Origin of the sequence: Burkholderia sp. Bp9099, from assembly GCF_003857805.1 — a bacterium.
Lineage (GTDB): Bacteria > Pseudomonadota > Gammaproteobacteria > Burkholderiales > Burkholderiaceae > Burkholderia.
Window position 1 is genome coordinate 1 of record NZ_QTPU01000012.1, and the last position, 112,365, is coordinate 112,365.

General features: G+C 68.5%; 109 protein-coding genes and 1 pseudogene (1 of these 110 only partly in view). 55 read left to right on the forward strand and 55 right to left on the reverse strand.

The genetic code is table 11. The features are described from left to right. From DIE17_RS15170 to DIE17_RS15205, 8 genes and pseudogenes are all read left to right on the forward strand, one after another. Window positions 1-158 (forward strand): annotated as a pseudogene (locus tag DIE17_RS15170) (aspartate aminotransferase family protein); the annotation flags it as partial. Between the two features lie 62 nt (window positions 159-220). Then, window positions 221-1,336: a polyamine ABC transporter substrate-binding protein gene (locus tag DIE17_RS15175; protein ID WP_124486634.1), complete on the forward strand. Its 1,116-nt coding sequence runs from the start codon at window positions 221-223 to the stop codon at window positions 1,334-1,336. A 188-nt stretch (window positions 1,337-1,524) separates the two neighbouring features. After that, window positions 1,525-2,679, forward strand: a complete 1,155-nt coding sequence (locus tag DIE17_RS15180) for an ABC transporter ATP-binding protein (protein WP_124486635.1) — start codon at window positions 1,525-1,527, stop codon at window positions 2,677-2,679. A 10-nt stretch (window positions 2,680-2,689) separates the two neighbouring features. Beyond that, a complete protein-coding gene (locus DIE17_RS15185) occupies window positions 2,690-3,676 on the forward strand; it encodes an ABC transporter permease subunit (protein WP_124520605.1) in 987 nt (328 codons plus the stop codon). Then, window positions 3,673-4,512, forward strand: a complete 840-nt coding sequence (locus DIE17_RS15190; RefSeq protein ID WP_044847895.1) for an ABC transporter permease subunit — start codon at window positions 3,673-3,675, stop codon at window positions 4,510-4,512. The genes DIE17_RS15185 and DIE17_RS15190 overlap by 4 nt, the downstream gene beginning before the upstream one ends. Window positions 4,513-4,614: 102 nt before the next feature. Further along, a complete protein-coding gene (locus DIE17_RS15195) occupies window positions 4,615-6,189 on the forward strand; it encodes a DUF3138 family protein (RefSeq protein WP_124520515.1) in 1,575 nt (524 codons plus the stop codon). A gap of 112 nt (window positions 6,190-6,301) precedes the next feature. Next, window positions 6,302-7,606: an FAD-binding oxidoreductase gene (locus DIE17_RS15200; RefSeq protein ID WP_124520516.1), complete on the forward strand. Its 1,305-nt coding sequence runs from the start codon at window positions 6,302-6,304 to the stop codon at window positions 7,604-7,606. A 25-nt stretch (window positions 7,607-7,631) separates the two neighbouring features. Then, complete coding sequence (locus DIE17_RS15205; protein ID WP_124520517.1) at window positions 7,632-8,933, forward strand: NAD(P)/FAD-dependent oxidoreductase; 1,302 nt, start codon at window positions 7,632-7,634, stop codon at window positions 8,931-8,933. Between the two features lie 148 nt (window positions 8,934-9,081). On the opposite strand, the gene DIE17_RS15210 is transcribed toward DIE17_RS15205, so the two are convergent. The 9 genes from DIE17_RS15210 to DIE17_RS15250 all read right to left on the reverse strand — a co-directional run bounded on the left by DIE17_RS15210 (window position 9,082) and on the right by DIE17_RS15250 (window position 17,065). After that, the gene (locus DIE17_RS15210) at window positions 9,082-9,756 is read right to left on the reverse strand and encodes a DUF799 domain-containing protein (RefSeq protein ID WP_044847891.1); all 675 of its coding nucleotides are present in this window, start codon (window positions 9,754-9,756) and stop codon (window positions 9,082-9,084) included. A gap of 10 nt (window positions 9,757-9,766) precedes the next feature. Beyond that, on the reverse strand, window positions 9,767-10,207 hold the full coding sequence (locus DIE17_RS15215; protein ID WP_124520518.1) for a DUF4810 domain-containing protein: 441 nt from the start codon (window positions 10,205-10,207) through the stop codon (window positions 9,767-9,769). Window positions 10,208-10,262: 55 nt separating this feature from the next. Beyond that, window positions 10,263-10,934, reverse strand: a complete 672-nt coding sequence (locus DIE17_RS15220; RefSeq protein ID WP_185500359.1) for a CsgG/HfaB family protein — start codon at window positions 10,932-10,934, stop codon at window positions 10,263-10,265. Window positions 10,935-11,385: 451 nt separating this feature from the next. Then, entirely contained in the window at window positions 11,386-12,741 is a 1,356-nt protein-coding gene (gene gor, locus DIE17_RS15225) for a glutathione-disulfide reductase (protein WP_124520519.1), read from the reverse strand. Between the two features lie 244 nt (window positions 12,742-12,985). After that, window positions 12,986-13,210 carry a hypothetical protein gene (locus tag DIE17_RS15230; protein ID WP_014895816.1) on the reverse strand — a complete coding sequence of 75 codons (225 nt, stop codon included), beginning with the start codon at window positions 13,208-13,210 and terminating at the stop codon, window positions 12,986-12,988. A gap of 375 nt (window positions 13,211-13,585) precedes the next feature. Next, the gene (locus DIE17_RS15235; protein WP_044847888.1) at window positions 13,586-14,707 is read right to left on the reverse strand and encodes a porin; all 1,122 of its coding nucleotides are present in this window, start codon (window positions 14,705-14,707) and stop codon (window positions 13,586-13,588) included. 360 nt (window positions 14,708-15,067) lie between these two features. Next, window positions 15,068-15,868 carry a YoaK family protein gene (locus tag DIE17_RS15240; RefSeq protein ID WP_124520520.1) on the reverse strand — a complete coding sequence of 267 codons (801 nt, stop codon included), beginning with the start codon at window positions 15,866-15,868 and terminating at the stop codon, window positions 15,068-15,070. 58 nt (window positions 15,869-15,926) lie between these two features. Further along, complete coding sequence (locus tag DIE17_RS15245) at window positions 15,927-16,454, reverse strand: chromate transporter (RefSeq protein WP_124520521.1); 528 nt, start codon at window positions 16,452-16,454, stop codon at window positions 15,927-15,929. Next, window positions 16,454-17,065: a chromate transporter gene (locus tag DIE17_RS15250; protein ID WP_124520522.1), complete on the reverse strand. Its 612-nt coding sequence runs from the start codon at window positions 17,063-17,065 to the stop codon at window positions 16,454-16,456. Before DIE17_RS15250 ends, DIE17_RS15245 begins: the two co-directional genes overlap by 1 nt. Window positions 17,066-17,161: 96 nt before the next feature. On the opposite strand from DIE17_RS15250, the gene DIE17_RS15255 reads away from it, so the two are divergent. From DIE17_RS15255 to DIE17_RS15280, 6 genes are all read left to right on the forward strand, one after another. Continuing rightward, window positions 17,162-18,046, forward strand: coding sequence for a transcriptional regulator GcvA (locus DIE17_RS15255; protein ID WP_124520523.1), 885 nt, complete (start codon window positions 17,162-17,164; stop codon window positions 18,044-18,046). An 888-nt stretch (window positions 18,047-18,934) separates the two neighbouring features. Beyond that, a complete protein-coding gene (locus DIE17_RS15260; RefSeq protein WP_124520524.1) occupies window positions 18,935-19,441 on the forward strand; it encodes a spore coat U domain-containing protein in 507 nt (168 codons plus the stop codon). Between the two features lie 97 nt (window positions 19,442-19,538). Beyond that, complete coding sequence (locus tag DIE17_RS15265) at window positions 19,539-20,291, forward strand: molecular chaperone (RefSeq protein ID WP_124520525.1); 753 nt, start codon at window positions 19,539-19,541, stop codon at window positions 20,289-20,291. Between the two features lie 25 nt (window positions 20,292-20,316). After that, window positions 20,317-22,620 (forward strand): fimbria/pilus outer membrane usher protein, encoded by a 2,304-nt coding sequence (locus DIE17_RS15270; RefSeq protein ID WP_260439246.1) that lies wholly within the window; start codon window positions 20,317-20,319, stop codon window positions 22,618-22,620. Beyond that, on the forward strand, window positions 22,617-23,123 hold the full coding sequence (locus DIE17_RS15275; RefSeq protein WP_124520526.1) for a spore coat U domain-containing protein: 507 nt from the start codon (window positions 22,617-22,619) through the stop codon (window positions 23,121-23,123). Before DIE17_RS15270 ends, DIE17_RS15275 begins: the two co-directional genes overlap by 4 nt. 73 nt (window positions 23,124-23,196) lie before the next feature. Beyond that, window positions 23,197-23,784 (forward strand): hypothetical protein, encoded by a 588-nt coding sequence (locus DIE17_RS15280; protein WP_124520527.1) that lies wholly within the window; start codon window positions 23,197-23,199, stop codon window positions 23,782-23,784. Between the two features lie 42 nt (window positions 23,785-23,826). Here the strand turns inward: DIE17_RS15280 and DIE17_RS15285 are convergent, their stop codons facing one another. The 13 genes from DIE17_RS15285 to DIE17_RS15345 all read right to left on the reverse strand — a co-directional run bounded on the left by DIE17_RS15285 (window position 23,827) and on the right by DIE17_RS15345 (window position 37,339). Further along, entirely contained in the window at window positions 23,827-25,134 is a 1,308-nt protein-coding gene (locus DIE17_RS15285) for a solute carrier family 23 protein (protein WP_124486643.1), read from the reverse strand. Window positions 25,135-25,380: 246 nt separating this feature from the next. Then, window positions 25,381-26,619 (reverse strand): flagellar hook-associated protein FlgL, encoded by a 1,239-nt coding sequence (flgL, locus tag DIE17_RS15290; RefSeq protein WP_124520528.1) that lies wholly within the window; start codon window positions 26,617-26,619, stop codon window positions 25,381-25,383. A gap of 23 nt (window positions 26,620-26,642) precedes the next feature. Further along, window positions 26,643-28,625, reverse strand: a complete 1,983-nt coding sequence (gene flgK, locus DIE17_RS15295; protein WP_124520529.1) for a flagellar hook-associated protein FlgK — start codon at window positions 28,623-28,625, stop codon at window positions 26,643-26,645. A 192-nt stretch (window positions 28,626-28,817) separates the two neighbouring features. Beyond that, window positions 28,818-29,573 carry a flagellar brake protein gene (locus DIE17_RS15300; RefSeq protein WP_124520530.1) on the reverse strand — a complete coding sequence of 252 codons (756 nt, stop codon included), beginning with the start codon at window positions 29,571-29,573 and terminating at the stop codon, window positions 28,818-28,820. A gap of 233 nt (window positions 29,574-29,806) precedes the next feature. After that, a complete protein-coding gene (gene flgJ, locus DIE17_RS15305; protein ID WP_044847879.1) occupies window positions 29,807-30,805 on the reverse strand; it encodes a flagellar assembly peptidoglycan hydrolase FlgJ in 999 nt (332 codons plus the stop codon). Beyond that, on the reverse strand, window positions 30,806-31,984 hold the full coding sequence (locus tag DIE17_RS15310; RefSeq protein ID WP_124520531.1) for a flagellar basal body P-ring protein FlgI: 1,179 nt from the start codon (window positions 31,982-31,984) through the stop codon (window positions 30,806-30,808). Between the two features lie 5 nt (window positions 31,985-31,989). Further along, the gene (gene flgH, locus DIE17_RS15315; protein WP_044847878.1) at window positions 31,990-32,679 is read right to left on the reverse strand and encodes a flagellar basal body L-ring protein FlgH; all 690 of its coding nucleotides are present in this window, start codon (window positions 32,677-32,679) and stop codon (window positions 31,990-31,992) included. A gap of 21 nt (window positions 32,680-32,700) precedes the next feature. Next, window positions 32,701-33,489 carry a flagellar basal-body rod protein FlgG gene (flgG, locus tag DIE17_RS15320; protein WP_014895799.1) on the reverse strand — a complete coding sequence of 263 codons (789 nt, stop codon included), beginning with the start codon at window positions 33,487-33,489 and terminating at the stop codon, window positions 32,701-32,703. A 35-nt stretch (window positions 33,490-33,524) separates the two neighbouring features. Beyond that, window positions 33,525-34,283 (reverse strand): flagellar basal-body rod protein FlgF, encoded by a 759-nt coding sequence (gene flgF, locus DIE17_RS15325; RefSeq protein ID WP_044847877.1) that lies wholly within the window; start codon window positions 34,281-34,283, stop codon window positions 33,525-33,527. A 20-nt stretch (window positions 34,284-34,303) separates the two neighbouring features. Then, window positions 34,304-35,545, reverse strand: coding sequence for a flagellar hook protein FlgE (flgE, locus tag DIE17_RS15330; RefSeq protein WP_044847876.1), 1,242 nt, complete (start codon window positions 35,543-35,545; stop codon window positions 34,304-34,306). Between the two features lie 28 nt (window positions 35,546-35,573). Next, entirely contained in the window at window positions 35,574-36,320 is a 747-nt protein-coding gene (locus tag DIE17_RS15335; RefSeq protein WP_044847875.1) for a flagellar hook assembly protein FlgD, read from the reverse strand. Between the two features lie 67 nt (window positions 36,321-36,387). Further along, window positions 36,388-36,813: a flagellar basal body rod protein FlgC gene (flgC, locus tag DIE17_RS15340; RefSeq protein WP_044847874.1), complete on the reverse strand. Its 426-nt coding sequence runs from the start codon at window positions 36,811-36,813 to the stop codon at window positions 36,388-36,390. 37 nt (window positions 36,814-36,850) lie between these two features. Next, the gene (locus DIE17_RS15345) at window positions 36,851-37,339 is read right to left on the reverse strand and encodes a flagellar basal body rod protein FlgB (protein WP_124520532.1); all 489 of its coding nucleotides are present in this window, start codon (window positions 37,337-37,339) and stop codon (window positions 36,851-36,853) included. A 205-nt stretch (window positions 37,340-37,544) separates the two neighbouring features. On the opposite strand from DIE17_RS15345, the gene flgA reads away from it, so the two are divergent. From flgA to DIE17_RS15360, 3 genes are all read left to right on the forward strand, one after another. Beyond that, window positions 37,545-38,888 carry a flagellar basal body P-ring formation chaperone FlgA gene (gene flgA / locus DIE17_RS15350; protein ID WP_124921087.1) on the forward strand — a complete coding sequence of 448 codons (1,344 nt, stop codon included), beginning with the start codon at window positions 37,545-37,547 and terminating at the stop codon, window positions 38,886-38,888. A gap of 119 nt (window positions 38,889-39,007) precedes the next feature. Beyond that, window positions 39,008-39,340: a flagellar biosynthesis anti-sigma factor FlgM gene (flgM, locus tag DIE17_RS15355; RefSeq protein WP_124520534.1), complete on the forward strand. Its 333-nt coding sequence runs from the start codon at window positions 39,008-39,010 to the stop codon at window positions 39,338-39,340. Between the two features lie 85 nt (window positions 39,341-39,425). After that, window positions 39,426-39,866 (forward strand): flagella synthesis protein FlgN, encoded by a 441-nt coding sequence (locus DIE17_RS15360; RefSeq protein WP_039317824.1) that lies wholly within the window; start codon window positions 39,426-39,428, stop codon window positions 39,864-39,866. A gap of 198 nt (window positions 39,867-40,064) precedes the next feature. Here DIE17_RS15360 and DIE17_RS15365 read toward each other — a convergent pair whose 3' ends face one another. After that, the gene (locus DIE17_RS15365) at window positions 40,065-41,915 is read right to left on the reverse strand and encodes a M24 family metallopeptidase (protein WP_124520535.1); all 1,851 of its coding nucleotides are present in this window, start codon (window positions 41,913-41,915) and stop codon (window positions 40,065-40,067) included. A 432-nt stretch (window positions 41,916-42,347) separates the two neighbouring features. Between DIE17_RS15365 and DIE17_RS15375 the strand changes: the two genes are divergently transcribed. Next, on the forward strand, window positions 42,348-43,160 hold the full coding sequence (locus tag DIE17_RS15375) for a helix-turn-helix domain-containing protein (RefSeq protein ID WP_124520986.1): 813 nt from the start codon (window positions 42,348-42,350) through the stop codon (window positions 43,158-43,160). Between the two features lie 90 nt (window positions 43,161-43,250). On the opposite strand, the gene DIE17_RS15380 is transcribed toward DIE17_RS15375, so the two are convergent. From DIE17_RS15380 to DIE17_RS15395, 4 genes are read right to left on the reverse strand one after another with little or no spacing between them, the layout of a single operon-like run. Further along, window positions 43,251-44,492 (reverse strand): multifunctional CCA addition/repair protein, encoded by a 1,242-nt coding sequence (locus DIE17_RS15380; RefSeq protein WP_124486654.1) that lies wholly within the window; start codon window positions 44,490-44,492, stop codon window positions 43,251-43,253. After that, window positions 44,489-45,136 carry a glutathione S-transferase family protein gene (locus DIE17_RS15385; RefSeq protein WP_124486655.1) on the reverse strand — a complete coding sequence of 216 codons (648 nt, stop codon included), beginning with the start codon at window positions 45,134-45,136 and terminating at the stop codon, window positions 44,489-44,491. Before DIE17_RS15385 ends, DIE17_RS15380 begins: the two co-directional genes overlap by 4 nt. A gap of 54 nt (window positions 45,137-45,190) precedes the next feature. Then, window positions 45,191-46,153 carry a complex I NDUFA9 subunit family protein gene (locus DIE17_RS15390; protein WP_124520538.1) on the reverse strand — a complete coding sequence of 321 codons (963 nt, stop codon included), beginning with the start codon at window positions 46,151-46,153 and terminating at the stop codon, window positions 45,191-45,193. Window positions 46,154-46,210: 57 nt separating this feature from the next. Then, the gene (locus DIE17_RS15395) at window positions 46,211-48,163 is read right to left on the reverse strand and encodes a lytic transglycosylase domain-containing protein (protein ID WP_124486656.1); all 1,953 of its coding nucleotides are present in this window, start codon (window positions 48,161-48,163) and stop codon (window positions 46,211-46,213) included. Window positions 48,164-48,171: 8 nt separating this feature from the next. Here DIE17_RS15395 and DIE17_RS15400 point away from each other — a divergent pair, with 8 nt between their 5' ends. Then, window positions 48,172-48,777, forward strand: a complete 606-nt coding sequence (locus tag DIE17_RS15400) for a 5-formyltetrahydrofolate cyclo-ligase (RefSeq protein ID WP_124520539.1) — start codon at window positions 48,172-48,174, stop codon at window positions 48,775-48,777. Between the two features lie 71 nt (window positions 48,778-48,848). Here DIE17_RS15400 and DIE17_RS15405 read toward each other — a convergent pair whose 3' ends face one another. Next, window positions 48,849-49,361: a winged helix DNA-binding protein gene (locus tag DIE17_RS15405; RefSeq protein WP_059448486.1), complete on the reverse strand. Its 513-nt coding sequence runs from the start codon at window positions 49,359-49,361 to the stop codon at window positions 48,849-48,851. Window positions 49,362-49,509: 148 nt separating this feature from the next. Here DIE17_RS15405 and pxpB point away from each other — a divergent pair, with 148 nt between their 5' ends. The 3 genes from pxpB to pxpA are packed head-to-tail and all read left to right on the forward strand — an operon-like array spanning window position 49,510 to window position 52,049. After that, window positions 49,510-50,166, forward strand: coding sequence for a 5-oxoprolinase subunit PxpB (pxpB, locus tag DIE17_RS15410; RefSeq protein WP_044847862.1), 657 nt, complete (start codon window positions 49,510-49,512; stop codon window positions 50,164-50,166). Then, complete coding sequence (locus DIE17_RS15415) at window positions 50,163-51,230, forward strand: biotin-dependent carboxyltransferase family protein (RefSeq protein ID WP_124520540.1); 1,068 nt, start codon at window positions 50,163-50,165, stop codon at window positions 51,228-51,230. Before pxpB ends, DIE17_RS15415 begins: the two co-directional genes overlap by 4 nt. A gap of 54 nt (window positions 51,231-51,284) precedes the next feature. Then, window positions 51,285-52,049 carry a 5-oxoprolinase subunit PxpA gene (pxpA, locus tag DIE17_RS15420; protein WP_124486658.1) on the forward strand — a complete coding sequence of 255 codons (765 nt, stop codon included), beginning with the start codon at window positions 51,285-51,287 and terminating at the stop codon, window positions 52,047-52,049. A gap of 570 nt (window positions 52,050-52,619) precedes the next feature. Here pxpA and DIE17_RS15425 read toward each other — a convergent pair. The 10 genes from DIE17_RS15425 to DIE17_RS15470 all read right to left on the reverse strand — a co-directional run bounded on the left by DIE17_RS15425 (window position 52,620) and on the right by DIE17_RS15470 (window position 64,000). Next, window positions 52,620-53,765, reverse strand: a complete 1,146-nt coding sequence (locus DIE17_RS15425; protein WP_124486659.1) for a TraB/GumN family protein — start codon at window positions 53,763-53,765, stop codon at window positions 52,620-52,622. Next, window positions 53,758-54,774 carry a peptide ABC transporter ATP-binding protein gene (locus DIE17_RS15430; protein WP_044848858.1) on the reverse strand — a complete coding sequence of 339 codons (1,017 nt, stop codon included), beginning with the start codon at window positions 54,772-54,774 and terminating at the stop codon, window positions 53,758-53,760. The genes DIE17_RS15425 and DIE17_RS15430 overlap by 8 nt, the downstream gene beginning before the upstream one ends. Then, on the reverse strand, window positions 54,771-55,769 hold the full coding sequence (locus tag DIE17_RS15435; RefSeq protein WP_044848857.1) for an ABC transporter ATP-binding protein: 999 nt from the start codon (window positions 55,767-55,769) through the stop codon (window positions 54,771-54,773). The genes DIE17_RS15430 and DIE17_RS15435 overlap by 4 nt, the downstream gene beginning before the upstream one ends. Window positions 55,770-55,771: 2 nt before the next feature. Further along, the gene (locus DIE17_RS15440; protein ID WP_044848856.1) at window positions 55,772-56,689 is read right to left on the reverse strand and encodes an ABC transporter permease subunit; all 918 of its coding nucleotides are present in this window, start codon (window positions 56,687-56,689) and stop codon (window positions 55,772-55,774) included. A gap of 4 nt (window positions 56,690-56,693) precedes the next feature. Then, entirely contained in the window at window positions 56,694-57,704 is a 1,011-nt protein-coding gene (locus DIE17_RS15445; RefSeq protein ID WP_044848855.1) for an ABC transporter permease subunit, read from the reverse strand. A 117-nt stretch (window positions 57,705-57,821) separates the two neighbouring features. Beyond that, window positions 57,822-59,450, reverse strand: a complete 1,629-nt coding sequence (locus tag DIE17_RS15450; RefSeq protein ID WP_044848854.1) for an ABC transporter substrate-binding protein — start codon at window positions 59,448-59,450, stop codon at window positions 57,822-57,824. Window positions 59,451-59,764: 314 nt separating this feature from the next. Continuing rightward, window positions 59,765-61,072, reverse strand: coding sequence for an MFS transporter (locus DIE17_RS15455; protein WP_124492201.1), 1,308 nt, complete (start codon window positions 61,070-61,072; stop codon window positions 59,765-59,767). A gap of 188 nt (window positions 61,073-61,260) precedes the next feature. Next, window positions 61,261-61,572 (reverse strand): high-potential iron-sulfur protein, encoded by a 312-nt coding sequence (locus DIE17_RS15460; RefSeq protein ID WP_021163765.1) that lies wholly within the window; start codon window positions 61,570-61,572, stop codon window positions 61,261-61,263. Window positions 61,573-61,758: 186 nt separating this feature from the next. Then, entirely contained in the window at window positions 61,759-62,868 is a 1,110-nt protein-coding gene (locus DIE17_RS15465; protein WP_124520541.1) for an NAD(P)/FAD-dependent oxidoreductase, read from the reverse strand. Between the two features lie 151 nt (window positions 62,869-63,019). Then, window positions 63,020-64,000: an AAA family ATPase gene (locus tag DIE17_RS15470; protein WP_044848851.1), complete on the reverse strand. Its 981-nt coding sequence runs from the start codon at window positions 63,998-64,000 to the stop codon at window positions 63,020-63,022. Between the two features lie 227 nt (window positions 64,001-64,227). Between DIE17_RS15470 and DIE17_RS15480 the strand changes: the two genes are divergently transcribed. From DIE17_RS15480 to DIE17_RS15520, 8 genes are all read left to right on the forward strand, one after another. Next, window positions 64,228-64,956, forward strand: coding sequence for a nitroreductase (locus DIE17_RS15480; RefSeq protein WP_124486663.1), 729 nt, complete (start codon window positions 64,228-64,230; stop codon window positions 64,954-64,956). 146 nt (window positions 64,957-65,102) lie between these two features. Further along, window positions 65,103-65,591, forward strand: a complete 489-nt coding sequence (locus DIE17_RS15485; RefSeq protein ID WP_044848849.1) for a hypothetical protein — start codon at window positions 65,103-65,105, stop codon at window positions 65,589-65,591. Between the two features lie 5 nt (window positions 65,592-65,596). Beyond that, on the forward strand, window positions 65,597-66,412 hold the full coding sequence (locus DIE17_RS15490) for an endonuclease/exonuclease/phosphatase family protein (RefSeq protein WP_124520542.1): 816 nt from the start codon (window positions 65,597-65,599) through the stop codon (window positions 66,410-66,412). 359 nt (window positions 66,413-66,771) lie between these two features. Then, the gene (locus DIE17_RS15500) at window positions 66,772-67,542 is read left to right on the forward strand and encodes a ferredoxin--NADP reductase (RefSeq protein ID WP_059535031.1); all 771 of its coding nucleotides are present in this window, start codon (window positions 66,772-66,774) and stop codon (window positions 67,540-67,542) included. 416 nt (window positions 67,543-67,958) lie between these two features. Next, window positions 67,959-68,777 carry a quorum system sensor histidine kinase RqpS gene (gene rqpS, locus DIE17_RS15505; protein WP_124520543.1) on the forward strand — a complete coding sequence of 273 codons (819 nt, stop codon included), beginning with the start codon at window positions 67,959-67,961 and terminating at the stop codon, window positions 68,775-68,777. Window positions 68,778-68,784: 7 nt separating this feature from the next. Beyond that, window positions 68,785-69,441, forward strand: a complete 657-nt coding sequence (gene rqpR / locus DIE17_RS15510; RefSeq protein ID WP_044848845.1) for a response regulator transcription factor RqpR — start codon at window positions 68,785-68,787, stop codon at window positions 69,439-69,441. Between the two features lie 214 nt (window positions 69,442-69,655). Further along, window positions 69,656-71,062, forward strand: a complete 1,407-nt coding sequence (locus DIE17_RS15515) for an amino acid permease (protein WP_124520544.1) — start codon at window positions 69,656-69,658, stop codon at window positions 71,060-71,062. A gap of 341 nt (window positions 71,063-71,403) precedes the next feature. Beyond that, window positions 71,404-72,429, forward strand: coding sequence for an XdhC family protein (locus DIE17_RS15520; protein ID WP_044848843.1), 1,026 nt, complete (start codon window positions 71,404-71,406; stop codon window positions 72,427-72,429). Window positions 72,430-72,594: 165 nt separating this feature from the next. Here the strand turns inward: DIE17_RS15520 and DIE17_RS15525 are convergent, their stop codons facing one another. The 6 genes from DIE17_RS15525 to fliE form a co-directional block, all read right to left on the reverse strand. Further along, window positions 72,595-73,329: a PepSY-associated TM helix domain-containing protein gene (locus DIE17_RS15525; RefSeq protein WP_124520545.1), complete on the reverse strand. Its 735-nt coding sequence runs from the start codon at window positions 73,327-73,329 to the stop codon at window positions 72,595-72,597. A gap of 284 nt (window positions 73,330-73,613) precedes the next feature. After that, complete coding sequence (locus DIE17_RS15530; RefSeq protein WP_124520546.1) at window positions 73,614-73,934, reverse strand: EscU/YscU/HrcU family type III secretion system export apparatus switch protein; 321 nt, start codon at window positions 73,932-73,934, stop codon at window positions 73,614-73,616. Further along, the gene (locus DIE17_RS15535) at window positions 73,931-75,325 is read right to left on the reverse strand and encodes a flagellar hook-length control protein FliK (protein WP_124520547.1); all 1,395 of its coding nucleotides are present in this window, start codon (window positions 75,323-75,325) and stop codon (window positions 73,931-73,933) included. Before DIE17_RS15535 ends, DIE17_RS15530 begins: the two co-directional genes overlap by 4 nt. Window positions 75,326-75,400: 75 nt before the next feature. Further along, a complete protein-coding gene (locus tag DIE17_RS15540) occupies window positions 75,401-75,733 on the reverse strand; it encodes a flagellar protein FliT (protein ID WP_044849239.1) in 333 nt (110 codons plus the stop codon). Then, complete coding sequence (fliS, locus tag DIE17_RS15545) at window positions 75,730-76,164, reverse strand: flagellar export chaperone FliS (RefSeq protein ID WP_044849240.1); 435 nt, start codon at window positions 76,162-76,164, stop codon at window positions 75,730-75,732. The genes DIE17_RS15540 and fliS overlap by 4 nt, the downstream gene beginning before the upstream one ends. A 196-nt stretch (window positions 76,165-76,360) precedes the next feature. Further along, entirely contained in the window at window positions 76,361-76,705 is a 345-nt protein-coding gene (gene fliE, locus DIE17_RS15550; protein ID WP_044849241.1) for a flagellar hook-basal body complex protein FliE, read from the reverse strand. A 251-nt stretch (window positions 76,706-76,956) separates the two neighbouring features. Here fliE and fliF point away from each other — a divergent pair, with 251 nt between their 5' ends. From fliF to DIE17_RS15585, 6 genes are read left to right on the forward strand one after another with little or no spacing between them, the layout of a single operon-like run. Beyond that, window positions 76,957-78,720: a flagellar basal-body MS-ring/collar protein FliF gene (gene fliF, locus DIE17_RS15560; protein WP_044849242.1), complete on the forward strand. Its 1,764-nt coding sequence runs from the start codon at window positions 76,957-76,959 to the stop codon at window positions 78,718-78,720. After that, entirely contained in the window at window positions 78,710-79,705 is a 996-nt protein-coding gene (fliG, locus tag DIE17_RS15565; protein ID WP_124486673.1) for a flagellar motor switch protein FliG, read from the forward strand. The genes fliF and fliG overlap by 11 nt, the downstream gene beginning before the upstream one ends. Continuing rightward, complete coding sequence (gene fliH / locus DIE17_RS15570; RefSeq protein ID WP_124486674.1) at window positions 79,698-80,381, forward strand: flagellar assembly protein FliH; 684 nt, start codon at window positions 79,698-79,700, stop codon at window positions 80,379-80,381. Before fliG ends, fliH begins: the two co-directional genes overlap by 8 nt. Continuing rightward, on the forward strand, window positions 80,375-81,916 hold the full coding sequence (fliI, locus tag DIE17_RS15575; RefSeq protein ID WP_124486675.1) for a flagellar protein export ATPase FliI: 1,542 nt from the start codon (window positions 80,375-80,377) through the stop codon (window positions 81,914-81,916). The genes fliH and fliI overlap by 7 nt, the downstream gene beginning before the upstream one ends. Window positions 81,917-81,921: 5 nt before the next feature. Beyond that, a complete protein-coding gene (fliJ, locus tag DIE17_RS15580) occupies window positions 81,922-82,380 on the forward strand; it encodes a flagellar export protein FliJ (protein ID WP_044849246.1) in 459 nt (152 codons plus the stop codon). A 31-nt stretch (window positions 82,381-82,411) separates the two neighbouring features. Next, window positions 82,412-83,758 carry a flagellar hook-length control protein FliK gene (locus DIE17_RS15585; RefSeq protein ID WP_124520548.1) on the forward strand — a complete coding sequence of 449 codons (1,347 nt, stop codon included), beginning with the start codon at window positions 82,412-82,414 and terminating at the stop codon, window positions 83,756-83,758. Between the two features lie 53 nt (window positions 83,759-83,811). Here DIE17_RS15585 and DIE17_RS15590 read toward each other — a convergent pair whose 3' ends face one another. Then, complete coding sequence (locus tag DIE17_RS15590; protein ID WP_124520549.1) at window positions 83,812-85,452, reverse strand: GMC family oxidoreductase; 1,641 nt, start codon at window positions 85,450-85,452, stop codon at window positions 83,812-83,814. A 217-nt stretch (window positions 85,453-85,669) separates the two neighbouring features. Between DIE17_RS15590 and DIE17_RS15600 the strand changes: the two genes are divergently transcribed. Then, entirely contained in the window at window positions 85,670-86,134 is a 465-nt protein-coding gene (locus DIE17_RS15600; protein ID WP_124486678.1) for a hypothetical protein, read from the forward strand. Window positions 86,135-86,173: 39 nt separating this feature from the next. Then, a complete protein-coding gene (locus tag DIE17_RS15605; RefSeq protein ID WP_124486679.1) occupies window positions 86,174-87,616 on the forward strand; it encodes a coniferyl aldehyde dehydrogenase in 1,443 nt (480 codons plus the stop codon). A gap of 79 nt (window positions 87,617-87,695) precedes the next feature. On the opposite strand, the gene DIE17_RS15610 is transcribed toward DIE17_RS15605, so the two are convergent. Beyond that, a complete protein-coding gene (locus DIE17_RS15610; protein WP_124520550.1) occupies window positions 87,696-88,727 on the reverse strand; it encodes a serine/threonine protein kinase in 1,032 nt (343 codons plus the stop codon). Between the two features lie 49 nt (window positions 88,728-88,776). Next, a complete protein-coding gene (locus tag DIE17_RS15615) occupies window positions 88,777-88,989 on the reverse strand; it encodes a hypothetical protein (protein ID WP_011886311.1) in 213 nt (70 codons plus the stop codon). Window positions 88,990-89,812: 823 nt separating this feature from the next. Between DIE17_RS15615 and DIE17_RS15625 the strand changes: the two genes are divergently transcribed. Together DIE17_RS15625 and DIE17_RS15630 are read left to right on the forward strand one after the other, a co-directional pair. After that, on the forward strand, window positions 89,813-90,694 hold the full coding sequence (locus DIE17_RS15625; protein WP_124520551.1) for a DMT family transporter: 882 nt from the start codon (window positions 89,813-89,815) through the stop codon (window positions 90,692-90,694). A 307-nt stretch (window positions 90,695-91,001) separates the two neighbouring features. Further along, the gene (locus DIE17_RS15630) at window positions 91,002-91,187 is read left to right on the forward strand and encodes a hypothetical protein (RefSeq protein ID WP_014895742.1); all 186 of its coding nucleotides are present in this window, start codon (window positions 91,002-91,004) and stop codon (window positions 91,185-91,187) included. A 119-nt stretch (window positions 91,188-91,306) separates the two neighbouring features. Here the strand turns inward: DIE17_RS15630 and mgrA are convergent, their stop codons facing one another. Next, window positions 91,307-92,350, reverse strand: a complete 1,044-nt coding sequence (gene mgrA, locus DIE17_RS15635) for an L-glyceraldehyde 3-phosphate reductase (RefSeq protein WP_124486683.1) — start codon at window positions 92,348-92,350, stop codon at window positions 91,307-91,309. A gap of 184 nt (window positions 92,351-92,534) precedes the next feature. Here mgrA and DIE17_RS15640 point away from each other — a divergent pair, with 184 nt between their 5' ends. Next, window positions 92,535-92,741: a DUF3185 family protein gene (locus DIE17_RS15640; protein ID WP_124520552.1), complete on the forward strand. Its 207-nt coding sequence runs from the start codon at window positions 92,535-92,537 to the stop codon at window positions 92,739-92,741. 158 nt (window positions 92,742-92,899) lie between these two features. Here DIE17_RS15640 and DIE17_RS15645 read toward each other — a convergent pair whose 3' ends face one another. Next, complete coding sequence (locus tag DIE17_RS15645) at window positions 92,900-93,673, reverse strand: phytanoyl-CoA dioxygenase family protein (protein WP_124486684.1); 774 nt, start codon at window positions 93,671-93,673, stop codon at window positions 92,900-92,902. Window positions 93,674-94,026: 353 nt separating this feature from the next. Here DIE17_RS15645 and DIE17_RS15650 point away from each other — a divergent pair, with 353 nt between their 5' ends. Next, a complete protein-coding gene (locus DIE17_RS15650) occupies window positions 94,027-94,368 on the forward strand; it encodes a hypothetical protein (protein ID WP_044847852.1) in 342 nt (113 codons plus the stop codon). 118 nt (window positions 94,369-94,486) lie between these two features. Here the strand turns inward: DIE17_RS15650 and metK are convergent, their stop codons facing one another. Continuing rightward, a complete protein-coding gene (metK, locus tag DIE17_RS15655) occupies window positions 94,487-95,674 on the reverse strand; it encodes a methionine adenosyltransferase (RefSeq protein ID WP_044847851.1) in 1,188 nt (395 codons plus the stop codon). A gap of 264 nt (window positions 95,675-95,938) precedes the next feature. Between metK and lpxL the strand changes: the two genes are divergently transcribed. Next, window positions 95,939-96,823 (forward strand): lauroyl acyltransferase LpxL, encoded by an 885-nt coding sequence (gene lpxL, locus DIE17_RS15660; protein WP_044847850.1) that lies wholly within the window; start codon window positions 95,939-95,941, stop codon window positions 96,821-96,823. A 21-nt stretch (window positions 96,824-96,844) separates the two neighbouring features. On the opposite strand, the gene DIE17_RS15665 is transcribed toward lpxL, so the two are convergent. Beyond that, window positions 96,845-97,147 (reverse strand): HigA family addiction module antitoxin, encoded by a 303-nt coding sequence (locus DIE17_RS15665; RefSeq protein WP_044847849.1) that lies wholly within the window; start codon window positions 97,145-97,147, stop codon window positions 96,845-96,847. Window positions 97,148-97,161: 14 nt separating this feature from the next. Further along, the gene (locus DIE17_RS15670) at window positions 97,162-97,440 is read right to left on the reverse strand and encodes a type II toxin-antitoxin system RelE/ParE family toxin (protein WP_124486685.1); all 279 of its coding nucleotides are present in this window, start codon (window positions 97,438-97,440) and stop codon (window positions 97,162-97,164) included. A 419-nt stretch (window positions 97,441-97,859) separates the two neighbouring features. Here DIE17_RS15670 and dapF point away from each other — a divergent pair, with 419 nt between their 5' ends. The 8 genes from dapF (at window position 97,860) to hslU (ending at window position 106,029) form a co-directional block, all read left to right on the forward strand. Next, on the forward strand, window positions 97,860-98,729 hold the full coding sequence (gene dapF, locus DIE17_RS15675) for a diaminopimelate epimerase (protein ID WP_124486686.1): 870 nt from the start codon (window positions 97,860-97,862) through the stop codon (window positions 98,727-98,729). 39 nt (window positions 98,730-98,768) lie between these two features. Further along, on the forward strand, window positions 98,769-99,494 hold the full coding sequence (locus tag DIE17_RS15680) for a DUF484 family protein (protein ID WP_124486687.1): 726 nt from the start codon (window positions 98,769-98,771) through the stop codon (window positions 99,492-99,494). A 13-nt stretch (window positions 99,495-99,507) separates the two neighbouring features. Then, window positions 99,508-100,428: a tyrosine recombinase XerC gene (xerC, locus tag DIE17_RS15685; protein ID WP_124486688.1), complete on the forward strand. Its 921-nt coding sequence runs from the start codon at window positions 99,508-99,510 to the stop codon at window positions 100,426-100,428. A gap of 76 nt (window positions 100,429-100,504) precedes the next feature. Continuing rightward, complete coding sequence (locus DIE17_RS15690) at window positions 100,505-101,719, forward strand: class I SAM-dependent rRNA methyltransferase (RefSeq protein WP_124520553.1); 1,215 nt, start codon at window positions 100,505-100,507, stop codon at window positions 101,717-101,719. Window positions 101,720-101,917: 198 nt separating this feature from the next. Further along, on the forward strand, window positions 101,918-102,991 hold the full coding sequence (locus DIE17_RS15695; protein ID WP_124486689.1) for a GTP-binding protein: 1,074 nt from the start codon (window positions 101,918-101,920) through the stop codon (window positions 102,989-102,991). Between the two features lie 492 nt (window positions 102,992-103,483). Continuing rightward, window positions 103,484-103,900 carry an RNA polymerase-binding protein DksA gene (gene dksA / locus DIE17_RS15705; protein WP_006477498.1) on the forward strand — a complete coding sequence of 139 codons (417 nt, stop codon included), beginning with the start codon at window positions 103,484-103,486 and terminating at the stop codon, window positions 103,898-103,900. 238 nt (window positions 103,901-104,138) lie between these two features. Then, window positions 104,139-104,675: an ATP-dependent protease subunit HslV gene (hslV, locus tag DIE17_RS15710; RefSeq protein ID WP_006760749.1), complete on the forward strand. Its 537-nt coding sequence runs from the start codon at window positions 104,139-104,141 to the stop codon at window positions 104,673-104,675. Between the two features lie 10 nt (window positions 104,676-104,685). Then, on the forward strand, window positions 104,686-106,029 hold the full coding sequence (gene hslU / locus DIE17_RS15715) for an ATP-dependent protease ATPase subunit HslU (protein WP_044847842.1): 1,344 nt from the start codon (window positions 104,686-104,688) through the stop codon (window positions 106,027-106,029). Window positions 106,030-106,114: 85 nt separating this feature from the next. On the opposite strand, the gene DIE17_RS15720 is transcribed toward hslU, so the two are convergent. From DIE17_RS15720 to DIE17_RS15730, 3 genes are all read right to left on the reverse strand, one after another. Beyond that, window positions 106,115-106,657: a response regulator transcription factor gene (locus tag DIE17_RS15720; RefSeq protein WP_044847841.1), complete on the reverse strand. Its 543-nt coding sequence runs from the start codon at window positions 106,655-106,657 to the stop codon at window positions 106,115-106,117. Between the two features lie 13 nt (window positions 106,658-106,670). Beyond that, window positions 106,671-108,077: an ATP-binding protein gene (locus DIE17_RS15725; RefSeq protein ID WP_044847840.1), complete on the reverse strand. Its 1,407-nt coding sequence runs from the start codon at window positions 108,075-108,077 to the stop codon at window positions 106,671-106,673. 113 nt (window positions 108,078-108,190) lie between these two features. Then, entirely contained in the window at window positions 108,191-108,415 is a 225-nt protein-coding gene (locus DIE17_RS15730) for a cysteine-rich CWC family protein (protein WP_124486691.1), read from the reverse strand. Window positions 108,416-108,771: 356 nt separating this feature from the next. Here DIE17_RS15730 and argB point away from each other — a divergent pair, with 356 nt between their 5' ends. The 4 genes from argB to DIE17_RS15760 form a co-directional block, all read left to right on the forward strand. Further along, window positions 108,772-109,671, forward strand: a complete 900-nt coding sequence (gene argB, locus DIE17_RS15740) for an acetylglutamate kinase (RefSeq protein ID WP_006490510.1) — start codon at window positions 108,772-108,774, stop codon at window positions 109,669-109,671. Beyond that, window positions 109,668-110,459 carry an HAD-IA family hydrolase gene (locus tag DIE17_RS15745; RefSeq protein ID WP_124486692.1) on the forward strand — a complete coding sequence of 264 codons (792 nt, stop codon included), beginning with the start codon at window positions 109,668-109,670 and terminating at the stop codon, window positions 110,457-110,459. The genes argB and DIE17_RS15745 overlap by 4 nt, the downstream gene beginning before the upstream one ends. Further along, window positions 110,426-111,088, forward strand: coding sequence for a nucleoid occlusion factor SlmA (slmA, locus tag DIE17_RS15750; protein ID WP_124486693.1), 663 nt, complete (start codon window positions 110,426-110,428; stop codon window positions 111,086-111,088). The genes DIE17_RS15745 and slmA overlap by 34 nt, the downstream gene beginning before the upstream one ends. A gap of 416 nt (window positions 111,089-111,504) precedes the next feature. Next, window positions 111,505-112,365, forward strand: the 5' portion of a protein-coding gene (locus tag DIE17_RS15760; RefSeq protein WP_044847831.1) for a homoserine O-acetyltransferase. Its footprint extends 285 nt past the window's final position; only the first 861 of its 1,146 coding nucleotides appear in the window; it begins with the start codon at window positions 111,505-111,507; its stop codon lies off the right edge, out of view.

The following is a 112,365-nucleotide window of genomic DNA, read 5'->3' on the forward strand; positions in this document are numbered from 1 at the left end:
GCGACTTCTGCTTCAACGGCAACCTGATCATGCGCGCGACCGGCGACCGGATGCTGCTGTCGCCGCCGCTCGTGATTTCGCGTCAGGAAATCGATGAACTCGTATCGAAGGCGAAGAAGGCCGTCGATGCGACCGCCCAGCAACTGGGCCTTTCGTAACGACTTTGCCTACAGGCGTGCGGCGGGTGCCGCGCGCCGCCATAACCCAGGGGAATTCCACCATGCGTGCCTGCTTTCTTCGCCAAGCCTGTTCCATCGCGGCCCTTGCCGCGGTGGCCGCGTTCACGTCGGTCGCCAGCCCGTCGGCGCATGCCGACGAGCTGAACGTCTACAACTGGTCCGACTACATCGCACCCGACACGATCCCGAACTTCCAGAAGCAGACGGGCATCCACGTCAAGTACGACAACTACGACAGCGACGACACGCTGCAGGCGAAGCTGCTGGCGGGCAGCTCGGGCTACGACATCGTCGTGCCGACCTCGAACTACATGGCCAAGCAGATCCAGGCCGGCGTGTACCAGAAGCTCGACAAGTCGAAGATCCCGAACCTCGCGAACCTCGACCCGCTGCTGATGAAGATGATCTCGGACGCCGATCCGGGCAACCAGTACGGCGTTCCCTGGGCCTACGGCACCGACGGCATCGGCTACAACGCGCAGGCGGTGAAGAAGGCGCTCGGCGACAAGGCGCCCGTCGACAGCTGGGCGCTGGTGTTCGACCCGGCCAACATGGAAAAGCTGAAGAGCTGCGGCGTGTCGTTCCTCGACCAGGCCGTCGACGTGTTCGCGGCCACGCTGCAGTACATGGGCAAGGATCCGAACAGCAAGAACCCCGGCGACTACCAGGCTGCGTTCGAAGTCCTGAAGAAAGTCCGCCCGTACATCACCCAGTTCAACTCGTCCGGCTACATCAACGACCTCGCGAACAACGACGTGTGCGTCGTGCTCGGCTGGTCGGGCGACGTCGGCATCGCGCACCGCCGCTCGTCGGAGGCGAAGCGCCCGTACGACATCAAGTTCTCGAACCCGAAGGAAGGCGGCCTGCTGTGGTTCGACGTGATGGTGATCCCGAAGGATGCACCGCACCCCGAGGCCGCGCTGAAGTGGATCAACTACGTGTCCGACCCGAAGGTCAATGCGGCGATCACCAACACGGTGTTCTACCCGACCGCGAACAAGGCCGCGCACCCGTTCGTCACGCCGGCCGTCGCGCAGGATCCGACCGTCTATCCGCCCGAGGACGTGCTGAAGAAGATGGTGCTGATGAAGCCGATGCCGGCCGACATCCTGCGCCTCGAGAACCGTCTGTGGGCGCAGCTGAAGACGGGCCACTGATCACGAACCATCACGGCGGCGCAGGCATCGGCTGAACGCCTGCCCGCCAGAGATCCGCGGACGCTTCGTCCGCCCGCGCGCACCGCGCGCTGTTCCATCCGGCACGAGCCGTTGTCCGCGAGTCGCGTTGTACGCCTCGCGCGGGAACGCTCACGCCTGCAATCCGTGAAGAACGAATGGTGACTCCCATGCAATCGATACCCTCTTCCGCTGCCGCACGCCACACCCAACCGGCCGCCGCGGCCCGCACGAAGAACGATGCGTTCGTGCGCATCGAAAACGTCGTGAAGAAGTTCGGCGACAGCACGGCCGTCGACAACGTGAACCTGACGATCGCGAAGAACGAGCTGTTCGCGCTGCTCGGCAGCTCCGGCTGCGGCAAGTCGACGCTGTTGCGCATGCTCGCCGGGCTCGAGACGGCGACCTCCGGCAAGATCTTCGTCGACGGCGAGGACCTCGCGTCGCTGCCGCCGTACCGCCGCCCGGTCAACATGATGTTCCAGTCGTATGCGCTGTTCCCGCACATGTCGGTCGAGTCGAACGTCGCGTTCGGGCTGAAGCAGGAAGGCACGCCGAAAAACGAGATCAAGGAACGCGTGGCCGACGCGCTCGCGCTGGTGCAGATGAGCAAGTACGCGAAGCGCAAGCCGCACCAACTGTCCGGCGGCCAGCAGCAGCGCGTCGCGCTCGCGCGCTCGCTGGTGAAGCGCCCGAAGCTGCTGCTGCTCGACGAGCCGATGTCCGCGCTCGACAAAAAGATCCGCCAGAAGACCCAGCTCGAACTGGTGAACATCATCGAGAAGGTCGACGTGACCTGCGTGATGGTCACGCACGACCAGGAAGAGGCGATGACGATGGCGAGCCGCCTCGCGGTGATGAGCGAAGGCAAGATCGTGCAGATCGGCACGCCGGGCGAAGTGTACGAATACCCGAACAGCCGCTTCTCGGCCGAGTTCATCGGCTCGACGAACCTGTTCGAAGGCCGGGTGGTCGAGGACGAACCCGATCACATCTTCGTCGAAAGCGACGACCTCGAGGCACGCATGTACGTGAGCCACGGCGTGACCGGCCCGCTCGGGATGCCGGTCGGCATCTCGGTGCGGCCGGAGCGCGTGCACGTATCGCGCGAGAAGCCGGGCTCGCATCACAACTGGGCGCGCGGCGTGGTGACCGACATCGCGTACATGGGCGCCTACTCGCTGTATCACGTGCGTTTGCCGAGCGGCAAGACGGTCGTGTCGAACCTGTCGAGTTCGCACCTGATGCACGACAGCGCGCCGGCGTGGAACGACGACGTGTTCGTGTCGTGGTCGCCGGCCAGCGGCGTCGTGCTGACGCAGTGAGGACGACATGATGAGAACTTCCGCCTCCACTCCGTCCGCGCCGGTTTCGACCGGTACCGCCGCAACGACACAGGCTTCGAAGCGCCGCAGCCGCTTCGCCGCGCTGTCGCGCTTCCTGCCGTCGGGCCGCGGCGTCGCGATCGGCGTGCCGTTCCTGTGGCTCGTGATCTTCTTCGCGCTGCCGTTCGTGCTGGTGTTCAAGATCAGCTTCGCCGACCAGGTGATGGGGATCCCGCCGTACACGTCGCTCGTCGAGATCAAGGACGGCGTCGTGCACTTCGCGCTGCAGCTGTCGCACTACGCGTTCCTGCTGCAGGACGACCTGTACATCGCGACCTATCTCAGCTCGCTGAAGATGGCCGCCGTGTCGACGCTGCTGTGCCTGCTGATCGGATTCCCGATGGCGTACTACATCGCACGCTCGGAGCCGGGCCGGCGCAACGTGCTGATGATGGCCGTGATGCTGCCGTTCTGGACGTCGTTCCTGATCCGCGTGTACGCATGGATCGGGATCCTGAAGGATGACGGCCTCCTGAACCACACGCTGATCGCGCTCGGCATCATCCACACCCCGCTGCGCCTCTATCACAGCGACGCGGGCGTCTACATCGGGATGGTCTATTCGTACCTGCCGTTCATGGTGATGCCGCTCTACGCGCACCTCGTGAAGATGGACCTCACGCTGCTCGAGGCCGCCTACGACCTCGGCGCGAAGCCGTGGGTCGCGTTCACGCGCATCACGCTGCCGCTGTCGAAGAACGGGATCATCGCCGGCAGCCTGCTGGTGTTCATCCCGGCAGTCGGCGAGTACGTGATTCCGGAACTGCTCGGCGGCGCCGACACGCTGATGATCGGCCGCGTGATGTGGGATGAATTCTTCAACAACATGGACTGGCCGATGGCGTCCGCGGTGACGGTCGCGATGGTGCTGCTGTTGCTGGTGCCGATGGCGCTGTTCCAGTACTACCAGGTCAAGGAACTGGAGGAAGCGAAATGATCAAGCCGAGCAAACCGCTGTCGACGGGCGTCCTCGCCTTCGGCTTCCTGTTCCTGTACATCCCGATCATCAGCCTGGTCGTGTACTCGTTCAACGAGTCGAAGCTGGTGACGGTGTGGTCGGGCTTCTCGCTGAAGTGGTACGCGGCGCTGTGGCAGGACGACGAGCTGCTCACCGCCGCGTGGCTGTCGCTGAAGATCGGCCTCCTGACGGCCACCGCGTCGGTCGTGATCGGCACGTGGGCGGGCTTCGTGCTCGCGCGCTTCGGCCGCTTCAAGGGCTTCACGCTGTACACGGGGATGATCAACGCGCCGCTGGTGATTCCGGAGGTGATCCAGGGGATCTCGCTGCTGCTGCTGTTCGTTGCGCTGGAGCAGATGTTCGGCTGGCCGAAGGGCCGCGGGATGGTGACGATCTGGATCGGCCACGTGATGCTGTGCGTGTCGTACGTGGCGATCATCGTGCAGTCGCGCGTGAAGGAGATGAACAAGTCGCTGGAGGAAGCCGCGCTCGACCTGGGTGCGACGCCGCTGAAGGTGTTCTTCGTGGTGACGCTGCCGCTGATCTCGCAGGCGCTGCTGTCGGGCTGGCTGCTGTCGTTCACGCTGTCGATCGACGACCTGGTGCTGTCGGCGTTCCTGTCGGGGCCGGGCTCGACCACGCTGCCGCTGGTGGTGTTCTCGCGCGTGCGGCTCGGGCTGAACCCGGAAATGAACGCACTGGCGACGCTGTTCATCACCGCGGTGACGATCGGCGTGATCGTCGTGAACCAGATGATGATCGCGCGCGAACGGCGCCGGGTGGCCGACATGAAGGCGGCGTTCGCGGCGGCCTGACGCCCCGCTTCCCTTTTCATCGATAACAAGACCCGCGCGCCGCGAGAAGCGGCGCGCGGGCCGATCACAGATTGACCAAGCGCACGACAAGGAGAATCCGCAATGAAGAAGAAACTGATCTGCCTGCTGGTGGCCGGCGCGTTGCCCGGCATCGCGCTGGCCGACTCGACCTCCGCCGAAATCAAGGCACTGCAGGCGCAGGTCGCCGCGCTGCAGAAGCAGATGAAGGCCATGCAGGCGCAACTCGCCGCGAAGCCGGGCGGCACCCCGGTCGCGCAGGCCGGCGCGACGATCGCGGCTAAGCCGGTGATCGTGGCCGCAGACCCGTCCTCGCCGGACTACGGCAAGGCTCAAGCCACGCTGACCAACGACGAAGTCAGTGAAATGAAGCAGCAGATCGCGAACCAGCAGCTGAAGGTCGACTCGCTGACGGACGCGGCCAACACCGGGCCGCTCGCGGGCCTGTCGGTCACCGGCTACATCGACCCGACCTACATCTACAACCGCGCGGCCGGCACGTCGTCGTTCCTGTTCGCGAACCACGAGAACGCGTACAACTACTTCAACAGCACGTTCGGCGATCTCTACCTCGACATCAAGAAGACCTTCGGCGTCGGCCCGATGGCGCCGTCGGCGGAGATCACGCTGATGCCGAACCGCGGCAACGGCATCACGCTGCTGCAGAACTCGCGCGGCTCGATCACCGACAACCTGCTGAACACCGCGGTCGTCAACGTGCCGATCACCGCCGAGACGACGCTGGTCGCCGGCTTGATCCCGAGCTTCGGCGGCTACGAGGTGCAGCAGTCGAACCAGATGCTCACGCTCACGCACAACCTGCTGTACGATTTCTCGGATCCGGGCAGCTACGTCGGTGTCGGCGCGAACTACACGAAGGGCGCCTGGGCGTGGAAGTTCTTCCTCGGCAACGAGCAGTACCGCACGTACGGTTCGGTCACGCAGACGGGCACCAACGCGCTCGGCGACCCGATCTCCACCAGCAACAAGGTGCCGACCTTCACCGCGCGCGCGGACTACACGTGGTCGAGCGCGCTCGACATCGGCGGTTCGTTCAACATCGGGCGGCAGACGCTGGCGAGCGCGATCGACGACCAGGGCAACGTCCACTACGGCCCGGGCGGCGCGGCACCGAGCGCCTACGGTTCGTTCTTCTTCGGCGAACTCGACGCGACCTACACGCTCGCCGACATTCAGTACAACGCCGAAGTCGACTACGGCCGACAGCAGCATGCGGCGTTCAACGGCGGGCTCGCGCAGTGGTACGGCCTGTCGCTGCTCGCGCACCGCAAGTTCAACGCGCCGGTGGTCGGCCGCATGGGCGTGACGCTGCGCTACGACCTGCTCGCCAACTCGAAGAACGGCGGCGGCGGCGGCGGTATCGCGCTGAACGGCAACGGGATGGATCCGAGCAACGGCTTCGGCGTCGACGCGGACTGTCTCGCGCAGTCGAAGGCCGGCGGCGGCCTGGGCTTCGAGTGCAAGGGCGCGGTGCGCCAGGACGTCGCACTCGACCTGCTGTTCTATCCGACCCAGCAGATCACCGTGAAGGTCGAATACCGGCACGACTGGGCGAACAACAAGGTGTTCCTGCGCAACGACGGTTCGTACGGCAAGTCCAACGACCTGCTCGCGACGCAGTTCATCTATTCGTTCTGATGCGGGCCGCGCGGGACGCCCTGCCGCGCGCATGGCGTCCCGCATCGTTTCACCCGGCCGGATCGCGGTGCGTCGCGCACCGGCGCCGGCCGTCTTCGACGGAGTCGGTTTGATGACGCAGTCTTTCACCCGCCGCGCCGACGCGCTCGCGCGCGACTCGTACTACGAAGCAACCGCCACGCGCCCCGTGGCCGACGACCCCGTGCTCGAGGAAGCGATCGACGTCGACGTGTGCGTGATCGGCGCGGGCTTCGCGGGCCTGTCGACGGCGCTCGATTGCCGTGCGCGCGGGCTGTCGGTCGCCGTGATCGATGCGCATCGGCCCGGCTGGGGCGCATCGGGCCGCAACGGCGGACAGGCGATCACGGGTTTCGCGAAAGACGAGGTGATCGAGCAGCAGCTCGGCGCCGCCGGCGCACGCGCCGCGTGGTCGCTGTCGCTCGACGGCGTCGCGCTGATCGCCGAGCGGATCGCGCGCCACGGCATCGACTGCGACTTCACGCGCGGCTACCTGACGGTCGCGACCAAGCCGCGCCGCATCGACGACCTGCGCGCCTGGATGGATGCCGCGCGCTCGCGCTGGGGCCATCCGTCGCTGTCGTGGCTCGATACCGGCGAAATCCGCGCGCGCATCGCGTCGCCGCGCTATCTGGCGGGCGTCTACGATCCGCTGTCGGGCCACCTGCATCCGCTCAAGTATTGCCTCGGCCTCGCCGAGGCCGCGCGCCGCGAAGGCGTCGCGCTCCACGCGCACACGCCCGCGCTCGACGTCGTGCGCGGCGCCCGGCCGGTGGTGCGCACGCCGTCGGGCGAGGTGCGCTGCCGCTTCGTCGTGTCGTGCTGCAACGCGGGCCCCGGCGGCATCCTGCCGGCCGCGACCGCCGCGCGCATCGCGCCGGTCGCGTCGTACATCATCGCAACCGAACCGCTCGGCCGCGCGCGCGCCGACGCGCTGATCGCGCAGCGCGAAGCCGTGTGCGACAACAACTTCTTCCTCGACTACTTCCGGCTGTCGGCCGACCACCGGATGCTGTTCGGCGGCCGTGCGAACTCCGCGGGCGCGTCGCCCGACACGCTCGCCGACACGATCCGGCAGCGCATGGTCGGCGTGTTCCCGCAGCTCGCCGACGTGCGCGTCGACCACGCGTGGGGCGGCTTCGTCGACGTCACGCGCAACCGCGCGCCGGACTTCGGCGCGCTCGATCCGAACTTCTTCTACGTCCAGGGCTTCAGCGGGCACGGCGTCGCGCTGACCGGCATCGCCGGACGCGCGATCGCTGGCGCGATCGCGGGCGACACGCGCGCGTTCGACCTGTTCGCGCAGCTGCGCCACCGGCGCTTTCCCGGCGGCGACGCATGGCGGCAGCCCGCGCTCGAACTCGGGATGCTGTATCACCGCGTGCGCGAGCTGTTCTGAGTCCCCTTCATTCGTTTTCCTGATCATGCAGACATTCGCCAACCAGCCGCACGTCGCGTCGTACTACGCGGCGACCGCCAACGATACGACCCGCCATGCGCCGCTCGCCGGCGCGACCGACGCCGACGTGTGCGTGATCGGCGCGGGCCTCACCGGCTTGTCCGCCGCGCTCAACCTCGCCGAGCGCGGCCATTCGGTGACGGTACTCGAGGCATCGCGGGTCGGATGGGCGGCGAGCGGGCGCAACGGCGGCCAGCTGATCGGCGGCTTTGCATGCGACATCGACACGTTCGGCAACTTCATGCCGGAAGGCGACGTGAAGCGGATCTGGGACATGGGGCTCGAAACGCTGTCGCTCGTGAAGTCGCGCATCGCGAAGCACGACATCGACTGCGCGCTCGTGCCCGGCTACCTGACCGCCGCGAACACCGAGCGCGACGCGGATGCGCTGAAACGCTGGCGCGACGAGGCCGCGAAGCGCTTCGGTTACGACCGCTTTCATTTCGTCGAAGCGGACGAACTCGGCGACTACGTGCAATCGGCGCGCTATCGCGGCGGCCTGTACGACCCCGACAGCGGCCACCTGCATCCGCTGAACTACACGCTCGGGCTCGCGCGCGCGGCCGCCGACGCGGGCGTGCGGATCCACGAGGACAGCTGCGTGACGCGCGTGCGCGACGTGTCGGGCGGCCACGTCGTCGAGACCGGCCAGGGGCAGGTGCGCGCGCGCTTCGTGGTGCTCGCGTGCAACACGTACGTCGGCACGCTCGCGCCCGCGCTGTCGAAGAAGATCATGCCGGTCGGCACCTACGTGATCGCGACCGAGCCGCTCGGCGCGGCGCGCGCCGCCGTGCTGATGCCCGCGCGCGCGGCGATCTGCGACAGCCGCTTCGTGCTCGACTATTTCCGGCCGGCGCCCGACACGCGGCTCGTGTGGGGCGGCAAGGTCAGCTATTCGACGCGGGAGCCGCGCAATCTCGCCGACGCGATGCGCGCGGACATGCTGAAGACGTTCCCGCAGCTCGCGGACGTGAAGGTCGACTACGCATGGGGCGGCTTCGTCGACATCACGATGAACCGCGCGCCGCACTTCGGGCGCGTCGCGCCGACGCTGTATTTCGCGCAGGGTTTCTCGGGGCACGGCGTGAACACGACCGCGCTCGCGGGCAAGCTGATCGCCGAGGCGATCGACGGCCAGGCGAGCCGCTTCGACCTGTTCGGCAAGATCCGGCATCGCGACTTCCCCGGCGGCGCGACGCTGCGCACGCCGGCGCTGGTGCTCGCGATGAGCTGGTACCGGCTGCTCGACGCGTTCGGCATGCATTGAGCGGCGGCGCACGGCACGACGCACGCGACGTACCGGCCACGCAAAACGGCCGCGCAAGCGCGGCCGTTTCATCGAATCTCGCGGCTTCGGCACGGCATGCAGGCGACCTTGCCTGCCCGACGCGCCGAAGCCGAGGTCCGCGCGCCGGTCAGTCGGTCCCGTACTTCGGCGAACGCGGCCCGTACAGCAGCCCGTTCGGCGGCCCCGCGGACAGCAGCCTGCTGCTCGTCAAACCGGCCACATCGTGCGCTTCGTCGGTCAGCGAATGCGCGACCTGCTTGACGGCCGCCTGCACCAGCATCCCGACGACCCCGAACGCGTTGACGCTCATGTTGTTGCCGACTTCCTTGCCGGTCGCACGGCCCTCGCCCTGCCACAGCACGTCGCCGGTCTTCAGGTCGACGAGCTTCGCCGACGCCGCGACCACCGTCGTGCTGTCCACCACCTGGTAGACGGATCCGTATTGCGTGATCTTCGCGTACAGCGCGGCGTCCGCGCCGAAGATTTCGCGCAGCTTCGCCGGCGACGTGCCCTGGATTTCCGCGGCGTTCGTGAGGCCGTTCTGCTTGAACGTCTCGTCCATCACCGCGACCGGCACCACGTAGTAGCCCGACTCGGCCAGCGGCTGCGTCATCTGCGACAGCACACCGTAGGTCGCGCCGACATCGGTCGTCTCGTTGAGCGGCGGCAGCACGAGGATCGAGCGCGGCTGGCTCTTCTTGAAGGCCGTGTAGTCGGGGCGTTTGACGGGCTGCGCGCACGCGCTCAACAGCGCGACGATCGACAGTACGGACAGCAGCTTGAATGAAAGTGTCTTGATCATGGCAGGCACGTCACTGTTTGGCGGGAGTCGGATCGGCATTCTTCTGGCCGGCGATCGTCTGGCCGGCGGCCGACGGATTCGCGGCCTTCGCGGCCTTCGCGTCGCCGGCTTTCTTCTTCATCAGGAAATCCATGAACGACGCGGATTCCGGAAAGAGCGCCTTCTCGGCCTGGAATTCCTGCGCGGCCTGCTGTTCGCTGCCGACGCTCGCGTAGAGCATCCCGAGATGCGCATGGAAGCCCGGCGGCGGCGTCTTGCCCTTCGCGCGAATCTCCTGCAGCGCCTTTTCGAGCGCGTCGATCTGCTCCTGCGGGGACTTCTGCCCCTTGAAGTATTCGTACACCTGCGGCTGATAGCCGTTCCATTGATAGAGCGGCGGCGTGGTCGGCGCCGCGCAGCCCGCGAGCAGCATGACGGCCGCCGTCGCCGGCAGCCAGATTCCCCGTTTCATGGTCTTGTCTCTTCTGGTTGGTGAATGATTCGTCGCGCCGTACTGCGCACGGCGCCTACTGCGGTGCCTTCAGCGTGCCGGCGTCGACCTGGTCGACGAGATGATTCACGGCTTCCTGGATCGCGAGGTCCAGCACCTTGCCGTTGAGCGTCGAGTCGTAACCGGCCGTGCCGCCGAAGCCGATCACTTCGCGGTTCGACAGGCTGAACTCGCCCGCGCCCTGGCTCGACGCGACGACTTCCGACGTCGTCGTGTCGACGATGTTCAGGTTGACCTTCGCATACGCGACCTGCGTCTTGCCGCGGCCGAGAATACCGAACAGCTGGTGATCGCCGACGTCCTTGCGGCCGAACTCCGTCACGTCGCCGGTCACGACGTAGTTCGCGCCCTTCACCGCCTGCGCCTTCTTCATGAAGCCGGCTTCCTGCTTGATCTCGTCGAGGTTCTCGCGATCGAGCACGTTGAAACGGCGGCTCTGCTGCAGGCGCGTGACGAGGATCGTCTTCGCCTGTCCGCCGAGGCGGTCGATGCCGTCCGAGAAGATGCCGCGCATGTAGCTCGAGCGGTTGTCGAACTTGCCGACCGCGATCGCGACGGGCTTGCCCGCGTACGGCTTCTGCGCGCTGCTCACGGCCGGCACGTCGAGCGTGCGCGACGACTCGGTCGCGCAGCCGGACAGCGCCGCGACGAGCGCCGCCGCCACGAGAACGGTGCGTCGTGTCTGAATGTTCACTGCGGGTCTCCTTACGTGAAAAGATTGCCCGGAACGGGCTCGCCGGCTTGCCGACAAACCGGCGGTCGATGCGATGATCGAAGCGGCCGGGGCGCGCATCGGCGCGCGCGCGACTTCATCGCCCGGACGGCGATGGAGATGGCGGCATGCGAAGGGAAATTGCACGCAACGGACGTGTTGCGGCGAGACGCGAACGCGCGGCGCATGGATCGACGACCCCGCTTGCGCCGGCTACCGCGTGATTCTGGTTACTGCGCTGTTGATCGCGCATGATCGGCCCCGTATATGATTTTGGCCGATCATACCAAGTCTGATTGTCGAGACGGGATTTCTTTAGAAGAATTGACGATCTTTACAAATCGCCGCGGATCCGTGGTGCGTCACACGCCAGCGGAGCGTGTGCGGGACGCCCGCGCCGGCCCGCGAGCCGGCGCGCCGCTGGCGGTCAGTCGGCCACCTTCTGCCGCATCGTCACGAACTCCTCGGCCGCGGTGGGGTGAATGCCGATCGTATCGTCGAATTGCGCCTTCGTCGCGCCCGCGCGAATCGCGATCGCGATGCCCTGGATGATCTCGCCCGCGTCGCGGCCGACCATGTGCGCGCCGATCACGCGCTGGCTGTCGCGCGCGACCACCAGCTTCATCAGCGTGCGCTCGTTGCGGCCCGACAGCGTGTGGCGCAGCGCCTTGAAGGACGTGCGGTAGATGTCGACGTCACCGTGCACGCGACGCGCATCGGCCTCGGTCAGGCCGACCGTCGCGACCTCCGGCTGGCTGAACACGGCCGACGGGACGTAATCGTGATCGGCCGCGACGCGTGCGCCGCCGAACAGCGTGCGCGCGAGCAGCGCGCCGTCGCGCGTCGCCACCGGCGTGAGCTGCGGCCGCGACGTGACGTCGCCGAGCGCATGGATCGAAGGCACCGACGTCGCCGAATACGCATCGACCGCGATCGCGCCGCGCGCGTCGAGCATGACGCCCGCGCGCTCGAGGCCGAGCCCTTCGACGTTCGGCACGCGGCCGGTCGCATAGAGCACCGCGTCGTACGGCCCGTGCTGCGCGTCGCCGACGTGCACGGAGAGCGTGCCGTCGTCCGCGCGCGCGATCGACTCGACCACCGCGCGCGCGTGGATCGCGACGCCCTGCTTCGTCATTTCGTCGGTGAGGAACTGGCGCACGTCGTCGTCGAAGCCGCGCAGGATCTTCTCGCCGCGATAGAACAGATCGACCTGGCTGCCGAAGCCGTTGAAGATGCCGGCGAACTCGACCGCGATATAGCCGCCGCCGACCACCGCGATGCGCTTGGGGCACGCCGGGAGCGACAGCGCCTCGCGCGACGTGATCGCATGCTCGATGCCGGGACGGTGCGGCAGCGCCGGCCGCGAGCCGGTCGCGATCGCGATGTGGCGCGCGCGGATGGTGCGCTCGCCGATCGCGACCGTATGCGCGTCGACGAGGGTCGCGCGTCCTGCGTGCATCGCGACGCCGGATTGCCGCAGCAGGTCGATGTAGATGTCGCTGAGCCGGTTGATCTCGCGATCCTTCGCGGCGATCAGCGCGGACCAGTCGAGCGTGCCGGCGCCGAAGGTCCAGCCGAAGCCCTTCGCATCGTCGAGTTCGTGCGGATAGTGCGATGCGTAGACGAGCAGCTTCTTCGGGATGCAGCCGCGCAGCACGCAGGTGCCGCCGATCTGCTCCTGTTCCGCTATGCCGACGCGCGCGCCGTATGACGCCGCCATCCGGGCGAGCCTCACGCCGCCGGAGCCGGCCCCGATGACGAACAGGTCGTAGTCGAAATCCATCGCAAGCCCTCATCGCAGTTCGGATGACGGCACGATAGCAAGATTCGGGAATTCGTGCGGAACGTGGCGCCGCAGGACGCGCGCGCCATAAAAAACGGCGAGAGACGTTGCCTCTCGCCGGTCAAACCGGCTGCCGGGTGTGCCATGCGTCACCGATCGACCACATGCCCGGCCTGCCGGCCGCGCGGCACCGGTCCGCCCGGATGCGCGAACGGCGCACCCGCGGCGGGACCAGCCGCCTTGCTCAGGCCTGCGACGTGTCGCTGCCGTCCGTCGCCTGCGTATCGTCTGCCTGCTGCGGCTGCTCTTCCTTCTTCTCGAGCATGCCTTCGATCGCCTCGGCGCCCTTGAAGCCGGCGACGGCCGCCGCCGCCTTGGTCAGCAGGCCCGCATCCGGATCGACCTTCTCCGCCGCCTCGACGGCTGCCACTGCGCCAGCGATTTCACCCACGGTGTTCAGGATACCCATCGTCATCCCCTTTCAAGAAATTCGTGAGCGCATCGTCCCACGAAAAAAAACCGGCGGACCGTGTTTGTCATCACCGGATACACAAGTTACGCACCAGGCCGGCCGCACGCGAAACGCGCGCCGGAACGACGCCCGCGCGTGCGTTGCGGCACGCGGCGGACCCTGCACGCAGCGTAGCGGAATCGCTTCGCGCGCACTGTCAAAGTATGTTCTGGAATGCCGACGGAACCCTTACGGGCGGCGTGTTCCCGATGGAGCAATCGCTGAATGGTCGTCTGCGCGCAGGAAGGCGCGTGGCGAAAAAAAAGAGGCTCCTTCCTGGAGCCTCTTCGATGCGCGCCGAACCGGGGCCGGCGCACGCGTTGACGATTTTCGTCAGAAGATATTGCGCAGGCCGATCGCGATGCCGGTCTGGTTGCTGCGACCCGGCAGCTCGACGTTCGCCGCGCCGTTCGTCTTGTTGAAGTCGACCGTGCCGTAGACTTCCGTGCGCTTGCTGAGCGCGTATTCGGCGATGCCGACGATCGCGTAGCGGTTTCCGCTCGCGAGCGTGCCGTTGGCGGTCATCGCGTTGCGCATGTGGTCGTAGTAGAACGCGCCCGTCAGCGTCAGCGGCGTGCTGACCTGCCAGCTCACGCCCGCGAACGGACCGTCGTCGATCCGGCCCGTGCCCTTCGCGACCGGAATCGACTGCTGCGCGAGCAGGCTGTCGACGAAACCGGTGTCGTCCTTCGAGCGCAGGTAGCCCGCATAGATCTTCGCCTTGCTGAACGCATACACGACGTTCGCGTGGTAGATCGTCTGCTTGCGTGCGGAGTTGTCGCTGTTCTGCTGCGCGCCGGCCGCGATGCTGAGCGGGCCCGTCACGTACGACAGCGACACGCCCCATGCGTTGCCCTTGCCGAGCGAGCCCGGGATCTGGCCCGAGAAGCCGCCGGCGCCGGTCGATTCGTAGTTGGTGCCCGTCGAGTACATCGCCTTCGCGGTCAGGCCCGCGAACGTGCCCGTGTACTTGATCTGGTTGTCCGCATACAGGCCGCCGCCGAGTGCGACCGGCAGCCATGCATTTTCGAGGTAGTTGCCGACCGTCAGCGGATCGTAGGTGTCCGACAGCAGGTCGAACAGCGGCGTCTTCTGGCGGCCGAGGGTCACCGTGCCGTACGGGCTGTCCAGGCCGACGTATGCCGCACGGTTGAACAGGCGGCCGCTGTCGGCGAATGCGCCGTTCTGCAGGTTCACGCCGCTTTCGAGCTTGAACACGGCCTTCAGGCCGCTGCCGAGGTCTTCCGTGCCGTAGATGCCGAAGCGGCTGTTGGTGATCGCGCCGTTGGACATCGACAGCAGGCCGTCGTTCTTGGCGTTCGCGTTGGTCAGGTAGCGAACGCTGACGTCGGCGACGCCCCACAGCGTGACCGAGCTTTGTGCTGCTGCGTACTGGCTGGCGAAGGCCAGCACCGCGCCCCCTGCGATGGCTGCGAGCCGGGTGGTCTGCTTCATGAGCTTTCCTTTTTGTAGGTGTCTCCATTCATGGCCGGCCGCGTGCGCAGCCGGGTGGCGATCGCGGACGCTCATGGCGCGCGCGATGTGGGCTGAATCATAAGACCAGTGCGCACGCCGAAAGAAATTGAAACGCGCGGTCGCGCGCGATTGTCGCCCTGGAACAACGTTTCCCGCGCCGGGCTTGCCTGTCGCGCGACGGATGCGGGTCGCGGCGATGGCGGGACGAAGGCTGGCGCTGTAAGGCGCGGCCGGAGCAACCGGTTTGCGCTGGGGCAGCGTGGCGGAGGGTGGCGCGATGAGCCGGTGATTCGGTCGCGCGGCGGACCGGCGGGCCGCATGGCGGCGGCCCTGCGCGCGTCAGGCCGGCCGCGGCGTCCCGCCGTCGGGGTTGCTGCCGTTGCTGCCGTTGCTGCCGTTGCTGCCGTTGCTGCCGCGAACTTCGGCGCCCCCGTTGCCGGCCGCCCCATCGCCACTGTCACGCCCACCGCCCGCGCGCCGCCGCGCCCGCCGCACGATCTCCGCGAACGCACCGGCGAGCAGCAACACGGCGCCCCACAGCGCGACGTCCGGCACGAGCCGCGTCACGAGGCCGCCGACCACCGCGCCGGCCAGGAAGCAGAAGCTGATCGTCGCGAGCAGCGCCGAATCGTGCAGCGCGCCCGCGTCGTAGCGGGGAATCAGCCCGACGAACAGCTTCTGCGCGGCGCGCCGCAGGTTGCCGGTCGTCATCACCGACGTGTACGACAGTTCCTCGAGATGAGTAAACGACAGCGTCTGCAGCGTCGCGACGAACGAGATCCCGGGAATCAGCCACGCGCTCGACGCGCCGACGAGCCCGCTCGCGGCGACGCCGAGAAACGCGATCTCGACGATCAGGCTCGCGAACGCGGTGTGCCGCATCCAGCCGCGCTGCGCGGCGAGACCGAGCAGGTGCGCGACGAACACCGCGACCACGAAACCGCCGAGCGGCGGCACGTGATGCAGCGCGGCCGCCCATTCGCCGGCCGATACGTTGATGCCGAGCAGCGCGACGTTGCCGGTCATCGTGTTCGCGAACACGTGGCCGTGACCGACGTACGTGTACGCGTCGAGATAGCCGCCGGACAGCGTGAGCAGCGCGGCGACGGTGAGATTGCGGCTGGCGCCGTCGAGATCCATCAGGCCTCCCGTGAAGAGTCGCGCCAGTATCGCGCACGGGAGGCCGGTTGTGCGCCGCTCACTGGCCGATGCCGGTGAGCCCGATCAGCGCGCCGGCCGCGAGCAGCCACAGCGGATGGATGCGCGTGCGCCACGCGAGCACCGCGCATGCGGCGGTGATGCCCCACTGGATCGCGGAGCGGTTCGACGCTTCCGAGATCAGCACCGCGCTGGCCGCGACGAGCCCGGCCGTGACCGGCATCAGCCCCTGTTGCACGTAGCGGCGCCACGGCCGGTCGCGAAAGCGCTCCCACGCGTGCAGCGCGAGCACCGTGACGATCGACGACGGCCCGAACTTCGCGATCGATGCGACCAGCAGCCCGGCCCAGCCGGCCACATGCCAGCCGACCAGCGGCACGATCATCATGTTCGGCCCCGGCGCGGCCTGCGCGAGCGCGAACAGCGCGGTGAACGCGTGCGCGCTCATCCAGTGGTGCACGTCGACGACCTGCCGCTGCATCTCCGGCAGGATCGTGTTGCCGCCGCCGAATGCGAGCAGCGACAGCTGGCTGAAGATCGTCGCGATCGCGATCAGCGTGTCGTTCATCACCGGCCTCCGTCGCGCACGGCGGCGCGCTGCGGTGCCGGCGTCTCGCGGCGCCGCGACGCGAGCCAGATGCTCACGGGCGTCAGCACCAGCATCGCGCTCAGGAGCGGGATGCGCAGCACCGCGATCGCGGCGAATGCGAGGGCCGCGATGCCGGCCGCGGTGCGCGGCGCGTGCAGCAGCGGCTTCGCGACCTTCACGGCCATCGCGACGAGCAGGCCGGCGGCCGCGGCGGCGAGCCCGCCGAACAGGTGCTGCACGCGCGGATCGCCCTGCGTCTTCGCATACAGCACACCGAGCCCGACGACCACGAGCGTCGGGCCCGCGATCAGCCCGAGAATGCCGGCGAACGCGCCCGCGACGCCGCGAAAGCGCATGCCGACGGCGACCGACAGGTTGATCACGTTGCCGCCCGGCAGGAACTGGCACAGCCCGAGCAGATCGGTGAATTCGTCGGCGGTGAGCCATTTGCGGTCGTCGACGATCGTGCGCCTCGCGAACGGCAGCGCGCCGCCGAACGACATCAGGCCGAGCGACAGGAAGCCGGTGAACAGCTCGGCGAGGCCGACACGGCGTGGAGGCGCGGCAGGCGACGGAGAAACGGATTGCATGGGGCTCCTCATCAAACGATGCCCCGAGGTTACCGCCGTGCGGCACGCCGGCAAAACGATTTTATCGGCGCGTCCTTGTGATCTAGAATCACAAGCATGGCACGCGATCTCCCGCCCTTTTCCGCGCTTCGGGCCTTTGAAGCAGCGGCACGACATGAAAGCTTCAGCGCCGCCGGCGACGAGCTGCATGTGACTCATGGTGCCATCAGCCGGCAGATCGCCGGGTTCGAGGCGTGGCTCGGCAAGCCGGTGTTCCACCGCTACGGCAAGCGCGTGAAGCTCACCGACGAAGGCCGCCGCTATCTGGATACCGTCCGCGCCGCGTTCGACAGCATCGCGCTCGCCACCGAGCAGCTGCGCAACACCGGGGCCGCGCGCGTGCTGCGCATCAATGCGCTGCCGACGTTCGCGATGAAATGGCTGCTGCCGCGCCTGTCGCGGTTCCAGCGCGACGTGCCGAACGTCGAGCTGAAGCTGTCCACGTCGAACGCGCCGCTCGATGCGCTCGACGGTTTCGACGTCGCGATCCGCCGCGGCCCCGGCCACTGGCCGAACTGCACGAGCGGCCACTTCCTCGACGAAAGCGTGATTCCGGTCTGCAGCCCCGCGCTGCTCAAGCGCGCGCCGATCACCCGCGCGGACGATCTCGCGCGGCACGTGCTGCTGCATTCGGACACGCGGCCGGAAGGCTGGCGCGACTGGTTCGCGGCGGCCGGCGTGACGATGAAGGGGCGCAAGCGGCAGTCGTTCGACCACTTCTACCTGGCGCTGCAGGCAGCCGTCGACGGGCTGGGCGTCGCGCTCGGCCCGCTGCCGCTGATCGACGACGAGCTCGCGAGCGGGCGTCTGGTGATGCCGCTCGACGGGCCGCGCATCGCGACACGCAGCTACTGGTGGATCGCGCCGGGCACGCCGGCCGACGATCCGCTGGTCGCGCAGTTCTGCGCGTGGCTCGCAGCCCAGTCGAATGTGAACGCCTGACGCGTCGCCCCCCGCCCCCTGATCGAAACGGCCGCGATCCGCCGCCCCCCGCCTCCGCGCACGTTGCGGAAATGAAACCGAACCGCACGCGACGCGTGCGATTCCCCAGCGGAATCCCCGTCGCGCGGCCGCTGTATTTCCCCCTTCACTCCAGCCACCGCGTACCAGCCATGGCGAGCGGCCGACCAGCCCGCCGCCTCGCGTTTCACGGCTGAAACACTTCCGCCTCCGCCGCGTTGCACCGGCGCCATGCCGCGACCGCTCAGCCCCCGTTGGCGCGGCAGTCCGCGTGCTGGCCCGCTGTTTGCTGAGGCAACCGTGCACACAACGACACTGCACGGGCCAAGGGCTCGATGCAGGCGACAAACAATCATCAAGCGGGTCGGGGAAATCATGTCCAAACTCATATCGGCCGTCACACGGCTGCTGTCCATCATCACCGCTCCTGTCACGCATCCACTGATGCCGGCGGCGCGACTTCGCGCCGTGCCCGTCCGATGCGCGAACACGGCCCGCCCCGTCACCCGACGTCACGGCGCTCCGATCCGATAGGCGAATCCCCGGGAACCCGCTGCCAGGCGCATGCGCGCCAGGACGAGCCCTGCCGTTCGCGCGGGCATTGCCGCCCGCGCTCGCCCGCACGCCGACGTGCATGCGGGCGGCGACAGCCGCGCCTGACGTCCCGTGCGCCGCAGCGCCGCCAGGGTGCCGGGAGAGCGCGCCGGTCCGACTCCGCATCACACGACACGAAGGAGGTGCCCGCCCAGCCAGCGATCCGATTCAGACGCAGAGAAGACCTGTCGCGCATCCGGACCATCGAGCTTCCGTCCCGAACGACCCGCTCGCCGCACCGGCCGCGCTTTCCAGCCTTGAAGGGAGAAATTCATCATGACGCAGTCCTTACTGACCAAGGCGGCACTTGCCGCATCGCTCGCCTGCGCGGCCGTCACCGCATCGGCCGCACAGGCCAGCGCGACGTTCGGCGTATCGGCCACCGTCAACGCAACCTGCCTGATCGACTCGGCCGGCGCGTTGACCTTCCCCGCCTATACGCCGGGCACCGGCGATCAAGCCGCGCAATCGACGATCACGGTCCGCTGCACGAACGGCACGAACTTCAACATCGGCCTGAATGCGGGCACGACGTCCGGTGCCACGGTGACCAACCGCATCATGACGAGCGGCTCGAATCAGCTCAACTACTCGCTGTACCAGGATTCGAACCGCACGGTCGTCTGGGGCAACACGCCGCCGACCGATACCGTCAACGGCACCGGCCAGGGGATGGCAAGTGGCCAGGCGATCAGCAAGACCGTCTACGGCAAGGTGCCCGACCAGCCCAACGCGGTGCCCGGCAGCTACGCCGATACGGTGACGGTCACCGTGACGTTTTAGTGCCGCGCGGAGGGTGCGCCGCATCGCGGATGCGCGCGCCCCTCCCGGGCGGGATACGTCAACGCGCCGAAGCGCATCCCCTGGAGGTGGATCTGTGATGAAACCGAACGTGTGCAAACTCGCGACCTGGATCGCGGCCGTGACGCTCGCCGCCGCATGCGTCGACAGCCAGGCCACCGACTTCACCGTGTCTCCCGTTCGCGTCGAGCTCTCCGCCGCGCAACGGAGCGTCGCGCTCACGGTGAGGAACGAGTCGCCCGACCAGTCCGTCGTCGTCCAGCTGCGCACTGCGGCGTGGTCGCAGAACGCGGGCGACGACGTCTATGCGTCGACCGGCGACCTGATTGCGGCGCCGCCCATTTTCACGATCGCGCCCGGCAGTTCGCAGGTCGTGCGCATCGGCCTGCGGCACGCGCCGGGCGCGGACCGGGAAACCAGCTACCGGCTCTATCTGCAGGAGATTCCGCCGGCGCCGAAACCGGGCTTCGCCGGCGTGCAGATCGCGCTGGAGATGAGCCTTCCGATCTTCGTCAAGCCGGCCGCCGACACCGCCCCGCGGCTGCGCTGGAGCGCGGAGCCGCGACCGGGCGGCACGGGCATGCTCGCGCTGCGCGTGACCAACGACGGCACCGCGCATGCGCAGGTGGCGAACCTCGCGCTGTTCGCGCCGGGCAGCGATCGCCCCGTCGCCACGCATGCGGAATTCGCGTACGTCCTGCCGGGCCAGTCCCGCGAACTGATGTTCAAGCCCGGCGCCGGAGCCGCGCCGGCCGCTGCTTCCGGAATGCACCTGGTCGGCTACTCCGATGCGGGCGATATCGACTCCACGGTCGCGCCGAACGCGCGCTGACGCGGCGCTGCTGATCGCGATGCTCATGAGCGCGCAGACCACACTCGCGGAAGAGCGGCTTGTAGCGGCCCCGAGGGCACCGGCCGCGCAAGCGTCGCATGGCGCGGCGGCCGGCCCGGCCGAGCTGCTGTATCAGGTCGACATCAACCGCCAGGGGCTCGACGAGACCGCGTTGCTGATCAAGGCGGCCGACGGCGCGTTCTACGTGTCGGCCGACGACCTGAAGCGCTGGCGGCTCAGGCTGCCGGACGCCGCGCCGCTGGCCGGCAGCGACACGCCGTTCTACCCGCTGAACGCGATCGCGGGGCTCACGTACACCGTCGACGAGCGGAACCTGACGATGGCGATCAGCGTCCCCGCGCAAGCGTTCGTCGGCGCGACCTTCGACGAGACCGACCGGCACCGCGCGAGCGCGGTCGAGCCGGGCATCGGCGGCTTCTTCAACTACGATCTGCTCGCCGAGCAGGCCGCCGGCCAGACGCACGGCTCGGGGCTGTTCGAGCTCGGCTTCTTCAACCGCTTCGGCGTCGGCGCCGGCACGTTCCTCGCTGACGAATCGGGCCCGACCCGGCGCCTGACCCGCCTCGAAACCACGTGGACGACCGATCGGCCCGGCCACCTCGCCAGCCTGCGCATCGGCGACGCGATCAGCCGTCCGGGCATGTGGGGCCGCGCGATCCGCTTCGGCGGCATCCAGTACGCGACCAATTTCGCGACGCAGCCCGGACTCGTCACGATTCCGCTGCAGGGCGTGAGCGGGCAGGCCGTGCTGCCGTCGACCGTCGACGTCTACGTCAACAACGCGCTGACTTCGACGCGCGAGGTGGCGCCCGGCCCGTTCGCGATCAACAACGTGCCGGTGGTGACCGGCCAGGGCGACGTGCGGGTGGTGGTGCGCGACGTCATGGGCCGCGAGCAGGTGATCACCCAGTCGTTCTATGCAAGCGCGAATCTGCTGAAGCAGGGCATGCAGGATTATTCGTACGAGGTCGGCAAGGAGCGGCGGGATTTCGGCCTCGCGAGCAACGACTACGGGCGCTGGTTCGCCAGTGCGACGCACCGGGTCGGCCTGACCGACCGGTTCACCGGCGAGATCCACGCGGAAGCCGAAGGGGCCCGGCAGAACCTCGGCATCGGCGGCGTGGTGCTGGCCGGGCCGCTCGGCGTCGTCAACGCGTCCGCGGCGGCGAGCCGCAGCGCCGACGGCCCGGGCGCACTGGCGACGATCGGCGCCGAGAGCCAGGCCGGCCTCGTCGAGATCGGCGCGCACGCGCAATGGGCGACGCCGCATTTCGCACAGATCGGGCTCGAGCCGGGCACGCTCGCGCCGAAGCTGCTGACGAGCGTCAACCTCGGCATCGGGATGGGCCGCTTCGGCTCGCTCGGGCTCGCGCACGTGTTCCTCGACAATCGCGACGGCTACAAGACCCAGTTGCTGTCGCTCAGCTACAGCGCGCAACTGGGTCGCTTCGGCTTCGCCAACGTCAGCGTCAGCAAGCCGCTGAGCGGCTCGGGCACGACGATCGTCGGCGTCGCGTGGACGATCCCGGTCGACAACCGGACGAGCGCATCCGTCACGCTGACGCACCAGCAGGGCGGCACCGAAATGCTCGCGCAACTGCAGCGCAGCCTGCCGGCCGGCGAAGGATTCGGCTATGCGCTGCAGGCCGGCAACGACACGCAGGACGCGAGCGCGACGCTGCAGACGCGCACCGGCACCTACAGCGTCGAGGCGGCTGCGTATCGCGGCCGCGCCGGCGTGCGCGCCAACGCCGCGGGCGGCATCGCGTTCGTCGACGGCACCGCGCGCCTGTCGCGACAGGTCACGGACAGCTTCGCACTGGTCAAGGTGCCGGGCTTCGCCAACGTCGGCATCCTCGCGGACAACCAGCTCGTCGCGCGTACCGACGCCAGCGGCGTCGCGCTGCTGCCGCGGCTGCGCGCGTACGAAAGCAACCCAATCTCGATCGAGCAGGTCGACCTGCCGTTCGACGCGACGATCGGCACGCTGAAGCTCGACGCGGTGCCCTACTTCCGCAGCGGCATGGCGCTCGTGTTCCCGATTACGCGCTCGCGCGGCGCGGTGCTGACGCTCGATCTCGAAAACGGCGCGCACCTGCCGGCCGGCGCGACCGTCACGATCGACGGGCAGAAGGACGTGTTTCCCGTCGGCCGCGACGGCGTCGTCTACGTGACCGGACTGTCGGCGCAGAACCGCCTGCATGCGGCGTGGCACGACCGGCAGTGCGACGTGACCGTGCGCTTTCCCGCCGGCGACGACCCGCTGCCGGACCTGGGCACCCATCTTTGCAAGGGAGTCACACCATGAGACATCGCAAGCATGACGGGCGGCCGGTCCGGCTCGCACGCTTTCGCGCGGCAGCCGCGGCGCTCGCGGCCGGTGCCGTCGTGCTGGCCGCGCTGCCCGCGCGCGCGGCAACGACCTGCACGATGAATGCGCCGTCGTCGATGGCATTCGGCACGTACGACACGATCAACGCGGCCACGTCCGCCGTCACGATCTCGGTGAACTGCACCGGCAGCGGCAACGCCACGCCGACGGTCACCGCGAGCCCGGGCGGCGGCACCTTCGCGAACCGCCTGATGACGCGGACCGGCAATACGCAGACGCTCGGCTACAACCTGTATCTCGACAGCGCGCATACGTCGATCTGGGGCGACGGCACGAGCGGCACGTCGGCGATTTCGTGGGGCAAGATCACGGGCGGCGGCACCTTCAACGCCACCGTGTACGGGCTGATCCGCGGTGGCCAGAACGCCGTGCCGGGCAGCTACGCGGACCACAACATCACGATCCTGTTCAACTACTAGGCGCGCCGGCGGCGCATGCGGTGCGCATGCCGCCGTCGATCGCCATCACGGACCCGGACAATGGGGGGCAGACATGAATCGAACCGAGACAGCGAGCGCCGCCGCATCGCGGCGCGCCCGATGCGCACGGACCCGCACGCGGCCGCTCGCGCTTCGGCGGGCCGGCGGCCGCGCGGGCGCCCGGCTCGCCGCGATGGCGGCGCTGTCGATCGCGCTGCTCGGCGCCGCGCCCGGCCATGCCGATGCGAAGCAGGCCAGCCGGTCGGTGCAGGTCGGCACGACGGTCCAGGCGTATGCGCGGCTCAACGCGACCAATCCGGCGAAGCTCGTGATCGCGAACAAGGACACGAGCATCGGCAACCTGGCCGTGCCGAACACCAGCAACCCGTCCGGGACGACGCTCGCGATCCAGACCAACGACCGGGCCGGCTACACGGTGCTCGTGCAGGTCGCCGCCGCCAGCCAGTCGCAGTTCAGTTCGATCGAGATCACCGGCTTCGGCGGCAAGGTCGTGCTGCCGGGCACGGGCGGCACGATCGCCGTGCCCTATACGGCGCTGAAGACGACGTTCACGCTGACCTACCGTTTCGTGTTCGCGCCGAAGGCAAAGGACGGAACCTTTGCCTGGCCGCTCACGTTTTCGGTGCAGCCGAACCCGTGACGCCCGCGACGCCGGCGCCCGCGGCCCTGCTCCCGCCGCGGCTCACACCACCGGCCCCGGCTCCTTTTCCTTGCGCAGGATCGCGTACAGGATGATCGCGCCGAACGTCGCGGTGCCGATCCCGCCGAGCCCGAAGCCGCCGATCTTCAGCGAGAAGTCGCCGGCGCCGAGCACCAGCGTGACGGCCGCGACGATCAGGTTGCGGTTGTCGGAGAAGTCGACCTTGTTGACGACCCAGATCCGCGCGCCCGTCACCGCGATCAGCCCGAACACGACGATCGACACGCCGCCGAGCACCGGGCCCGGAATCGTCTGGATCACCGCGCCGAACTTCGGCGAGAAGCCCAGCCCGATCGCGATCAGCGCGGCGACCGCGAACACGAGCGTCGAATAGATCCGCGTGACGGCCATCACGCCGATGTTCTCCGCATAGGTGGTCACGCCGGTGCCGCCGACGCTGCCCGACACGATCGTCGCGAGCCCGTCGCCGATGAACGCGCGACCGACGTAGCGGTCGAGGTTGGTGCCCGTCATCGCGCTGACGGCCTTGATGTGGCCGAGGTTCTCCGCGACCAGGATCACCGCGACCGGCGCGAGCATCAGCATCGCGTGCGGATCGAACACCGGCGCGCGGAAGCTCGGCACGCCGAACCACGCGGCCTGCGCGACGATCGCGAAATCGACCGGCTTGCCGAGGCCCATCCCGTTGGTCGCGATCGCATAGATCACGTAGGCGATCACCAGCCCGACGAGGATCAGCAGGCGCTGCATCATCCCGCGCGCGAACACCGCGACGCCGCCGACGCACAGCACCGTGACGAGCGCCATCACCGAGTCGAAGGTCGATGCCGACACGCCCTTGACCGCGATCGGCGCGAGGTTCAGCCCGATCACCGCGACCACCGCGCCGGTGACGACGGGCGGCATCAGCGTCTCGATCCAGCGCGTGCCGATGGCCTGCACCAGCGCGCCGAGCGCGACGTACACGACGCCGCACGCGACGATCCCGCCGAGCGCGACCGGGATGTTCGGGTTCGGGCCGCTGCCGCCGTAGCCCGTCACCGCGATCACGAGGCCGATGAACGCGAAGCTCGAGCCGAGGTAGCTCGGCACGCGGCCGCCGACCAGCACGAAGAACAGCAGCGTGCCGATACCCGACATGAAGATGCACAGGTTCGGATCGAAGCCCATCAGCAGCGGTGCGAGCACGGTCGAGCCGAACATCGCGACGACGTGCTGCACGCCCATCGCGACCATCTGCGGCCACGCGAGGCGTTCGTCGGGGCCGACCACGCGCGAGACCGCGCCGGTCGGTTGCACCCGCCAGCGCGGGAAGTAGGAATCGGACATGGGGAAAAGGGCTCCTGTCGTACGCCGGCTGCGGGACGGTGCGCCGGTCTGGAATCTGGCGCGAGTTTACGGAGCGGAAATGGGGCTGGCAAGCGCGAACCGCCGGGGCGGCGGGCGTGCCTGCCGGGCGGGCATCGGCGCGGGAATCGGCGCGGGAATCGGCGCGGCGCGACCGCATCGGCGGCGGCCGGCCGGCGCACCGCGCGATGTGAGCGGGCGCTCACATCGCAGCGGACGCGACGCGGATTACGGATTGATGTACTGGAACAGCGACATGTTCTGCAGCTGCGCGTAAGCCTTCTGCGCGCCGCTCAGCGCGTTCTGCACCTGCAGGTACTGGCTGATGGTCGTGACCATGTTGGCGCTCGTCAGGTCCGACAGGTTGCTGGTCGTCTGCAGCGCCGCGGTCTGGTTGACGGTCTGCATCGCCTTGACCTCCTGCTCGCGGCCGCCGACCGAAGCCAGCACGGTCGTGACGTTGCGCATCGAGTTGCCGATCTTCGTCGCGGCCGTGCTCAGCGTGTTCGACAGCGCGGCGGTCGCCGTCGGATTGCCGGCGACGGGCGTCTTCAACGCCGTGATCATCGAATCGAGCGTCGAGAACACGTCGACCCCGCTCGCCTGCGGCGCGGGCGTGACCGAAAAGGTGTCGGTGGGCGACGGCGTGCCCGACACGGCGACCTTCATCCCGTTGCCGAGCGCGATCGCGGTGCCCGACGTATAGGCCTGCGCGGGCCCGGGAGTCGGGGGTGAAATCGAGTTGTCGGTCACCGTGTAGGTCGGCGCGGCCGCCGTGCCGCCGAAGGTGATCGTGAACTGATGGCCGTTGGTCGCAGCCGACGGATCCGTCACCGTGACGTTGCCGATGGTGGCCGTGCCGGTGTTGGCCGCGCCGGCCGCCTGGACGGGCGAGTTGCCCAGCGCCTGCACCGACATGAACACCGAGAGGCCCGAGTCGCCCTGCGGCACGCTGCGCGAATCGTCGATCTGCACGGTGCGCGTGCCCGTATCGCCGACATAGCTGATGCTGCCGGCGGCGTCCTTCGTGAACGGCGCCGTCGAATTCTGGTAGCCGGCGAACAGGTAGTTGCCCGCGCCGTCGGTCGAGTTCGCGAGCGACACCAGCTGGTCGCGGTAGCCCTCGAGCTGCGCCGCGAGCGCTGCGCGGTTATTGTCGGCGAGCGAGCCGTCGCCGGCGCGCACGATCAACGACTGGACGCTGCCGAGTACGTTGCCGACGCTCTGCAGCGCCTGGTCCTCGGCCTGCAGCGACGCGAGCGCCGTGCTCTGGTTCGCCGCGTATTGCGACAGCGTGGCCGACGTCATCGACAGCTGCACGGCCTGCGCCGCGCCCAACGGGTTGTCGGCCGGCGTCGACAGGCTCACGCCGCTCGAGATCTGCTGGTAGAGCTGCGCGAGCTGGGCCTGCTGATCGTTCATCTGGCCGACGTTCAGCTGGTAGAACTGGGTCGTGGAAATCCGCATCGTTTCTATCCTCTCGAATCCGCTCAGCTGAACAGGCCCAGCACGGTCTGGAACAGCGAAGCCGCCGTCTGGATCACCTTCGCGTTCGCCTGGTAGAGCTGCTGGTACTGCATCAGGTTCGCGGCTTCCTCGTTCTGGTTCACGCCCGACACCGACTGCTGCGCGGACGTGATCTGGCCGACCAGCGCCGTCTGTGCGGTACTCGACGACTTGAGCTGGCTCGCCGCATTGCCGATGTTGTTCACATAGTTCGCGTAGGCGCCCGTAAGCGTCGTCGTGCCGCCGCCGAGGGTCTTCGCGTTGACGAGCCGCGACAGCGCGAGCGCGTTGCTGCCGTCGCTCGTGCCGCCCGCGTACGGCCCGATCGTGAACGAATCGCCGTCCGACGGCGTGCCCGACAGCGTGACGGTCACGCCGTTCAGCGCTCCGGCGGCCGTGCCCGACATCGTCATCGCCGCGCCGGTCGACGGGTCGTACGGCACGGGGTCGGTCGGATTGCTGATCGTCACCGACGTCGGCGGCGTGCCCGGGATCGTCACCGTGGTACCGGCCGGGAAGCCCGACAGCGACTGCGTCGCCGCGTCGTAGGTCAGCTTGGTCGACGGCACCTGATAGCCGGAGGTCACCCCGCTCAGCGCGATCTTGGCGGTGCCGATGTTGGTGCTCGACGCCGACGTGACGGCCGGCGACGCGGCCGCGATCGCCGAGCCGCTCGTCGTCGCGAGGCCGAAGCCCGTCAGCGCGCCGCGCGTCGGCAGCACGGTGAACTGGTCGCCGGCATTCATCGCGCCGGACGAGGACGAGAAGTTCAGCCCGCCGAGCGAGACCGGCATCGGCCCCGCCTTCTGGTCGACCACCGACCCGCTCGCGCGGTCGGTCAGCGTGTAGTTCGTGCCGTCAAACGACAGCGTGTAGTCGCTCGTCGTAGGCTGCGACGCGTTGGCGAACGAGACGGACAGCGCCGCGTTGCCGGTATTGCCCTGGTTCGAATAGACGGTCGGGTTCGCCACCGTGAACAGGTTGCCGCCCGGATTGCCCGCCAGGTCGACGCCGAGCGCGTTCTGCCCGTTGACCTGCGCGGCGAAGCTGGTCGCGAGCGCGCCGAGCTGCGCCTGCGCGGGGTCGAGCGTCTGGCTGCGGAACGCGAGCAGGCCGCCGAGCGTGCCGCCCGACAGCGACGCATCGGGCAGCGCCTGGTTCGGCCCCGGCGGGTTCGCGCCGGCGATCCCCTGCGACACGACGGTCAGCTCGCTCGGATCGGACGACGACGTGACGGTCGCGAGCTGGTAGCTCTTGTCGGCAAGAACGAGCGGCTGGCCGCCCGCGAGGAACACGCTGTAGCCGCTGTCGTTGCGCACCACCTGCACGCCGGCGAGGCTCGACAGGTTCGACACCGCGAGGTCGCGCTGGTCCATCAGCTGGTTCGGCGGCTGCCCCTGGCTGCTCGCTGCGGAGATCTGCCGGTTCAGCTGCGCGATCTGCTTGGTGTACGTGTTGATCTGCGACACGGTGTCGGTGAGCTGCGTATTCACGCTCTGGCGCAGCGCGTCGTACTGCTGGCCGGCCGCGTTGAGCTGGTTCGCGAGGATCTGCGCGTTGCTGACCGCGGTCTGCCGTACCGACGGATCGGACGCGTTGTTCGCGACGTTCTGCAGCCCGGTGAAATAGCCCGTGATCCCGGTCGAGATGCCGGCCGTCGGGCTGCCGACGTAATTGTTCAGCTGCGCGACGAGCGAATACCACGTCGACAGCGAGCCGCCCTGCGACTGCGCGCTGTTCAGCTGGTCGCTCAGATACTGGCTGTACTGCCGCTGCACGGTGACGGTATTCACGCCCTGCGGCATGTAGCCGCTCGCCGTGTACTGACCGCTCGCCTCGGCATAGACCGGGCGCTCGACCGAATAGCCGGGCGTCGCGGCGTTGCTGATGTTCTGGCCGGTCGTCGTGAGGCCCCAGAGCGCGGCATTGAGGCCGCTGACACCGAGGTTCATGAGTGAGTTGGACATGCGCGATCCTGATGAGCCGGCCGCGCTGCGGCCGCCGGGTTGCGTGACTCCCGGTATAACGGCCGCGGATCGGAAAAATTGAGGGAAAAATGCGCGCGCGACGCGCGCATGCGCGTCGTCCGGCGAGCGGCCCGGCGCACGCTGCCGGCGCCGGTGCGAGAGCGGCCCCGAACCGGGCCGCGAGCGGATGCGTCAGGCCCGCGCGAGCGAGCGGCGCTTCATCTCGAGCTGCGTGATCAGGCGCTGCAGCGTGTTCTCCGCGCTGCCCGGCAGCGACATGAAGCGAAAGCCGAGCTGGTAGCGGCGCGAGCCGTTCGGCATCTGGGTCGAACGCTGCGACACGAGCTGCAGGTCGAGCGACAGCTTGCCGTGGCCGTTCAGCTCGAGCTCCACGCCCGGCAGCAGCGTGCCGACATCGAGCGTCTCGACGCGCTCGTCGGCGGTCCGCAGGCCGACGCCGCCGAGCGACAGGTTATGCACCTCGAACATGAAGCCCTCGCCGTCCGGCAACCGGCCGCGGCACAGGAACGGATCGACGATCGGTGCATCGACGCGGAAATACTCGCGGCGCTGGATGCACATCAGCACGTCGGGGAAATCGGCGACGAACGCGGGCAGCCCCTCGTAGCGCGTCTCGCGCGGCGTGTTCGTGGTGAATTCGACGCGCACGCCTTCCGGCGCGGCCGCGAAGGTGCAATGCGACGCGCCGAGGATGCCGGCGTTCTGCTCGGACAGCGCGCCCCAGTCGAACGCGAACGTGCGCGCGCCGACGTCGACCTCGAGCAGGCGCGTGACGAGCTGGCCGCCCGGGTACTGGACGGTCAGGAAGTCGCCCCGGTTCACGAGGTTGCGCAGCTGCACGCCGATCTCCAGCGGATTGCGGCGGGCGTAGTCGGGCCCGGAATGGCCCGCATCCAGGCTCGGATCGGTCGACGTTTCGATATTCATGGCTAGCCGGTTTTCTTTTCAGGGCGCCCGGGCGACCGGTGCGCAGTAAAACCGGGCCAGAACATGGCCCGGTTACAGGTCTCTCACACTTAGCGGCAGTGCTCACCGAAAGTTTAGATCGAAACGCCGGTATTTTTCGCGCAAACGTTGAAAACCGCGCGCGGCGGGATACCGGGCACGGTTCGTAAGATTGTAAAAACGGCGGCAGGCGGGGCCATTGCGGCCCGGCCCCGTCAGCCGATCTGCTGCATGATCGAGATCAGCTTCTTCGCGTAATTCGGGTCCGTCGCGTAACCGGCCTTCTGCATTCCGTGCGCGAAACCCTCGACGCTGCGGCTCGCGCTGAGCACGCCCGCATAGCGCGGGTTGTTCTTCAGCAGGTTCGCATAGTCGGTCATCGCGTGCTCGTACGAGTCGTACGCGCGGAATTTCGCGACGACGCGGCGCGGCGTGCCGTTCACGTATTCGGTCGTCAGCGCCGACACCGTGCGGCCCGTCCAGCCCTTGTTCGCCTTGATGCCGAACACGTTGTAGCTCGTCGAGCCGTCGCTCGCGCGGATCTCGCGCTTGCCCCAGCCCGATTCGAGCGCGGCCTGGCCGACGATGAAGCGCGCCGGGATGCCGGTGGTCGCGCTCGCCGCCTGCGCCGGGCCGGCGAGCCGGTCGACGAACGCGTCGGCGTCCTGCACGCCGCTCGCGCCCTTCAGCGGCGGCGTCAGCGCGCTGCCGGCCGTGTAGCCGCGCGAGCCGGCGAGCCCGCCGTTGTTCGCCGCGTTCGCGTAGGCCCGCGCCATCGCGTTCATCGCGGCGAGGCTGCCTTCGTTGCCCGACGTGCCCGAGCCGGCCGCACCCAGGCCCGCCGCAGCGAGCCCGGCCGCGCCCGCGTCGGCCGCCGTGTCGCTGCCCGTGCCCTGCCCCGCGTTGCGCAGCAGCTGCTTCATCAGCGCGTCGGCCACGCCGATCCCGCGCTTCGACATCTGCTGCGCGAGCTGCTGGTCGAGCATCGACGTGTACATCTTCGACGTGTGCGAATCGAGCAGCCCGCCGTCGGGCGACGCATCGCGCATGCTCTTGAGCATCATCTGCGTGAACATCGCGTCGAACTGGCCCGCGACCGCCTTCGCACCGGCCTGCGGCGACTGCTTCGCCTGCGCGCGCAGCGCGTCGAAGCCCTGCACGTCGAGGGCGAAGCGCTGCGTCAGGTCGTTCGCGTTCGGAAGATTCGCCGCCATTCAGATCACCTCCAGGTCTGCGCGCAGCGCGCCGGCCGCCTTCATCGCCTGCAGGATCGACATCAGGTCCGCCGGCGTCGCGCCGAGCGTGTTCAGCGCCTTCACGACGTCGGCCAGGTTCGCGCCGGCCGTCACCATCTTGAGCGCGCCGTTGTCCTGCTTCAGCTGGATCTGCGACTGCTGCGCGACCACCGTCTGCCCGTTCGAGAACGGCCCCGGCTGCGACACCACCGGCTGCGTGTTGACGACCACCGACAGGTTGCCGTGCGCGACCGCGCAGCTTTGCAGCGTGACCATCTGGTTCATCACGATCGAGCCGGTGCGCGCGTTCAGGATCACCTTCGCGGCGGCCTTGTCCGGGCTCACGTCGAGGTTCTGCAGGCGCGCCATGAACGCGACCTGCTGCGCGGAATCCGCCGGCGCGGCGAGCTGGATCGTGCGGCCGTCGAGCGCCGTCGCGGTGCCCGGGCCGAAGCTCGAATTGACCGCGGACACGATCCGCTGCGCGGTGCCGTAGTCCATGTCGTTCAGCTGCAGCTGCAGCACGCCGTTCATCTGCGCGATCGCGTTCGGCACCGCGCGCTCGACGATCGCGCCGCCGACGATCCGGCCGGCCGCGAGCTGGTTCACCTGCACGCGGCTGCCGTTCGCACTCGCGCCCGCGCCGCCGACCGCCATGTTGCCCTGCGCGAGCGCGTACACCTGCCCGTCCGCGCCCTTCAGCGGCGTGAGCAGCAGCGTGCCGCCGCGCAGGCTCTTCGCGTTGCCGAGCGACGACACGGTCACGTCGAGCGCCTCGCCCGGCCGCGCGAACGGCGGCAGCGTCGCGGTCACCATCACGGCCGCGACGTTCTTCAGCTGCATGTTGTTCAGCGACGACGGCCCGCCGTTGGCCGAGCCGTTGTTGATCGAGATGCCGAGGTTCGCGAGCATGTTCGCGAGCGTCTGCGTCGTGAACGGCGTCTGCATCGTCTGGTCGCCGGTGCCGTCGAGGCCGACGACGAGGCCATAGCCGATCAGCGGGTTGTCGCGCACGCCCTGGATCTGCGCGAGGTCCTTCAGGCGCTCCGCGTGCGCGGGTGCCGCGCCGAGCGCGCACACCGCCAGCACGAACGCGGCGGCGATCCGCGCGACGGCACGCGCACGGGACGACAGGCGGTGGAAAAGAGGCTGCTGCATCGTCATCACCACGGTGCGATGTTGAGGAAGAAGCGCTGCAGCCAGCCCATCGTCTCGGCTTCGTTGATGTAGCCCTTCGACGAGTATTCGATCTTCGCGTCGGCGACCTGCGTCGAATAGACGGAGTTCGCGCCCGAGATCGTGTTCGGGTTGACGACCCCCGAGAAGCGCACGAATTCGTTGCCCTGGTTGATCAGCATCTGCTTCTCGCCGCTGACCACGAGGTTGCCGTTCGGCAGCACGTTGGTGACGGTCACCGTGATCGTGCCGTTGAACGTGTTCGCCGCGCTCGCGCCGCCGGTGGCCGCGAACTTGTTGGTGCCGGCCGCCGACAGGTTCGCCTTCGCGAACAGCCCGCCGAGGAAGCCGGCCGTCGGCACGTTGAAGTCGGTGTTGCCCTGGCGGTTCGTGTTCGCGCCCGACGACTTGGTCGCGTTGATGTTCTCCGCGATCATGATCGTCAGGATGTCGCCGACGTTGCGCGGCCGCTGATCCTCGAACAGCGGCCGCCCCGCATAGCCGGGGTTGTAGATCGAGCCGGGCGCCTGCATCGACATCGGCATCGGCGGCTGCGCCGTCATCGGCTGCTGGATGATCGGGTCGCGCGGAATCTGCGCGCAACCGGCGAGCGCGGCCACCGCGACCGCGCACGCGGCGCGGACGGGGGCTGACGGGAGGAGGCGAACCTGCTTCATGGCGACGACGGGACGTTCCGGTTAGCTCTTCATCTGCGTGACGGTCTGCAGCATCTGGTCGGACGTCGTCACGGCCTTGCTGTTGATCTCGTAGGCACGCTGCGTCTGGATCATGTTGACGAGCTCCTGCACGACGTTCACGTTCGACGCCTCGACATAGCCCTGGTTGAGCACGCCCGCGCCGTTCAGGCCCGGCTGCGACACGTTCGGCGCGCCCGACGACGTGGTCTCGGCGAACAGGTTCTCGCCCTTCGCCTCGAGGCCGGCCGGGTTGATGAAGGTCGCGATCTGCAGCGAGCCGATCTGCACCGCGTTGCTCGAGCCCGGCTGCGTGACCGACACGACGCCGTCCTTGCCGATCGTCAGCGACTGCGCGTTCTGCGGCACCGTGATCGCCGGCAGGATCTGGTAGCCGCTCGACGTGACGAGCTGGCCCTGTGCGTTGGTCTGGAACGAGCCGTCGCGCGTATACGCGTTCGTGCCGTCCGGCATCAGCACCTGGAAGAAGCCCGCGCCGTTGATCGCGACGTCCTTCGAGTTGCCGGTCTGCGTGAGGCCGCCCTGCGTGTACAGGCGCTCGGTTGCGACCTGCTGCACGCCGGTGCCGAGCTGCAGGCCCGACGGCAGCTCGGTCTGCTGCGTCGAGTTCGCGCCCGGTTGGCGGATGGTCTGGTACAGCAGATCCTCGAACACCGCGCGCGACGCCTTGAAGCCGTTCGTGCTGGTGTTCGCGAGGTTGTTCGAGATCACGTCCATCTGCGCCTGCTGCGCATTCATGCCGGTGGCGGCAATGTAGAGCGAACGGTTCATGTTGAATCTTCTCCTGGGTGCGAGGGCCGGGCCGCTCAGCTGAAGTTGAGCAGCTGGTTCGCCGACTGCTCGTTCTGGTCGGCCGTCTGGATCAGCTTCGACTGCAGCTGGAACGCCCGTGCGTTGTCGATCATCGCGACCATCGCGGTCACCGGGTTCACGTTGCTGCCTTCGAGCGAATTCGGCGTGACGACCACGGTCGGGTCGGCGTCGGCCGGATTGCCGTCGGCGGTGCGGAACAGCCCGTCGTTGCCGCGCGCGAGCGTGGCCGGGTCGGGGTTCACGAGCTTCATCTGGTCGACGATCGCGACCGCCGTCGGCGGGTCGCCCGGCATCAGCGCGGACACCGTGCCGTCCTTGCCGATCGTCACTTCCGCGTTCGGCGGCACCGAGATCGGGCCGCCGTTGCCGAGCACCGGCAGGTTGCTCGCGTTGACGAGCTGGCCGTTTTCATCGACGTGCAGGTTGCCGGCGCGCGTGTACGCCTCGCTGCCGTCGGCGGTCTGCACCGACAGCCAGCCGGCGCCCTGCACGGCGACGTCGAGCGGGTTGCCGGTGCGCGTGATCGGACCCGGCGCGTAATCCGCGCCGGGCGTCGACGCGAGCACGTAGGTGCGCGTCGTCGTCGGGTCGATGTTGCTGCCGTCGCCGAAATTCATCGGCACCGCGCGGTAGGTCGCGAGCTGCGCGCGAAAACCCGTCGTCGACGCGTTCGCGAGGTTGTTCGCGACGATCGCCTGCTGGTCGAGCGACTGCGACGCGCCCGTCATCGCCGTGTAGATCAGTCGGTCCATGGCTGCCGGTTATCCGCGCGTTACAGGTTGATGAGCGTCTGGTCGACGGTCTGCTGCGTCTTGATCGTCTGCGCGTTCGCCTGGTAGTTGCGCTGCGCGGTGATCAGGTTGACGAGCTGCGACGTCAGGTCGACGTTCGAGTTCTCCAGCGCGCTGCCCTGCAGCGTGCCGTGGTTCGTGCTGCCCGGCGCGGAGATCTGCGGCACGCCCGACGCGGCCGTCTCGGCGTACTGGTTGCCGCCGAGGCTGGTCAGCCCGTTCGGGTTGTTGAAGTTCGCGATCGCGATCTGGCCGAGCACCGCCGTCTGGCCGTTCGAGTAGTTGCCGGTCAGCTTGCCGTCCGAGCCGATCGAGAAGGTCGTCAGCGTGCCGCTCGCGTAGCCGTCCTGCGCGAGGTTGTTCACGCCGTCCTTGCCGCCGTACTGCGTGGTGCCGGTCAGGTCGAGCGTGAGGTTCTGCGGCGTCGCCGAGCCGTCGGTGGTCGGTACGGTGAACTGGAACTGGCCGAGCGATGCGGTCGGCGTGGCGGAACCCGGCAGCGTCGTGCTCTGGATCGCGCCCGACGTGTCGAACGTGACCGTGCCGAGGTCGGTCGCGGTGCCGCCCTGCACGCCCGCGTAGGCTTCCCACGAGCCGGCCGCCGACTTCACGAAATACATGTTGACCGCCTGCGAGCCGCCGAGCGAGTCGTACACCTGGATCGACGTCGAATAGTTGTACGTCGTGGTGTCGGTCGGGTCGAACGGCGTCTTGGCCGGCACCGTGTCCTGCGAGTTCAGGTTGAACTGGCCGGTGATCTTGGTCGTCGGGGTCGGCGCGATGTTGGTCGTCGGCGCCTGCAGCGCCACGGTCTGCGCGGTGTTCAGCACGCCGTTCTTGCCGGCCGCGTAGCCCATCAGGTTCGCGCCCGCCGAGTTGACGATGAAGCCGTTCTTGTCGCGCTGGAACGTGCCGTCGCGCGAGTACGTCGTCACGCCGTTGTTCGACATCTGGAAGAAGCCGTTGCCGTTGATCGCGACGTCGAGCGACGAGTTCGTCGTGTTGATCGTGCCCTGGCCGAACTGCTGCTGCACCGACGCGAGCGTCGTGCCGATCCCGATCTGCGTGTTGACCGACGTCGCGAGCGAGTTCGCGTACATGTCGGAGAACTGCGCGGTGCTCGACTTGAAGCCGACCGTGTTCGCGTTCGCGATGTTGTTGCCGATCACGTCGAGCGCGTTCGATGCGCCGGCGAGGCCGCTCAGACCCTGTTGATAACCCATTTCGGTCTCCGTTTTCGAGAAAGCTGGATCAGTTGCTGGTGGTCGTGCCGCCGGACGACGACGACGCGGTGTTCGGGAAAATCGACGCGACCTGGGTCAAGCCCACCGTCGTGCCGTTCGACAGCACGAGCCCCGCCGTGCCGTCGGCCTGCTTGATCACGCTCTGTACCTGCGCGGCCGCGAGCACGGTCGGCGCGTACGTCTTGCCGTCGCTGCCCGTGTACTGCGCGCTCACGGTGTACTTGCCGTCCGGCAGCGCGTTGCCGGCCGTATCCGTCGGCGTCCAGTTGAACGGCACCGTGCCGGCCGACTGCTGGCCCGCGTTGATCGTGTTCACGACGACGCCCGCGCTGTTCTTCACGGTGATCGTCAGGTTCGACACGTCGCTCGTGAGCGACACGCCGAACGGCGATGCCGCGCCGCTCTTCACCGCGACGCTGTTGCCCGGCGCGAGCACGTTCGTGCCGATCAGCAGCGCGGCCTGCGTCTGCTGGCCGGCCGCGAGTTGCGTCGACAGCGACGTGAGCGACGTATTCAGCTGCGCGATGCCGCTCACCGTGTTGATCTGCGCGAGCTGCGACGTCATCTGCGAGCTGTCGACCGGGCTCGTCGGATCCTGGTTCTGCAGCTGCGTGACGAGCAGCTTCAGGAACGTCGCCTGCAGGTCGCTCGCCGAGGTGCCGGTCGTCGACACGTTGTTGGTGTTCATCGTGTCGGTCGGCAGGGTCGACACGTTGGTGCCGCTGCTGCCGATCGTCGTGCTGGAGGAAGTCATCCTGGATAGCCTTGTGTCGAAACGGTCGGGTCTGGGCCCGGGTGTGGAAGGTCGCTCGGCGCGCGGCTTACGTGCCGATCGTCAGCGTCTTGAGCATCAGCGTCTTCGCGGTGTTCAGCGTCTCGACGTTGGCCTGGTACGAGCGCGACGCCGAGATCATGTTCACCATCTCCTGCACCGGATCGACGTTCGGCATCTGCACGTAGCCGTTCGCGTCGGCGGCCGGGTTCGCCGGGTCGTAGGTCGACTTCATCGGCGACGGATCGTCGACGACCTTCGTCACGCGCACGCCGCCCACGCCCTGGCCGGACGCGGTGCGCGCGCCGCCCATCGGGTCGGTCGCGAACACGACCTGCTTGGCCTTGTACGGCTTGCCGTCGGGGCCGGTCGCGCTGTCGGCGTTCGCGAGGTTCGACGCGGTGACGTTCAGGCGCTGCGATTGCGCGGACAGCGCCGAACCGGCGACGCCGAAGATGTTCATCAACGAGGGCATGGAGGCTCCTGGTGCTTGTGCTCGGGTTCGGTTGCGCTTACGAGTTCGTCGAGATCGCGGCGATCATCGCCTTGATCTGCTGGGTCATCACGGTCATCCCGGTTTCGTAGTGCAGCGCGTTGTTCGCGAACTGCACGCGCTCGACGTCGAGATCGACCGTGTTGCCGTCGAGCGACGGCTGCAGCGGCATCCGGTACTGCGCGCGGCCGTAGTCGTCGGCCGGGCCGCCGGCCGGCATCAGCTTCGCGGTGCCGGCCATGTGGCCGGGTGCCGTCGACACCATCGTCATCCCGCTCGCCACGCCGGCCGGCTGCGCCATCGGCAGCTGCGCGGCGTTGCTCGGCGCGAGGCCGCCGCCGGCCTGCTTCAGCGAGCGCGCGAGGGTCGACGCGAAATCGGCGTCGCGGGCCTGGTAGCCGGGCGTGTCGGCGTTCGCGATGTTCGACGACAGCAATTCCTGCCGATAGGCGCGCACGTCGAGCGCCTGTCGGCCGAACGCGAATTCGGCATCGAGTTTGTCCAGCATGTGTGCGTCTCTCCGTATGAAGCGCTGCACGCCCGTTGCGCCGGATGGCGACCCAAGGGGCTTTTTTCCATGACAGCGATGGTAGGCGGCGGGCGCAACCGGCAATCGGACGAATAACGCGGCAAAGGCCCCCTCTATTCATCGTTTGCGCGGCGGCCCGGCTCCCTAGAATGCGAATCGGATCAACGGCTTCGAGGACACGGCGATGACAGGCAGCGCACTTCGCGGCAACCACGGACGCGGCACGCGCTGGCCGCGTGCGTTCGCGCTCGCCGCGGCGCTGTGGCTCGCGGTGCCGGCCGCGCACGCGGACGACGGGATGATCGTGATTCCCGGCCGCGGCGAAACGGCCGAGACCGCGCTCGCGCAGGCGAACGCGGCGAGCGGCGGTCAGTTCGGCGGGAATTCGGGGACGGCTTCGGGTACGGGTACAGGTGTGGCCACGACGGTCGGTGCAGTCGGTGCAGTCGGTGCAGTCGGTGCAGTCGGTGCAGTCGGTGCGGGTGGCGCAGGTGGCGCGGGTGGTGCTGCCGGCGTGACCGGCGCGGCCGCGGCCCGCTACGCGGCGCAGCCGGCTGGCTCGATGGTCGTGATGAATGTCCCGCCGCCGGCTGCCGTGCCGACGCCGCGCCCCGCCTACGCCGCCGCGCGCACGAACGCCACGACCACCGCGAACGCCTCGAACGCCTCGAACGCCTCGAACGCCTCGAACGCAGGTTATGGTGCCCTGCGCGCCGCCGATCCGGGCGCCGTCGCGACCGTCGTCGCCGGCGCGGCCGACCCGGCATCGAATTCCGCGCGACCGGCCATCGCCGCGCGCCTCGCCGCGGCCCGCGCCGCTTCAGCCGCGCCGGCCGCGCGCGCACCGGCGGCTGCCGCCAACCCGCCCCAGGTAGCCGCCGCGCCCCAGCCGGCGACACCGCCCGGCCAGCAGGACCCCGACACGATCCGGCGCACGGCGCTCGCATTCCTGCAGCAGCAGGTCGCGGGCCTGCCGGGCAAGACGACCGCGACCGTCGCGGCCGCGTTTCCGCGCGGGCTCGCCGCGTGCACGACGCTCGAGCCGTTCCTGCCGACCGGCGCGCGCCTGTGGGGCCGCACAACGGTCGGCGTGCGCTGCGCGGGCGAGCGGCCGTGGACCGTCTACCTGCAGGCGAAGGTTGCCGTGCAGGCCACCTATTACGTCGCCGCGCGCCAGATCGCGCCCGGCGAGCCGCTCACCGCGGCCGACCTCGTCGCGCGCGAAGGCGACCTGACTGTGCTGCCGCTCGCGGTGATCACCGATCCCGCGCAGGCGGTCGGCGCGACCGCGCTGGCGCGGATCTCGGCCGGGCTGCCGCTGCGCCAGGACATGCTGAAGAGCGCCGCGTCGGTGTCGGCCGGGCAGACGGTACGGGTCGTCGCGGCCGGGCCCGGCTTCACGATCTCGGCCGAGGGCAGCGCGCTCGCGAATGCGGCGCCGGGGCAGTCGGTGCGGGTCCGGATGGCCGCGGGGCAAATCGTCACGGCGATCGTCAAGGATGCCGGAACCGTCGAAATTCCGCTGTAGGGCCGGATCGCACCGCAAGATTGTAAAGAATTGTTTATTCGGAGAATTTCGGGCTCACGATGCTAAAGTTCGGGCCGACCCGGCCGTTATCTGGGTCATACCGTCCAGGAAACCCCATCGTGAAGATCGATTCCACTCCGAACCCGAGCCCACTCGCGTCGACCGGCAACGGCGCGGCCCGCGCGCAATCCGGCGCGGCTTCGTCGTCGTCCGCGCAGGCGGCCGACGCAGGATCGACCGGCGGCGACGCGAGCGTGAACCTGTCGGGTCTGTCCGGCCAGCTGCGTTCGCTGTCGGCCTCCGGCAGCGCCGACATCGACACGGCCCTCGTCCAGTCGATCAAGGACGCGCTGAACAACGGCACGTTGACGATCGACGTGAACAAGATCGCCGACGGCGTATTGAATACCGCCCGCGACCTGCTGCAACAGCAGCGCTCGCAGGGCAACTGAGCCGGCCCGGGGCCCGTCACGCCCTGACCGGTCCCCTGGTTTGCCGGCATGCGGCCCCGCGTGCCGGCGCGACGAGCATGACGCGATGAGAGAAGAGCTGCTGGCCACGGTCAACGACGAACACGCGACGGTCGAAGCGTTCGCGTCCCTGCTCGCCTACGAGGAAAAGGCGCTGACGACGCCGGAGCCGCTTGAAATGCTGCCCGGCATCGTCGAGAAGAAGAGCGCGCTGATCGACCGGCTCGCGCAGCTCGAGCGCACGCGCGACACGCAGCTGTCCGCGCTCGGCTTTCCGGCCGGCAAGAAAGGGATGGACCAGGCCGCCGAACGCGACGCACGCCTCGCGGGCCGCTGGCAGTTGCTGCTGCAGGCCGCCGAACGCGCGCGCCAGGCCAATGCGACCAACGGGATGCTGATCCGGATCCGGATGGACTACAACGAGCGCGCGCTCGCGGTGCTGCGCTCGGCGCCCGCGCCGGCCGGCGTCTACGGGCCCGACGGGCGGGTATCGGCGCTGATGCGCTGATTCTCCGACGTACTGATTCTCTGACGTACGGATTCCCTGACGCACCGATTCCCTGACGCACCGATTCCCTGACGCACCGATTCTCTGACGTACCGATTCTCTGACGTACGGATTCCCGACGGGCCGATCACGCCGGCGCATCGACGCGCCGCGCGTGCATCGCGCGGCCCGCCTGCGGCCGCGCGCCCCTTCCCCGCCTTACAGCAGCGGACACGCAGTGACCTGCGTGCCGCGTTCCACGCAAAGCCGTTCGTAGTCGCGCAGGTACGCGCGCTCGTCGTCGTTCAGCAGTTCGACGTCGATCAGGTCCCAGTCGTAGCCGACCGTGACGATGTTCTCGAACGCGACGGTGTCCGATGCGTCGTCGTCCGCGCGCACGATCACGATGTTCTCGATCCGCACGCCGCCCTTGCCCGCCACGTAAATGCCCGGCTCGACCGAAATCACCGCGTTCGGCACCAGCCCGTACCGCGCGCCCGGCGCGAACCGCACGCCGCCCTCGTGCACGTGGATCCCGACGCCGTGCCCGGTGCCGTGACCGAAATCGTAGCCGTGGTCGCGGCACACCTGGCGCACCGCCGCGTCGACGTCGTCGCCCGTCGCCGTCTTCGGGAAACGCGTGACGAGCCCCTTGATGCAGGCCTTCAGCGCGACCGTGTAGATCTCGCGCTGCCACGGCTGCGCGACCGTCTCCGGCCGCGTGCGGCGCAGCACGACGCGCGTGCAGTCCGTCGCGAAACCGGCGTCGTAATACGCGCCGCTGTCGAGCAGCACGAGTTCGCCTTCGGTCAGCTCGACGTCGGCGCTCGCCGCCGTGTAGTGCGCGAACGCGCTGTTCGCGCCGTTCGCCGCGATCGACGGGAAGGTCAGCGCGACCGCCGAGCGGGCGCCGTACGCGTCGTTGATCGTGCGGGCCAGGTCGTACTCGGTATGGCGCTGCCCCGGCTCGCCGGCCTTCGCCCAGCGCATCGTTTCGGCGATCGCCGCCGAACTGCGCGCGAACGCGTCGCGGAACCGGTCGAGCACCGCCGGCGTCTTGCCGGCGCGCAGCGCCTCGACCGGGTTGAAGTCGGCGTGCCGCGCGTGCGGCCACACGCGGCGCACCGACTCGACGAGCGCGCAGTTGACCGACTCGAAGCCGTAACACACGTGCTCGACCGCGAACCGCGCGAGGAAGCGCTCGAGTTCGGCGAAGTCGCGCCGGATCACGTGCAGCGCCGGATACGACGCCAGTTCGACCGGGCAGCGGTCGCAGCCCTCCGGCAGGAACAACGCGACCTGCTCGCCGATAGCGAACAGGAAGCCCAGGTGCGACGACGCATTCGGGATGTGATAGCCGCGGCTGTTCAGCAGGTACGCGAGGTCGTCCGACGCGCACGTGAAGAACGCGGTCGTGCCGGGCGCAGCGCCGGTGTGCGCGGCGAGCCGCCGGTTCAGCGCGTCGAGGTTCTGCGCGACGCTCGCGCCGGTCATCGCGTCCGGCAGCTCGAAGATCGGCCGCTCGACCACCCAGCCCGGCAGCGCGATCGCGCGGTCGATCTCGCGCTCGACGAGGCTCGTCCAGTCGAGCGATGCCGCCTGCGTCTGCTCGACCAGCCGGTCGCGCTGCGCGACGCTGATCCGCAGCGCGTCGTAGCCGACCCGCGCGAGCCGGCTCGCGTGCGCGAGCAGCCAGTCGGCCAGCGCCTGCCAGATCGTCACGTTCATGCCGAGCTTCTCGATGCGCACGCGCGCCGGGTCGCACTGCTGTTCGGCCTGCAGGTGATAGCGGCCGTCGACGAACAGCACGAACGGCGGCACGCCGAGCGCCTCGGCGGTCGCCGCGCTCAGGAAGATGCCGCAGCCGGCCGAGCCGTCGAAACCCGACAGCGCGTAGCGGGGGTTGTTGCGGCGCGGCAGGTATTCGGTGATGTATTCGTCCTGCGACGTGACCACGACCGCGTCGAGCCGGGTGGCGTCGAGCAGGCGCGACAGGCCGGCCTGCGTGTCGGCGACGGACGCGTCGTACGGGGGAAGGCCGGAGAAGCTGTATTTCAGTCGATCGATCATCGGATACCCGTTATGGATTGTTGTCGGCGGCCGGCGGCGTCACGCGGCATGGCGCACGCCTCGCGCGGCACGCTGCCCGCGCGGACGACGCGCGGCCCGGCGGGCAGCCGGGCCGTGGCGCCGTTCCAGCGGCAGGCTTTCGGGGAAATTTTTGTCTCACTTAACTTTGTTTGATGCGTGCGACAGAATCTAGAGCACGGTGAAATTGAGGTCAAGCTAAAATTTTCGTAGGGCTAAAATTGCCGATGCGTGAGGTGCGCGACGGCGGCACCGCCGTGCGCGGCGTGGCGGCGGACCGGCGCGACTGCACGGTACAATGCGCCCGCATCGTCGTCCCGACGGCCGTGCTTCGTGCGATTCGCGGAACGGCAACGTCCGGCGACTGCACCGCCCTCTCGCTCGCCTCCCGACTCGTTGCCACGAAAGAGATCCATGGATTCAGACATCATGCGTATCGGCCAGCGCATTCGCCGCCTGCGCCGGGAAGCGAAGAAAACGCTGCTGGAAGTCGCGACCGAAGCGAACCTGTCGGTCGGGTTCCTGTCGCAGGTCGAGCGCCATCTGACCGGTATCTCGCTGTCATCGCTGGTCAACGTCGCGAAAGCGCTCGACGTACCGCTCAGCACGCTGATCGACCAGCCGCGCCAGGCGCAGCCCGACTCGCACGCGGGCCGCCGCGAACCGTACGCGGTCGACGCCGCGTCGCAGTGGTACGAACGGCTGTCCACCACCTTCGACGGCAGCCAGATCAACGCGCTCAAGGTCCGGATGATGGAGGGCTACCGGTCGGAATGGGTCGCGCACGGCGGCGACGAGTTCGTGTACGTGCTGACCGGCCGGCTCTGCTACACGATCGGCAAGAAGGATTACCCGCTGTCGCCCGGTGATTCGCTGCACTTCGACGCGAGGAAGCGCCATCGCGTCGCGAACGTCGGCGACGGGCCCGCGGAGCTGATCGCGGTCGGCACGCTGCCCCTCTTCGACGACAACTGCGCCGAGTTGGGGTCCGCCGCGATGAAAATCAGGCTGCTCGCGCGCGATGCCGGCGCGACGCCGGGCGAGCCGCGCGTGAGCCGCCGCGAACCGTCACCGAAGCGGGAGCGCGACGCGGACGCCGCGCAGCCCGCCGACAAGCCGGCCGGCGCCGCGGCCAACACGGCTGCCGGGAAGTCCCGCGCGGCCACCGGCAAACGTCCGGCTGCCGCCACGCCGGCGCGCCGCACCGCCAAGCGCATGAAGAAATGACGGCTGGCGGCCGGGCGGCGCACCGCTCGGCACGGTCCGCACGATTTGCGGAATCGATTCACGGCCTGATTCGCAACCCGATTCCCCCGCCTATTCCGCGATCGCCAGCGCCTGCTTGACGGCCTCGACCCGCGCGCGATGCACGGCGTCCTTGATCTGCATCGCATCGTTGCCGACGCCGCGCGCGATCGCGCCCGCGTCGACGCTGCGCGCCGCCACCAGCGCCACGCGCAGCCGCTCGGCCTGCGGATACGGCTGCGTGTCGAGCCCGAGCCGGCCGCGCGCATCCGCTTCGCACGCCTGCAGCATCTCCGCGAAGCGCGCCGGCTTGCGCAGCGCGTCGCTGCGCTCGAAGAAACGCACCAGCGCGGCCGCGCCCATTTCCATCACGCGATGCAGGTTGCCGTGCTCGCGCGCGACCACCAGCGCGAGATCGCGGCAATCGTTCGGCACGCGCAGCCGCTCGCACAGCGGCTTGATGAGGTCGACGCTGCGGCCTTCGTGGCCGACATGGCGCGGCAGCACGTCGGCGGGCGTCGTCGCCTTGCCGAGATCGTGCGTGAGCGCCGCGAAGCGCACCGGCAGCGAATAGCCCTGCTTCGCCGCGTAGTCGACGACCATCATCACGTGCACGCCGGTGTCGACTTCCGGGTGATAGTCGGCGCGCTGCGGCACGCCCCACAGCGCGTCGACCTCGGGCAGGATGCGCGCGAGCGCGCCGCACTCGCGCAGCACCGCGAACATCCGCGACGGTTTCGCCTCCATCAGCCCGCGCGCGATCTCCTGCCACACGCGCTCGGGCACCAGCGCATCCGCTTCGCCCGCGTCGACCATCCGCCGCATCAGCGCGAGCGTGTCGTCCGCGACCGTGAAATCGGCGAAGCGCGCGGCAAAGCGCGCGATCCGCAGGATCCGCACCGGATCCTCGACGAACGCGTCGCCGACATGCCGGAACACGCGTGCGCGCAGGTCGGCCTGCCCGTCGAACGGATCGATCACCGGGCCGACCAGCGCGCCCTCCGGGCTCACTTCGCGCGCCATCGCGTTGATCGTCAGGTCACGCCGCGCGAGGTCCTCTTCGAGCGTCACGTCCGGCGCATAGTAGAACTGGAAGCCGTGATAGCCGGCCGCCGTCTTGCGCTCGGTGCGCGCGAGCGCGTATTCCTCCTGCGTGCCCGGATGCAGGAACACGGGGAAATCCTTGCCGACCGGCCGGAAGCCCTGCGCGGCCATCTGCTCGGGCGTCGCGCCCACCACCACGTAGTCGCGGTCCTGCACCGGCACGCCGAGCAATTCGTCGCGGATCGCTCCGCCTACTGCGTAGATGTTCATGGCGTCGGTTCGTATTCGGCGATCACGTTGGTTTCGCGGCGCGCGCCATCGATCCAGCGCTGCACCGCCGGCAGTGCCGTCACGCGCGCCGCATACCCGGCCGCTTCCGGCGACAGCGCCGGCGCATACGTGTTGAAGCGCATCACGACGGGCGCATACATCGCATCGGCGATGCCGAATTCGCCGAACAGGAACGGGCCGCCCGAGGCCTCGATGCACGCGCTCCACAGCGCGTCGATGCGCGCGACGTCGGCGAGCGCCTCGGGCGTCGCGCCGCGCCCCGGCATCGACGCGCGCACGCTCATTCCCATCTGCGTGCGCAGCGCGGCGAAGCCCGAATGCATCTCGGCCGAGATGCAGCGCGCATGCGCGCGATCGAGCGGATCAGCGGGCCACATCGGGAACTGCGGATAGCGCTCGGCGAGCGTCTCGGCGATCGCGAGCGAATCCCAGATCGCGACGCCGTGGTCGTCGATCAGGCACGGCACCTTGCCGGTCGGCGAATACTCGCGGATGCGCGCGGCCGTGTCGTCGCGGCGCAGCTCGATCACGATCTCGTCGAACGGGATGCCGAAATGCGCGAGCAGCAGCCACGGCCGCATCGACCACGACGAGTAGTTCTTGTCTCCAATGACGAGTTTCATGGCGGTGTTCCGGAAAGCGCGAAAGTGAATGACGGAAGCGACGGTCCGCGGCGCCTAGCGGCGGCGCGAGCGGAACCAGTCGAAGCGGGAGCGCCGCGCGGCATGGCCGAGATACGCGGGCGCGATACTCTCGAGACTCGCGGGCGAGATCCCGAGTTCCGGTGCGAGCGGCCCGGACAGCACGTTCGGCACCGACATCGACGCGAGATTGTCGCGCGTGATCACCGGCTCGCCGGGCAGGCATTCGAACACGCTCGCCTGCAGCCGCGCGAGCGCGTCGGGCAGCCGCACGATGCGTGCCTGCCGGCCGACCAGCGTGCCGCAATAGCGCACCAGCTGCTCGAGCGTATAGACGGTCGGGCCGCCGAGTTCGTAGGTCTTGCCGTGCGCGGCCGCGAGATCGAGCGTGTTGACGAACGCGCGCACGACGTCGCCGACGAACACCGGCTGGAAGCGCGCATCGGGCATCGCGAGCGGCAGCACCGGCAGCGTGCGCTGCAGGTTCGCGAATGTGTTCAGGAATGCGTCGCCGGGGCCGAAGACGACCGACGGGCGGAAGATCGTCAGCGTGAGCGAATCGGTCGCCGCGACCGCATGCAGCGCGGCCTCGCCGTCGCCCTTCGAGCGCTGGTACATGCTCGGGCCGTGCGAATCGGCGCCGAGCGCGCTCATGTGCAGCACGCGCCGCACGCCGACTTCGACGCACGCGGCGGCCAGCGCGGCCGGCAGCGCGACGTGCGCGCGCTCGAACCCGGGCCCGTACGGCGTGCCACGGCCGCCGTGCAGCACGCCGACGAGATTGACGGCCGCATGCGCGCCGGCGACGAACCGGGCGAGCGTGCGCGTATCGAGCGCGTCGAGCTCGACGATCTCGACCGGCAGCATCTGCAGGTGGCGTGCGTGCTCGCGCCGCCGCGTGCCGATCCGCACCTGCTTGCCGGCGTCGATCAGCGCGTTGACGAGCCGGCTGCCGATGAAGCCGGTGCCGCCCAGCAGCGCGACGGTCTGGCGATCCATGTTCGGGTCCTCAAAAGAACACTGCCGCGTCTCGCGCGGCAGTGTGAAGATTGCGGATCAGGGCGAGATCATGCCTAGGCGTTTCTTCAACGACTGCGGTTTGCCCTCGAAGAGCGCCGCGTAGTAGACGGTGTTCGACAGCACGTTCTTCACGTAGTCGCGCGTCTCGTTGAACGGAATCGTCTCCGCGAAGATCGCGCCTTCGACCGGCTGCGTCAACACCTGGCGCCACTGGCGCGGCCGGCCCGGGCCCGCGTTGTAGCCGGCGGTTGCCAGCACCGGCGAGCTGTCGAAGTTGTTGTAGATGTCCGCCAGATACCAGGTGCCGAGCTGGATGTTGGTATTGATGTCGTGCATCTGCGCACGCGTGATCGTGCCCATCCCGAGCTTCTTCGCGACGAGCTGCGCGGTGGCCGGCATCAGCTGCATCAGGCCGCCCGCGCCGACCGACGAACGCGCGTTCGTGATGAAGCGCGACTCCTGGCGGATCAGCCCGTATGCCCATTCGATGTCGAGGCCCGACGACTGCGCGTAGCGCTCGACGATGTCACGGTACGGCGACGGGTAGCGCAGCGTGAAGTCGTGCTCGGCCTTCGTGCGGTCGGCCGTGTTGACGGTGCGGTCGAGCAGGTCGATGCGCTTGCCGTATTCGGCGGCCGCGAGCAGCTGGCGATCGGTCATCCCGCGCAGCGGCCAGTTCCATTCGCGGTTGCCTTCGAGACGCAGGTTCAGCCCGTAGAAGCGTTGCGCGAGCGCGAAGCCCGGGATCTTGCTCATCGCGTCGATGTCGCCATCGCTCACCTTCGTGCGCGGCGGGATCGACGTGCGCTGGCCGAGCTCTTCGCCGGCGAGCTGCCCGTAGAAGTTGTACTGGCCCGCGACCTGCTCGAATTCCTGGTTCGCCTGCAGCGTGTCGCCGCTCTGCTTGAGCGCGCGCGCATGCCAGTAGATCCATGCCGGATCGTCGCGCAGCGACGGCGGCATCTGTTCGATCGACCAGCGCACCATCGGCCAGTTGCCGGCGAGCAGCGCGGCGCGCGTGCGCCATTCGTAGCCCGGGTTCGACAGCGGCGCGTTCGCGGATTTCGCATACCAGACCGACGCGAGCGCCGAGCGCTTGATCGCGCCCTGGTAGCCGATCGCGCCCCACGCGATCGCCTGCTCCTGCTTCGTCAGCGAGCCGGCGATCGACGTCAGCATCCCGGCCGCCGCGTCCGGATCGTTGCGCGCCATGCGGCCGAGCGCGATCAGCGCGAGCTGGTGCGATGCCGCGTCGGGGCCGACGCCGCGCGCGAGGTACAGCGGCGGCGCGCTGGTCGCCTGGTCGAAACCGACCGGGCGCGCGCCGAGCGCGTCGACGATCTTGCCGCCGAGCGTCGTGTAGTTCTGCTCGTACGCGAGGCGCGCCTGCTGCCACACGTCGTCGCTGGTGAACTGCTGGTTGACGGTGAGCGCCGTAATCAGGTCGACACAGGCGTCGCCGTAGTATTTCGGCTCGACGAGCAACGCACGCGCCGCCTCGGCGACGTTCTCGCCGCGCGCCGCGCGCGATTCGAGCGCGTAGCACTTGACCTGCGTGTCGTCGTCGAGCACGAAGCGCTTGTACTGGTCGTCGAAGTTGCGCCAGTCGTGACGCGCGCCGAGCACGAGCAGGTAGTCGTTGCGCAGGCGGTCGGCGATCGCCTGGCCGTCGTAGCGCTGCAGGAACGACTGCACCGGCGCGTCCGGTGCGTCGACGCGTGCGCGGCCGGTCGAATCGAACAGCTGCGGCTTGATCTGGAAATACTCGACGTAGGACGGGACCGGATAGTTCGGGATCATCGACGCGAGCTGCGCGGCCTTCGCGGCGTCGTTGCGGCGCGCGGCTTCGCGCAGCTGCACGAAGATCTGGTCGTCCCCGGCGAGCGTGTCGTCGCCCGGTGCGGCGCACGCGGCCGTGCCCGCGACGAGCGCGGCGGCCGAAAGCGTGAGCGCGACCGCGCGATATACTCGGAAAAGGCTGTTCGACATCGTTATGAATGGAGCACGAAGTGAGCGAAAGCATAGCATGCAACCCTGTGCCGAACCCGAAGGTTGCACTGCGCAAAACGCTGTCCGGCGCGCGTCGCGACGCCGCGTCGCAGCCCGCCGCGAACGCCGCGCTCGACACGCGGCTGCGGCGGTTGCTCGAGCGCCTCGCGCCCGCGACGGTCGGCTTCTACTGGCCGCTGCCGGGCGAATTCGACGCGCGCGACGCGGTGCTCGCGTGGGCCGCGGCCGGCACGGGCCGCCGCGCCGCGCTGCCGGTGATCGGCGAGCGTCACACGCCGCTCGCGTTCCATGCGTGGGATGCGGATACGCCGATGCGCGAAGGCCATCACCGGATTCCGGAACCGGCGTCGGGCGTCGTCGTCGTGCCCGACCTGCTGCTGATTCCGTGCGTGGGATTCGATCTGCAGCGCTACCGGCTCGGCTACGGCGGCGGCTACTACGACCGCACGCTCGCGGTGTGGCCCGGCGACACGCTGCCGGTGACGGTCGGCATCGCGTATGAAGCGTGCCGCGTCGATGCGTTGCCGGCCGAGGCGCACGATCTCGCGATGCGCTGGATCGTGACCGACGGCGCGCTGTACCCGGCCGCCTGATGACGCGGCGCGCGCTGCTGCGTGAGCGGCATGCCGCGCGTCACCGCGCTCACCCTCCCGTCCGCAATCGTTTACAGCGACGCCGCCGCGCGCGCGGCCGTGTCGTAGAGGCCCGATGCGTGGCGCAGCAACTGCGCCGCGTCGCCGATCTGCTCGTTGGTGAGGCCGCTGTCCTTGAGCGTCTCGATCAGGCAGTGCTCGCGCACCTCCCGATACTTCAGGCACAGCTCGCGGCCCGCCTCGGTCGCGAAGAAGAACACCTCCTTGCCGCTCTTCTCGCTCTTCACATAGCCGCGCGCGATCAGTTTTTTCAGCGCATAGGTCGCGACGTGCGTATCCTCGATATTGAGCACGAAGCAGATGTCGGCGAGCTTCTTCTTGCGTTCGCGGTGGCTCACGTGATGCAGCAGCGACACCTCGACCGCCGTCATGTCCTTCGCGCCCGCGGCCGACATGCAGCGCACCATCCAGCGGTTGAATGCGTTGCCGGCCATGATGAGCCCGTATTCGAGTTCCGACAGCTCCGCGCTCGAATCGGAAACGAGGTGTTCGGATGACACGATCTTGGTCGCAGGACGCTTCATGGAAAGGCGGAGCAAGCCGGATGACAGGGTGTGCCGAGTGTACGCCAGAAGCCCGGACATACGGGCTAGGCGAAAACGCTTATTGGGAAGTTGTCGATATTTTATTGACAATGTGCGCTAACATTGCCGTCCGAACCGTGCCAGTCCGATGACGCAACCCCGCATTTATCCGCTCGGCGATGCCGCCCTCGTCTGCGAGGTGCCGCCGCCCGCCACGCTCGATTGCCAGCGCCGCGTCTGGGCCGTCGCCGAGGTCGCGCGCGCGTGGCCCGACGTGATCGACGTCGTGCCGGGCATGAACAACCTGACGATCGTGTTCGACGCGCTCGCCACGACGGCCGACTCGCTCACGCCGGCGCTGCGCGACGCGTGGGAAACCGCCGACGTCGAGCACGCGGACGGCCGGGAAATCGACATCCCGGTCGAATACGGCGGTGCCGCCGGTCCCGACCTCGCGGCCGTCGCCGCGCACACCGGGCTGTCGGCCGACGAAGTCGTCGCGCGCCACGCGGCCGGCGCCTACGTCGTGTTCTTCGTCGGCTTCCAGCCGGGCTTCGCGTATCTCGGCGGCCTCGATGCGTCGCTGCACACGCCGCGCCGCGCGGCCCCGCGCCTCGAGGTGCCGGCCGGCTCGGTCGGCATCGGCGGCGCGCAGACGGGCATCTATCCGGCCACGTCGCCCGGCGGCTGGCAACTGATCGGCCGCACGTCGCACGTGCTGTTCGACCCGGCGCGGCCGCAGCCGACGCTGCTGCTGCCCGGCGACCGCGTGCGCTTCACCATTGCCGGAGTCGACGCGACATGAGCCAGAACACCGCACCGGGCACGATCGAGGTCGTCCGCGCCGGCCCGCTGTCGACCGTGCAGGATCTCGGCCGCCGCGGCACACGCCATCTCGGCGTCGCGCAGGGCGGCGCGCTCGACGGCCTCGCGCTCGAGGTCGGCAACCGGCTGGTCGGCAACCGCCCCGACGCGGCGGCCGTCGAAATCACGATCGGGCCGGCCGCGTTCCGCTTCACGCGCGCGACGCGCATCGCGATCACCGGCACCGAATTCGGCGCAACGCTCGACGGCCGGCCCGTGTATTCCTGGTGGAGCCTGCCGGTCGACGCCGGGCAGACGCTCGTGCTGCCGGCCGCGAAACGCGGCATGCGCGGCTACCTGTGCATCGCGGGCGGCATCGACGTGCTGCCGATGCTCGGCTCGCGCAGCACCGATCTCGCGTCGCGCTTCGGCGGCCTCGGCGGCCGCGCGCTGCGCGACGGCGACCGGCTGCCGGTCGGCGTGCCGCCGGCCGGCGCCGGCTGCCTCGCGGCCGACGCGCCCGAATTCGGCGTGAAGGCGCCCGCGTGGTGCGCGTTCGTGCGCGTCGACGAACCGCCGCGCCGCCACCGGCCCGCGCATGCGCCGTGGGCGATGCCCGTGCGCGTGCTGCCGGGCCCCGACTACGCGTCGTTCGCGGCCGATTCTCAGCAGGCGTTCTGGGACGAGGAATGGCTCGTCACCGCGAACAGCAACCGGATGGGCTATCGTCTCGCCGGCGCCGAACTGGTGCGCGAGCGGCCGGTCGAGCTGCTGTCGCACGCGGTGCTGCCCGGCACGATCCAGGTGCCGCCGAACGGCCAGCCGATCGTGCTGATGCACGATGCGCAGACCACCGGCGGCTATCCGAAGATCGGCACGGTGATCCGCGCGGATCTCTGGAAACTCGCACAGGCTCGGCTCAACCTGCCGATCCGCTTCGTGCGCACGACACCCGACGCCGCGCGCGCCGCCCTGGTCGCAGAACGTGCCTATCTGCGCCAGATCGACGTCGCGATCGAGATGCGCGAGGAAACGCGCCGCCGCGCGCAATCGCGCGCAGCGTGACAATGACGGAAGCAGGACGAAGGACGCGCCACGCACCCGTGGACGAGGAACATCATGGAAATCGATCTGAATGCCGATCTCGGTGAAGGATGCGGATCGGACGAGGCGCTGCTCGACCTCGTCACGTCGGCGAACATCGCGTGCGGCTGGCATGCAGGCGGCGCCAATGCGATGCGCGACTGCGTGCGCTGGGCCGTGCAGAAAGGCGTGTCGATCGGCGCGCACCCGAGCTTTCACGACCCGGAGAATTTCGGCCGCAAGGAAATGCAGCTGCCGGCCGGCGACATCTACGCGGGCGTGCTGTACCAGCTCGGCGCGCTGTCGGCGATCGCGCAGGCCGAGGGCGGCCGCATCGCGCACGTTAAGCCGCACGGCGCGCTGTACAACCAGGCCGCGCGCGACCCGCTGATCGCCGACGCGGTGGTGTCCGCGATCCACGACTTCGATCCGTCGCTGGCCGTGTTCGGGCTCGCGAACAGCGTGTTCGTCGCGGCCGCGCGCCACGCGGGGCTCGCCGCGGTGGAGGAAGTATTCGCCGACCGCGGCTACCGCGCGGACGGCTCGCTCGTGCCGCGCAACCAGCCCGGCGCGCTGATCGACGATGAAGAAGCGGTGCTCGCGCGCACGCTCGACATGGTGCGCGAGCGGCAGGTGCGGGCAGTGAGCGGCGAGTGGGTGCCGCTCAACGCGCAAACGGTCTGCCTGCACGGCGACGGCCCGCATGCGCTCGCGTTCGCGAAGCGGATCCGCGCGGCGCTCGAAGCGGCGGGTGTCGATGTCGTCGCGCCCGGCGCGCTGCAGGCCGGCGAAGACGCATGATGACGTGACGCGTCGTCGAAGCGCTCAGCCGTCGCAGGTCGAAAACCGCCGCCACAAAAGAAAAAAGCGCCCTCGTGGCGCTTTTCTGTTGGCGCAATCGCCGCGGACTTCGCCGTCTGTCGATTCGCCCCCCGAAACCGTCTGTCGACGGTGACCGGAAACATGCTCCGGATCAAAAAACGTCCGCCGCCGCCCGCTTGCTGCTTCCCCCGGTCGGACGACGGAACGTTGCTTATGCCGCAAGTCTGTCGCATGCATTTGTTGTGCCGACGATGTTTGGCCCCGCCGTGCATGCAGACACTCCGCGGCCGGCACGTTACATACGTGCCGGCTACGCTAACCCCGCGCTTTGTTTTCTGCTACCCCGTAGAACTTATCTATTCTTTTCATTTTTTCAACTTGTGGGATGAAGAATAGAGATTGGCAGAACCGGATGTCAATCGTTTTAAACGCTATTTCCTGAAGATTCGAGGGTTTTCCTTATCGAGCCGCGTGGCCGCGCGGGCGCCTCGCAGCGCGTGCATCTCGTCGATCAAACAGGGGAGGATCGGCGCGCGGTGCGCGGCGCGATCAGTTCGCGTCGACCTGATACCCTTGCTGGCGCAACAATTCGAGCACGCCGCGCGGGCCGCCCAGATGCAGCGCGCCGATGGCCACGAATACCGGCCGGTTCGGCGCGGCGATTGCCGTCATCCGTGCAACGAAGCGCCGGTTGCGCTCGTACAGGATCTTGTTGTCGATCGACGCCGACAGCGCCTTCGAACGGGCCAGCCGCTCGCTCTTCGCGACCGCCCACGCCGAGATCGCGTCGGCGTCGCCAATTCGCCACAGCCGGTGCAGCGCCTTGATGTCGTCGGCGTTCTGCGCCGGGGTCTGCACCATGTCCTGCGCGAGCATCTCGCGCTGCTCGGCGAGCGTCAGTCCGGTGAACGCGCGCATCTGCTCGGCGAGCGTCTCGAGCCCGATCACGCGGCCGCCCTTCTTCTTCAGGAACACGTTCTGCAGCTGCGCCTCGGTGCCGTACTCGGTCTGCAGGCCGGCCGCCAGCGAGTCGTAGGTTTCGACGACCAGCGCCGCGAGCCACGGCCGCATCCGGCGGATCTCCGCGAGCGCGGCCGGGTTGCCGCGCAGGCGCGCCGCGAGGCGCTGCCACTGCGGCTCGGGCAGCAGGCGCTGCAGGCACGGGTAGCGGCACACGCCGTACTTCGACACGTCGTCCTGCGATTCGAGGAGATCGTCCGGCGACAGCTCGAGCGCGAGCGTCGGCGACGCGGCGAGCGCCGCGAGGATGCGCGGCCGGAACGGCTGCGCGGGCGGATAGTCGGACGGGTCGCCCGTGTGCAGCGTGCCGAGCACGTACAGCGTGACCCTGCCCCGGGTCGCGACATAGAACGGCATGCGCGCGGGCTGCACGCGCACCGTGCCGCGCGCGACCGTGCCGTTCGACACGGACGGCACGTGGAAGCCCGGCAGGTTCATGCCGGGCGGCGGAACCTGCGACGGATGGATCGGCGAACTCGCCGGCGCGCGCCTTTCGGCACGCGCGGCGTCGACCGGGACCAGCACGCTGGCCGCCACGCACGCGCCGGCCAGCGCCGCGCCCGTGACCGTGCGCACGCTCCAGCGCCGTGCGTTGCGGCACGCGCGCATCACGCGCGCGCGGCCGCCCCCCGAACGGCGCACGCCAGGCGCGCGCGCCGCCAAACCATCAGGCATTCACCTCCCCTACCTCCTCGGCGCGATGGCAGGCCACGCGGCGTCCGTCGACGTCGCGCAGCTGCGGTTCCTCGACGCGGCAGCGCTCGACCGCGTACGGGCAGCGCTGGTGAAACGCGCAGCCCGACGGCGGATTGAGCGGCGACGGCAGCTCGCCCTGCAGCTTGATCTGCACGCGGCGGTCTTCCTCGAAGATCGCCGGCGTCGCCGACATCAGCGCGCGCGTGTACGGATGGCGCGGATGCGCGTAGATCGTCGCCTTGTCGCCGAGCTCGGCGACGCTGCCGAAGTACATCACCATCACGTCGTCGGCGACGTGCTCGACCACCGACAGGTTGTGCGAGATGAACACGTAGCTCGTCTTGAACTGCTCCTGCAGGTCCATGAACAGGTTCAGGATCTGCGCCTGGATCGACACGTCGAGCGCGGACACCGGTTCGTCGGCGACCACGATCCGCGGATCGAGGATCATCGCGCGCGCGATCGCGACCCGCTGGCGCTGGCCGCCCGAGAACATGTGCGGATAACGCTTCGCGTGCTCGGGCCGCAGGCCGACCGTGCGCATGATCTGCGCGACGCGCTGCGCGCGTTCGGCGGCCGTCAGGTTCGCGTTGATCTCGAGCGGCTCGGAGAGCGTCTGCTCGACGGTCTTGCGCGGGTTCAGCGACGCGAACGGGTTCTGGAACACCATCTGTACGCGGCGGCGCAGGTCGGCGACCGTCTCGCGGCTCGCGCCGGCCACGTCCTTGCCGTCGATCGTCAGGTGGCCCGAGGTGGGCGTCTCGATCATCGTGAGCTGGCGCGCGAGCGTCGATTTCCCGCAGCCCGACTCGCCGACGACGGCGAGCGTCTTGCCGCGCTTGAGCGTGAACGACACGCCGTTCAGCGCCTTCACGGTGCCCTGCCCGAACATCCCGCGCTTGACCGTGTAGTGCTTCGCGAGCCGGTCGGCGACCAGCACCGCTTCCTCGTCGTGCGGCGTGGCACGCGTTTCGTGGACTGCATTCATCGTGCGCCTCCCGTCAGGTCGAGGTTGGAAACATTGAGCGGCTTGATGCAGCGCGCGCGCATCGCATCGTTGGCCGGCACCAGCGTATCGAGCGCCGGACGCGCCTTGCGGCAATCGTCGACGACGTACTTGCAGCGCGGCGCGAACAGGCACCCGGACGGGCGATCATCGCGGCCCGGCACCATGCCCGGCAATGCGGCAAGGCGACGCGCCCCCTGATTGTGCTCGGGAATCGCCGCGAGCAGCGCTTCGGTATACGGATGATGCGGCGCACGGAAGATGTCCGGCACGCGATTGGTCTCGATGACCTCGCCCGCATACATCACGGCGACGCGCTGCGCGACCTCCGACACGACGGCCAGGTCGTGCGAGATCAGCACGAGCGCCATCCCGCGCTCCTTCTGCAGCTTCACGAGCAGGTCCATGATCTGCGCCTGGATCGTCACGTCGAGCGCGGTGGTCGGCTCGTCGGCGATCAGCAGCTTCGGGTTGCACGCGACCGCCATCGCGATCATCACGCGCTGGTTCATGCCGCCCGACATCTGGTGCGGGAACGCCGTGATGCGGTTCTTCGCATCCGGAATGCCGACCTGGTCGAGCAGCTCGAGCGCGCGCCGGTGCAGCGCGTCGCCGCGCAGGCCTTCGTGCAGCTTCAGCACCTCCTTGATCTGGTAGCCGACCGTGTAGCTCGGGTTCAGGCTCGTCAGCGCATCCTGGAACACCATCGCGATGTCCTTGCCGACGATCTTGCGGCGCGCCTTCGGCGACGCCTTCAGCAGGTCCACACCGTTGAACGTGACCTCGTCGGCCGTCACCTTGCCCGGCGCATCGATCAGGCCCATCAGCGCCATCATCGTCACGCTCTTGCCAGAGCCCGATTCGCCGACGACGCCCACCACCTCGCCCGGCGCGATCGACAGGTTGATCCGGTCGACCGCGGGCAGGCCGTTGAAGTTCACCGCGAGATTGCGGATAGTCAGTAGATCTTGGCTCATGGTCACGCCATCCGCTTCAGTTTGGGATCGAGCGCGTCGCGCAGCCCGTCGCCGAGCAGGTTGATCGCGAGCACCGAAATCAGGATCGACAGGCCGGGCATCGTCACGATCCACCACGCGTTGTCGATGTAGTCGCGCGCGGACGCGAGCATCGCGCCCCACTCGGCGGTCGGCGGCTGCACGCCGAGGCCGAGGAAGCCGAGCGCGGCCGCGTCGAGGATGGCCGACGAGAAGCCGAGCGTCGCCTGCACGATCAGCGGCGCCGTGCAGTTCGGCAGCACCTGCGAGAACATCAGGCGCAGCGTGCCGGCACCGGCCACGCGCGATGCCGTCACGTACTCCTTCTGCAGTTCGCCGAGCGCGGATGCGCGCGTGAGGCGCACGTAGGCCGGCAGCGCGACGATCGCGATCGCGAACATCGTGTTGGTGAGGCCCGGGCCGATGATCGCGACGACCGCGACCGCGAGCAGCAGCGACGGCAGCGCGAGCAGCACGTCCATGATGCGCATCACGGGCGTGTCGGCCCACTTCTGGAAGAACGCGGCGATCAGCCCGAGCACGATGCCGGGGATCAGCGCGAGCACGACCGACACGAAGCCGATCCAGAACGACATGCGCGCGCCGAACATCAGGCGCGAAAGGATGTCGCGGCCCGCTTCGTCGGTGCCGAGGATGAACTGCCAGTTGCCGCCCGCGAGCCATGCGGGCGGGATCTTCACGTAGTCGCGGTATTGCTCGACCGGGCTGTGCGGCGCGATCAGCGGCGCGAACAGCGCGACCAGGATCAGCACCAGCACGACGATGCCGGCGCCGACGGCGCCGCGGTTGCGCGAGAAGTTGGCCCAGAACTCGCGCAGCGCGAGCGCACGGCCGCCGGCCGGCGCGGATTCGCTCGGCAGGGTGTTTTGCAGATTGCTCATGGAATTACCTCGTGTGGCGGATGCGCGGATTCAGCACGCCGTACAGCAGGTCGACGACCAGGTTCACGACGATCACGAGCGTCGCGATCAGCAGGATGCCGCCCTGGACGACCGGATAGTCGCGGCGGCCGATCGCATCGATCAGCCACTTGCCGACACCGGGCCACGAAAAGAGCGTCTCGGTCAGCACGGCGCCGGCCAGCAGCGTGCCGATCTGCAGGCCGATCACGGTGACGACCGGGATCAGCGCATTGCGCAGCGCATGCACGACGACCACGCGCACGGGCGACAGCCCCTTCGCGCGCGCCGTGCGGATGTAGTCCTCGCGCAGCACTTCGAGCATCGACGAGCGCGTCATCCGCGCGATCACCGCGAGCGGGATCGTGCCGAGCACGATCGCCGGCAGGATCAGGTGGCTGACCGCCGATTTGAACGCGCCTTCGTCGGGTGCGAGCAGCGCGTCGATCAGCATGAAACCGGTCGGATGCGGGAAATCGTATTCGACCGCGATGCGGCCCGACACGGGCGTCCAGCCGAGGTACGACGAAAACACCATGATGAGGATCAGCCCCCACCAGAAGATCGGCATCGAGTAGCCGGTGAGCGCGGTGCCCATCACGCCGTGATCGACGACCGAGCCGCGCCGCAGCGCGGCGATCACGCCGGCCGGCAGCCCGACCGCGAGCGCGAACACGAGCGCGCACAGTGACAGTTCGACGGTCGCCGGGAAGCGCGCGAAGAATTCGCCCGCGACGCTGGTGTTGGTGATGATCGACGTGCCGAGGTCGCCATGCAGCGCCCGGCCGATGTAGTGGATGTACTGCAGGGGCAGCGGCTGGTCGAGCCCGAGGCGTTTCATGGCCTCCGCATGCATCGCGGGATCGACGCCGCGCTCGCCCATCATCACTTCGATGGGGTCGCCCGGTATCAGGTGAATCAGCGCAAACGCCAGGATGGTGATGCCGATGAAGGTCGGGATCACCATGCCCACGCGGCGCAACACGAATGTGAACATGATGCGTCTCGTATTTTCTTGTGGGAAATGTACGACCGGCGACGAGGGGCTTTTGGCCCCTCGTCGCCGGATGATTTCAAGCCGGTCTTCTCAAGACGACAGCTTACGCCAGGCCGGTTACTTCACGCTGACACCGTCGAAACGCGCATAGCCGAGCGGCTCGATGCGCATGTCGACCACGTTCTTGCGTACCGGCTGGTAGACCGTCGAGTTCGCGATCGGCGAGAACGGCAGCTGCTGCGCGAAGATCTGCTGGGCCTGCGTGTAGATCTTCGTGCGCGCGTCCTGGCCCGTCGTCGTGCGACCCTTCTGGATCAGGTCGTCGAACGGCTTGTAGCACCAGTGCGAGAAGTTGTTGCCCTTGATCGCCTCGCAGCCGAGCAGCGTGCCGAGCCAGTTGTCGGGGTCGCCGTTGTCGCCCGTCCAGCCGATCAGCATCGTGTCCTGCTCGCCCGTGTGCGCGCGCTTGATGTACTCGCCCCACTCGTACGTGACGATCTTCGCCTTCACGCCGATCTTCGCCCAGTCGGCCTGGATCATCTCGGCCATCAGGCGGGCGTTCGGGTTGTATGCGCGCTGCACCGGCATCGCCCACAGCGTGATGTCGAAACCGTTCGGATAGCCGGCCTTCGCGAGCAGCGCCTTGGCCTTCTCGGTGTCGTTCGGGGCCATCTTCAGGTTCTTGTCGTACGACCATTGGGTCGGCGGCATCGGCGCGCTGGCGGCCTGGCCGGCACCCTGATAGACGGATTCGAGAATCGCCTTCTTGTTGATCGCCATGTCGAGCGCCTGACGCACTTCGAGCTTGTCGACCGGCTTGTGCTCGACGTTGTACGCGAGGTAGCCGAGGTTGAAGCCCGGCTGCGACGGCATGTCGATGCCCGAGTCGGCCTTCAGCGCCGCGATGTCGGCCGGACGCGGATAGCTCATCACCTGGCATTCGTTGCGCTTGATCTTCTGCACGCGCACGCCCGGGTCGGGCGTGATCGAGAAGATCAGCTTCGACAGCTTCACCGCGCCCTTCTTCCAGTAATCAGGATTGCCATCGAAACGGATCGTCGCGTCCTTCGTATAGCTGCGGAAGATGAACGGGCCCGTGCCGACCGGCTTCTGGTTGATGTCGGCGGCCTTGCCGGCCTTCATCAGCTGGTCGCCGTACTCGGCCGACAGGATCGACGCGAATTCCATCGCCATGTTCTGGATGAACGGCGCGTTCGGCTCGGACAGCGTGAACTTCACGGTGTACGGATCGACCTTCTCGATCTTCGTGATCAGCTTGTCGAGGCCCATGTCGGTGAAGTACGGGAACGACACCGGGTAGGCCTTGCGGAACGCATTGTTCGGATCGAGCATGCGCTCGAACGAGAACACGACGTCGTCCGCGTTGAATTCACGCGTCGGCTTGAAGAAGTCGGTCGTGTGGAACTTCACGCCATGACGCAGGTGGAACGTGTACACCTTGCCGTCGGACGAGACGTCCCACTTCTCGGCGAGGCCGGGCTCGACCTTGGTGCCGCCGCGCTCGAATTCGACGAGGCGGTTGTAGACGGTGAACGTGGCGGCGGTGAAATCGACGCCGGTCGTGAATTGCGCGGAATCAAAACCCGCCGGGCTGCCTTCTGAGCAGTAGACGAGCGTTTTGTTCGGGATCTGTGCGAATGCAGAACCCGCGACGCCGAGCGATGCCGCTGCCACGCCTGCGATGGCGGTAACACGCAGGGTGTGCAACAGACGGTTGTATTCCATGTTTCCTCCAGGTCTCCAGATCGGAACCGGTCCCCCTGGGGGCCGGGTACGCGGATATTACTTGAGCTAGCGATTTTGCAACAAGCTGGAGAAAAAACTCTTCTAGACGCGCATCCACGCGGGTTTTTGCCGATGTCTTGCACACGCGAAAAGTGCCTCTGCGCGCACGAGCGGCCATTTCGTTCATCCCGCGCATGTTTCGTTCGACAACTAAACAATTCGGGCGCGAACGCAGAGGGTTGTCGCGCCGTGTTCGCGGCCAGTCCGCACATCGTTGCGGCTTCCGAAACGATGCATGCGATGCAATGCAACCGTCAGGCCGGCGCGTCGAGATCCGCGCTGCGCGCGGGCACGAACGCGACCGCGACGATCGACAGTGCGATTCCCGCCATCACGTAATAGGTCGGTGCGAGCGGCGTGCCCGTCACCTTGATCAGCCACGTGACGATGAACTGCCCGAAACCGCCGAACAGCATCACCGCGACGTTGTACGCGATCGACAGCCCGGTCGAGCGCACGTTGGCCGGGAACAGCTCGGCGATCATCGCGCCGAACGGCCCGTAGTAGCCGGCGAGCGTCACCGACAGCACGGCCTGCACCACGATCAGCCGCGCGATGCTCGGCGCCGCGTCGAGCCACGCGAACAGCGGATACATCAGCACGAGCGTCAGCCCGAGCGACCACAAAGACAGACCCTTGCGGCCGATGCGGTCCGACCATGCGCCCGCGACCGGCGACAGCACCATCAGCAGCAGGTTGCCGATGATCACCGCATAGAACGATTGCGCATACGGCAGCTTCAGCTGCTTCACCGCGAAGGTCGGCAGATAGCTGATCAGCACGTAGACCGTCACCGTCAGCGCGATCACCGAGCCGAGCCCGCACAGCACCTCGCGCGGATGGCGCGTGAACACTTCGCCGAGCGTCGCGCGGCGTGCGCTTTGCTGCGCATGCAGGAACGCTTCGGAATCGGCGAGATGACGGCGGATGTAGAAACCGATCGGGCCGATCACGAGCCCGAGGATGAACGGCACGCGCCAGCCCCAGCTGCGCAGCGCGTCGTGCGACAGCCCGCGCGTGACGGCCGCGCCGACGAGCGCGCCGATCAGCAGCGCGCCCGCCTGGCTCGCCATCTGCCAGCTGCCGTAGAAGCCGCGTTTCGAGAACGGCGCGGCTTCGATCAGCAGCGCCGTTGCGCTGCCGAATTCACCGCCCGCCGAGAAGCCTTGCAGCAGGCGGCCGAGCACGATCAGGAGCGGGCCGCCGATGCCGATCGCCGCATAGGGCGGCGCGATCGCGAGCAGGAAGATGCCGGCCGTCATCAGCAGGATCACGAGCGACAGCGCGGCCTTGCGGCCCGCGCGGTCGGCGTACAGCCCGAACACGATGCCGCCGATCGGGCGCATGAAGAACGCGACGCCGAAGGTCGCGGTGGTCAAGAGCAGCGACGAGTATTCGCTGGTCGTCGGGAAGAACAGTTCGGCGATCACGACGGTCATGAAGCCGAACACCGTGAAGTCGTACCACTCGAGCGCGTTGCCGATCACGGCGGCGACTACCGCGCGGCGGTTCAGCGCGCGCTCGGGCCGGATCGTTTTCGTTGAATTCGCAATCGTCGCCATGCGAGCCTCGTTCTCGTGAATCCGCCGTATCGGGCGCGGCGCGCGGAGGGCCCGCGGCGCGTTGGTTTGCAGCGAGTGTAGAAAGCGACGGAACCGTTTTCAAGCATAAAAAACGCCCGCCATCGTCCGATGGCGGGCGTTTTGCGGTTTTCGCCACATTGCGGCATCGCACGATGCCGCCGCGGGCATCAACCCATCTTCGAGAATGCGCTGCACCAGCCCTTCGCCGATACCTGCTTGCCCGGGAATGCACCGCACGGGCCCGACGCCGAGCCCTTCTTGCCCTGGTACAGCATGCAGGCCGCGCAATCCTGGCCCGCTGCGTATTTCGGATACTTCGTCTTGTCGACCTTCGTCGCATCGGCCTTGTAGCCGAGCGCCACGGCGGTCGGATCCGTTTCCGACAGCATCGGCGCATCGGCCAGCGCTTCGCGCGACAGCGCCAGCGCGGACACGGCGCCGATGCTCGTGATCAGGAAACTCCGACGGGATGTTTTCATGGGGGACTCGCTCCAACGTTATCGGTTTGAAAGCCGTTCTGGCGACGGCCGTTCAACAGAATAACGCTCAAGCGCATGAATGTGCGCGCCGAAATGCCGGAGATAAGGGATTTCACACAAGGGATTTCACACGGGTCTCGCCCGGGGTTTCGCACGGCCGGCCCGCACGGATGCGGGCCGTGAGTGTCAGCCATGCGACGTCATGTCGGCGACGCGCTGCCCGAGCGCGAGCGACGCGGTCAGCCCCGGCGACTCGATGCCGAACAGGTTCACGAGGCCGCGCACGCCGTGCTGCGCCGTGCCTTGCACGATGAAGTCGGCCGGCGGCTCGCCGGGCCCCGCGAGCTTCGGCCGGATCCCCGCGTAGGCCGGCTGCAACGCGTCGTCCGGCAGGTCGGGCCAGTACGTGCGGATCGACGTGTAGAACGCCTGCGCGCGCGCCGGATCGACTTCGTAGCGCAGCGCATCGACCCACTCGACGTCCGGGCCGAAGCGCGCGTGCCCGGCGAGATCGAGCGTCAGATGCACGCCGAGCCCCGCGCGGTCGGGTATCGGATAGACGAGATGCGAGAACGGCGCGCGGCCGGACAGGCTGAAGTAGTTGCCGCGCGCGAGATAGAGCGGCGGCACCCAGCGCGGATCGAGGCCGCGCGTGCGGCGCGCGAGCGCCTGCGCGCCGAGGCCCGCGCTGTTGATCACGCACGCGGCCTCGATTTCGGTCGGCGCGTCGCCGCCGGTGCGCACGACGAAGCGGCCGCCGCGCAACACGTCGATCGACTCTACCGGGGATTTCAGCGCGCACACCGCGCCGTCGCGCTCCGCGTCGCCGAGCAGCGCGAGCATCAGCTGGTGGCTGTCGACGATGCCGGTGCTCGGCGAAAACAGCGCCTCCACGCAATCGAGCGCGGGCTCGAGCGTCTGCGCCTCGGTACGCGTGAGCGGCATCAGGTCGAGCACGCCGTTTTCCGCCGCGCGCGCGGCGATCGCCTTCAACTGCTTCACCTGCGCGGCGCTTGTCGCGACGAGCAGCTTGCCCACGCGCCGGTGCGGCACGTGACGCGTCTCGCAGAACTCGTACAGCAGGTCGCGCCCGCGCACGCACGACATCGCCTTCAGCGAGCCGCGCGAGTAGTAGAGCCCCGCGTGAATCACCTCGCTGTTGCGCGAACTCGTGCCCGTGCCGATTGCGTCGGCCGCCTCGAGCACGATCGTTTCGCGTCCGCGCGCGGCCAGCTCCCGCGCAATCGCAAGACCGACGACACCCGCGCCGATCACCACACAATCCATCTGCTCCATGGCGTTTCGCGTCGCTCACGCGTCGAGGGGAGAGAAGAGAATTGTACGTCCCGGTTCGCCCGCCTGCCGAACGCGCTTGCATCGGCATGTCGCGTGCGCCGCGCCGCACGGCGCGACGCGCGCAGGCCGCGGCGAGGCGCGCGCCGCCGGCTCAGAACCCGATCGGCCGGCGCTTCGCCGCGCCCTCGTCGGCGCGGATGTCGGACGGTGCGATCACGTCCCGGCCGTCGAGCCGCGCGGCGCCGAACGCATGCAGCAGCGCACGGCGCATCGTGCGCGGCGGCGTCGCGGCCAGCACGTCGAGCGCGTCGTCGTCGAGCGTGTCGGGGAAGCGCCGCCCCCACGCGTGCGACGTGCGGATCTCGTCGTAGATCGTCTGCGCGATCCGGCGCGCGCCGGCCGCGTCCGGCGGCGCGATCTCGTAAACGTTCATCCGGTTCAGCAGCGGCTCCGGGATCGCCTGCGCATCGTTCGCGGTCGCGACCCAGATCACGTTGCCCGCATCGATCGGCACCTCGGCGAATTCGTCGACGAACGCGCGCGCGGTGTCGTGCTCGAGCAACGCGTACAGCGCGCCGAGCGGATCGTATTGCGCGTCGCTGCCCGCCTTGTCGATCTCGTCGACCGCGATCACCGGGTTCGCGTAGCTGCCGTTGACGAGCGCTTCGAACACCTTGCCGGGCTTCGCGTTCTTCCATTGCGACGATGCGCCCGACAGGATCCAGCCGGCTGTCAGCGAACTCATCGGCACGTAGTGGTACGCGGTGCCGAGCAGCTGCGCGAGCGCCTTCGCGAAATGCGTCTTGCCGATGCCGGGCGGCCCGAGCAGCAGGATCGGCATCAGTTCGAGCCGGTCGTCGGTCTCGAGGCACAGCGCGACCTGCTTGCGCACGTCGTCGAGGGGTTCGGTGAAATTGGGCAGCGCGTCGCCGAGTTCGTCGAACGACGGCATCCGGTTCGGCTTCACGCAAAAGCGCAGATTGCCGGTCTTGAGCATCCGCTCGTAGGTGGCGCGCAGTGCGTCGCTCGCGCTCTCGTTCAGCTCGTTCAACGCGGTCTCGACCTGCTCGAGGTCGTACACCGTGCTGAAGGACGCCACCGCCAGTTCCTGTTTCACCATCGCCGTCGTCATACCAACCTCGCCGCTGCTGCCGTCACACGATCATCAGACCCTTACGATTTCAGTGTAGCGATCCCGCATCGGCGTGCAAGCAAGCAGCCACCGCGGTCTGCTGCTAACACCGTGCGCGCGCTGCGGCGTCGCGCCGCGCGGCGTATGATCGATGGTTCACCGGCCGTCGCGCCGGCCTCGCCACGGCGCCCGCACGGCGCCGCGCGCTTCGTCTCGAAGGGTTGCCGATGTCCGTCCCCGCTGCTGCCCCGCGCGTCGATCCCGACGCGATCCACGCCGTCGACGCTGTCGACGCCGCGCTCAAGTCGCGCCGCGCGATTCGCGCGTTCCTGCCGACGCCCGTGCCGCGCGACACGCTCGAGGCAATCCTCGAAGCCGCGAGCCGCGCGCCGTCGGGCACCAACATCCAGCCGTGGCACGTGTACGTCGCGACCGGCGCGACCCGCGACGCGCTCGCCGCGGCCCTCACCGCGGCATACGACGATCCGGCGCGCGACGAGAAATACGTCGCCGAGTACGACTACTATCCGCGCGAATGGGTGTCGCCGTACATCGACCGGCGCCGCAAGGTCGGCTGGGACCTGTATGGTCTGTTGAACATCGGCCGCGACGAAAAGGCCCGCATGCACGCGCAGCATGCGCGCAACTTCCGCTTCTTCGATGCGCCGGTCGCACTGTTCTTCACGCTCGACCGCGTGATGACGCACGGCGCATGGCTCGACTGCGGGATGTTCCTGCAGGGCGTGATGACGGCCGCGCGCGCACGCGGCCTCGACACCTGCCCGCAAGCCGCGTTCGTGCCGTTCCACCGGATCGTCGCCGAGCATCTCGGCATCCCGGCCAACGAGCAACTCGTGTGCGGGATGTCGCTCGGCCATGCGGACCCGCACGCGATCGAGAACCGCCTCGTCACCGAGCGCGCGAGCGTCGCCGAGTTCGCGCGCTTTTTCGCTTGAAAACGCGTGACGCGCACCTACCTTTCGATCAGGACCAGATCGTGCTGCGAACCCGCGGCGACGCATCGTGTCACGCGACCGTCCGGATCGATCGGGCGTAAGATGTGCGTCCGTTCCCCGCTACCCCGCGTTTCCGGAGAAGTTTCATGCTGAAACACGGCCTGGCCGTCCTGCTCGCGAGCGCCGCGCTCGCGGCCCATGCGCAGAGCGCCGCACCGGCAGCCGTCGCATGGGAGATCCAGGTGGTGCGCGACGGTCAGACGATCGACACGTTCCAGCAACGCACCACCGTCGGTCAGACCCGCACCGACACCCATCGCTATCCGTCCGCCGTGCCCGTCGGCTGCGGCAACGCCGCGCGCGTCGTGCCGACCGAGCGCTCGCGCTCGGTGACGGTCGCGCCGCTCACCGTCGACGACGCCGCCCGCACCGTGTCGCTCGCGCTCGACGTGCAGGAAACCCTCGACGACGAAAACGCGACGCGCAGCGATCCGTGCGTGCCCGCGTCGCCGCGGCAGATCGTCGCGAGCCATCCGGGGCTGTCGGTCGGCGGCGACGCATGGACCGACTGGACGCTCGTCGAGCAACGCCCGCATCTCGTCTACCGCGTGCGCGCGCACGTCGCGAAGGACTGAGCGCCATGTCCGCCGACGCCCTGTCCCTCCCGTTCGCCGAACCGCACGCCGCGCCCGACGAAATCACCGCGGTCAGCTGGAACCTGCACAAGGGCCGCTCGCCGCTCGGCTTCACCGCATGGAACGCGATGCGCAACTGGATGCAGTCGACGCACGCCGACGTGTATTTCCTGCAGGAAGCGATGGCGCGCCGCATGCCGCGTCCGATGCTCGCCCCCGGCTTCGGCGCGCCGATGGACGACGCGGTCGACGACGTGTGGCACTGCCAGGCCACCGAGATCGCGCAAGCGCTCGACTGGCAGATCGCGCTCGGACCGAACGTGTTCAAGCCGTCGTGGCGGCACGGCAACGCGATCCTGTCGCCGCACCCGCTCGACCTCGGCGGCCGCTGGGACATCTCCGCGCACCGCTTCGAGCGGCGCGGGCTGCTGGTCGCGCGCGCGACGCTCGCCGGCGCGCGGCCCGTCACGCTCCTGTGCGCGCACCTCGCGCTCACGCGTGCGGCGCGGCTGCGCCAGATGCACTGGATCGCGCACTGGATCGTGCGCAACGCGGGCGACGACCCGCTCGTGCTCGCCGGCGACTTCAACGACTGGCGCAACGATTCGGTCGCGCTGTTCGCCGAGATCGGGCTGTCCGAGGTCGCGACGCTGCTCGGCGAGTCGGGCCGCACGTTCCCCGCGTTCTCCCCGGCGCTCGCGCTCGACAAGATGTTCGTGCGCGGGCTGACGCCGCTCGAATGGCAGGCGCCGTCCGGCGAAACCGCGTGGCTGTCGGACCACCTGCCGTATATCGCGCGGCTGCGCCTCGATTCGCGGTGACGCGGCAGCACCGCATGCCCGCGACTACCGAAGCGCATATCGCAGCGGCCGGTTCACCTGCGTGACCGGCTCGAAAGCGTGCGCGTTCCGGACCAGCATGTTCGCGGCGCGAAGCTCGCTGCCGATTACTGAAAGCTGTTTGCAAGATTCCGTTGCGCCAAATCCGCGCAGCCGCGCGGGTCAAGCCCGCATCTGCCCCAAGCAGGGTAAAATAAAGAGTTCATCAAACGTCTGTCATCGAGAAGGCGCGTGTCCGACGCGCCGGCCGGCCGATCCGCGATCGGGCCGACGCACTCGGTTTTTTTGCCCGTTTTTGGGCCCGTTACACGCGTCCGCTACGCGCGTCCGTTTTCAAAGCCATGAGCAAATACGACACCGCCACCGTCCAATCCGTCCATCACTGGACCGACACGCTTTTCAGCTTCACCTGCACCCGTGAGCCGAGCCTGCGCTTCAACAACGGCGAATTCACGATGGTCGGCCTCGAGGTCGACGGCAAGCCGCTCGCGCGTGCCTACTCGATCGTCAGCCCGAACTACGAAGAGCACCTCGAATTCTTCAGCATCAAGGTCCAGAACGGCCCGCTGACGTCGCGCCTGCAGCACCTGAAGGTGGGCGACTCGGTGCTGATCGGCAAGAAGCCGACCGGCACGCTCGTCGCCGACAACCTGCTGCCCGGCAAGACGCTGTGGATGCTGTCGACCGGCACGGGCCTCGCGCCGTTCATGTCGATCATCCGCGACCCGGACATCTACGAACGCTTCGACAAGGTCATCCTGACGCACACCTGCCGCCTGAAGGGCGAGCTGGCGTACATGGACTACATCAAGCACGACCTGCCGGGCCACGAGTACCTCGGCGACATCATCAAGGAAAAGCTCGTCTACTACCCGACGGTCACGCGCGAAGCGTTCGACAACGAGGGCCGGATCACCGACCTGATCGCGACGGGCAAGCTGTTCACGGACCTCGGCGTGCCGGCGTTCTCGCCGGAAAACGACCGCGTAATGCTGTGCGGCAGCACCGCGATGCTGAAGGACACGACCGACCTGCTGAAGCAGGCCGGCCTCGTCGAAGGCAAGAACAGCGCGCCGGGTCACTACGTGATCGAGCGTGCATTCGTGGACTGATCGAACCCCGAATTTGTGCCGTATCAAGAACCGGAGCAAAAGCTCCGGTTTTTTTTCGTCCCTACTTGGCGAATTCGTAACAAACTGGGACTATTCCATGTCAAATCGTTACATTTGGATACGCGCAACGCCGGTGCTTTCGTGTCGGTGTTTTTCCTACAGCCAGCTTCATTCCGATTATTCACATTTACCCTTAAACCTCCGTCTGACATGACCTTTTCAAAATTTTTGAGATATTATTCGGCCCGCATGGTTGGCGTCGGGACGGTCATTGAAGGGTCGGACTCAAACGTTACAAATTGTAACTTCTGTTACCTCGGCAAGGGGCGATTCTCTGACGGCGACCGTCATCGAAACGGCAGCCGATCCACGCAGCCAGCCGGTGCCCGAACCGCTTTCTGACAGCAGGGAGAGTCATGGATACGTCGCTCAACGCGCCCCCGGGCGCCCACGCCCCGTTCCCGTCGCAGCCGCGCGTGCCTGGCGACGGCGCGGCAGCAGCCCCCGTGGCCGAAGCCCTGCCCAACCGCGACGCGTCCGCCGCCCGGATCGCGGCGCTGTCCCTTCAGCTGACGGCCGCCGACGAAGCGGCCCGCCGCCATCTGGCCGGCGAACTGCACGACGGGCTCGGCGCCGAACTCACCGCCGCGCGTTTCGCGCTCGCAAACGTTCAAACGTGGCTGCCGGCCGATGCGCCGGAGGGCTGCCTGCGCGCGCTCGAGCTGGCGCAGCGGTCGCTCGACGCCGCGACCGACGCCAACCGCAGGCTGATCGACGAGCGCGACACGCCGGCACTCGACGGCGGCGTCGTCGGCGCACTGTCGACGTGGGCCGACAGCCACGCGGCCCGCACTGGCCTGCGTACGAGCTTCGTCTGCGCGGCCGACGCGCGCCTCACGCAACTCGGCGGCGCCGGCGCGCTCGCGATCTTCCGTGTCGCGCAGGAAGCGCTGTCGAACGTCGCGAAGCATGCGCGCGCGGCGTCCGTCGACGTGCAGATCGACACGGACGCCACGCATCTGTCCCTGATCGTCACCGACGACGGGACCGGTTTTACCCGCAGCCGGCGCGCCGGCTACGGCCTCGCCGGGATGCGCGCACGCTGCGAGGCGTTCGGCGGCAGCTTCGACGCGCGTGCGCCGGAAGCGGGCCGCGGCACGCGCGTCATCGCGCGCTTCGCGTGGGACTCGCTGTTCGCGGTGCCGGCCGCCGCGCGCCGCGCGTCGCTTTCGTGAGGTCGCCATGAGCCTGAACATCCTGCTCGTGGACGATCATGCGATCGTCCGCCAAGGGATCCGCCACCTGCTGATCGACCGCGGTGTCGCGCGCGACGTGACCGAAGCCGAGACCGGCAGCGATGCGATGGCCGCGGTCGACCGCCAGGCCTTCGATGTGATCCTGCTCGACATCTCGCTGCCGGACGCGAACGGCATCGAGGTGCTCAAGCGCATCAAGCGCAAGCTGCCGGGCGCGCCGGTGCTGATGTTCTCGATGTACCGCGAGGATCAGTACGCGGTGCGCGCGCTGAAGGCCGGCGCCTCCGGCTACCTGTCGAAGACGGTGAATGCCGCGCAGATGATCGGCGCGATCCAGCAGGTCGCGGCCGGCCGCAAGTACGTGAGCCCGGCGATGGCCGAGGCGCTCGCCGAATACGTGTCGTTCGAGAACGAACCGCTGCCGCACGAGAAGCTGTCCGACCGCGAATACCAGACGCTCTGCATGCTCGCGTCGGGCAAGCGCCTCACCGACATCGCGAACACGCTGTCGCTGTCGGTGAAGACGGTCAGCGTGTACCGGTCGCGGCTGCTCGAGAAGATGCGGCTGTCGAACAACGCGGAACTGACGTTCTACGTGATGAGCAACCGGCTCGTCGAGATGACGCCCGCGTCGGGCGCCTGATCCGCCGGATTCACCGGAATCGCGCCGTTCACCGCGCCGGCCTGCGCCGCGCCGGCGCCGGCCGCCGAATGCTGCGCGCAAGCGCTTGTTTTGTCGGGCGATTCCGGAGCACGCCGCTGCGCCGCAGCGGGTCTTTCACGCCAAATCGGCTAAAATTGCGGGTTTTCACTCACTCGGCGCCGCCGCGCTCGCGCGCGCCGGAGACACATCCGCAATGTCCCTCTTCCGCAAGAAAAACGTCGATCGCATGATCGCCGGCGCGCACGGCGCCGGGCTCAAGAAAGCGCTCGGCGCAATCGACCTCACCTTCCTCGGCATCGGCGCGATCATCGGCACCGGCATCTTCGTGCTGACCGGCACGGGCGCCGTGCAGGCCGGCCCAGCGCTGATGCTGTCGTTCGTGATCGCCGCGATCGCATGCGGCCTCGCGGCGCTGTCGTACGCCGAATTCGCGTCGACGATTCCGGTCGCGGGCTCGATCTACACGTATTCGTACGCGACGCTCGGCGAGCTCGTCGCCTGGATCATCGGCTGGGACCTGATGCTCGAATACGGCCTCGCGGCGTCGGCCGTGTCGGTCGGCTGGTCGGGCTACCTGCAGTCGCTGCTGCAGGGCTTCGGGCTCTCGCTGCCGACCGTGCTGACGGCCGCACCCGGCGCGATTCCGGGCGTCGTCACGTGGTTCAACCTGCCGGCATTCCTCGTGATGCTGGTGATCACGACGCTGCTGTCGATCGGCATCCGCGAGTCGACCCGCATCAACAACATCATGGTGTTCATCAAGGTGTCGGTTGTGCTGCTCGTGATCGCGGTCGGCGTGTTCCACGTGACGCCCGCGAACTGGAAGCCGTTCATGCCGCACGGCTGGAACGGCGTGTTCGGCGCCGCGGCCGTGATGTTCTTCGCGTTCATCGGCTTCGACGCGGTGTCGTCGGCGGCCGAGGAAGTGAAGAACCCGAAGCGCGACCTGCCGATCGGCATCATCGCGTCGCTCGCGGTGTGCGCGGTGCTGTACGTGACGGTCGCGGCGGTCGCGACCGGCATCGTGCCGTCGGCGCAGTACGCGAACGTGTCGCACCCGATCTCGTATGCGCTGCAGATCGCCGGCGAGAAGTGGGTCGCGGGCTTCATCGACCTCGGCGCGGTGCTCGGCATGCTGACCGTGATCCTCGTGATGAGCTACGGCCAGACGCGGATCATCTTCGCGATGTCGCGCGACGGGCTGCTGCCGGCGACGCTGTCGCGCGTGCATCCGCGCTACGCGACGCCGTTCCTGACGACCTGGCTCGTCGGCCTGTTCTTCGGGCTGATCGCCGCGCTCGTGCCGCTCAACGTGCTCGCCGAGCTGATCAACATCGGCACGCTCGCCGCGTTCTCGATGGTGTCGATCGCGGTGCTGGTGCTGCGCCGCACGCACCCGGAACTGCCGCGCGCGTTCCGTTGCCCGGGCGTGCCGGTGGTGCCGATCCTCGCGGTCGGCGCGTGCCTGTTCCTGATGCTGAACCTGCAGCCCGTCACGTGGGCCGCGTTCGGCATCTGGCTCGTGATCGGCCTCGTGATCTACTTCCTGTATTCGCGGCGCCACTCGAAGCTCGCGCACGGTCACCACGACGCGCATTGACCGCCGCCGCTGCGCGCGCACACCGCGCGCAGCACCCAGCGTGTAGCGGTACGACGCCACGCCGGGCCGGCACCGGCCCCGTGCGCCCCGCTCCCTCCCGCCTGAATCGTCTCCCGCCCGAATCGTCCTCGCCACAGGCGCACCCGCGCGGGCGGCGCGACATGCGCCGCTTCGCCCCGCCCGCGCACGATCGCTGCCCGATCGTCGCGATTTCTTGCCCGATCGTCCGGATTTGCCGCCACGATCTGCACGCTGCCGGCACGCGCGCGCCGGCCGGTTCATAATCCCGCCATCGAACGACGGCCCGGCCCGGCGGGCCGTCCGGCAACAGGAACAGGATGATGGAAAGCGTCGATCTCGATGTACTGAAATCCAGCGCGCGCTGGCTCGACGAAGGGCGCCGCGTGCTGCTCGTGACGGTCGTGAAGACGTGGGGCTCGTCGCCGCGCCCCGAAGGCGCGATGCTCGCGGTGCGCGAGGACGGGCTCGTGGTCGGCTCCGTGTCCGGCGGATGCATCGAGGACGACCTGATCGCCCGCGTGCATGCGAGCGGGATCGCGGCCGACGCGCGCCCGGAAGCCGTCAAGTACGGCGTGACGGCCGAGGAAGCGCACCGCTTCGGGCTGCCCTGCGGCGGCACGATCCAGCTCGTGCTGGAGCCGCTCACGCGCGACAGCGGGATCGCCGCGTTGTGCGCGGAAGTCGAAGCCGGCCGCCTCGTCACGCGCACGATGACGCTCGCGACCGGGCGCGCGTCGCTGTCACCCGCGCAGGCGACCGACGGGCTCGCGTTCGACGGCGAGCGGCTCGTGACGATCCACGGGCCGCGCTACCGGATGCTCGTGATCGGCGCCGGGCAATTGTCGCGCTATCTGTGCCAGATCGCGGTCGGCCTCGACTATCAGGTGACGGTTTGCGATCCGCGCGAGGAATACACGGATGCGTGGGATGTGCCGGGCACGCGCGTCGTGCACACGATGCCCGACGACACGGTGCTCGACATGAAGCTCGACGCGCGTTCGGCCGTGATCGCGCTCACGCACGACCCGAAGCTCGACGATCTCGCGCTGATGGAGGCGTTGAAGACGCCCGCGTTCTACGTGGGCGCGCTCGGCTCGCGACGCAACAATGCGGCGCGGCGCGAGCGGCTGCTCGAATTCGACCTGAGCGAGGCGGAACTTGCGCGGCTGCACGGGCCGGCCGGCATCTACATCGGCAGCCGCACGCCGCCCGAAATCGCGATCTCGATCCTCGCCGAAGTGACGGCCGCGAAGAACAACGTGTCGCTGCCGACGATCCTGCAGGTCGAGGGCGCGAAGGCCGCCCGCGAAATCGCGGCAAACGGCGGCGCGGCCTGCGGCCTCTGAGGCCCCCTCCAAACCGGTCGCTTCGCGCCAGCCCCCCAAGGAGACTTCCTTCGGGACGGAAAACCTGGGGCGGCCCGGCGTTTTCTTGACGCCGTCGCTGCGGTGCAAGGCCGCGCCGGATGGCCGTCATGCGTCGGCGAAAACCGGCGCGCGTCGATGCCGACGTCAGGCGAGTCCCGCCGCGAGCGCCGCAGCGACCGAGCCGGCCACCAGCACCACGCCGACCGTGCGGCGCTTGTTCAGCTCCGTCCACAGCAGCACGCCCGTCAGCGATAGCAGGATCAGCGAACCCGCGATCGTGTCCATCAGCAGCACCCAGCCGAGATTCATGCCGACGCCGCGATGCAGGTTGTTCAGCGTCGTCAGGAACGTGTTGCCGGTGCGCTTCACCGACACGTAGCCGTTGCCGACCCAGTATTCCGCCTGCAGGTTCTGGTGCGGACCGAACAGGCCCATCTGCCAGTGCTCGGGCTGCATCACGCGCTTGTCGCCCCAGGTGACCGGCTGCGCAGGCTCCTTGCGCACGCGGCCCGGCCGGCCGTCGAAGTGCAGTTCCTGCTGGAGCCACTTCGTCATCGCGGCGGGCGACTTCGGCACCGGGTCCGGCAGCGCGATCTGCATCTGCTCGACCTGCGGTTCCCCGGTCGGGATCTTCAGCGGCGGCGCACGGTGGTTCAGCAGTACGCCCGTCACGCCGAACAGCAATCCGAGCACCGCGCCCCACAGTCCGATCCAGCCATGCACCTTGCGCAGCCATTTGATGAAGGTCGCGCGGCGCGAGCGCTGGCGGCGCACCGCCAGTTCGGCGTCGCTCAGGGGCCGTGCGGCCGGATGGAGCACGGTAACGCCCGCGGGGGGCCTGCCGGCCTGCGGGGGGGCGATAGTTTCGGGCGCGTTCACGCGAGAGTATCCATTCGTTCAAAGCAACGGGCGGCGCACGGAAAACGTACGCCGCCAGGACAGCATGAAAATGAGAATGGATATCATTACACAAATGACGCGACCGCTCAATCCGCCGGCACACGCCGGAGCGGGCGAGAAAGTCCAGAGATAACCGAAAAAGCATACAGATCGCGCACAGATTCCGGTCAATAGACGAAAAATGCCGACGAAATGATCGCGAAAGACCCGGACAGCATTTCGCAAGAAAACCCGGGGGGAGGCGTGGACGCGGACTCAGCGACTCAGCGGCGCAGCGGCGGCAACGGAAAGCGCGGCGCGGCGTCATCCGGTTCGGGCTCGGTGCGATCGAGCGCATACAGCCACGCGAGCAGATCCGCGACGGCGTGGTAAAGCTGCGGCGGAATCCGGTCGTCGAGGTCGACCTGCATCAGCAGCGACACCATCTCCGGCGCGGTATGCACGTACAGCCCCGCATCACGGGCACGCGCGACGATCATCTCGGCGAGCAGGCCATACCCCTTCGCGACCACGCGCGGCGCGGCATCGCCGCCTTTCGGATCGTAGACGAGCGCGGCCGCGCGCTTGCGCGACGTCATGCTCATCGCGGCACCTCGTCGTCGGCGCCCGGCATGCCGCCAGCCGCACTGCGCGCATACGCGGCAGCGGCGGCCTGCGCGACGAGCGGATCGAAGCCGTCCGGCTCGTCGCCGACCGCGCGGATCGACAGTCCGCCGAGCTGCAGGCCCGATCCCTCGAACCGTTGCCGCAACGCCGCCTCGTTTCGCGTGAGCCGGTCGGCGCCGGCCGAATTCGCGCGCAGCCGCGCGACGAGCTGCTTGCCGTTCAACACCAGCTCCGCGTCGACCGTGCCGAGCGACGGCAACGTGAGCGTCAGCCGGGTGCGCCAGGCGATCCCGTCCCCCGTGTCGTCGCCGCCGCGCGACGCGCGGCCGCCCGGCTCGTCGGGCTCGATCGTCCAGTCGAGCCGCGCGCCGGGCCATGCCTCGCCCGCCCAGCGAAACTGGTCCGTCGCGAGTGCGTCGAGCTGCTGCCGGACGATCGGCACGGCGGCCGGATGCACGGGAGCCGATGCCTGCGCCTGCGGATCGGCCGACGCGGCGGCCAGTTCGGCGCGCGCCGGCGTCCAGCGCGGGTCGGGATGGTCGCCGAGCGGGTCGGTCAGCGCGGCCGTGCCCGACGCGGTACCCGGCCGGGCGACCAGCTGGGCGTTCTGCACAGGCTCGTGCGGCACTGCACCGCTCGGCGCGGGCGCGCCCGGTTGCATGGCGAATCGCGGCGCGGCCGCCGGCAACGGCAGACGCGGCGCGAGCAGTTCGTCGAGCACATCGGGCGCATCGTGCTGCGCGGCATCCGGGGCGGGCTGCACCGGCACGGTCGTGAGGCGCGCCTGCGGTTCGCGCATCAGCGCGGCGAGCGGGCGCTGGCCGGCCAGCCACTGCGCGAGATGGGATTCGTAGAAGAGGCCGCTTTCGCTCACGGCCTGCGCGAGCGCCGCGCGCAGCGCCGCGACGGGCGGTGCGGCAGCCGCAGCCCGCGTGGCCGCGACGTCGGACGCGGGCGACGCGGTTGAAGAAGTGCTGGAAGAAGCGGTGTAGGAAGCAGTGGAAGAAGCGGCGGCCGAAGCGGCCGGATCGGAGGCGCTCTGCCCGACCGGCGGCGCGGTCGCCGCGCCGCCCAGCAGCACGGAAGGGTCGGCCAGCAGCGGCGTGCGCCCGACGATCACGGGCGTCGCGACACCGCCCGAGCGCGAGATCGCATCGAGCACGAGCGCGACATCGGATAACGCCGTCTGCGCGGACGCCGGCGGCGCGGCCGGCGTGGCCCCCGTCGCGGGCGGCGACGACGCGCCGGCACCCGGCGTGCCGACTTGCGCGGTCGCGCCGCCGCCGGCGGGCGCCGTCACGGTGCCGGCCAGCAGGCTGTCGAGGCGGCTCGCCAGCAGGGCGGCCGCAACGGAGTCGATACCGGTCATGATCGAAGCCTGCTCACCTCAGCCACATCGTTGCGATGCCGGGCACGCGGCTACCGCCGCCCCGGCAAACGGGCACTATCCGCGAGCGCGGTAGAGATCGGTCAATACCTCGGTCGAGCGCCGCGCCTCGAACAGCGCGGACAACCGCGCGACTTCCGGGCTCGCGAGATCGCGGATCGCGGCGTCGTCGGCGAGGATGCGGCGGATCAGCGCGAGCTTGCGGCCGAGGTCCGCTTCGTCGAGCGCGACACCCGGAGCGGCCGCCTTCAACCCGTCGACGAGCCTCAGGAATTCGGCCTGCAACTCCGGCAGCGCGCGCCAGTCCGCGCCGCGCGCCGCGCACAGCATGCGGCCCGACACGGCCGCGAGCGCCTCGTAGCGAGCGAAGTATTCGGCCTTGAGATTCATCGCGCCGCGCCCGCCGCCTGTTGCGCGGCCATGCGCGCGACTTCCGGAGCGATGCCCGTCCATGCTTCCTCGAGCGTCGCGAGCAGCCCGTCGACCTCGACCAGCATCGCGTCGCTCGCGTGCATGTTGGCTTCCAGCAGGCGCCGGCCGATATAGGTGTACAGCGCGTCGAGGCGCTCGGCGATCTGGCCGCCCGCGTCGCGATTCAGCGACACCTGCAGGCCGTTCTCGACGATCCCGATCGCCTTGCCGATCGCTTCGCCGCGTGCGGACACGTTGCCCTGCTGCAAATGCATGCGCGCGAGCGCGATGGCCTGCCGCGCGCCCTGATACAGCATCGCGATCAGCCGGTGCGGGGAGGCGCCCATCACCCCCGTCTCGACGCCGACACGCGCGTACGCACTGGCTCCAGCGTGTCCTGGGGAAAACATGCGCTTCTCCTTGTGATGCGTTGGCTATGCGGTGGCCGCCGCCTTGCGATGCACGACGCGGCCTCGTTCCAGAGTTATCGGAACGGAATTGGAAAGCTTTAGGTGCGCGGGCCGCCGGCGCGGCAGGCAGGCTGCTCCCCTGGGCGGCTGCCCCGGGAAGCCCGTCGCCGGATGCCCGTCGCCGGTTGCCGGCGGGTCAGACCGACATCTGCATGATGTCGTTGTACGCGCTCACGAGCTTGTTGCGGACCTGGAGCCCGAACTGGAAACCGATGTTGGCCTTCTGCATGTCGACCATCACGTCGTTCAGCGACACGTTCGCCGCGCCGACCTCGAACGCGTGCGCCTCGCCGAGCGCGTGCTGCTGGTCGCCGCTGATCTTGTCGAGCGACGCCTTCATCGCGCTCGCGAACGTGCCGGCCGTCGCGGCGCCCGAGCCGGCGAGCGCTGCCGCCGGGCTCCCGACGCCGCCGCTCGCCTGCGCGGCCATCGCCTGCATCTGTTGCAACACCGAACCGATTCCGCTGACGTTGGCAGCCATGTTGTCCCCAGACCTGTAAGAGATGAGACCCGGGCACACCGGGCGTTTCCGACGGCGCCGTACGACGCGCACCATGCCGGATCGCGAAAAAGGATAGCAGCGCGGCGCGCGCCAAAGCCGCGAAAGTACGGGGGAAACCCCGCTCTTTTCGGTCGATCGGAGTCGCGCCCGGGTCCCGATAATCGCATCGTGTCATTGTCCGTCCGCTCGTCCGAGCGGCTCAGTCGTCCCGCTCCGGAGAAACTCCACGCATGGATTCGCAGGCCAACTCGCTGATCAACCCCGACGCCCGCACGGGCCTCGCCAGCCCGGTGCCAGGCGCCACCGCGGCCGCCGCGTTGCCGGGAGCAGGCGGCGCCGGCGCGGACTTCGGGTTCGGCGGCTTCGCGGAACGCATCCCCGGCATCTCGCGGATGAAGGGCAACCCGAAGCTGCCGTTCGTGATCGCGGTCGCGTTCGCCGTCGCCGCGATCACCGCGCTCGTGCTGTGGAGCCGCGCGCCCGACTATCGCGTGCTGTACAGCAACCTGTCGGACCGCGACGGCGGCGCGATCATCACCGCGCTCCAGCAGGCAAACGTTCCCTACAAGTTCGCCGACGCGGGCGGCGCGATCCTGGTGCCGTCGAACCAGGTGCACGAAACGCGCCTGAAGCTCGCCGCGATGGGCCTGCCCAAGGGCGGCTCGGTCGGCTTCGAGCTGATGGACAACCAGAAATTCGGCATCAGCCAGTTCGCGGAGCAGGTGAACTACCAGCGCGCGCTCGAAGGCGAGCTGCAGCGCACGATCGAGTCGATCAACGCGGTGAAAACGGCGCGCGTGCATCTCGCGATCCCGAAGCCGTCGGTGTTCGTGCGCGACAAGGAAGCGCCGAGCGCGTCGGTGTTCGTCGACCTCTACCCGGGCCGCGTGCTCGACGAGGGCCAGGTCCAGGCGATCACGCGGATGGTGTCGTCCGGCGTGCCCGACATGCCGGCCAAGAACGTGACGATCGTCGACCAGGACGGCAACCTGCTGACCCAGACGGCGTCGGCCTCCGGCCTCGACGCGAGCCAGCTCAAGTACGTGCAGCAGGTCGAGCGCAACACGCAGAAGCGCATCGACGCGATCCTCGCGCCGATCTTCGGCGCCGGCAACGCGCGCTCGCAGGTCAGCGCGGACGTCGATTTCTCCAGGCTCGAGCAGACCTCGGAAAGCTACGGCCCGAACGCCTCGCCGCAGCAGACCGCGATCCGCAGCCAGCAGACCAGCACGGCCACCGAACTCGCGCAGGGCGGCGCCTCGGGCGTGCCGGGCGCGCTGTCGAACACGCCGCCGCAGCCGGCCTCCGCGCCGATCGTCGCCGGCAACGGCCAGAGCGGGCCGCAGTCGACGCCCGTCAGCGACCGCAAGGACCAGACGACCAACTACGAACTCGACAAGACGATCCGCCACGTCGAGCAGCCGATGGGCAACGTGAAGCGGCTGTCGGTCGCCGTCGTCGTCAATTACCAGCCGGTGGCCGACGCGAAGGGCCACGTGACGATGCAGCCGCTGCCACCCGCGAAGCTCGCCCAGATCGAGCAGCTCGTGAAGGACGCGATGGGCTACGACGAGAAGCGCGGCGACTCGGTGAACGTCGTGAACAGCGCGTTCTCGACCGCGAGCGATCCGTACGCCGACCTGCCGTGGTGGCGCCAGCCGGACATGATCGCGATGGCGAAGGAAGCCGCGAAGTGGCTCGGCATCGCGGCGGCCGCGGCGGCGCTCTATTTCATGTTCGTGCGCCCGGCGATGCGCCGCGCGTTCCCGCCGCCCGAGCCGGCCGCGCCGGCGCTCGCGGCGCCGGAGGATGCGGTCGTGCTCGACGGCCTGCCCGCCCCGGACAAGGCCGACGAGCCCGATGCGCTGCTGCTCGGCTTCGAGAACGAAAAGAACCGCTACGAACGCAACCTCGACTACGCGCGCACGATCGCCCGCCAGGATCCGAAGATCGTCGCCACCGTCGTGAAGAACTGGGTGTCCGATGAACGCTGAAGGCCTGACCAAGAGCGCGCTGCTGCTGATGTCGATCGGCGAGGAAGAGGCCGCTGAAGTATTCAAGTTCCTCGCGCCGCGCGAGGTGCAGAAGATCGGCGCCGCGATGGCCGCGCTGAAGAACGTCACGCGCGAGCAGGTCGAGGACGTGCTGCAGGAGTTCGCGAGGGAAGCCGAGCAGCACACCGCGCTGTCGCTCGATTCGAGCGATTACATCCGCTCGGTGCTGACCAAGGCGCTCGGCGAGGACAAGGCCGGCGTGCTGATCGACCGGATCCTGCAGGGCAGCGACACGAGCGGCATCGAGGGCCTGAAGTGGATGGACTCGGGCGCGGTGGCCGAACTGATCAAGAACGAGCATCCGCAGATCATCGCGACCATCCTCGTGCACCTCGACCGCGACCAGGCGTCCGAGATCGCATCGTGCTTCACCGAGCGGCTGCGCAACGACGTGCTGCTGCGGATCGCGACGCTCGACGGCATCCAGCCGGCCGCGCTGCGCGAGCTCGACGACGTGCTGACCGGCCTGCTGTCCGGCAGCGACAACCTGAAGCGCAGCCCGATGGGCGGCATCCGCACCGCGGCCGAGATCCTGAACTTCATGACGAGCAATCATGAGGAAGGCGTGCTCGAAAGCGTGCGCCAGTACGACGCGGAGCTCGCGCAGAAGATCATCGACCAGATGTTCGTGTTCGAGAACCTGCTCGACCTCGAGGATCGCGCGATCCAGATGGTGCTGAAGGAAGTCGAGTCGGAAACGCTGATCATCGCGCTGAAGGGCGCGCCGCCCGCGCTGCGCCAGAAGTTCCTCGCGAACATGTCGCAACGCGCGGCCGAACTGCTCGCCGAGGATCTCGACGCGCGCGGCCCGGTGCGCGTGTCCGAAGTCGAGACGCAGCAGCGCCGCATCCTGCAAATCGTCCGCAATCTCGCCGAAAGCGGCCAGGTCGTGATCGGCGGCAAGGCGGAAGACGCGTATGTCTGATTCCGCGCGCGAGCCCGCCGGCACCCTCACCGCGTACCAGCGGTGGGAGATGGCGTCGTTCGATCCGCCGCCGCCCCCGCCGCCGCCCGACGCTGCCGCAGCGGCCGCCGCCGCGCTCGCCGCGGACCTGCAGCGCGTGCGCGACGCCGCGCATGCCGAAGGCCATGCGGCCGGTCACGTCGAAGGCCAGGCGCTGGGTTATCAGGCCGGTTTCGACCAGGGCCGCGAGCAGGGTTTCGAAGCCGGCCAGGCCGAAGCCCGCAAACAGGCCGCGCAGCTCGCGGCGCTCGCCGCGTCGTTCCGCGAAGCCGTGTCGAGCATCGAGCACGATCTCGCGTCCGACCTCGCGCAGCTCGCGCTCGACATCGCGCAGCAGGTCGTGCGCCAGCACGTGAAGCACGATCCGGCCGCGCTCGTCGCGGCGGTGCGCGACGTGCTCGCCGCCGAACCGGCGCTGTCCGGCGCGCCGCATCTCGCGGTGAATCCGGCCGACCTGCCCGTCGTCGAAGCCTATCTGCAGGACGAACTCGATACGCTCGGCTGGAACGTGCGCACCGACGCGTCGATCGAGCGCGGCGGCTGCCGCGCGCACGCCGCGACGGGCGAGGTCGACGCGACGCTGCCCACCCGCTGGCAGCGCGTCGCCGCCGCGATCGGCAAGGTGAGCGCATGGTGACGCCCACGCCCGAATCGATCCTGCACGACGGAATGACGCCGCTCGAGCGCGAACTCGCGCTCGCGTCGTTCGGCCCCGACGGTCCGCACGACACCGCGCACGACGCGCCGGCACACGCGACGGATGCCGCCTGCGACACGCCGCGCGCGCCGCACAATCCGCATCTCGCGCACTGGCGCACGCACCTGAACGGGCTCGCGACACGCAGCCACCGCGCGCTGCCGCTGCGGCCGTGCGGGCGCCTCACGCGCGCCGCGGGCCTCGTGCTCGAGGCGATCGGGCTGCGCCTGTCGGTCGGCGCCGAATGCACGATCGAATTGCCGCCCGGCAGCACGCTGCCGCACGCGGAAGCGGAAGTCGTCGGGTTCTCCGGCGATCGCCTGTTCCTGATGCCGACCACCGACGTCGCCGGCGTCCTGCCCGGCGCGCGCGTATGGCCGCTGGAGGCCGCGCCCGTCGCCGATCCGCTCGCGGGCGCCAAGCGGCTGCCGGTCGGCTGGGAAATGCTCGGGCGCGTCGTCGACGCGTCGGGCCGCCCGCTCGACGGCCTCGGCCCGCTCGGGTCGAAGGTCGATGCGCCGCTGTCGGCGCCGTCGATCAACCCGCTCGATCGCGAGCCGATCCACCACGTACTCGACGTCGGCGTGCGCGCGATCAACGGCCTGCTCACCGTCGGCCGCGGGCAGCGGATGGGCCTGTTCGCCGGCTCCGGCGTCGGCAAGTCGGTGCTGCTCGGCACGATGGCGCGCTACACCAGCGCGGAAGTGATCGTGATCGGGCTGATCGGTGAACGCGGCCGCGAAGTGAAGGAATTCATCGAACAGATCCTCGGCGAGGACGGGCTCGCGCGCTCGGTCGTCGTCGCGGCGCCGGCCGACGTGTCGCCGCTGCTGCGGATGCAGGGCGCCGCCTACGCGACGTCGCTCGCCGAGTATTTCCGCGACCAGGGCAAGCACGTGCTGCTGCTGATGGATTCGCTGACGCGCTACGCGATGGCGCAGCGCGAGATCGCGCTCGCGATCGGCGAGCCGCCCGCGACCAAGGGTTATCCGCCGTCGGTGTTCGCGAAGCTGCCCGCGCTCGTCGAGCGCACCGGCAACGGGCCCGAAGGCGGCGGCTCGATCACCGCGTTCTACACGGTGCTGACCGAAGGCGACGACCAGCAGGACCCGATCGCCGACTCGGCGCGCGCGATCCTCGATGGCCACGTCGTGCTGTCGCGCGCGCTCGCCGAGGCCGGCCACTATCCGGCGATCGACATCGAGGCGTCGATCAGCCGCGCGATGACCGCGCTGATCGACGAACCGCATCTCGACCGCGTTCGGCAGTTCAAGCAGATGCTGTCGCGCTACCAGCGCAATCGCGACCTGATCGCGGTCGGCGCCTATGCGCCCGGCCGCGACGCGCAGCTCGACCGCGCGATCGCGCTCTACCCGCGCATCGAATCGTTCCTGCAGCAGGGCTTTCGCGAATGCGCACCGTTCGAATCGAGCCTCGCCGCGCTCGATGCGCTGTTCGACGTACACGGAGGCTGATCCCGATGGCACACGGCTTTCCCCTTCAACTGCTGCTCGACCGCGCGCAGGAAGATCTCGATACGGCCGCGAAGCAGCTCGGCACCGCGCAGCGCGACCGCACCGCTGCCGCCGAGCAGCTCGATGCGCTGCTGCGCTATCGCGACGAATACCACGCACGCTTCGCGCAGTCCGCGCAGAGCGGGATGCCGGCCGGCAACTGGCGCAATTTCCAGGCGTTCATCGACACGCTCGACGCTGCGATCGCGCAGCAGCGCAACGTGCTGGCCGCAGCTGAACGCCGCATCGACGAGGCGCGCCCGAACTGGCAACAGAAGAAACGCACCGTCGGCTCATACGAAATCCTGCAGGCGCGCGGCGTCGCGCAGGAAGCGCAGCGTACCGCGAAGCGCGAACAGCGCGACGCCGACGAACACGCCGCGAAGATCCTGCGCATGCGGGCCGACGCCGCCCGCTCGGCATAGCCGCTCACCGCTTTCGAACGAGAGAATCGTCATGCCTCCCCTGCCCCTGCTCGGCGCGCTGCTCGACACCGCCGGCACCGCACTCAAGGCCGTCCGCGACGCGGGTTCGTCGGCCGCCGCCGGCAACGATGCCGCCGCCAGCCCGGCCGCCGTGCCGTTCGCACAGACGCTGAAGCAAAGCGTCGACACGCGGCACGACGCGACGAATGCCGGCATGCCGGACGCCGCGACGAAACAGGTGTCGGCGACGCCGGCCGCCGGCACCAAGCCGTACGGCACGGGCGACGACAAGCCGATCGACGATGCGAACGCGACGCCCAATCCCGACGCCGCCGCACTCGCTGCGGCCGCCGCCGTGCAGGCGCAACTGCTGGCTCGCACGAACGACGCGGCGCCGGCCGATGCCGACAGCACCGCTGCCGCCGCGCAGACGACGGCCGTGTCCGGCCAGCCCGACGCCACGGCCGCGCTGCCGAATCATGCCGGCAAGGATGCGGCCGCCGAGCCGGCTGCCCCCGCGTCGGGTCGCGACGCGCTGCAGGCCGCGCTGGCGAAGCTGACCGGCGGTGCGGGCGCGATCGCGATGCCCGCGACGGGCGCGGCGGCGACCGCAGCGCCGGCACCGGCAGCGACGACGTCGGCCTCGGCCGCCGCCCCGCTGACGCCGAAGGTCCCGACCTTCGACCGCGCGCTCGCCGACGCCAAAGGCGCGCCCGCGACACAGCAGCCCGCCACGCAGGCCGCCGCACCGCTGCAGGCCGGCGCAACGGCCCAACCCGCCGCGCAACATGCATTCGCGGCCGCCGAAGAAACCGCCAGCCCGGCCGCCGACGCAACGGTCGCTGCCGCCGCCACGGCTGCGGCAGCCGCCCAGGCGAACCTCCAGGCATCGCCCGCCGCAAGCACGATCGCCGCGGCCAATCCGCACGTGCTGGCCCCGCACGTCGGCACCGCCGACTGGACGGATGCGCTGAGCCAGAAGGTCGTGTTCCTGTCGAATGCGCACCAGCAGAGCGCCGAGCTGACGCTGAACCCGCCGGACCTCGGCCCGCTGCAGGTCGTGCTGCGCGTCGCGGACAACCACGCGCATGCACTGTTCGTATCGCAGCACGCGCAGGTGCGTGACGCGGTGGAAGCCGCGCTGCCGAAGTTGCGCGAGGCGATGGAAGCGGGCGGGCTCGGCCTGGGCAGCGCGACGGTCAGCGACGGCGGCTTCGCGTCGCAGCAGCAGAACCCGCAGCAAAGCTTCGCCGGCGGCCGGTCGTCGCCGCGCGCGCGCGCCGGATCGTCAGCCGTCGACGCACCGGTCGACGCCGCGCAATCCGCATCGGCCGCCGCCACCGTGAGCCGCGCGGGCCTCGTCGATACGTTCGCCTGAGCATCGCGTCGCTCGCGTGCCGGTATGTGCCGGTACGTGCGAGTATGTGCCGCTCAGCGGCCGTGCGCGGCCGCGGCCGCCTCGCCGCGCGGCACGCTGCCCCGGCGCGCCGCGACGATGAAGTCCGCCGCGCGTTCGCCGATCATCACCGACGGCGCATTCGTGTTCCCGCCGATCAGCGTCGGCATCACCGACGCATCCACCACCCGCAGCCTTTCGACACCCCGCACGCGCAGTTGCGGATCCACGACCGCGCGCGCATCCGAGCCCATCCGGCAGGTGCCGACCGGGTGATAGATCGTGTCGGCGTGCGCGACGATCGTCGCGCGCAGCTCGGCTTCGCTCTGGCCCGCGCGCGTGTACAACTCGCGCCCGCCCTGCGACGCGAGCGGCGCCTGCGACAGGATCCGGCGCATCGCCTGCGCACCGCGCACGAGCAGGTCGAGATCGCGCGTATCGCTGAAGAAACGCGGATCGATCAGCGGCGCGTCGCGCGCATCGCCGCTCGCGAGCGCGACCGTGCCGCGGCTGAACGGGCGCAGCGCGCACACGTGCAGCGAATAACCGAAGCCCCAGTGCATCTTGCGGTTGTGATCGTCGACGAGCGCCGTGCAGAAATGCAGTTGCAGGTCCGGACGATCGAGCGACGGATCGCTCTTGATGAAGCCGCCGGCCTCCGCGACGTTGCTCGTCATCATCCCCGTGCGGCTCGAGAAATAGCGCGCGAGCGCCGGCGCCATCTTCGCGATCCCGCGCAGGCAGATGCCGACCAGCTCCGACGAATTCACGCGCGTGTTGATGATGAAGTCGATATGGTCGATCAGGTTGGTGCCGACATCCGGTGCGTCCTGCACGACCGCGATCCCGTGCCGGCGCAGTTGTTCCGCCGGCCCGATCCCCGAGCACATCAGCAGTTGCGGCGAATTGAACGCGCCGGCCGACAGGATCACTTCCGCGCGCGCGCCGAGCGTCTCGACGCGTCCGTCGCGCGACACCACCACACCGACCGCGCGCCTGCCGTCGAAGCCCACGCGCAGCACCGTCGCATCGGTGATCACATGCAGGTTCGGCCGGTCACGGTCGTAGATGTACGCACGTGCAACGCTGCAGCGCGAGCCGTCGCGATGCGTGACCTGATAGAAGCCGACGCCTTCCTGCGTCGCGCCGTTGAAGTCGTCGTTGAGCGGATAACCGGCCGCGTGCGCGGCCTGGATGAATCGTTCGGAGAACGGATTGCGAAAGCGCAGATCGGACACCGTCAGCGGCCCGTCCGCGCCGTGCCAGGCGTCGGCGCCGCGCGCGTTGCCTTCCGCGCGGCGGAAATACGGCAGCACGTCCTGCCAGCCCCAGCCCGTCGCACCGAGTTGTGCCCACTCGTCGTAGTCGCCCGGATGGCCGCGCGTGTAGATCATCGCGTTGATCGCGCTCGAGCCGCCCATCCCGCGTCCGCGCGGCTGGTAGCCGCGGCGGCCGCCGAGGCCCGGCTGCGGCACCGTCTCGTAGCCGTAGTTCGTGCCGAGCTTGAACGGCACGAGCGCCGCGATCCCCACCGGCATGTTGACGAGCAGGTTGCGCGCCGTGTGCGAACCGGTCTCGATCAACGCGATCGTCGCGTCGGGGCATGCATCGGCGAGGCGGCTCGCGAGGCTCGACCCGCCCGATCCTCCGCCGACGATGATGTAGTCGTATTGCATGTCACGTCTCCTTCGTGTCATGAACGGCGCCCGGCGCGGCCCGGCTCCCGCTTGTAATGTTCGGGCATTGTAGGAATGGCCGTCGCGCGCGCGGCACGCCGATTCAAGAGCGATTCCTCTAAACGCCCGCGTGAACTAAATTTAAGATGTATCGATGAATTCGACGCGATGCAGCGGCCGCCAGAAGCCGCGCCGTCGCGAAACTGGGGAGACGACGATGCAGCGCGACGTTCTGCAGGCCGCGTGCCGACCGGGTTGTCCGGACGCACCGCGCGCGGCCCGCATTTCATTTCAAACGGATGCCTTGGCGGTGACGTGCAACACCGTGCGCGCGGCCGGTCGAAATCGAACGACGCCGCGTATCGCCGACCGTTTGAACGGCGCGTCGCATGCGCGGCTCGACCTGCCGATTCATGCATCGTCGCGCGCATCGCGTCATGCCGCTTCGGTGCGCCGGCAAGCATCGGCAATTCGCGATCGCGCACCATTCGGAAGTCGCAGCGAGCCGCACGCGCACCCCGAGCAATCCCGTTTTCGAACACGAATACCGTCGCGCGGATACGACGCTTGCCGCACGTTGCACCCTGTTTTCGACCGTGCATTGCATCCGGCCCCGTGCCGCGCGACGCGCGCCATCCCGACCCGCCCCACCACGCTCGCCGAGCGGGTACGTGCGGCCTGACTGCTGGCCGACGTGCCACGCCCAACTGGAGTAGACGACATGAAGAACGACCTGCCCGAACTGGCCCCGCAAACGGCGCCGTCGGTCGATGCGCTGACGTCGCTGCTGCGCGACCAGCGCGCGGCCTACCTGCGCGCGCCGTATCCGGAGTGGGACACCCGCGCGCAGCACCTGCGCGCGCTGCGCACGATGCTGCTCGATCACGCGGATGCGCTCGCCGATGCGATCAGCGCCGACTTCGGGCATCGCGCGAAGCAGGAAGTACTGCTGTCGGAAATCTGGATGGCGAAGGAAGAGATCGACGATGCGCTCAAGCACGGCAAGCGCTGGATGAAGCCCATCCGCAAGCCGATGAACAAGTGGCTGCGGCCGGCGCGCGCGAAGGTGCTGCCGCAGCCGCTCGGCGTGGTCGGCATCGTCGTGCCGTGGAACTATCCGCTCCTGCTCGCGGCCGGGCCGCTGATCTGCGCGCTCGCGGCCGGCAACCGCGCGATCATCAAGATGTCCGAACTGACGCCGCGCACGTCGGCGCTGTTCGCGCAACTGATCGGGAAGACCTTCTCGCGCGACCACGTCGCGGTCGTGAACGGCGATGCGGAGATCGGCGCCGCATTCAGCGCGCTGCCGTTCGATCACCTGCTGTTCACCGGGTCGACGCACGTCGGCCGCCATGTGATGCGCGCCGCGGCCGACAACCTCACACCCGTCACGCTCGAACTCGGCGGCAAGTCTCCGGCGATCGTCGGTCCGAATGCGCGCTTCGATGCGGCCGTCGACGCGATCATCGGCGGCAAGACGCTGAACGCGGGCCAGACCTGCATCGCGCCCGACTACGTGCTGCTGCCGCGCGGGATGGAAGCCGCGTTCATCGAGCGGGCACGAGCGCGCTTCGCGAAGCTGTATCCGGACCTGTCGACCAACGGCGACTACACGACGATCGTGTCGCCGCGCCATTACGCCCGGCTGCAGCAACTGGCGACCGACGCGCAGGCGGCAGGCGCGCAATTGCATCCGCTGTCGGACGCGCAGTCCGATCCCGCGTCACGCCGCTTCGTGCCGTGCGCGGTCACGCACGTGCCGGCCGCGTCGCAACTGATGCAGGAGGAAATCTTCGGGCCGTTGCTGCCGCTCGTGCCGTACGAGCGGCTCGACGAGGCGATCGCGTACGTGAACGCGCGGCCGCGGCCGCTCGCGCTGTACCTGTTCGACGAGGATGGCGGCACGGTCGAGCGCGTGATGCGCGAAACGATCTCGGGCGGCGTGACGGTGAACGACGCACTGCTGCACATTGCGTGCGGCAGCCTGCCGTTCGGCGGCGTCGGCGCGAGCGGGATGGGCGCGTATCACGGCTACGACGGCTTCGTGACGTTCTCGAAGATGAAGCCCGTGCTCACGCAGGCGCGCCTGAATACCCGTGGGCTGATCGCACCGCCTTACGGCAAGCGCTTCGCCGCGGTCATCAGGATGATGCTGAAGTTCTGAGCGATGCGGGCCGCGCGCCACACGCGCCGGCCCGCCCGCGAACGCCGCGCGGCGACGCTGCCGCGCGCGCCGTCGCACGTCACACGGGCCAGAGCGGCCCTTCCTGCATCGCGCCGATCTGCTCGCGCAGCTCGAGCACGCGTGCTTCCCAGTAGCGATGCGTGTTGAACCACGGGAACGCGGCCGGAAACGCCGGATCGTCCCAGCGGCGCGCCAGCCAGGCCGCGTAGTGGATCAAGCGCAGCGTGCGCAGCGCTTCGACCAGATGCAGCTCGCGCGGCTCGAATTCGCAGAAGTCCTCATAACCTGCGAGCAGGTCCGCGAGCGCGCGCGACGCGCCTTCGCGATCGCCCGGCAGCAGCAGCCACAGATCCTGGACGGCGGGCGCCATCCGGCTATCGTCGAAGTCGACGAAATGCGGGCCTGCGTCGGTCCACAACACGTTGCTCGGATGGCAGTCGCCGTGCGTGCGCAGCAGGCGAATCTCGCCCGCACGCTCGAACGCGGCCTCGACGCCTTCGAGCGCGAGGTTCACCGCCGTCTCGTAGGCGGGCCGGACATCGTCGGGAAGAAAATCGTGCGCGAGCAGGTAGTCGCGCGGCTCGTAGCCGAACGTGCGGATGTCGAGCACCGGACGCGCGACATACGGCTCGGTCGCGCCGACCGCGTGAATCCGGCCGATGAAGCGGCCGAGCCATTCGAGCGTGTCGCTGCGGTCGAGATCGGGCGCGCGGCCGCCGCGCCGCTCGAAGATCGAGAAGCGGAAGCCGTCGAACGCATGCAGCGTGCGGCCGTCGAACGCGCGCGCGGGCACCGCCGGAATCTCGCGCGCGGCGAGCTCGGCGACGAAGGCGTGTTCTTCCAGGATCGCGTCGTCCGACCAGCGCGCGGGCCGGTAGAACTTCGCGACGACCGGCGGGCCGTCTTCGATGCCGACCTGGTAGACGCGGTTCTCGTAGCTGTTGAGCGCGAGCAGGCGCCCGTCGGTGCGCAGCCCGGACGGCATCAGCACGCTGTCGAGCGCGTCGAGCACGCACTCGGGCGTGAGGCCGGCGAACGGCGGGCCGGCGGGAGCTGCGGGGGCGGAAGTGTCGTCTTTCATGCCCCGCATTGTGCCGTCAGCCGCGCCGAAACACGAGCGCCCGGTGCGGCACGCGCGCTCAGTGGATCGCGGCGCCGGCCGGCAGCACGGATTCGCCGGTGTCGATCAGGTCCTCGAGAAAGAACGGCTCGGTGTTGAGTTCCTTCGACTCGCCCGGCACGCCCGCGTACCAGGTCACCATGGCCATGTCGCCCAGAACGCGCTGAACGATGCCGCGCGCGCCCTTCGGCACTGCGATATGGGTAGTGCAGACAATCGACCCGACATGCATGATGGTTCCCCACTCTTGAAACTTGAAACCCGGCTCGCTGGCGAGCCGGCAAATGCACGATCCGCGCCGCCCTCGTCGGGGTGTTGCGCGTGATCCCATTGTTCACGGTTTATCGAAGCGCGAAAAGAAGAAGAAGCAGGCGAAGTGCCGCGAATTCGTCGAATGTCTCCAATCAACCACTGCGCCGCGCGTGCGCTTGCACGGGCGGATACCCCCATCATACCCTGTCGAATGTGACTGTCCGCCGAATCCGGCCATACGCGCGGCGCGCACGCGAATCGCACGACAGGCTTATCGTCTGCCCTTTGCCCGGTCGCGAGGAGACTTCGCGTGAGCGCAGCGAACGGAACCACGCCCGCGGCCTCGCGCCTCAATGCCGCGCCCCCTACCTCGAACGAGACTCACGAAGCTACCGGCGCGCGGCGTGCGGCGTGATGTCGTAGTGTCGTGGCGCCATAGCGTATGGCGGTGCCGGTGCGCCAGCGGTTGCGCTGCACGGCCGCCTTGCGTTACCTTTGACGTTCATTCGCGTTCAAGCGCATTTCGACACGATGCATCCGCTCACGTCCGCTCTCGCAAAATCCCGGCCGCAGTTCGACTCGCGGCCGCAGGCGTGCGCGCATCCGTCGGTCCTCCCTCCTCCTGTCGCACCGCCGCGCGTCGGCGCCGCGCCGCCCCCGCCGGCGGCACACGTCGGCTGACCAGCCGGCTTTCGGTTTCCGTTTTCCATTTGCCCGTTTGGGCCGTTCGTGCGTGATCGCGCACGACGCGTTCCCGCACGCGCGACATGGAACGTTTCGATCCGTTCGACAGGTGGATTCACATGGTTTCGTTCAAACACGCGCTCGCCGCGCATGGCGTGACGTCGCTCTTCGTCCTGCTGTGGAGCAGCGGCGCGATCTTCGCGGAACTCGGTCTGCATCACGCATCCGCGTTCGTCTTTCTCACCACGCGATTCGCGCTCGCGTCACTCGTGCTGCTCGCGCTGGCCGTCATGCGCGGACGCTGGCTGCCGCCACGCGGCGAGCGCCGCATGGCCGCGCTGACCGGCCTGCTGATGATGGGCGGCTATTCGATCTTCTACCTGCTCGCGCTCGATCGCGGGATCGCGCCGGGCGTGCTCGCGACGATCCTCGGCGTGCAGCCGATCCTCACGCTCGCGATCGTCGAGCGGCGCTGGCAACCGATACGTATCGCCGGGCTCGGGCTGTCGTTGGCTGGTCTCGCGCTCGTCGTGTGCCGCGGCGTGGGCGGCACCGGCCTGCCGGTCATCGGCGTCGCCTGCGCGCTCACGGCGCTCGTCGCGCTGACCGCCGGCTCGCTGCTGCAAAAGCGCGTGCGCGCGGCGCCTGCCGACGTGCTGCCGCTGCAGAACGCGATCGGCCTCGTGCTGTGCGTGGCGATCCTGCCGTTCCGGCCGATCTCGCTCGAGATCGGCTGGGCGTTTGTCGTGCCGCTGCTGTGGCTCGGGATCGTGATCTCGGTGATCGCGCAGTTGCTGTTCTACCGGTTGATGCAGCGCGGCGATCTCGTCAACGTGACGAGCCTGTTCTATCTCGTGCCCGTCGTCACCACGCTGATGGACGCGCTCTGGCTCGGCAACCGGCCCGAACCGCTCGCGCTCGCCGGCATGGGGGCGATCGTCGGGGGCCTCGCGCTCGTGTTCCGCACGCCCGCCGTTCGCGCGCAACCCGATCGCGCGTAAGCGGCTGGGCTGCCGCGCCCGCGGGTGCGGCAGCCCGTAGCGAACACGTACGACGTTTCCGCGCCAATCGAAAGGAACGGGAAAGACTGGCGCAAGGCATTCGTCCAATTCGCGGGAAAAATGCGGAATCCCCGGGGTTTTCCGCATACTTTTAATGGTTCGGATAGCGAAAAACGCGGCGAGCTTGCCTATACTCGAACTGTCCGACCCGCTCGCAATCGCGAATCGGTCGGCCGAACAAGAGAAATGCCCGGCATGGGGCTGGAAGACGCGCATGCGCCTGTTCCGGCCGACTACGGAGACACGCATGACGACCTATTTCACGATCGGCGACTTCATCCTGTTGATTCCGATGGCGCTGGCCGGAGCGCTATTTCTCGGCGCGGTGCCGTGCGCAACCGAATTCCGCCACAACCTGCTGCGCGTGCTCGGCGTCATCCTCGGCGTCGGCGTTGCGGTATTGCTCGTCGAGGGCCTGCCTGCACTCCTCTAGCCACGCGTCGGCGCGCGGCGGTCACGTCGCTGCATTGCAGCGACGCGACGGCGTGTGTGCGTGCGCGGCGATACGGCATGCAATGCTTCGCATCCCGTATCGACGGTCGTTGCTGCCGGTCAGATCGCCTGATCGGTGGACGGCTTTTCCCACAGATTGATGCCGCCCTCGATCGCGTGGCGATCGATCTCCGCGAGTTCGTCGGCCGAGAATTCGAGATTCTTCAGCGCGCCGACGTTTTCACGCACCTGCTCCGCACGGCTCGCGCCGATCAGTGCGGACGTCACGCGGCCATTGCGCAGCACCCACGCGAGCGCCATTTGCGCGAGGCTCTGCCCGCGCCGCTCGGCGATGCCGTTGAGCTTGCGCACGTGCTCGAGGTTCTCCGCGCTCAGGTGATCCTGCTTCAGCGAGCCGCCGCCCGGTTTGTTCACGCGTGCGTCGTCCGGCACGCCGTTCAGGTATTTCGACGTCAGCAGCCCCTGCGCGAGCGGCGTGAACGCGATGCTGCCCGTGCCGATCTCGTCGAGCGTGCCGAGCAGGTCCGGCTCGATCCAGCGGTTCAGCATGTTGTAGGACGGCTGGTGGATCAGCAGCGGCACCTTGTATTGCGCGAGCAGTTCGGCCATCTCGCGCGTCTTCGCGGCCGAGTACGACGAGATGCCGATATACAGCGCCTTGCCCTGCTGCACGGCCGATGCGAGCGCGCCGGCGGTTTCCTCGAGGGGCGTGTGTGCGTCGAAGCGGTGCGAATAGAAGATGTCGACGTAGTCGAGGCCCATGCGCTGCAGGCTCTGGTCAAGGCTCGCGAGCACGTACTTGCGCGACCCGCCGCCGCTGCCGTACGGCCCCGGCCACATGTCCCAGCCGGCCTTCGTCGAGATCAGCAGCTCGTCGCGGTACGGCCGGAAATCTTCCTTCAGCAGCCGGCCGAAGTTGGTTTCGGCGCTGCCGTACGGCGGCCCGTAGTTGTTCGCGAGGTCGAAGTGATTGATGCCGAGGTCGAACGCGGTGCGCAGGATCTCGCGCTGCGTCGCGATCGGCGTCGAGTCGCCGAAGTTGTGCCACAGGCCGAGCGACAGGGCGGGCAGTTTGAGCCCGGATTTGCCGCAGGTGCGGTATTGCATGTCGGCATAACGTTCGGAAGCTGCTTCGTAGGCCATGAGTCGGTTCCGTCAGGACGTCGGGGAAGGGACGCGCGCCGCGCGCGAACATCACGCGCCGGCGGCGAAGGAAACATACGACGGCTATGGTAGCGAACGTGGCCGACGCGCGCACGGCAATGGACGCGGCTGCGCGCGTCGCCTACACTGCGGCGTCTCGAATCACCGTTACAGCGAGGTTGGTATGTCCCGGGTCATCTCGGTTGCGCTGCTCGTCGGCGGCGTCGTGCTGCTGTATTTCGGCGGCCAGTCGTTCCATTCGATCAACGACAACGTGTCGCGCTTCTTCACCGGCTCGCCCGCCACGAAAACGATCCTGCTGATCGCCAGCGGCGCCGTCGCGATGCTGATCGGCCTGATCGGCCTCGCGATGCCGGCCAACAAGCGCTGATCACGCAGTCGCGCGACGCACGACGACGTTCCCGCCTCGCGTGATGCGGGCCGCACAAAACGCAACGGGCGGCCAGGCCGCCCGTTTCTTCATCCGCTCATGCGGCCGCCGCGCCGCATCGAACCATCGACGCGGCTGCAGCGCCGCCCGAACCGCTGCTAGAACTGCACTTCCGGCTTCGCCGCCGAACGCGTGCCCGGCACCGGCCGGTTGCTCACGCCGTGATACGTGTAGACGAGCGAGAACTTCACCTGGTCGGAGCGGTTCTGCCCCGCCGAATGCAGCGTGTTGCAGTGGAAAAACACGACGTCGCCCGTCTGGAGCGGCGGGCAGGTTGCCGCGTCGATCATCTTGCGGTTTTCCGGCAGGTCGCTGCGGAAGAACTTCGCGTCGTCGAACGCTTCCGGCCCGAATTCGGCCGTGTGCGAACCCGGCACCAGCCAGAGCGCCCCGTTTTCATTCGTTTCCGGGCCGAGCGCGAGCCACACCGACACCATGTCCGCGCGTTCGAACGACCAGTAGCGGAAGTCGCGATGCCAGCCCGTCAGGCTGCCGTACGCCGGATGCTTCGTCATCATGCAGTTGTGATGCGCGCGCGACAGCACCGGCTGCTCGCCGAAGTACTCGCGCATCCACGCGCCGATTTCCGGCGCGATCGCGCGCTCGGCGAACGCCGGATCGCGCGTGTAGGCGTCCAGCAGCCGCCGCACCGTATGCCCGCCCGGCGCATGCTTCGACTCGGGCGCGCCCGGGTAGCGCAAATCCGCCTCGAACTCGATCGGCTCCGCCGCTTCCTGCAACTGGCGCGCCGCGATCCGCTTGAGCGTCGCGCACTGCGCTTCGCCGACGAGGCCGCGCGCGACGACGAAGCCGCGTTCGCGCAATTCCGCGACTTGCGCGCGGATCGATTCCGACTGCAATGAAGACGACATGGGATGCCAGACGTTTATTGTGTGAATGTGACGATTGTAAATCGGCGCCGGATGCCGCGAACAGCGCCATTGTCGTACGCAGGGGCATGCCAATCGCCGATTTGATCTGGCTCAAGGGAACTGTGCGGCGCGGCGCGAGCCTCAGCGACAGGCGGTATGCGACGACACGCTTGCGGCACAAGGGTTTATCGCGACTTTTGCACGTCATGAAACCCCGGTAGCCTGTCGCGGCCTGTCAATTCTGGCGGGCGCGGCGCGCAACGACTTTCGGTAAGATCCGTTGCGCCATCCGAGGCCGTTCATACCAGTGCGCTCTTCAAGGGCGCCATCCATACAAGCGAAGCATCGTTCACATGCCATTCCGTCTGACTTCCCGTCTCAGCCGCGCTGCGAAGCGCGTCGTGCCGTCCGCTCCCGCCCGCCCGCTGCGCCATCACCGCGCGCGCACGCAGGCGCTCGCCGAGCACACGCACGCGCACAGCCGGCTGGACGGCATCCGCGCGTGGTTCCACGCGTTCTTCTCGATGATGAGCGCACAGGCGTTCGCCCGCCGCGCCGGCCTGCGCTCGCTGCTGCAGAAGCCGTCGTCGCTGCGCGCGCTCGCGCTGCGCCGCACGCTGGGCCCGCAGCGCCGCGTCAATCGCCCGCGCCGCCTCGCGGCCAGCAACGGCTGGTTCGGGTTCGGCGCACGCTGAAGCCGAGCCGGCGGCACGCTGCCCGCCACGATCGTCGCGCGCGCGTCATTCCGCCGGCGCGCGACGCGCATAAAAAAACCCCGGCATGCCGGGGTTTTTCGTTTCAGGCGGACGACGCTTATGCGACGCGTGCCGTCGGCTCCACGCCAGCCGCTTCGGCCAGCGCGAGTGCCTTGTCGGTTGCTTCCCACGAGAATTCCGGCTCGTCGCGGCCGAAGTGGCCGTAAGCGGCCGTCTTCTCGTAGATCGGGCGCAGCAGGTCGAGCATCTTGATGATGCCCTTCGGACGCAGGTCGAAATGCTCGCGGACGAGCTTCGTGATCACCGCATCCGACACGCGGCCCGTGCCGAACGTGTTGACCATCACCGAGGTCGGCTCGGCAACGCCGATCGCGTACGACACCTGGATCAGCGCGCGCGATGCGAGACCTGCCGCGACGATGTTCTTCGCGACGTAACGGCCGGCATACGCTGCCGAACGGTCGACCTTCGACGGATCCTTGCCCGAGAACGCGCCGCCGCCGTGCGGTGCGGCACCGCCGTAGGTATCGACGATGATCTTGCGACCCGTCAGGCCGCAGTCGCCCTGCGGGCCACCGATCACGAACCGGCCGGTCGGGTTCACCAGGAACTTGATGTCGCCCTTGATCAGGTCGGCCGGCAGCGTCGGCTTGATGATTTCCTCGATCACTGCTTCGCGCAGCGCCGGCAGCTCGATGTCCGGTGCGTGCTGCGTCGACAGCACGACGGTGTCGATCGAATCGGGCTTGCCGTCGACGTAGCGGACCGTGACCTGCGACTTCGCGTCCGGGCGCAGCCACTGCAGGCGGCCGTCGCGGCGCAGGCTGGCCTGGCGCTCGACGAGACGGTGCGACAGGTAGATCGGCAGCGGCATCAGTTCCGGCGTTTCGTCGCATGCGTAACCGAACATCAGGCCCTGGTCGCCCGCGCCTTGATCGAGGTTGTCGTCATGCGCGCGGTCGACGCCCTGCGCGATGTCCGGTGACTGCTTGTCGTACGCGACGAGCACCGCGCAGCCCTTGTAGTCGATGCCGTAGTCGGTGTTGTCGTAGCCGATGCGCTTGATGGTGTCGCGCGCGATCTGGATGTAGTCGATGTTGGCCGTCGTGGTGATTTCACCGGCCAGCACGACGAGACCCGTGTTGCACAGCGTTTCGGCCGCAACGCGGGAGTATTTGTCCTGCTCGAGGATGGCGTCGAGAATCGCGTCCGAGATTTGGTCCGCGACCTTGTCCGGATGGCCTTCGGAGACGGATTCGGACGTGAAGAGATAATCGTTTGCCACTTTTTCAGGCTCCTGTGTGGTTACGGTGGGTTTCACGTAGCCAGCTTCGTTGGCCTGAAGCGGCGACGCTTTAGCGGATTACCAGGACCGGGCAGCGCGCTTCGCGCCAGCCGGCTTCGCCCCGCAAGTTGTCAGTTAACTCGGCGAAGCCCGTATTATAGCGGCTTTCGTGAATTGTCACAGAGCGCCACACGTGCTGCATCGTCCGCTGTCCTACCCCCCTGTTCGCAACGCGCCGGCCAGCCGGCCCCACGGAGATTCCGCATGCTAGGCCGCCTCGGCACGCACCTCGCCATCGGCTTGCTGAAGCTGCTCGCCCTGCTGCCGTACGGTCTGACCGCACGGTTCGGCGACGGCCTCGGCTGGCTGCTGTACCAGATTCCCAGCCGGCGAAAGCGCATCGTACATACCAATCTGAAACTCTGCTTCCCCGACTGGAGCGACGAGCGGCGCGAGGAAGTGGCGGGCCGGCATTTCCGCCACGCGATCCGCAGCTACGTCGAGCGCAGCGTCCAGTGGTTCGGCTCCGAGCGCAAGCTCGCGAAACTGATCCAGGTCGACAGCGCGGTCGATCTCACGGACCCCGATCTGCCCCCGACGCTGTTCCTGGGCCTGCATTTCGTCGGCATCGAAGCCGGCTCGATCTGGCTGAACCGTTCACTGCAGCGCCGTTGCGGATCGCTGTACCAGCCGTTCTCGAATGCGATACTCGAGGAAGAAGCGAAGAAGGCGCGCGGGCGTTTCGACGCCGAGATGGTCGGCCGCGCGGACAGCGCGCGCGTCGTGCTGCGCTGGCTGCGCGACCGCAAGCCGGTGATGCTCGGCGCCGACATGGACTACGGGCTGCGCAATTCGACGTTCGTACCCTTCTTCGGCGTGCCCGCGTGCACGCTGACGGCCGTCGGCCGGCTCGCGAAGACGGGCCGCGCGCAGGTCGTGCCGTTCATCGGCGAAGTGCTGCCGAACTACCAGGGTTACCGGCTGAAGGTGTTCAAGCCGTGGGATCACTATCCGACCGGCGACGACGATCTCGACGCGCGGCGGATGAACGAATTCCTCGAAGAGCAGATTCCGCTGATGCCCGAGCAGTATTACTGGGTGCACAAGCGCTTCAAGACGCGCCCGCCCGGCGAGCCGAGCCTCTACTGAGTCGAACCCGCGGGCGCGTCGTCAGATACGCGCCTGTACCCTCGCCACTTTCGGCGCGCCTTTCGCGCGCGCCTGCCAGAGATCGTAGGCCGACTGCTGCGCCAGCCACAGATCCGCCTTCCCGCCGTTTTCCTCGCCCAGCCACGCTTCGAGACGCAGCGCCATTTCAGGCGAGATGCCGGCATGGCCGTGCAGGATGCGCGACAGCGCCGCGCGCGTGACGCCGAGCTGCGCGGCGGCTTCGGTGACGGTCAGGCCGAGCGCCGGCAAGACGTCGTCGCGCAGCGCCTCGCCCGGATGGGGCGGATTGAAGATGCGAGTCATGGCGTTGAATGACCTCAGTGATAGTCTTGATAGTTGACCAGGACGGCATCCGGGCCCTCGAATCTGAACGTCAGGCGCCAGTTGACGCTCACGCTCACCGAGCAGTAACCCTCCAGCCCGCCGGCGAGGCCATGCAGGCGCCAGCCGGGTACGTTCATGTCGAACGGCTGGCTCGCCATGTCGAGACGGGCAAGCTGGCGCCGCAACCTCGGGGCATGATCCGGCCGGATGCCAGCCTTGCTCCCGTTCGTGAAAAACGCTTCCAGCCCCTTGTGCTGCCATGACTTGATCATGGGCCTCCCACACTCGAGTGCGATTCGACGGCATGGCCCACATGGCGTATAGCCAGACTATACGAATCGCCTGATTGATTTGTCAATTTGACCGGTACGAAAACGCGCACGCGGCGAAATCCCGTGCGCTGGAAACGGCGCGACGCGTACCGCCGGATTCACCTGTCCCGACAACGCTCGCCACACCGCACCACCTCAATCTGCCGACTCGGTGCCCACGCGACCAGTCAGCCGATCGGCCGGCATCGCCGCGCTCCGCCGCCCGAACGGCACCCGGCGCCCCGCCCGCGCAGGACGCCCCTGTCGGCTGCATGTATCATTTGCGGTTGAGATCAGCACGACGAACGACGCCGCCCGGCATGACGGCGCGCCGCGTCCGTCGTGCCGGCCGCCCTGTTCGCCATGGAATTCCGGACCCAGTGAAACTCTCGTTCACCAAGATGCACGGCGCGGGCAACGACTTCGTCGTGCTCGACAGCTATTCGCGCGCGCTGCCGCCGCTCACCGAGGCGCAGGTGCGCGCGCTCGCCAACCGACACTTCGGCATCGGCGCCGACCAGTTGCTGCTCGTCGAGAAACCGACCGTCGACGGCGCGGATTTCAAGTACCGGATCTTCAATTGCGACGGCGGCGAAGTCGAACACTGCGGTAACGGCGCGCGCTGCTTCGTGAAGTTCGTCAGCGACCGCGGCCTGACCGACAAGCGCAGCGTGCGCGTGCAGGTGATGAAGGGCCTGATCACGTTGACGATGCAGGACAACGGCGAAGTCGTCGTCGACATGGGCGCGCCCGTGTTTGCGCCGGCGGAGGTGCCGTTCGACGCCGCGGGGCTCGACGGCCGGACGGAAGGCAACGACACGCTGTGGCCACTCGACGTCGGCGGCCACACGCGCTGGATCTCGACGGTGTCGATGGGCAACCCGCACGCGGTGCAGGTCGTCGACGACGTCGAAGCGTATCCCGTGCTCGACGAAGGCCCGCTGATCGAGCGCCACGCCCGCTTCCCGCAGCGCGTGAACGCCGGCTTCATGCAGATCGTGTCGCGCAGCGAGGTGAAGCTGCGCGTGTACGAACGCGGCGCGGGCGAGACGCTCGCATGCGGCACCGGCGCGTGCGCGGCGGTGGCGGCCGGCATCCGGCGCGGCCTGCTCGATTCGCCGGTGACCGTGCACACGCATGGCGGCACGCTGACGATCGGCTGGGGCGGCGCGCGCGACGAAGCCGCCGCGCTGATGATGTCCGGGCCCGCCACGACCGTGTTCGAAGGCGAGATCGACCTGAACGTCTGACCCTTCAACGTCCCGATAACCGAAGAACGCTCCAGCCACATGAACGATCGCGAAGTCGCCGACTACCTGCTCGCCAATCCCGAATTCTTCGCGCAACACGCGGAATTGCTCGCGACGATCCGTCTCGCGAACCCGCACGGCAAGGCCGCGATCTCGCTGCAGGAGCGGCAGATGGAGATGCTGCGCGACAAGAACAAGCATCTCGAGCGCCGGCTCGCCGAACTCGTGCGCTACGGCCACGAGAACGACAGCCTGTCCGCGAAGTTCAGCCGCTGGACCGCGCGCGTGATCGCGGAACGCGACCCGTACGCGCTGCCGCGCACGATCGCCGAAGGCATCGCCGACGTGTTCGATGTGCCGCAAACCGCGCTGCGCGTTTGGGACGTCGCCGACACCTATGCGCAGGCCGATTTCGCGCGCCAGGTCGGCGAGGAAGTGCGGCTCTTCACGAACGGGCTGTCGACGCCGTACTGCGGCGCGAACACCGGATTCGAAGCGGCCCAGTGGCTCGCGCCCGCGCTCGCGGCGCCGGCCGCGAATGCGGCGGAAGGCGCCGAAGCCGCGCCGGCCGGCGACGGCGCGGCCACGTCGGTCGCGCTGCTCGCGCTGCGTGCGCCGCTCGGCGGCACCGATGCGCCCGCGTTCGGCCTGCTCGTGCTCGGCTCGCCCGATCCGCGCCGCTTCCACGACGGGATGGCGACCGACTTCCTCGCGCAGATCGCGACGCTCGCGAGCGCCGCGCTCACGCGTCTGCTGCCGCATTGAGATCGCTCCCGCGATGACCGACGATCCGATCGCCGCCTACCTGTCGAACCTGAAACACGTCAGGCAGCTGTCGGAACACACGCTGCGTGCGTACACGCACGAACTCGACGAACTGAAGAAACTCGCCGCCGGCCGCCCGCTCGACGCGCTGACGGCCGCCGACATGCGCGGCGCGGTCGTGCGCGCACACGCGGGCGGCTTGTCCGCTCGCTCGATCTCGCACCGGCTTTCCGCATGGCGTGCGTTCTATCGCTGGCTCGCGCAGCGCGTCGAGCTGCCCGCGAATCCCGTTGCCGGGGTGCGCGCGCCCAAACGCGAGAAATCGCTGCCCAAGGCGCTGTCGGTCGACGATGCGGTCGCACTCATGGATACGCCGCTCGCCGGCACGACCGAAGGCATCCGCGATCACGCGATCCTCGAGCTGTTCTATTCGTCCGGGCTGCGCCTCGCGGAACTGGTCGGGCTCGACGTCATGTATACGCAGGCCGACGGCTACCGCTCGGCCGGCTGGCTCGATCTCGCCGAAGCCGAAGTCACCGTGCGCGGCAAGGGCAACAAGGAGCGCAAGGTGCCGGTCGGCCGCAAGGCGATCGACGCGCTGAACGCGTGGCTCGCGGTGCGCGGCGAATTCGTGAAGCACGATCCGCATCCGCTGTTCGTGTCGGTGCGCGGCAACCGGATGGCGCCGGGCGTCGTGCGCGACCGCGTGAAGCGCGCGGCGCTGGCCGCGGGCATCCCCGCCAACGTCCACCCGCACGTGCTGCGCCATTCGTTCGCGACGCACGTGCTGCAGTCGAGCGGCGACCTGCGCGCGGTGCAGGAGCTGCTGGGCCACGCGAGCGTCGCCGCCACGCAGGTCTACACGTCGCTCGACTTCCAGCATCTCGCGAAAATTTACGACAGCGCGCATCCGCGCGCGAAGAAGCGCGACTGACGCGCGTTCCGCCCTACCCGCCGCGCGCGGCGGCCGGCAACGGCCAGCGCCGTCCGCGGCCCCAATCGATCCGATCATGCAAACCGTCACACTCAGACCGTCCAAGGAAAAATCGCTGCTGCGCCGGCATCCGTGGATCTATGCCAATGCGATCGACCGCGTCGACGGCACGCCCGCCCCCGGCGCGACCGTGGTCGTGCGCGCGCACGACGGCCGCTTCCTCGCGCGCGGCGCGTACAGCCCGCAGTCGCAGATCCGCGTGCGCGTGTGGAGCTTCGACGAAAACGAGCCGATCGATCACGCCTTCTTCAAGCGCCGCGTGCAGCGCGCGGTCGCGCACCGCACGACGATGGTGTCGGGCACGGGCGCGGTGCGGCTCGTGTTCGGCGAAGCCGACGGGCTGCCGGGGCTGATCGTCGACTACTACATCGCGGACACGGCGGAGCCGGGCGCCGCGCCGCGCGGCCAGCTCGTGTGCCAGTTCATGGCCGCGGGCGTCGAGGCATGGAAGGATGCGATCGTCGCGGCGCTCAGCGGCGCGACCGGCTGCCCGAACGTGTACGAACGCTCGGACGTGTCGATCCGCGACAAGGAAGGGCTCGCGCAGACGACCGGCGTGCTCGCCGGCGACGCGCCGCCCGCTACGCTGATCGCGAACGAAAACGGCGTGCGTTATCACGTCGACGTGCCGAACGGCCACAAGACCGGCTTCTACGTCGACCAGCGCGACAACCGCGCGCTCGTCGCGCAATACGCGGACGGCCGCGACGTACTGAACTGCTTCTGCTACACGGGCGGCTTCTCGCTCGCGGCGCTCAAGGGCGGCGCGAAACGCGTCGTGTCGATCGATTCGTCGGGCGACGCGCTCGCGCTCGCGCAGCAGAACGTCGTCGCGAACGGTTTCGATCCCGACCGCGCGACCTGGCTCGACGCGGACGCGTTCAAGACGCTGCGCCGCCTCGTCGACGAAGGCGAGCGCTTCGACCTGATCGTGCTCGATCCGCCGAAGTTCGCGCCGACCCGCGACAGCGTCGATCGCGCGTCGCGCGCCTACAAGGACATCAACCTGAGCGGCTTCAAGCTGCTGCGTCCGGGCGGCCTGCTGTTCACGTACTCGTGCTCGGGCGCGATCGACATGGACCTGTTCCAGAAGATCGTCGCGGGCGCGGCTGCCGACGCGAAGGTCGACGCGCGGATCCTGAAGCGGCTCGGCGCGGGCGTCGATCACCCGCTGCTCGCCGCGTTCCCGGAAGGCGAATATCTGAAGGGCCTGCTGTTGCAAATCGTCTGATCGCCCCGATCTAGACGCACACCCGTCCGCCGGCCGTTCGTGCGCTGGCGGAACCGCGCTCTCGCCTGTCGTCCGGACGACGGGCGAGGGCTTGACAGGTATGTTTCAATGGATGGTTGTGCGCCCCGGCTCGCGAGTCGACGGCGCGACGCACACATCCTGGTTTTGACCCCGATTCACGAACCACAGGCGACCGACATGGCCACTCCCGTCACCATCCTCACCGGCTTCCTCGGCAGCGGCAAGACGACGCTGCTCAAGCGCATCCTGAATGAACAGCACGGCATGAAGATCGCCGTGATCGAGAACGAGTTCGGCGAAGAGAACATCGACAACGAGATCCTCGTCCAGGACACGAACGAGCAGATCATCCAGATGAGCAACGGCTGCATCTGCTGCACGATCCGCGGCGACCTCGCCCGCGCGCTCGGCGATCTGGCCGCGAAGAAGCGCGAAGGCAAGCTCGACTTCGACCGCATCGTGATCGAGACGACCGGCCTCGCGAACCCGGGCCCCGTCGCACAGACCTTCTTCATCGACAGCGAGATCGCCGACGATTTCCTGCTCGACGCCGTCATCACGCTGGTCGACGCTAAGCATGCGAACGCGCAGCTCGACGAACACGAAGTGGTGCAGCGCCAGGTCGGCTTCGCCGATCGCCTGTTCATCACGAAGTCGGACCTCGTCGACGACCAGGCCGTCGCGGCGCTCAAGCACCGCCTGATGCACATGAACCCGAAGGCGACGATCAAGGTCGTGAATTTTGGCGAAGCCGACATCAAGGAAATCTTCGACCTGCGCGGCTTCAACCTGAACGCGAAGCTCGAGATCGACCCGGACTTCCTCGCCGAGGACGACCACGCGCACCATCACCACGATCACGACCATGATCACGATCACGCGGATTGCGACCACGATCACGGTCAATGCGCGCACGATCACGACCACGGCCATCATCATCACGCGCACCACGACGACAAGATCAAGTCGTTCGTGTACCGCAACGACCGTCCGTTCGACCCGAACAAGCTGGAAGACTTCCTCGGCGGCATCCTGCAGATCTACGGGGAACGGATGTTGCGCTACAAGGGCGTGCTGTACATGAAGGGCGTCGACCGCAAGGTCGTGTTCCAGGGCGTGCACCAGATGATGGGCAGCGACCTCGCCGCGAAGTGGCTGCCGGTCGAGAAGAAGACCAACAAGATGGTGTTCATCGGCGTCGACCTGCCGCAGGACCTGATCACCGACGGCCTCGACGCCTGCCTCGCCTGAGCGGTCGGGCCGGTGTCGCAGGCCTTCCGTGCGGCCGCCTTCGCGGGCGGCCGCGGGGCTTGCGGGGTGCCGTTTCCGGGCAGGGTTTCGCCGTCATCGCTTTTTCGCGATTTGCGCGTTATATTTTTTAGATATTGGCGCAGCCGACGGGGATCGACCCGATACGGCGCCCGCTTGCGATTCAGTTACAATACGTGCCCGCTGGAGTACGGCAATAACAGGCCCGGTTCTTGCAGAACCATTACCCGGGCATCGCAACCGCGCCGGATCGCCCATCCGCCACCCGGCCGCGGCCGATGCGATCTGCCGCGCAGTACCGGTTCGCCGCGCGCGCAAATCCGCGCCAGGCCTGTCCTGGTATTTGAGAACCGGTTTTCCAGAGGCTTTCGGCCCCGCGACGGCAAATCGCAAATGATTGCAAGCGGCAGTTGCGGGTAATCCCAAAGTGCAGGCACTATCTCCTGATTTGCCGCACATTGAAGAAGCAAGCAGATGACGAAGAAACTCTTGACCGAAGCCGAAATCCTGAAGATGAGCGACAAGGATTACATGAATGAGGATCAGCTCGCCTTCTTCAAAAATCGGCTCGAACAGTTGCAGGCGGACATCCTCAAGAACGCAGGCCAGACGACCGAGAACCTGCGCGAGACGGTGATCGTCCCCGATCCCGCCGACCGCGCGACGATCGAGGAAGAGCACGCGCTCGAGCTGCGCACGCGCGATCGCGAACGCAAGCTCCTCAAGAAGGTTCAGCAGTCGCTCGCCCGCATCGATTCCGGCGACTACGGCTGGTGCGAGGAAACCGGCGAACCGATCGGCATTCCGCGCCTGCTCGCGCGTCCGACGGCCACGCTGTCGCTCGAGGCGCAAGAGCGCCGCGAGCTGCGCCAAAAGCTGTTCGGCGACTGATCGAGCGGCGTTCCGCTCCGACACGCTGCTTCCCGAAAGCGCGCGGCCTGCCGCGCGCTTTTTGTTTTTCCGGCACCGGTTCCCGGCCCGCCGGCCGATTTGCGTCCCCCTCTTGATATCCCGGCGCCCGCCCTAAAATGAAACGGACGCGCGCCGGGCCGCTCCCCGGCGCACTGCGGATTCACGCGGCGGCGCGTCGCGCCGCCCGACTCTTCCCCGTTTTTCTCAAGGAACGCAGATGGAGCAATTTCACGGCACGACCATCGTTTCGGTCCGGCGCGGCGACAAGGTCGCGCTCGGCGGCGACGGCCAGGTAACCCTCGGCAACATCGTCATGAAGGGTGGCGCGCGGAAAGTGCGGCGGATCTACAACAACCAGGTACTGGTCGGATTCGCGGGCGGCACCGCCGATGCGTTCTCGCTGCTCGATCGCTTCGAGGCGAAGCTCGAGAAGCACCAGGGCAACCTGACCCGCGCGGCCGTCGAGCTCGCGAAGGACTGGCGCACCGACCGGATGCTGCGCCGCCTCGAGGCGATGCTGATCACGGCCGACGCGACCACCACGCTCGTGATCACCGGCAACGGCGACGTGCTCGACCCGGAAGGCGGCATCTGCGCGATCGGTTCGGGCGGCGCCTATGCGCAGGCCGCGGCCCGCGCGCTCGCGGAGAACACCGAGCTGTCGCCGCGCGAGATCGTCGAGAAGTCGCTCGAGATCGCCGGCGACATGTGCATCTACACGAACCACAACCGCATCATCGAAACGATCGAGTAAGGACCGCCCCATGAGCACCATGACCCCTGCCGAGATCGTCTCGGAACTCGACAAGCACATCATCGGCCAGGCCAAGGCGAAGAAGGCCGTCGCGGTCGCGCTGCGCAACCGCTGGCGCCGCCAGCAGGTCGCCGACCCGCTGCGCCAGGAAATCACGCCGAAGAACATCCTGATGATCGGGCCGACGGGCGTCGGCAAGACCGAAATCGCACGACGCCTCGCGAAGCTCGCCGACGCGCCGTTCATCAAGATCGAAGCGACCAAGTTCACCGAGGTCGGCTACGTCGGCCGCGACGTCGACAGCATCGTGCGCGACCTGATCGAGATCTCGGTCAAGCAGACGCGCGAATCCGAGATGCGCAAGGTGCGCAGCAAGGCCACCGACCAGGCGGAAGACCGCATCCTCGACATCCTGCTGCCGCAGCCGCGCGCGGTGGGCTTCGGCGGCAATGCCGACCACGCGAACGACGACAACAACGCGACGCGCCAGACCTTCCGCAAGCGCCTGCGCGAAGGCCAGCTCGACGACAAGGAAGTCGAGCTCGACCTCGAGCAGCCGTCGGCCGGCATGGACATCATGGCGCCGCCGGGGATGGAAGAAATGACCGAGCAGATCCGCTCGATGTTCTCGAACCTCGGCAGCGGCAAGAAGCAGCGCCGCAAGGTGAAGATCAAGGAAGCGCTGAAGCTGCTGACCGACGAGGAAGCGGCGAAGATGCTCAACGACGAGGAAGTGAAGACGAAGGCCGTGCAGAACGTCGAGCAGAACGGCATCGTGTTCCTCGACGAGATCGACAAGATCACGTCGCGCAACAACGAAGGCAGCGGCGGCGAAGTGTCGCGCCAGGGCGTGCAGCGCGACCTGCTGCCGCTCGTCGAGGGCACGACGGTCAACACGAAGTACGGGATGGTGAAGACCGATCACATCCTGTTCATCGCGAGCGGCGCATTCCACCTCGCGAAGCCGAGCGACCTGATTCCCGAACTGCAGGGCCGCTTCCCGATCCGCGTCGAGCTCGACTCGCTGTCGGTGAAGGATTTCGAGGCAATCCTCGTCGCGACCGATGCCAGCCTCGTCAAACAGTACCAGGCGCTGCTCGCCACCGAAGACGTGCAGCTCGAGTTCGCCGAAGACGGCATTCGCCGCCTGGCCGAAATCGCGTACGCGGTCAACGAGAAGACCGAGAACATCGGTGCGCGCCGGCTCTACACGGTGATCGAGAAGCTGCTCGAGGAAGTGTCGTTCTCGGCCGGCAACCACGCCGGCGAGCGCGTGACGATCGATGCGCAGTATGTCGACCGTGCGCTCGGCGAAGTGTCGCAGGACGAAGACCTGTCGCGCTACGTGCTGTAACGCGCGCGGTGGCGAATGCGAAACGGGCGGCTCCTTCGGGGCCGCCCGTTTTCGTTGGGGCGGCCGGCCGCTGCCGCCGCACCGCTTACTGGCGCACCGGCTTCTTCGCGAGCTTGCGCTGCAGCGTGCGGCGGTGCATGTTCAGCGCGCGCGCGGTTGCCGAAATGTTGTTGTTGTTCTCCGCGAGCACGCGCTGGATGTGCTCCCATTCGAGCCGGTCGACCGACAGCACGACCGGATTCTCGAGCGCCTCGTCGGCCTGCACTTCGCTCGCGTTGGTCTGCAGCGCGGCCAGGATCGACTCGATGTTCGCCGGCTTCGCGAGATAGTTGTCGGCGCCTTCCTTCACGGCCTGCACGGCGGTCGCGATGCTCGCGTAGCCGGTCAGCACGAGAATCCGCGCGTCGGGCTGCAGGTCGCACAGCGGCGCGATCAGGCTCAGCCCCGAATCGTCGCCGAGATGCAGGTCGACGGTGATGAACTGGAACTTGCCGCCGGCCGCGAGCCGCAGCGCCGCCTCCTTGTCGTGCGCCTGCTGGACCGCGTAGCCGCGGCGCTCGAGGCCGCGCGCGAGCGTGCCCGCGAACACCTCGTTGTCGTCGATCACCAGGAAATTGTTCTCGCTCATGTGGTTTCTCCGTCTACGTGTTGGTTGAGGCGGCCGGCGCCGTGACGCGCGCCACCGGCAGGCGCAGCACCGCGCGGGTGCCGCGGCCGGTGACGCCAGCCGGGCGGCTGTCCGGCGCGGCTGCCGCTCGTTCGCTCGCGCGCTGGCCCGACGCAGCAGCGGCGTGACCGTTCGCACCGCCACCCGCGCGCCCGTTGCCGCCCGCCGCGCGCGGCGTGACATCGGACAGCTCGACCTCGCCGCCGAGGCGCGCGGCCGCGCTGAACGCAAGATACAGGCCGACCCCGTGCCCGCCCTGCGTGCTGTCGACCGGCATCGCGCCGAGCGATTCGCGCAATGCGGCCGGAATGCCCGGGCCGTCGTCGCATACTTCGAATTCGATCTGGTCGCCCGCCCGGTCGTTGTGCGCGAGCTTCGCGGCCAGCGTCACGCGGTGCGGGCTCGCCCGCGCGGCATTGTCGAGCAGGATCGTCAGGATCTGGCCGGCCGCGACCGTGTCGTCGAGCGCGACGCCAGACGGGCGCGCACCCAGCAGCTCGAACTGCACGTGCGGATGCCGCAGGCGCCAGTGCTCGACGAACGTGTCGAGCCAGTCATCCACCGGCTGACGGCTCGCCGGCGCGCTCGCGCGGCTGCGCAGCCGCGCGAGCGCCGACGTGCAGAGCGTCATCTGTTCTTCCAGCACCTTCAGGTCGCCCTCGTAGCGCGCGAGCCCCGGATCGGCGCGGGCCGCATCGCGCAGTTCCTCCGCGAGCATCGCGATCGTCGACAGCGGCGTGCCCATCTCGTGCGCGACGGTGGCCGCCTGCACGCCGAGCGCGACCGCCCGCTCGTCGCGCAGCAGGTGCGCCTGCGCCTCGCCGAGCGCCGCATCGCGCTGGCGCAGCGCGTTCGACATGCGCGCGACGAACCATGCGATCAGCCCGACGCTGACCATGAAGTTCGCCCACATCCCGGTGCGGTAGTAGTCGAACAGGTTCGCCGGGTTATCCATGTTGAGCGGCACCGAATCGAAGCCGAGCGCCGCGTAGCACGCGACCGCGAACGCCGCGAGCCAGATCATCAGGTGCCACGGCAGCACGGCCGCCGCGATCGCGAGCGACGGCAGGTACAGCGACACGAACGGGTTGGTCGTGCCGCCCGACAGGAACAGCAGCGCCGACAATGCGCCGAGGTCGACCCACAGCTGGCCGAGCAGCTCGAAATTGGTCTCGGGCCGCGCGCGCAGCACGCGCACCCAGGTCAGCGCGTTGAAAACGATTTCGAGCGCGATGACCATCAGCATCGCCGGCAGCGGCAGATGCACGCCGAAATAGGTCTGCACGACGCCGATCGTCACGAGCTGGCCGATGATCGCGAGATTGCGCAGCCAGAACAGGTGACTGAGGTTGACGCGCCCGGTGGTGGTGATTCGTTGCATCCGAGCAGTTTACCCGTTTAGCGCCCGGCGCCTCTACCGGGGGCCGGATCGGTGGGGACGAACGGAGCACCGGGCGAGCCGGCGTCGCATCGGGTTGCACGGGCCGGCAACCGTCAGCCGGCCGCACCGGTCATGCGTTGCGCGATCTCGTCGGCGAGGCACTCCGGACAGCGGCAACGCGTACCGGCTGCCGACGGCGCGCCGCCGGGCAGGGCCGGCATCGATGCACACCAGCACTCGAACGGCTGCGTGCCGGCGCCGCAGTCGAAGCCGCGCCCGCAGTGCGGGCAACGCGCTCGGCGCGGGGTCGAACGGGCGGCGGCGGCGGAATCGGTCATGGCTCAAGCGTGAAAGCGGGCATGCACGTCGCCCTACGCGACAAGCATAGCGCGGCGCACGGATTTTGCACGTCTGCCGTCCGGCCGATGCGTGCCGCCGACACCGCGCCGCACGCGGCGCACGTCGCCCCGCTCGCGCCGCCGGCGCGGGGGTCGGCGCAGGGTTCGGCGTGGGGTTCGGCGTGGGGTTCGGCGCAGGGTCCGGCGCAGGGTCCGGCGCCATGGCCGACGGGCCGCCGCGCGTGGCGCCGGGCCCGCGCGATCGGCCGTCCGGCCAGCCCAAAAACCCGATGCTGCGCTGCGCCACTCCTGTACAATTCGCCCTGTTTCAACCGTTCCCAGCCAGAGCCGCCGCCATGTCCGAGCCCATCGACCTCTCGCAGATCGCCCCCACGCTGAAGGCAGAAATCCTCGCCGAGGCGCTGCCGTACATCCGCCGCTACCACGGCAAGACCGTGGTGATCAAATACGGCGGCAACGCGATGACGGAAGAGCGGCTCAAGCAGGGTTTCGCGCGCGACGTGATCCTGCTGAAACTGGTCGGCATCAATCCGGTGATCGTCCACGGCGGCGGCCCGCAGATCGATCATGCGCTGAAGAAGATCGGCAAGGCCGGCACCTTCATCCAGGGCATGCGCGTCACCGACGAAGAAACGATGGAAGTCGTCGAATGGGTGCTGGGCGGCGAAGTCCAGCAGGACATCGTGATGCTGATCAACCACTTCGGCGGCCATGCGGTGGGCCTGACGGGCAAGGACGGCGGCCTGATCCATGCTCGCAAGCTGCTGATGCCGGACCGCGACAATCCGGGCCAGTACATCGACATCGGCCAGGTCGGCGAAGTCGAGGCGATCAACCCGGCGGTCGTGAAGGCGCTGCAGGACGACGCATTCATCCCGGTGATCTCGCCGATCGGCTTCGGCGAGGACGGCCTCTCATACAACATCAACGCCGATCTGGTCGCGGGCAAGCTCGCCACGGTGCTGAACGCCGAGAAGCTGCTGATGATGACCAACATCCCCGGCGTGATGGACAAGGACGGCAACCTGCTGACCGACCTGTCGGCGCGCGAGATCGACGCGCTGTTCGAGGACGGCACGATCTCGGGCGGCATGCTGCCGAAGATCTCGTCGGCGCTCGACGCGGCGAAGAGCGGCGTGAAGTCGGTGCACATCGTCGACGGCCGCATCGAGCACTCGGTGCTGCTGGAAATCCTGACCGAGCAGCCGTTCGGCACGATGATCCGCTCGCATTGAGCGCGCGCCGCAAGACCACCCGCCCCGACCTGCCGGCGTCGCTGCGACGCCGGCGCATCTCCCGCAGCCGGCCGCGCGCCGGCTCGCCTGTCTGGCTGTTCGATCTCGACAACACGCTTCACCACGCATCGCACGCGATCTTCCCGGAGATCAACCGCGCGATGACGCAATACATCATCGACACGCTCCACGTCGGGCGCGTCGAAGCCGATCGCCTGCGCACCGGCTACACGCAGCGCTACGGCGCCGCGCTCCTCGGCCTCACGCGCCACCATCCGATCGATCCGAACGACTTCCTGCGGGTCGTGCACACGTTTTCCGACCTGCCCGCGATGCTGCGCGCCGAGCGCGGCCTTGCGCGCATCATCGCCGCGCTGCCGGGCCGCAAGTTCGTGCTGACCAACGCGCCCGAGAACTACGCGCGCGCGGTGCTGCGCGAGCTGCGCATCGAACGCCTGTTCGAGCGCGTGATCGCGATCGAGCACATGCGAGACCGGCGTGCGTGGCGCGCAAAGCCCGATCACACGATGCTGCGCCGCACGCTGCGCGCCGCGCACGCGCGGCTCGCCGACGCGATCCTCGTCGAGGATACCCGCAGCCACCTGAAGCGCTACAAGCGCCTCGGCATCGGCACCGTATGGATCACGGGCCACCTTCCGGGTCATCTGCCGAACATCGGCCGGCCGCATTATGTCGACCAGCGCATTCGTTCGTTAAAATCGCTGCGACTGGGCACACGATCGGGGCGACAAAAATGCAGCCGACTTACCCGCAGGACCAAGCCGTAACGGAAGACCAGGCCACGCCGTCCCGCCCGCGCCCGAAGCCGGGCGAGCGGCGCGTGATGATCCTGCAGACGCTCGCCGCGATGCTGGAGGCGCCGAAGCCCGAAAAAATCACGACGGCCTCGCTCGCGGCCCGGCTCGACGTGTCGGAAGCCGCGCTGTACCGGCACTTCTCCAGCAAGGCGAAGATGTACGAAGGGCTGATCGAGTTCATCGAGCAGGCGCTGTTCGGCCTCGTCAACCAGATCGTCGCGAAGGAGCCGAACGGCGTGCTGCAGGCACGCACGATCGCGCTGACGATGCTCAATTTCGCCGCGAAGAACCCCGGCATGACGCGCGTGCTGACCGGCGAGGCGCTGGTCGGCGAGGACGAGCGGCTCACCGAGCGCGTGAACCAGCTGCTCGACCGGATCGAGGCGACCGTCAAGCAGTGCCTGCGGGTCGCGCGCACCGAATCCCAGGCGCCCGACGGCGCGGCGCCGTTCGTGCTGCCGGCCGATTACGATCCCGCCGCGCGCGCAAGCCTGCTCGTCAGCTATGTGATCGGCCGGTGGCATCGCTTTGCCAAAGGCGGGTTCCAGAAGCCGCCCGGGGAACAGGCCGATGCGCATTTGCGGCTGATTCTGCAGTGACGCGCGCTTCCATCCGACTCGGCACGACCGGACAAGTGAGCCAGCGCTTCTCGATATCGGCCAGCCTCCGCGCGGAAGGCAACCTGTCCGACTACTCGGTGGCCACGGGGCAATTCACGGCAAAGTACCGCTGCTGGTAACGGGCCAGCGGGCCGCACGCCCCGATGCAATCCGCCTCCGGCGGAATTCCGCTATACTTTGCCGACTTGCCGCCCCCTTGGCGGCAGGCCGGAAGCGCGCCGATTTGCTGACTCGATTGCGGGCGCGCGAACCGGCCGGGGCCTTGACGCGTCGATGCGTCGTTCCCCGGCGGTTCACTACAAATGCGGCTAAAGAGGTCGTCAGCCGCGCACCTTCGACTCCGCGCCTCGCCGACACCATTTAGCCGCCCAGTCATATGGCATAAGGCGGAACGAATGGAATCGATCGGCATCGTCGCTCCACAGACCATGCACTTCGCCGAACCGCTGCGCTTGCAAAGCGGCAGCGTGATCGGCAACTATCAGCTCGTCGTCGAGACGTACGGCGAGCTCAACGCCGCGCGCTCGAACGCGGTGCTCGTCTGCCACGCGCTCAACGCGTCGCACCACGTCGCCGGCGTCTACGCGGACGATCCGCGCAGCACCGGCTGGTGGGACAACATGGTCGGCCCCGGCAAGCCGCTCGACACCAACCGCTTCTTCGTGATCGGCGTGAACAATCTCGGGTCGTGTTTCGGCTCGACCGGCCCGATGAGCATCGATCCGTCGACCGGCAAGCCGTACGGCGCGCGCTTCCCCGTCGTCACCGTCGAGGACTGGGTGCACGCGCAGGCGCGCGTCGCCGACGCATTCGGCATCGAGCGCTTCGCCGCCGTGATGGGCGGCAGCCTCGGCGGGATGCAGGCGCTCGCGTGGAGCCTGATGTATCCGGAGCGCGTCGCGCACTGCATCGACATCGCGTCGACACCGAAGCTGTCCGCGCAGAACATCGCGTTCAACGAGGTCGCACGCTCGGCGATCCTGTCCGATCCCGACTTCCACGGCGGCGACTACTACGCACACGGCGTGAAGCCGAAGCGCGGCCTGCGCGTCGCGCGGATGATCGGCCACATCACGTACCTGTCCGACGACGACATGGCCGAGAAATTCGGCCGTGCGCTGCGCCGTGCGGACGGCGCGCTCGACGCGTACAACTTCAGCTTCGACGTGGAGTTCGAGGTCGAGTCGTACCTGCGCTATCAGGGCGACAAGTTCGCCGACTACTTCGACGCGAACACCTATCTGCTGATCACGCGC

Coding starts and splice junctions, on each gene's coding strand:
- gor (WP_124520519.1), bottom strand. CDS start 12,741: ATGGATTTCGACTACGACCTGTTCGTCATCGGGGCCGGCTCCGGCGGC.
- DIE17_RS15390 (WP_124520538.1), bottom strand. CDS start 46,153: ATGGATCGCCAGACCGTCGCGCTGCTGGGCGGCACCGGCTTCATCGGC.
- flgF (WP_044847877.1), bottom strand. CDS start 34,283: ATGGACCGACTGATCTACACGGCGATGACGGGCGCGTCGCAGTCGCTC.
- DIE17_RS15195 (WP_124520515.1), top strand. CDS start 4,615: ATGAAGAAGAAACTGATCTGCCTGCTGGTGGCCGGCGCGTTGCCCGGC.
- DIE17_RS15255 (WP_124520523.1), top strand. CDS start 17,162: ATGGCACGCGATCTCCCGCCCTTTTCCGCGCTTCGGGCCTTTGAAGCA.
- hslV (WP_006760749.1), top strand. CDS start 104,139: ATGGAGCAATTTCACGGCACGACCATCGTTTCGGTCCGGCGCGGCGAC.
- DIE17_RS15455 (WP_124492201.1), bottom strand. CDS start 61,072: ATGGCGACGATTGCGAATTCAACGAAAACGATCCGGCCCGAGCGCGCG.
- DIE17_RS15485 (WP_044848849.1), top strand. CDS start 65,103: ATGCTGAAACACGGCCTGGCCGTCCTGCTCGCGAGCGCCGCGCTCGCG.
- DIE17_RS15530 (WP_124520546.1), bottom strand. CDS start 73,934: ATGAGCATGACGTCGCGCAAGCGCGCGGCCGCGCTCGTCTACGATCCG.
- DIE17_RS15375 (WP_124520986.1), top strand. CDS start 42,348: ATGGATTCAGACATCATGCGTATCGGCCAGCGCATTCGCCGCCTGCGC.
- DIE17_RS15240 (WP_124520520.1), bottom strand. CDS start 15,868: ATGGATCTCGACGGCGCCAGCCGCAATCTCACCGTCGCCGCGCTGCTC.
- DIE17_RS15430 (WP_044848858.1), bottom strand. CDS start 54,774: ATGAATGCAGTCCACGAAACGCGTGCCACGCCGCACGACGAGGAAGCG.
- flgE (WP_044847876.1), bottom strand. CDS start 35,545: ATGGGTTATCAACAGGGTCTGAGCGGCCTCGCCGGCGCATCGAACGCG.
- pxpA (WP_124486658.1), top strand. CDS start 51,285: ATGGAAATCGATCTGAATGCCGATCTCGGTGAAGGATGCGGATCGGAC.
- mgrA (WP_124486683.1), bottom strand. CDS start 92,350: ATGGCCTACGAAGCAGCTTCCGAACGTTATGCCGACATGCAATACCGC.
- fliJ (WP_044849246.1), top strand. CDS start 81,922: ATGGCACACGGCTTTCCCCTTCAACTGCTGCTCGACCGCGCGCAGGAA.
- DIE17_RS15310 (WP_124520531.1), bottom strand. CDS start 31,984: ATGCAGCAGCCTCTTTTCCACCGCCTGTCGTCCCGTGCGCGTGCCGTC.
- DIE17_RS15695 (WP_124486689.1), top strand. CDS start 101,918: ATGGCCACTCCCGTCACCATCCTCACCGGCTTCCTCGGCAGCGGCAAG.
- DIE17_RS15630 (WP_014895742.1), top strand. CDS start 91,002: ATGACGACCTATTTCACGATCGGCGACTTCATCCTGTTGATTCCGATG.
- DIE17_RS15190 (WP_044847895.1), top strand. CDS start 3,673: ATGATCAAGCCGAGCAAACCGCTGTCGACGGGCGTCCTCGCCTTCGGC.
- DIE17_RS15210 (WP_044847891.1), bottom strand. CDS start 9,756: ATGATCAAGACACTTTCATTCAAGCTGCTGTCCGTACTGTCGATCGTC.
- DIE17_RS15275 (WP_124520526.1), top strand. CDS start 22,617: ATGAGACATCGCAAGCATGACGGGCGGCCGGTCCGGCTCGCACGCTTT.
- flgJ (WP_044847879.1), bottom strand. CDS start 30,805: ATGGCGGCGAATCTTCCGAACGCGAACGACCTGACGCAGCGCTTCGCC.
- DIE17_RS15490 (WP_124520542.1), top strand. CDS start 65,597: ATGTCCGCCGACGCCCTGTCCCTCCCGTTCGCCGAACCGCACGCCGCG.
- DIE17_RS15175 (WP_124486634.1), top strand. CDS start 221: ATGCGTGCCTGCTTTCTTCGCCAAGCCTGTTCCATCGCGGCCCTTGCC.
- fliH (WP_124486674.1), top strand. CDS start 79,698: ATGTCTGATTCCGCGCGCGAGCCCGCCGGCACCCTCACCGCGTACCAG.
- DIE17_RS15385 (WP_124486655.1), bottom strand. CDS start 45,136: ATGAAACTCGTCATTGGAGACAAGAACTACTCGTCGTGGTCGATGCGG.
- flgA (WP_124921087.1), top strand. CDS start 37,545: ATGACAGGCAGCGCACTTCGCGGCAACCACGGACGCGGCACGCGCTGG.
- pxpB (WP_044847862.1), top strand. CDS start 49,510: ATGACGCAACCCCGCATTTATCCGCTCGGCGATGCCGCCCTCGTCTGC.
- DIE17_RS15235 (WP_044847888.1), bottom strand. CDS start 14,707: ATGAAGCAGACCACCCGGCTCGCAGCCATCGCAGGGGGCGCGGTGCTG.
- DIE17_RS15185 (WP_124520605.1), top strand. CDS start 2,690: ATGAGAACTTCCGCCTCCACTCCGTCCGCGCCGGTTTCGACCGGTACC.
- DIE17_RS15435 (WP_044848857.1), bottom strand. CDS start 55,769: ATGAGCCAAGATCTACTGACTATCCGCAATCTCGCGGTGAACTTCAAC.
- DIE17_RS15465 (WP_124520541.1), bottom strand. CDS start 62,868: ATGGAGCAGATGGATTGTGTGGTGATCGGCGCGGGTGTCGTCGGTCTT.
- DIE17_RS15680 (WP_124486687.1), top strand. CDS start 98,769: ATGAACGATCGCGAAGTCGCCGACTACCTGCTCGCCAATCCCGAATTC.
- DIE17_RS15625 (WP_124520551.1), top strand. CDS start 89,813: ATGGTTTCGTTCAAACACGCGCTCGCCGCGCATGGCGTGACGTCGCTC.
- DIE17_RS15725 (WP_044847840.1), bottom strand. CDS start 108,077: ATGCAACGAATCACCACCACCGGGCGCGTCAACCTCAGTCACCTGTTC.
- flgC (WP_044847874.1), bottom strand. CDS start 36,813: ATGCCCTCGTTGATGAACATCTTCGGCGTCGCCGGTTCGGCGCTGTCC.
- DIE17_RS15360 (WP_039317824.1), top strand. CDS start 39,426: ATGAGAGAAGAGCTGCTGGCCACGGTCAACGACGAACACGCGACGGTC.
- rqpR (WP_044848845.1), top strand. CDS start 68,785: ATGAGCCTGAACATCCTGCTCGTGGACGATCATGCGATCGTCCGCCAA.
- flgG (WP_014895799.1), bottom strand. CDS start 33,489: ATGAACCGTTCGCTCTACATTGCCGCCACCGGCATGAATGCGCAGCAG.
- DIE17_RS15180 (WP_124486635.1), top strand. CDS start 1,525: ATGCAATCGATACCCTCTTCCGCTGCCGCACGCCACACCCAACCGGCC.
- DIE17_RS15395 (WP_124486656.1), bottom strand. CDS start 48,163: ATGTCGAACAGCCTTTTCCGAGTATATCGCGCGGTCGCGCTCACGCTT.
- DIE17_RS15535 (WP_124520547.1), bottom strand. CDS start 75,325: ATGACCGGTATCGACTCCGTTGCGGCCGCCCTGCTGGCGAGCCGCCTC.
- fliE (WP_044849241.1), bottom strand. CDS start 76,705: ATGGCTGCCAACGTCAGCGGAATCGGTTCGGTGTTGCAACAGATGCAG.
- DIE17_RS15365 (WP_124520535.1), bottom strand. CDS start 41,915: ATGATCGATCGACTGAAATACAGCTTCTCCGGCCTTCCCCCGTACGAC.
- DIE17_RS15440 (WP_044848856.1), bottom strand. CDS start 56,689: ATGAGCAATCTGCAAAACACCCTGCCGAGCGAATCCGCGCCGGCCGGC.
- DIE17_RS15380 (WP_124486654.1), bottom strand. CDS start 44,492: ATGAACATCTACGCAGTAGGCGGAGCGATCCGCGACGAATTGCTCGGC.
- DIE17_RS15520 (WP_044848843.1), top strand. CDS start 71,404: ATGGAAAGCGTCGATCTCGATGTACTGAAATCCAGCGCGCGCTGGCTC.
- DIE17_RS15645 (WP_124486684.1), bottom strand. CDS start 93,673: ATGTCGTCTTCATTGCAGTCGGAATCGATCCGCGCGCAAGTCGCGGAA.
- fliF (WP_044849242.1), top strand. CDS start 76,957: ATGGATTCGCAGGCCAACTCGCTGATCAACCCCGACGCCCGCACGGGC.
- DIE17_RS15270 (WP_260439246.1), top strand. CDS start 20,317: ATGAGCGCGCAGACCACACTCGCGGAAGAGCGGCTTGTAGCGGCCCCG.
- DIE17_RS15590 (WP_124520549.1), bottom strand. CDS start 85,452: ATGCAATACGACTACATCATCGTCGGCGGAGGATCGGGCGGGTCGAGC.
- slmA (WP_124486693.1), top strand. CDS start 110,426: ATGCAGCCGACTTACCCGCAGGACCAAGCCGTAACGGAAGACCAGGCC.
- DIE17_RS15245 (WP_124520521.1), bottom strand. CDS start 16,454: ATGAACGACACGCTGATCGCGATCGCGACGATCTTCAGCCAGCTGTCG.
- DIE17_RS15230 (WP_014895816.1), bottom strand. CDS start 13,210: ATGGGTATCCTGAACACCGTGGGTGAAATCGCTGGCGCAGTGGCAGCC.
- flgK (WP_124520529.1), bottom strand. CDS start 28,625: ATGTCCAACTCACTCATGAACCTCGGTGTCAGCGGCCTCAATGCCGCG.
- DIE17_RS15250 (WP_124520522.1), bottom strand. CDS start 17,065: ATGCAATCCGTTTCTCCGTCGCCTGCCGCGCCTCCACGCCGTGTCGGC.
- DIE17_RS15335 (WP_044847875.1), bottom strand. CDS start 36,320: ATGACTTCCTCCAGCACGACGATCGGCAGCAGCGGCACCAACGTGTCG.
- DIE17_RS15540 (WP_044849239.1), bottom strand. CDS start 75,733: ATGAATCTCAAGGCCGAATACTTCGCTCGCTACGAGGCGCTCGCGGCC.
- DIE17_RS15450 (WP_044848854.1), bottom strand. CDS start 59,450: ATGGAATACAACCGTCTGTTGCACACCCTGCGTGTTACCGCCATCGCA.
- DIE17_RS15500 (WP_059535031.1), top strand. CDS start 66,772: ATGAGCAAATACGACACCGCCACCGTCCAATCCGTCCATCACTGGACC.
- fliS (WP_044849240.1), bottom strand. CDS start 76,164: ATGTTTTCCCCAGGACACGCTGGAGCCAGTGCGTACGCGCGTGTCGGC.
- DIE17_RS15730 (WP_124486691.1), bottom strand. CDS start 108,415: ATGACCGATTCCGCCGCCGCCGCCCGTTCGACCCCGCGCCGAGCGCGT.
- DIE17_RS15665 (WP_044847849.1), bottom strand. CDS start 97,147: ATGACTCGCATCTTCAATCCGCCCCATCCGGGCGAGGCGCTGCGCGAC.
- hslU (WP_044847842.1), top strand. CDS start 104,686: ATGAGCACCATGACCCCTGCCGAGATCGTCTCGGAACTCGACAAGCAC.
- DIE17_RS15445 (WP_044848855.1), bottom strand. CDS start 57,704: ATGTTCACATTCGTGTTGCGCCGCGTGGGCATGGTGATCCCGACCTTC.
- DIE17_RS15615 (WP_011886311.1), bottom strand. CDS start 88,989: ATGCATGTCGGGTCGATTGTCTGCACTACCCATATCGCAGTGCCGAAG.
- argB (WP_006490510.1), top strand. CDS start 108,772: ATGTCCGAGCCCATCGACCTCTCGCAGATCGCCCCCACGCTGAAGGCA.
- DIE17_RS15425 (WP_124486659.1), bottom strand. CDS start 53,765: ATGCCTGATGGTTTGGCGGCGCGCGCGCCTGGCGTGCGCCGTTCGGGG.
- flgH (WP_044847878.1), bottom strand. CDS start 32,679: ATGAAGCAGGTTCGCCTCCTCCCGTCAGCCCCCGTCCGCGCCGCGTGC.
- DIE17_RS15260 (WP_124520524.1), top strand. CDS start 18,935: ATGACGCAGTCCTTACTGACCAAGGCGGCACTTGCCGCATCGCTCGCC.
- DIE17_RS15200 (WP_124520516.1), top strand. CDS start 6,302: ATGACGCAGTCTTTCACCCGCCGCGCCGACGCGCTCGCGCGCGACTCG.
- flgL (WP_124520528.1), bottom strand. CDS start 26,619: ATGCGGATTTCCACGACCCAGTTCTACCAGCTGAACGTCGGCCAGATG.
- xerC (WP_124486688.1), top strand. CDS start 99,508: ATGACCGACGATCCGATCGCCGCCTACCTGTCGAACCTGAAACACGTC.
- DIE17_RS15415 (WP_124520540.1), top strand. CDS start 50,163: ATGAGCCAGAACACCGCACCGGGCACGATCGAGGTCGTCCGCGCCGGC.
- DIE17_RS15345 (WP_124520532.1), bottom strand. CDS start 37,339: ATGCTGGACAAACTCGATGCCGAATTCGCGTTCGGCCGACAGGCGCTC.
- DIE17_RS15605 (WP_124486679.1), top strand. CDS start 86,174: ATGAAGAACGACCTGCCCGAACTGGCCCCGCAAACGGCGCCGTCGGTC.
- DIE17_RS15600 (WP_124486678.1), top strand. CDS start 85,670: ATGCAGCGCGACGTTCTGCAGGCCGCGTGCCGACCGGGTTGTCCGGAC.
- DIE17_RS15265 (WP_124520525.1), top strand. CDS start 19,539: ATGAAACCGAACGTGTGCAAACTCGCGACCTGGATCGCGGCCGTGACG.
- rqpS (WP_124520543.1), top strand. CDS start 67,959: ATGGATACGTCGCTCAACGCGCCCCCGGGCGCCCACGCCCCGTTCCCG.
- DIE17_RS15470 (WP_044848851.1), bottom strand. CDS start 64,000: ATGACGACGGCGATGGTGAAACAGGAACTGGCGGTGGCGTCCTTCAGC.
- DIE17_RS15280 (WP_124520527.1), top strand. CDS start 23,197: ATGAATCGAACCGAGACAGCGAGCGCCGCCGCATCGCGGCGCGCCCGA.
- dksA (WP_006477498.1), top strand. CDS start 103,484: ATGACGAAGAAACTCTTGACCGAAGCCGAAATCCTGAAGATGAGCGAC.
- DIE17_RS15285 (WP_124486643.1), bottom strand. CDS start 25,134: ATGTCCGATTCCTACTTCCCGCGCTGGCGGGTGCAACCGACCGGCGCG.
- DIE17_RS15215 (WP_124520518.1), bottom strand. CDS start 10,207: ATGAAACGGGGAATCTGGCTGCCGGCGACGGCGGCCGTCATGCTGCTC.
- DIE17_RS15205 (WP_124520517.1), top strand. CDS start 7,632: ATGCAGACATTCGCCAACCAGCCGCACGTCGCGTCGTACTACGCGGCG.
- fliG (WP_124486673.1), top strand. CDS start 78,710: ATGAACGCTGAAGGCCTGACCAAGAGCGCGCTGCTGCTGATGTCGATC.
- DIE17_RS15720 (WP_044847841.1), bottom strand. CDS start 106,657: ATGAGCGAGAACAATTTCCTGGTGATCGACGACAACGAGGTGTTCGCG.
- DIE17_RS15610 (WP_124520550.1), bottom strand. CDS start 88,727: ATGCGGGGCATGAAAGACGACACTTCCGCCCCCGCAGCTCCCGCCGGC.
- DIE17_RS15670 (WP_124486685.1), bottom strand. CDS start 97,440: ATGATCAAGTCATGGCAGCACAAGGGGCTGGAAGCGTTTTTCACGAAC.
- DIE17_RS15640 (WP_124520552.1), top strand. CDS start 92,535: ATGTCCCGGGTCATCTCGGTTGCGCTGCTCGTCGGCGGCGTCGTGCTG.
- DIE17_RS15690 (WP_124520553.1), top strand. CDS start 100,505: ATGCAAACCGTCACACTCAGACCGTCCAAGGAAAAATCGCTGCTGCGC.
- fliI (WP_124486675.1), top strand. CDS start 80,375: ATGGTGACGCCCACGCCCGAATCGATCCTGCACGACGGAATGACGCCG.
- DIE17_RS15480 (WP_124486663.1), top strand. CDS start 64,228: ATGTCCGTCCCCGCTGCTGCCCCGCGCGTCGATCCCGACGCGATCCAC.
- DIE17_RS15405 (WP_059448486.1), bottom strand. CDS start 49,361: ATGAAGCGTCCTGCGACCAAGATCGTGTCATCCGAACACCTCGTTTCC.
- DIE17_RS15515 (WP_124520544.1), top strand. CDS start 69,656: ATGTCCCTCTTCCGCAAGAAAAACGTCGATCGCATGATCGCCGGCGCG.
- DIE17_RS15585 (WP_124520548.1), top strand. CDS start 82,412: ATGCCTCCCCTGCCCCTGCTCGGCGCGCTGCTCGACACCGCCGGCACC.
- DIE17_RS15460 (WP_021163765.1), bottom strand. CDS start 61,572: ATGAAAACATCCCGTCGGAGTTTCCTGATCACGAGCATCGGCGCCGTG.
- lpxL (WP_044847850.1), top strand. CDS start 95,939: ATGCTAGGCCGCCTCGGCACGCACCTCGCCATCGGCTTGCTGAAGCTG.
- DIE17_RS15300 (WP_124520530.1), bottom strand. CDS start 29,573: ATGAATATCGAAACGTCGACCGATCCGAGCCTGGATGCGGGCCATTCC.
- DIE17_RS15400 (WP_124520539.1), top strand. CDS start 48,172: ATGGAGCACGAAGTGAGCGAAAGCATAGCATGCAACCCTGTGCCGAAC.
- DIE17_RS15650 (WP_044847852.1), top strand. CDS start 94,027: ATGCCATTCCGTCTGACTTCCCGTCTCAGCCGCGCTGCGAAGCGCGTC.